Origin of the sequence: Rhizobium sp. BK312, from assembly GCF_014193605.1 — a bacterium.
Lineage (GTDB): Bacteria > Pseudomonadota > Alphaproteobacteria > Rhizobiales > Rhizobiaceae > Rhizobium.
This window is the reverse complement of sequence record NZ_JACHZP010000013.1, coordinates 1-115343: the sequence shown is the minus strand read 5'-3', so window position 1 is coordinate 115343 and position 115343 is coordinate 1. Positions and strand designations below refer to the sequence as shown.

The following is a 115343-nucleotide window of genomic DNA, read 5'->3' as shown; positions in this document are numbered from 1 at the left end:
CGAGTTCGCCCTCCATCATGCAATCGGCCGCGACCCAGGCAACATCCTTCTTCCATGGGAGCTGGATGACGGAGGAAGCATCAGGTACGGCGAAAAGATCGGGATGGGCGGGCGTCATGTCGAGCCAGGTGGCAAAACCAGCAAAGCCGGCGCCCTCTTCCTGCATTCCGGCAATTGCCTGCGCCGGCACCAGCTTGGCACGCTGGCCGGAAAAAAGATCCGTATAACTGATCATGAAATATTTGATGCCTTTGTCCTTTGCAAAGGCAGCAAGATCCAGTGTCATTCTCGTTCCCCTTTGGATTTCTTCGAGACACTTCGATGATGCATGCAGCGGCCGGGCCTCGTAGCCCGGCCGAAATCTTAAAAGCCTCCCTTGCCCGGATACCAGTTGGTGCCGGCGAGCGGAATCTGCGCCATAGCGGCAGCTTCCATCGTCAGCGCACAGAGGTCCTCAGGTTCCAGATTGTGCAGGTGATTTTTGCCGCAAGCGCGCGCGATCGTCTGCGCCTCCAGCGTCATCACCTTGAGATAATTGGCAAGACGTCGGCCCGCAGCAATCGGATCGAGCCGGCTTGCGAGCTCCGGATCCTGGGTCGTGATGCCTGCCGGGTCCTTGCCCTCGTGCCAGTCGTCATAGGCGCCGGCCGTCGTGCCGAGCTTCTGGTACTCTTCTTCCCACTTGGGATCGTTGTCACCGAGCGCAACCAGCGCCGCCGTGCCGATGGCAACCGCATCAGCGCCGAGTGCGAGCGCCTTCGCCACATCAGCCCCAGAGCGAATGCCGCCGGAGATGATCAGCTGCACCTTACGGTGCATGCCGAGATCCTGCAGCGCCTGGACGGCGGGGCGGATACAGGCGAGCGTCGGCATGCCGACATTCTCGATGAAGACGTCCTGCGTCGCGGCGGTGCCGCCCTGCATGCCGTCAAGCACGACGACATCGGCACCGGCCTTCACGGCAAGAGCGGTATCGTAATAGGGGCGTGCGCCGCCGACCTTCACATAGATCGGCTTTTCCCAGTCGGTGATCTCGCGCAGCTCCATGATCTTGATTTCGAGATCGTCCGGCCCGGTCCAGTCCGGATGGCGGCAGGCCGAGCGCTGATCGATGCCCTTCGGAAGGTTGCGCATGTTGGCGACACGATCGGAAATCTTCTGGCCGAGCAGCATGCCGCCGCCGCCAGGCTTGGCCCCCTGTCCGACCACGACTTCGATCGCATCGGCGCGGCGAAGATCCCTAGGGTTCATGCCGTAGCGCGATGGAAGATACTGATAAACCAGCGTCTGCGAATGGCCGCGCTCTTCGTCCGTCATGCCGCCGTCGCCTGTCGTCGTCGACGTGCCGGCAAGCGTGGCGCCGCGGCCGAGCGCTTCCTTGGCATTGCCCGAAAGAGCACCGAAGCTCATGCCTGCGATGGTGATCGGGGTTTTCAGCGTGATCGGCTTTTTGGCAAAACGGCTGCCGAGCACGACGGTCGTGTCGCATCTTTCGCGATAGCCTTCGAGCGGATAGCGCGAGATCGAAGCGCCGAGAAAGAGCAGATCATCGAAATGCGGCACCTTGCGCTTCGTGCCGGCGCCGCGGATATCGTAGATGCCGGTCGCTGCCGCACGGCGGATTTCAGCGAGCGTATGATCGTCGAAGGTCGCCGACTTGCGGGGTGGCGTATATGGATTGTGGTAGCTCATGAGGTCCCCTTCGCCTTAGTACGCGTCGGCATTGTCGATATTGAAATTATAGAGCTTGCGGGCCGATCCGTAGCGCTTGAATTCCTCGGGCTTGACGCCGCGCACGCCGGCCTTCTCGAGAAGCTCGGCAAGCTTCTCCAGATGCTCCGGGCGCATTTCCTTTTCGATGCAGTCCGAACCGAGACTTTGCACTGAACCGCGGACAAAAAGCTTGGCTTCATAGAGGCTGTCACCTAGCGCATCGCCTGCATCGCCCAGCACGACCAGATGGCCGGACTGCCCCATGAAGGCGGACATATGGCCGATATTACCGTAGACGACGATGTCGATGCCCTTCATCGAGATGCCGCAGCGCGACGCCGCATTGCCCTTGATGACAAGCAAGCCGCCGCGGCCGGTCGCGCCGGCATACTGGCTGGCATCGCCTTCGATGACGACGCTGCCGGACATCATGTTCTCGGCGACGCCGGGACCGGCGGAGCCATGCACCGTGACGTTACCACCGTCGTTCATGCCGGCACAATAGTAGCCAACCGAACCCCTTATATCGACGGTGACGGGCGCATCGATACCGGCGGCGACAGCATGATGGCCGCGTGGGTTGACGACTTCGAAGGCTAGATCGTTGGCGCCCGGGGGAAGGCCATGAAGTGCGCTGTTGAGTTCGCGTAGCGGTGTGACGGATAGGTCGAAAACTGGCATGTAAGATCTCTCTCGATTGCGGCGCGTCTGATCAGGCAGCCTTTTCGTGATCCCAGAAATAGACGGTCGCCGGCTCCGGCTCCCAGATGCGGGCATCCTCGATGCCAGGCAGATTGACGAGCGCGCGATATTCGGAGCCAAAGGCGACATATTGGTCGGTCTCGGCCATAACGGCCGGCTTGCAGGCGATGGGATCGCGAACGACGCCGAAACCGGACTTGGTGCCGACGACGAAGGTGAAGAAGCCGTCGAGATCGTCGACAGCGCCTTCCAATGCCGCGCCGAGATCCTTGCCCTTTGCCATTTCGGCCGTCAGATAGGCGGCCGCGACCTCGGTATCGTTTTCCGTCTCGAAGGTCATGCCGACGCGCTTAAGCTCGCGACGCAGGTTGTTGTGGTTCGAGAGCGACCCGTTGTGAACCAGGCACTGGTCCGAACCTGTCGAGAAGGGATGCGCGCCAAGCGTCGTGACAGCCGACTCGGTCGCCATACGGGTATGACCGATGCCATGCGTGCCGGACATGGCAGCGACGCCAAAGCGTGAGACTACATCCTTCGGCAGGCCGACTTCCTTGTAGATCTCGACGGTATCGCCGCTGCTCATGACCCGGATATTCGGGCGCAGAGCCGCCAGTGCTACTCTACCCTCGTCGAGCTTGTCCTTGGCAAGAGTGATGACCGCATGCGTGCTCTTGACCACGACGGATACCGGGACGTCGAGCGCGCGCCGGAGTTCATATTCCAGACCGTCGAAATCCTTGGCCGGATCGGCTGATTGGACGGTTATCTTCGCCGTGTTGCCGTTATCGTTGCCGTAGATCGCAATGCCCGCGCTATCAGGTCCGCGATCGGTCATCGTGATCAGCATGGAGGACAGAAGCGCGCCAAGTTTCGGCTCCAGCGCCTTATCCTTCAAGAAGAGACCGACAATTCCACACATGCCCAAACCCTCCGTTTTCGCATCTGCAAAATGGCTATCAGGTCCAATGCGGTTTTTCAACTCAAAAGAATAAATTTTTCTTTTTAGGCAAGTTAATCAGTCTTACCCCGCTGTGGATAGCTGATGATCGACAGGTATTTCGCCGGCAGTTTCACCAACACTTCCGGTCCATGCGGCGCATCCGCATCGAAGAAGAGGCTGTCGCCGGGCTGCATGGGATAGAGCTGGTCGCCATGACGGTACATCACCTCGCCCTCGAGCATATAGAGGAACTCCATGCCCTCGTGCTGGAATGTCGGAAAGACATCGGAATCGGCCGTCAGCGTAATGAGATAGGGCTCTACGATGACGCCGCTCGAATTGTTGTCGATATGGCCGAGCACATTATATTGATGGCCGGCACGCGTGCCGCGGCGTTCGAGTTCGACGCCCTGGCCAGCCTTGACGAAGACAGCATTGCGCGGCTCTTCGTAACGACGGAAGAAAGCTGTCAGCGGCACGCCGAGTGCGCGCGACAGCGATTGCAGCGTCGTCAGCGACGGCGAGATATTGCCGTTTTCGATCTTCGACAGCATGCCGAGCGAGATACCCGTCGCGGCGGCAAGATCCGTCACCGTGATGCCAAGCTTCTTGCGATAGGCACGGACCTCGTGGCCGATCGCCATCTCGAGATTGTTTTCCTTCGGCTCGCGCACCGCATGCGGATTTTGTGAGAAAGCTGACCGCCCGCCATGGGATTGGTCGTCGGCCGATATCTTGTCTGCCTTGGTTTTCATTTATGATCCTTTTTGCCGGCAGGGCTTGCTACGGCGATCCTATCCTCCGAGTGAAATTTTCTCAACTGCGGCGAAAATCACGCGTGACGGGTATCACCGGGCGCAATCCCATAAAGAGAGCGATAGGCCCGGGCAAAATGCGCGCCGCTTGAAAAGCCGGTGGCGATGGCGATTTCGGAAATCGAAAGCGGGCTCTGCTCCAGGAGCCGCCGGGCATGCTGCAGCCGTATTCGCCGATATTGATCGAGAAACGTCGAGCCGAGATGAGCGGCAAACAGCCGGTCGAGATGACGCGGCGTGACGCCGGCAATCCGCGCCATGGCGGCACGGTCGAGGGGCATCTCGATCGTTTCCTCCATTTTTTCGAGCACGCTCAGCAGACTTGGGTGATGGACGCCATAGCGCTCGGCGAGCGAGCCGCGTTGCGGCGCAGTCGGCTCACCCACCTCCGTATGCAGATACCAATCGCTGACGCGCCGGGCAAAATCGGCGCCCATGCGCTCTGATATCAGTACATGCATCATGTCGAGCGGCGCAATGCCGCCGCCACAGGTGATACGATTGCCGTCGATGACGAAGCGCGCTTGGCGCGGCGTAAGCGCCGGAAAGGCTTCGAGCAGGGCTGGCGCATGCTCCCAATGAATCGTGAAATCGCGCTCAGCCAAAAGCCCGGCGGCGGCAAGCAGATAAGGACCGCCGGAAATCCCGCCGATGCGCACGCCCTCGCGTGCGAGCTGGCGCAGGCAGGCAAGCACCGAAGGGTAATGCCAATCGCGTGGCGAGCCGCCGGCGCAGACGAAGACCGTGCCAAGACCGGATCCGCGACCTGGAAGATGCTCGGCCGGCACCGGCACGCCGCCCGACGATACCGCCGGAGTGCCGTCCGGCGAAAAGATCGACAATCGATAGATTTCACGCCCGGCCAGAAGATTGGCCGCCCGCAGCGGCTCGCTCGCAGAAGCATAGGACATCAGCGCGAATCCCGGGATCAGGACAAAGCCGATGGACTGACTATTTCTTGCGTCGATTGGAGCCATGTCCCTTTTCTATCGAAAGAGGTCCTAATTGGGCAAGTCGGCATTTGCCACTCTGTCATCATGAGCGCAATTCACAGCGGACCTGACCATGCGCTATTCGGCTTTCTCTGTTTTCCTCAACGGCCTACGCGGCAATACTGGCTGGGCGCCCGCCTGGCGCCAGCCGCAACCGAAGCCACATTATGACGTCATCATCGTCGGTGGCGGCGGCCATGGACTGGCGACCGCCTATTATCTGGCCAAGACCTTCGGCATCACCAATGTCGCCGTTCTGGAAAAGGGCTATCTCGGCTCGGGCAATATTGGCCGCAACACCACGATCATTCGCTCCAATTACCTGCTGCCCGGCAACAATCCCTTTTACGAGCTGTCGATGAAGCTCTGGGAAGGGCTCGAGCAGGATTTCAATTTCAACGCCATGGTCTCGCAGCGCGGCGTGCTCAATCTCTTCCATTCGGATGCGCAGCGCGATGCCTACACTCGCCGCGGCAATGCCATGCGCCTGCACGGCGTCGATGCCGAATTGCTCGATCGCGAAGCCGTCCGTAAAAAGCTGCCTTTTCTCGATTTCGAAAACGCACGATTCCCGATCATGGGCGGCCTGTTGCAGCAGCGCGGCGGCACGGTGCGCCACGACGCAGTCGCCTGGGGCTATGCCCGCGGAGCCGATAGCCGTGGCGTCGACATCATCACCGGCTGTGAAGTCACAGGCATCCGCACCGACCAGGGCCGCGTCACGGGTGTCGAGACGACGAAGGGATTCATCGGTTGCGGCAAGCTGGCACTGGCGGCAGCCGGTAATTCCACTATCGTCGCCGATATGGCGGGTCTGCGTTTGCCGATCGAAAGTCATGTGCTGCAGGCGTTCGTCTCCGAAGGCCTGAAGCCGTTCATCGATTGCGTCGTTACCTTCGGCGCCGGGCATTTCTATGTCTCGCAATCCGACAAGGGTGGCCTTGTCTTCGGCGGCGATATCGACGGCTATAATTCCTATGCCCAGCGCGGCAACCTCGCGACCGTTGAGCATGTTGCCGAAGCCGGTGTGGCGATGATCCCGGCACTGACCCGCGTGCGCTATCTACGCACATGGGGCGGCGTCATGGACATGAGCATGGACGGCTCCCCGATCATCGACCGGACCCATATCGACAATCTCTATCTGAACGCCGGCTGGTGCTACGGCGGCTTCAAGGCCACGCCGGCATCAGGCTATTGCTACGCGCATTTGATCGCCCGCAACGAGCCGCATGAAACGGCGACACAGCTGCGCCTCGACCGATTCCGGCGTGGCTATCAGATCGATGAAAAGGGCGTCGGCGCCCAGCCGAACCTGCATTGAGGACATGACGACATGGCAAGCCTGATTTCCTGCCCTCACTGCGGCACACGTCCCAAGGAAGAATTCACCATCAAGGGGGATGCAAACCTTATCCGCCCGAAAGCCGATGCCGGCACCGAAGACTGGTATGATTACGTCTACCTGCGCAACAATCCAAAGGGACTTCATAAGGAATATTGGCACCATTCCTCGGGCTGCCGCCGCTGGCTGATCGTCGAGCGCGACACCGTCACACACAAGGTCCATGGCGTCAGCGATGCGGCGCTTATCAAGCTTGGAGGCGACGCATGAGCAGCTATCGCCTTTTCTCCGGCGGTCGGATCGACCGCTCCAAAACCATTGCCTTCAGCTTCGACGGCAGGAACCTGGCGGGCCATCCCGGCGACACGCTTGCCTCAGCCCTCCTCGCCAACGGCATCCAGCTTGTTGGCCGCAGCTTCAAATATCATCGGCCGCGCGGAATCCTGACGGCTGGTGCCGCCGAACCCAATGCGCTTGTCACGACCGGCACAGGCGGCCGTACCGAGGCCAACAGCCGCGCCACGATGATCGAGCTTTATGATGGGCTCACGGCGCGCAGCCAAAACCGCTGGCCCTCTCTCGCCTTCGATTTCGGTGCCGTCAACGGGCTGCTGTCGCCCTTCCTCAGCGCCGGCTTCTACTACAAGACCTTCATGTGGCCGGCCGCCTTCTGGGAAAAGGTCTACGAGCCGCTGATCCGCAAGGCCGCCGGTCTCGGCAAGGCCTCTTATGAGGTCGATCCCGATTCCTACGAGAAATGCTGGGCGCATTGCGATCTGCTCGTCATCGGCGCTGGGCCTGCGGGCCTTGCCGCGGCGCTGACGGCGGGACGCGCCGGAGCGCGCGTCATTCTCGCGGATGAAGGCTTTGCTCTCGGCGGCAGTTTGCTCTTGGAGCATAGCTCGTCCCTCAAGGACATGTTGGACGAACTCGACGGCCTGCCGAACGTGCAATGCCTGCCGCGCACGACGGTTATTGGGTGGTACGACGACAATGTCTTCGGCGCGGTCGAACGCGTTCAGAAGCATGTGGCAGCGCCCGACCCGCGCCAGCCGGTCGAACGCCTGTGGCGCATCATCGCCAAGCAGGCGATCCTCGCGACCGGCGCCGAGGAACGGCCGCTTGTCTTTGGCGGCAACGATATTCCAGGCGTGATGATGGCTGGCGCCATGCGCAGCTATCTGAACCGTCAAGCTGTCGCTCCCGGTAAGCGCACCGTGGTCTTCACGACCAACAGTTCCGGCTACCGGACCGCCGCCGACCTCGAGGCAGCGGGCGTCGACGTGGTCGCCATCGTCGATACGCGCGCCGCAGGTGAACACTGGGGCGGGAAGGCGCGGGTGCTGACCGGTGCTTGCGTCCTCGATGCGGTGGGAACCAAGCAGGTTCGCGGGGTCAAGATTGCCAGCGGTTCGGGCACTCAGGAGATCGATGCGGACGCTTTGGCCATGTCCGGCGGCTGGAGCCCGATCATCCATCTTGCCTGCCATCGCGGCACAAGGCCGGTATGGTCCGAACGGCATGCAGCCTTCCTCGCGCCCGAAAGACAGGAGGGTTTGCTGATTGCCGGCTCGGCATCCGGCCTTGCCTCCACGGATAGCTGCCTTGGCGACGGAGCAATCAAAGCTGCCGAGGCGCTGGAAACCATCGGCTTTGGCAAGGTCGTGCCCGCCTTTGCTTCAGCAGAAGAAGAAGTACCGACTGTTGCCGCGCGGCTCTGGCATGTCAAAGGGAGCAAAGGCAAAGCCTTCGTCGATTACCAGAACGACGTGAACCTGAAAGATCTGGGGCTTGCCGTGCGCGAAGGTTATGGCGATGTCGAGCTCGCCAAACGCTACACGACCAACGGCATGGCGACCGACCAGGGCAAGCTTTCCAACATCAACGCCATCGGCATTCTGGCCGAGGCCCGCGGCATCTCGCCGGCCGAGGTCGGGACTACGACGTTCCGACCATTTTATACCCCTGTTTCCTTCGGCGCCCTGACGGGTACTTCGCGGGCTAAGCACTTTCAACCGGCGCGCAAATCCCCCTTGCATGAATGGGCAAAGAAGAATGGCGCAGTCTTCGTCGAAACCGGCCTCTGGTACCGCTCCTCCTGGTTCCCGCGTGACGGCGAGAAGACCTGGCGCGAAAGTGTCGATCGCGAAGTGCTGAATATCCGGAAAAATGCCGGCATCTGCGATGTCTCGACCCTCGGCAAGATCGAGATCCTCGGCAAGGATGCGGCGACCTTCCTCGACCGCATCTATTGCAACGGCTTCGCCAAGCTGTCCGTCGGCAAGGCGCGCTACGGTATCATGCTGCGCGAAGATGGCATGATCTATGATGACGGTACCACCAGCCGGTTGAGCGAAGACCATTTCTTCATGACCACGACGACAGCGCTTGCCGCGGGCGTGCTCACCCATCTGGAGTTCTGCGCCCAGACGCTCTGGCCCGAGCTGGAGGTCTATTTTGCGTCGTCGACCGATCAATGGGCGCAGATGGCGGTCGCCGGCCCGAAATCGCGGGCGATCCTGTCCGAGATCATCGACGAGGACATTTCCGACGCGGCTTTCCCCTTCATGGGCGCGCGCGCCGTCTCTCTGTTCGGCGGCAAACTCAAGGGTCGGCTCTTCCGCATCTCCTTTTCCGGCGAGCTCGCCTATGAGCTTGGCGTGCCCGCGGCCTATGGCGAGTTCGTTGCCGACGCCATCATGCAAGCAGGCGAGAAGCATGGTATCTGCGCCTATGGAGCCGAAGCGCTCGGCGTCATGCGCATCGAGAAGGGCCACGTCACCCATGCGGAGATCAATGGCACGGTAACACCAGGCGATCTTGGCTTTGGTCGCATGGTTTCGACCACGAAACCCGATTTCATCGGCAAAGCGATGCTCGCGCGCGAAGGCCTGCAGGCGGCCGACCGGCCTCGCCTCGTCGGTGTCAAACCGGTGAACCCTGCGACCAGCTTCCGCACCGGTGCGCATATTCTGGCGGAAGGTGCTGCCGCAACGCTCGAAAACGATCAGGGCTATGTCACCTCGAGCGCCTTTTCCCCCAACCTCGGCCATACGATCGGGCTCGCGCTCATCAAGAATGGGCCGGAGCGTATCGGCGAAAAGATCGTCGTCTGGAATGGCCTCAGAAACGAATACACGGATGCGGTGATCTGCAGCCCCGTCTTCATCGACCCTCAGAACGAGAAACTCCATGCCTGATTTGCCAACGTCCAAGCCGGTCCTCGCCGGCAAGTCCGTTCTACAAGGCGAGACCATCCGGCTTGAAGCCTTACCTGAGGGTCATCTGCTGCAGGTAATGGGCGCCACCACGAGCGAAGAGCTTGCGGCGCATCTTGCAGCAGCCGGCTTCGAGGACAGCTCCGTGCGTCCAGCCGGATACCGGCAATGGTTCATCGCTGGCAGCGAACAGCTCGCCGGCTCCCAAGAGCGGGCGCTTGCGGACGCTCTAGCGGGCAGAGCTTTCATCTTCGATCAAAGCCACGGGCGCATCCGTATCCGCATCTCAGGATCGCGTGCTGCCCGGATGCTCAACAGGGGGACTGCTGTCGACCTGCATCCAGCGAACTTCCCGGAGGGAAGCAGCGTCATGACGCTCTTCGGGCATATCTCCGTGCAGCTCACGCGCCTGGGCATGGAGGATTTCGAATTGACTGTCCTGCGCAGCTTTGCGGAATCGCTGTATGAAGAACTCGAAACGCTGGTCGTTTCCCAAGGGGCTGGCATTCGGCGCAACTCGTGAAGCATCCGCTTTTGATGCACGCGAAAAGACGGAGGCGCCCCTACCCAAGCCTGCAATCTGCTTAAGGTGCCCGGTGCTGGCGGCTGAAAATTCGGCGCCCTTCGGACCGTCGACATCCACCACACGCCGTGCGGCCAGGTGACGCTTGCGCGTCCTTCTCGCCTCTCCCTCGATCTGCTCCCAGGCCTTGTTCGAGATCGGAGCGAGTTTCCTGTGAGGATTGTCCATGTCAAACCTCTTTCTTTAAGGAACCGATCCCGAGGGAGCCGTCCGTATTTTCATTCCCGGTGGTCGGCCGACGAACATATTGACGAGCATCTGTTCCATACGCGCCGCCGATGGGGGTAGCCGATGAAATAGGTCCCGAATTCGCCCTTCCGACATCGCTGGCAGCTGATAGTTCCTTTCAACCCATCAAACGTGAACATTCCAGATGGGCGATTATGACCGTCAAGGAACGTCGATTTCTTGGCTCGCCAAAAGCTGCGCTTCTATCTCCATTCATTCAGGAAGTTGTGTGTACCGATCACGCCTCGGCGAATTGAGGCGTACGTGGCAATGTGATGGCAAATAAGATTTGGGAAGCGGGAACATAGTACCACAATGCGAGAACAAGTTATCGCAGCGATCAAGGCGTCTGGGGCAACCGCTTCTTGATCGTGATTCACAAGCACCTATCACGGGATAAAACCAGTCGCCCGATAGGCCCGGATTGTTCGGTCATAGATGCCAATATCCCGGCAACCGCGCGCGATCAGTTGGGCCCCCTCGATGGCTGCGAAGATCGCCATCGCGTGCTCCTGCAGGTCCTGGTCTCGTGCGGAAGGCCTGGCCCGCGAGAGCACCTTGGCCAGCCAACCGACGTTCATGGCGGCGAATTTGTCGACCTCCGTCCGAACCTCCGTGGGAAGATCGTCAAGTTCCGCGCTCATGATGCCGCACAGGCACATACGATTGTCGTTGGCGAGAGCAGAGCGAAAGATCTCGGTATATCTGTCCATGCACCAGGTCGCGTCTTCGGGCGTCGCCAGCAGCTCCGCCAGATAGGCAGCCCCTTCCTCGGTATAGCGACGCGCCAACGCTGCGCCGAGGTCGCCCTTGGTCGGAAAGTGGTAGTGCACGCTGGCGCTTTTGATCCCGACCTCTTTCGCCAGCTCGCGAAAGCTGAGCGCATTGTAGCCATGCGACTGCACCGTCGCTCTTGCGGCGGTCATGACCGCCTCGCGCATATCCGTTTTTGTCCTAGCCATCATCGATCCGTACCTATCACTCGATAGATAGTTGTTGACGCCGCAAAAGGGAAGAGTTATTTGGAGGTCGCAACCTATCTATCGATAGACAGACAAAGGGATCTCTCATGAAAATCTTCGATCGCCCCGGCTTTCCCAATCCCGCCCGCATTCGCATCGTGCTCGCCGAGAAGGGTCTTGAACCACAGTTCGAGTTCGTCTCCGTCGACCTCATCGCCGCCGAACATAAGCAGCCCGCTTTCCTCGAAAAGAACCCTTCCGGCGTGCTGCCGGTGCTCCAGCTCGAGGACGGCACCTACATCAGTGAAGCTACCGCCATCACCGAATATCTCGACAATCTTGACGGCGATCCGCGGCTCACCGGCAAGACGCCAAAGGAAAAAGCCGTCATCCACATGATGCAGAAGCGGGCCGAGACCGAGCTGCTCGACGCCGTTGGCAACTATTTCCACCACGCAACGCCTGGCCTCGGGGACGCGTTGCAAGTATTCAAGAGCCCTGAATGGGCCGGCCGTCAGGACTGGGGCAACCGCCAGCGCGACAAGGCGCTCGCCGGCATGGGGTATTTCGACACGGTACTGCAGGACCATCCTTTCGTTGCCGGCGATGCGTTCTCAATGGCCGACATCACTGTGTTTGCCGGACTGATGTTTGCGGATGCCGCCGGCATTTCCATCCCTGAAGATCATTCCGCCCTGAAGTCCTGGCGCGCGAAGGTCTCTGAACTGCCGAGCGTCAAAAATCGCAGCGGCCAGATGTTCGTCTCTGAGGACCTGCGCAGGCTCGGCTTCTAATTCCCCGCGCAAAAGCGGCTTGAACGTCGCGCCGACACTCCCATCCACATTTGCGATCACGCCGTCCCAGGGCGGCAATTATCACGGAGTTTCCTCATGTCCACGATCTCAACACCCGACAGCGCTTCGCGGCGCAACCTGCTGAAAGGGGTCGCCATCGCTGGCGTCGGACTTGCAGCCAGAGCCGGCGCCAATCCGGCGGATGCAAAGACCCCCTCCTCAAACCGTGCCGGCAAGCCAACCGGTGATCGCCTTATCACGAAAGACGGCACCAGCCTCTACTATAAGGACTGGGGCACCGGTCCGGCCGTGGTGTTCAGCCACGGCTATCCGCTCTCATCCGATGCCTGGGAGGATCAGATGTTCTTCCTGCTACAAAACGGCTATCGCGTCATCGCCCACGACCGTCGGGGTTTTGGCCGCTCGAGCCAGCCATCCGGCGGCTACGACTACGATACCTTTGCCGACGACTTGGCCCAATTGGTCGAGGCGCTCGATCTGCGCGAGGCAACCTTTGTCGGTCACTCGATGGGCGGTGGCGAGGTCGCACGCTATGTCGCGCGCCATGGCCAGAACCGCGTTGCCAAGGTCGCCTTCGTGTCGTCGGTGACACCGTTCCTGCTCAAGACCGCAACCAACCCGACCGGTGCGCCGAAGGAGTTATTCGACAGCTTCCGCGCTGCCGTCCAGGCAAACAGGTCGCAGTGGAATCTCGACGTCACCATGCCGTACTACAGCTTCAACCGGCCCGGGGCGCATGTCTCGGAAGGCCTGCGGGAAAGCTACTGGCGGCAGGGGCAGGCAACCGGCTTTCTAGCCGCCTACCACGCGCTTGGCGCCTTCTCGGAGACCGATTTCCGCGACGACCTCAGGAAGATCACCGTCCCCGCACTGATAGTCCACGGTAGCGATGATCAGATCGTCCCGCTGGAGATCTCCGCGAAACCGACCGCTGAGCTCGTTCCGCGTGCAAAGCTCATTGTCTACGAAGGCGGCTCGCATGGATTGCTGCATGTCGGCAAGGACCGCTTGAACGCCGACCTGCTTGCGTTCCTTCGCGGCTGATGGCGTGCGAAAGGCCGGGGGCTGGTCATAGCCACGCCCCGGCCTTTGCGTACGATCGATCAGGGGAGCGGGAAAAAGCTGGGGGTTAGGCCGCGAGGTCGAGCTTTGCCTGTTTGAGACGGCCTTCCGCGACGGCTGCTTGGACTTGAAGAACCCGATGAGCGGCGATCGGTGTCCAGCGCATTTGTCGCTCCCCGTTTCGCCTGCATGTATGCGGCGAAGGGGATCAACAGGCTGATGAGGATCTGCGATCGGGTTTCCTCCCCGAAACGCCGTGATATCCAGTCCTTTCCCGTCGTCGCCAGAGGAGTCATGGCTTTACCGATCGTGGCTCCTATGCTTCCGATCCAGACAAACGTTGTCGATGCTTCCGGCGGTGAGAACGTGCCCGTCGTGGCGGCGGCGATCGCGAAGCGCATGCAAACCAGACCGGAAGCGTCGTTCAGAAGCGACTCTCCCTCCAGGATGTGGATCAGGCGCTTTGCAACGGGTAAACGGCTCACGATGGCAGACACGGCGACCGCGTCTGCGGGCGAAATGGCCGACGCGAGAGCGAATACGACGGGCAAAGGCATAGGCGGGATCATCTAATGGATGAAAGCGCCTGCGCCAAGAACCGTGAAAAACACCAGACCGAAAGCGAGGGCGGCGATCGTGCCCTGATCGCGCAGAAGGCCCTCCTTGGGCGTTCGCCAGCCGTCAAGAAAGAGCAGGGCGCGAGAAACAGAAGGAATGTCGGCGCATCAAGCTCCACGCGAAAATCAAACGCGAGCGCGGCGACGGCCCCGAGCAAGATCTGCGCGAAAGGAATAGGAAGGCGCAGCGGCGACATTCTCGCCAGAATGCTGCTGGCAACGACAAGGGCGATCAGAACAAGGCTGACAGCAATGGCTTCCACGCGATTGTCCCTTACTTTACAGACTTAACCGCTCGTCGGGCAGCATGACACTCGTCCAATCAGTTGATGGGCGTTGTCATGTCTGGATGGCGCCCAATCATGGAATGAGCGCAAGGGCAATCCGATTGGCAGCTGCGACGACGACCAGCGCGATCGCCAGCGTTGGCCAACCGAGGTGATTCAAAATCGAGGCTGTGATCAAGAAAATGCCAGCTTCGAGAACGAGCCGGCCGGCCGGGCCAACCTCGTATCTCCGTTTCGGGGAAAGAAATTTACCCCAAAAAATGGCAACTGCTGCGCACAGCCCAAACCCCAACAACACTTGTGCCATGATCGGTACGGCAAGATGTGCGGCCAACGCCGCTAGCGAAGCGAGTATACAAAGCTCGAGCGCAAATCTGATGCTAAGTGCTATCGCTTTCATCTTCCCTCCCAGCTGTAGAGCTGTGCTCATTCATTTTTGAAGAAGCCCAAGGCCACTAAGAAACTCGAACGATATCCGAATAGCAGTTTTTACTCGAAGTCCTGAGGCTTTATGTGGCCACACAGCACGATCGGCACAGCGAGTGCCTTTACCCGATTGCGGCTCGGTGTGCAGCCGCAAACTCCGACAGCGAACGGAAGTGACCAGCAACTTTCGGAGGATTGTCGAGGATTTTCGTCGCCCCTTGGCCCGCCTTACCAAATCGCCTGTCAATCCATACACTGGTCAGGTCCATTTGCACGGCCGGCGCATGGTCGTGATATAAACTCTGCGCCACATGCAAAAGCTCATTCTTTAGAACGCCTAGATCCTGCTGCAGCCGCGAGAAAAGGAAATGGAAATTCTTCGGATCCGGTTTATAGCTCCCAATGTCCTCTGCGGTGTAGACGGCATCAAAGGAAACACCGAGCTTACGGTTCGAAGCCTCAAAGCTCTTGCGATCCACATTGGAAAGCACAACCAGATGATAGTGCTGCTTCAGATAGGCGAGTGCCTCAGCAGAATCAGGGAACGCTGGCCAATCAGGTACCGAGGCGCCGAAGCGCTCATGTAGGTCGGAGTGGACAGTTAAGCCCCAGTGCCGAGCAAGCCTTGCGTGCACGACCGACAAGAGCGTGACGTAGTGCAAGGACGGCGTCTCAGCCTCCTGCGCCGTCTCAATCTCCCCGTAAGCTTTCAGCGCCTCCTCGCGCCCGATTTCGCGACTTCCCGTGCTCAACAACGGCTGCAGGGCGTTCCAGATGCCGCTCTCCCAGTCAATCAGCGTACCGTAAACATCAAAAGAAAGGGCCTTAAAGCAGGTCAGATCCATGTCGTTCATCCTCTCGCGCGGATCTTCGTTGCGCTACACTAGCGCTTGCTGTGCCAGAAGAGATGAGCCTGGAATCTGGAAGACTATGCCAAAGCTACGACATTTAGCCGAGCCTCAGTCCACGCGACCAGTCAGACGAAATTCGCCTGGTGAAATCCCAAGGCGACGCTTGAATATGCGGTTGAACGCAGAAACATTCTCATAACCTGCCGCATAGGCAATTTCCGCTATAGTGTTATTGGTGGCGATCAGGCACTCCATCGCTACATCAAGTCGCCGCTCAATATCATACTGTCTCGGAGAACTGCCGAACGTCGCCCTGAACAATGCATGGAAATGGCTTTGGCTAATGCCGGCCTCGCGCGCCATAGCGCTGATATTTGTTTTGCCGCCGCCTGTTCCAAGGTCGGCCGCCAGCCGCTCTATTCTGTTCGATGCTTTTGATTTTGTCTTAGGGGCCGAGGCCGGACGGATAAGATGCAGTCCGGTTAGCGCCAACATGGCTGCATCTTGAGCGCGATGCCCATCCGCATTGACCTCTATGCCGATCTGGCGGAAGATTCGCCAAAGCCAGGGCTCCATGCGCGAGACCAAAGGGCAACCTCTGGTCAGTAGAACCGGTGCTTGTTCCGCATCGCTTTCGTGGAGTTTGAGATCTACGACCAACAGACTGCAGTCCGCACTTGGGACGAAGTCATGGTAACACCCCGTCGAAATGACAGCGACTGAGCCGCCTGCAATAACGCCCGATCCCGCGTCGATGGAGATCTTCATCGCGCCCCGCAACGGAAATAGCACCTGGATATGGTCGTGATAATGATAACCGCGACTATGATACTGTCTTGTCTCGAGATTGATGTCCACGGCTCTTGCTCCCAGGCAACCCAGTCTTGCGCTTATGAATCAGCTGGGCATACCCGTTTTCGCGCGCGATGTTAATTTTCGCGAAGTTCTGGCATATCTGCTCATGCCCGCGAGCCGACGGCGGGAGCAGCAAACATAGTAACCAACCATCATGCGCTGCTCATCGCCGATCCTCCTCGTGCTGTTCCGCTCCCTCGATCGGAGAAAGCCAGGGTTCCCGCCGTTTGGTCCACAGCTCATAGGTGGGGCGGAGACGCGTGGGCGCCTCGCTCAGGATCCCGAGTTTGATCTCAACCTCGTTATTACCCATGGCAAAGACGCGCGAACCGCAGCGCGGGCAAAACTCCCGTCCAGCAAACTCGCTTGTCTCGCCTTCATAGTGAAATTCACTTACCGGCCACAGCCCGAAATACGTGAAGGCGGATCCGCTTTCCTGTCGGCAATCTGTACAATGGCAAATGCCGATATGAAGCGGCGCCCCGCGCACCGTCAGACGCACTTGCCCGCACCGGCACGATCCGGTCGATTCCGTCATGGTATGTCCTCATCATCGCTGACATTCGTGATCGGGCCTTGCCCAGCGCTGACATGCTCCGTCTGCCAGCGCCGGTCAGACAGCTGATAGCTGATTTCTGCATCCTCACCGCCCTGTGACTGGCGGGCTGCAGCAAATTTGGTAGCCGCGAGCGCACTCTCATGGTCGGGAAAGGTCTCCGATCAGACATAAGCCAATCTTCAAGAAGATGGCCTCGGTCCTTTTCTGCCTTTCCCGATCCTTAGGGCCACCCTTTCGGCATTATTCAAGGATGCGGACAACCGTGCGCGTCTTCGGTTGAACAATGATACGTTTGTGGTTCACGACAGCGTAGGCATAGGTCGGGTTGTCCGGGACCGGTGTGACGACAACCGTCTCTGGGAGCGCGCGGCCGACAACGATCTGGTCCTGGACGACTGCCTCGGATGGAGGCAGGGGTTGTTCCTGAACGTATGTGACTACTTTCTCTGGCGGTGGATCGATCGCGGTGCCAGCAATCGCACCGGCGACACCTCCGACTGCGGCGCCGACAGGGCCGCCTACTACTGCTCCGGTCACCGCACCGCCTGCGGCGCCGGTTACGGTGGAAGACTGGGCGAAGGCCGAACCGGCCAGAAGGCCGAAGGCGGCCATTGAAACGACAAGTCTCGTTTTCATAGCATTCTCCTTTAATTCCAGCTCTTGTGAGCTGAAAGGAGAATTACTGAGCCAATAGAATGTTCCTCTTCGGTTACCATCCGAAGCCATCACGAGTTAGCCGCCTGCGACAAACTTCGTGATCGGCACGGAAGGGGCGGGTGCATCGGCGAAGGATGCGGTAATAGCAACGCTCCCGACTGGATCTCATGTTCTGTCATGATGCCATGCCGCCCAGGGGGCTTTGTCTCAGGCAGACGGTGGTCGTTATGATCTGTCTTAGCTTCGCCCTGCCGTTTCGAACCGATGCAGCAGCTGATCACGCTTTTCGCCCCGCATGCACTGCGGCCCTTATTGGGGATGGTCTTGTGTGGCGCTACAGATTGTTAGCTCGCGGATTTTGTCCTACGACCTGTTCTGCATCTACCGGCACCTCGACCAAGATGGATGGGTGACCGGGGCTGTAGCTTTCGCGCATGATCTCGGCCAGGTTGCTGAGATCCGGCATCAGCTTCCGGCTTGTCCAGCCGCATGCGCGCGCCATTGACCCAAAGTCGATGCGGTAGAGGTCACTGTGGTAGCGATCGGATGAATAGTCTGGAATGACCACGGGCAGGCCCTGCACCATGATGCCGAGCGCGCCGTTGTCCAGCACGAACAGAACTAGCCCCAATGATCGCGCTTCCGCCAGGCAACCAGCAATCAACCGGAAGCATCCATCGCCCATAAAAGCGAAGACTGTCGCCTCCGGCTTTGCAAGCTTTGCGCCGATTGCCGCGCCCAACGCTCCGCCCATTGCCGAACCGCGATAGAGCGAATGGAAGCGGACATTCGGATGCGGGCGCTGCGTGACATATTGACGATCCTTGTAGGCAAGGCAGACATCGTCGAATGCGATGCTTCCCGACTGCCATTGGCAGTCGATCTCCTGATAAAATCGGGCGATATCGATCGTCCCGGCGCGTGGCGGCAAGATCTTGCGATCATTGAGATCAGCCACAAAGGCCGGCGCGGGAGGGCGCTGCAGCTGAAGACCCTCAAGGCGGCCGATCGCTTCGCTCAGAACCTGGTCGATCGGGCCTCGAACATCGAAATATTCGCCGCGCACACGATGCCGAAACTCGCCCCCAACGCTGCCGTAGGGCGCTGTCAGGTTGGTGAAATTCCATGTCGTATGGGCGGGTATGTCAGAGAAGTTCAGGGTATATTCGTCAGGGCAAAACCCGAGCGTAATGACGATATCGTCGGGCCCGAGGCTTTTCCAGAGCTGCATTGCGCGATCATTGCCGCCAAATCCCAGATAGCCGAAACCGAAGCTATTGTTGCGCGCCACCGCATTCGCTCCGTTTATGCTCCAGACGATCGGTGCCTGTAGCGCTTTACACAAACGTGTGGTGAGGACAGGCATGTACGGATACATGGCCGCCTCTTCCCCGGCGAGCACGATCACCCGACGCCCCGCCGATTGCCGCGGAAATTCAGCCAGAAAATGGGCGAGCGACCCATGGTCGATCCTATTCGGTTTATGGGCGTAGTCACCGCGCCAAGGCGTAAGGACCGGCTCAGGCACCACCTTTCCGAGTGCCTCCGGCGGCATAAGAAGTGCGATCGGCGAGCCCTGATCGAGCTGTTTGCGGGCCTCTTCAAGTTGTTCTTCGATACTGTCCGGATCGTTCAAGACGAATGTGCCCGAAGGTAACTCGGCCCTCAACTGAGCCACGACATCGGCCCCGTCTGCACTCGTGTCCTGCAGCGGTGCGCGGTATCGCGTATCTGCGGGGCTAAGGGGAATCAGGTAGATTGCCGGAATATTGTGCAATTTCGCATCGCTCAGGCCGCAGGTCAGCAGCCGCGTTGCGGCTCCCGTTGTTGCAATGGCTGCACTGATTTTCCCGCTCGCCAGATAGTATCCCAGAGGAATGAAGCCGGCGACATACTCTCCGACATTGAAGAAAACCGGGCGTTCGACCCCGTCGTCGGGGACAACCATCGGCTCGAGATGTTTGAGCAAATGGATGACCCCTCCACCCGTGACGCCGGCATAGTGACGCACATGCCAGGTCGCAAGCGTATCGATCAGGAATTCATATCCCGTTTTCGGCTTGACTACCTGAACATCGCCTGCCGCTTCGACTGTGAGATTCACCGTCATTTGCTCATCTCTCCGCTATGGCCTTTTCCTGAATTCAGCAACGTATTGACGTTCGTTCCCCGAACCGGTCGAGCTCGGAGGAAGCGCGGTTCCGACTTCAAGCCGATCCCGGTTGCATGTTGAGGAAGCAGAATTACGCGATATGTTTTTCGCGGGAGAACGCTTCCATACCGGCAACCGTCGCCAGAAGGTCCTCATCGCAAAGCGATGCCTTTTGATCGGCGATATCCTTGAAACGGGAGAAAGCGAGATCGAGATCCGCATCGGAGCCGAACTCGACGCCGAGCGAACGCATGCACATGCGAAAACCGTTACGACCCGAATTCTTTCCGAGCACCAGCCGATACTCGTCGGCGCCGACCTCCGCCGCCGTCATGATCTGATAGGTCAACGGGTTCTTCAGCATGCCATCCTGGTGAATACCGGACTGATGCGAGAAAGCATTCCTGCCGACGATCGCCTTGTTGGGCTGCACAACGAAACCCGTGATCTCCGAGACGAGCCTGGATGCAGCCGTCAAACGACGGGTTTCAACGGACGTCCGGCATCGGAAAAAATCCTCGCGTGTATGCAGTGCCATGACGATCTCCTCAAGCGACGCATTGCCCGCTCGCTCACCGATACCGTTGATCGTGCATTCGATCTGGCGCGCGCCCTGCCGGGTCGCTTCGAGCGAGTTGGAAACAGCCATGCCAAGATCATTATGACAATGCGCGGAGAACACGGCCTTGTCAGCATTCGGCACGACATTGCGCAGATAGGTGAATAGCTTGCCGTATTCATCGGGCGTGGCGTAACCGACGGTGTCCGGCAGGCTGACCGTGGTTGCACCGGCCCCAATCACCTGTTCCACAAAGCGGGCGAGAAACTCCAGCTCTGACCGGCTTGCGTCCTCGCAGGAAAATTCGATATCCTCTGAATAGCGTCGCGCATGGACCACCGCGCGAACAGCGTGTTCGAGCACGTTTTCCGGTGTCATCTGCAGCTTGTATTTCATGTGAATGGGCGAGGTCGCCAGCACGATGTGGATACGAGACGATGCCGCACCGGAAACGGCCTCCGCCGTAAGATCGATGTCGCGCTCGACCGCGCGGCTCAGGCTGCAAATCGTGCTGTCCTTGACGACACGCGCCACGGCTTTGATCGCTTCGAATTCTCCGGGACTGGAGACGGCAAAGCCAGCCTCGATCACATCGACCTTCAGCCCTTCGAGCATAAGCGCGATCTCCACCTTTTCACCGGTGTCGAGGTTGATACCGGGGCTTTGCTCGCCGTCCCGCAATGTGGTGTCAAAGATAGTGATTTTTTCGGCACTCACGCGACTCTCCCCAATCGATTGAAACATCGGCATTGACGAATTCGTAAGGGCTAGCTGCACCGCATCATGTGCAGGTCGTATAAATCGAGGCTTCCGGCACATTCACGCCGGCAGCGACATCGATCATCTCATGCAATTCCTATCAGATCTGATCCCGTTCGACCGGGTTTCGCTTCTGGAAACCGAACAAACTAAACCGTCAATTCGGACAGCACTTTTTCCATTCAACATGTGTGAGATCGAAAGGGAGCTTCATCTCCCCAGGATGCGGCAGGCAAGTAAATTCCAGGTTCCACAACGGTCAGATGGCTGGCAAATTGCCGCCGCGAGGCAGTCCGGACCATCTCGATTTTCGGAGCCAATATTTCAAGGTCTGAGAATTGAGTGTCCATAGCGCACCGAATGGTTACCATCGTGAGCATGCCTCCATTCTCGATGGCCGTATTTTAGAAAACTATGGAATATTTTTAGGAAGCTACGGCTTTTTTGCTCCACCCGCGAGGAGTGTATCGACTTTGCCACACTTGCTTCAAGCCGCTGGTATTTTAGGGCTATAGTGGGAGCGGCACCGTCGCCGGCTCGCGAGCAGCATGAGACAGTCCAGTCATGCAGACCCCGTATCTGCGCCGATCACCATAATAAGATGTCATTGCATACGTCTGCCCTCGCCCAAGCCATCCGGGCCGGACGATGGCAGCTCTTGCCTAGCGCGGCTTCCATAGCAAGTCGCTATTTTTCAGCCCTGTGTCACGCCACCAGCTTTTCACCACTGAGATGACGCTCCAGGAAGGGGAGGCTGTCCTGTCCCCAATAGAGCTCGCCTTCGTATCGGAAGGTTGGAAGGCCGAAGACGCCCGCCTCCTTGGCAACATCGCGATTGCTGCTCCAGAGTTCGGCAATATCGGGACGAGCCGCGCGCGCCTCGAGCGCAGCGCCGTCAAAACCTGCAGCCTCGGCAATCGCCTTTCGCACATCGGCATTGCCGATATCCGCCGCGGTGCCCCAGAAAGCGTGTTGCAGCGCGCGGGCGAGAGCAGTCCAATCCTGCCCATCGAGCTGGGCCGCCAAGACAAGAAAACCCGCGGGCGTCGGATCGGACAGCGCCGACCGGTTGGTAAAGTCGAGCGGCTTGCCGCGAAGAGCGGCCCATCGCCGAAGATCCTTCATCCAGTAGGCCCGCCGCGCGTCGGGGCGATCACGCGAGTAGATCGCGCCATTTTCGACGATCAGCGGAATGAGATAAGGGCGGATCTCCGCGCCCGATCGCGCCGCGAGTTCGATAAACGCGTCAAAGCCTATATAAGCCCATGGCGATCCGATGCCGAAGAAGTAGTCGATGGTTTTGGTCATAAAGTTTTCCTCCCGACGGGATCAAATGTGAAACAGATCTAAATTGCTAGAGCGACCTTTACGCGTCACACGCGACGCCGGATGCTATGGTCGCCATATCGAAAACGGACAGCGCGCAATCACGCGCGATCAGAACAGACCGGGGGTCGCGGCCGACAGCGACCGTAGCCAAAGCGCCTTCGTAAAGCAGAGACAGATGCGCAGCCGCCTGCTCGGTCGGACACCTTGCCGCCGACATGACGGAACGGAAGATCTCGCGCACCGCATTCTTATGCTCGCGGGCGATAGTGACGACCCGCTCGGAATCGCCGTGCTCGGCAACCGCCAACGCGAAAGCGCAGCCGCGAAACTCCGGACTGTCGGCCTTTTCGAACAGGCGCTCGAAAGTCATGGCAATCTGGTCACGCGGCTGCAGGGTTGCGGTGGATATGACCTCTCTCAACTGGAGAAGGACGCGTTCGTGACGCTCGGTCAGGTAGGCCGCGACAAGATGATCCTTGGATGGAAAGTGCCGGTAGAGCGTGGCTTTTGCAACATCGGCTTCATCGATGATGCGATCGATGCCGACGGCGCGAATACCCTCCCTATAAAAAAGGGTGCCGGCGGTGGTTAGGATATGATCTGAAATTTTCATTGCGTCGGTCCGGATGCCTTCACCGCACTAACTCGGAACTAGCCCGCCAGGTGCGCCTTCGGCCTCGAATGGGTGGGAGTGGAGAAAGACAGGTAGTTCTCGGCAAGCTCGCGCAGACTAGCGAAAGGAAGGAGCGCCGTGAAGCCACCCTGTTGCGCCGCCGATCCGGCAATTTCCTGGGCGGCACGATTATAGGGCGTCACTATCCCATGTAGACGCCCGAGAAGCACGATTTCTCCGTTCAGATAGTCGACTTCGCTCGAAGCGCCGCGCGTGAAACTTTGCCACGTCGATTGCTGACCGGGACGAATACCGGCATTCTCGGCGATCTTCCAGTGCGCTATGCTGACCTTACGTTCCGAGGGAGATGCAAATCGATAGCCCGCGGCCTTGAGAACGGTTTCGGACTCCTCGACAAGGGCCGCGCTGAATGTTGCTCTTTCGTTGTCCGCGCCGTCGAAAAGCTCCAACACATTGCGCACGTTGTGAAGAAGCTTCGCCGCTTTCCATCGCTTGATATCGCTTGTTGCCTCGGCAATGTAATCCGACCGGCTAAGATCCGCGACGATCTTGGCCGCGGTCTCGTCCGAGCCTTGCGGATAGCGACCGATAGTCACGATCGCCACTTGCGGATCGCCCCCGACCACGACTTGACCGACTTCCGTAAAGCGGGCGGGCGTCAGGATGCTGGCGCCGTAGACATTCGGAAATAGCCTAAGAGCCGCCGCTTCCGTCGCCAGGCCATTCTGAAACGTGACGATCGGCAGGGCGGAGGCGGTCAGTCCCTCGGTATGCTCGACGGGCCGCCAGGCCCAAAAGGCAAGAGCTTCGGCGGCATCCTGCGATTTCACCGTCAGCAGGAGGATGTCTCCCTGCCTCAATGATGGCGGTTCAGTCGCGTCGAAGGCTTTCAGCCGGATTTGCCGGGTGCCGGCGGGCCGCTGGTAGACGAGGCCATGATCGACGATATGCCTGATCTGGGCGCCGCGTCCGACAAGGGCGTAGTCTATCCCCGAAAGCTCAAACTGCGCGGCAAGGCTCGCACCGACGGCGCCTGCTCCGATGATGATGTAACGTGTCATGCTCGCCGCCCGGAAACTGCATTCAGGAGCTCCCGCGCGTCTTCTGTCTGCCGGGAACTGGGGGAGACAGCTGACGCCTTTTCAACCGCGAAAAGATGAGGCGATTCCTCTGCCTTTCGGCTCCATCTGTCACAGGCCGAGCGCCCTAGAATGGAAACAGACGTGTCTTCCTGAGGCGCGTGGACGAGAACCGATTGGATGTCGCGGAAATGCCGCTCGATCCCGAGATCGCCATTGAGACCGGGATTGCCGAGCGTGCGAACGGCAAGCTGAACTGCGTCGCGTATGTTGCGGGCCGCAAGAAGGCGCGCTCTGATGAGCGCTTCAGGTTCACCCAGCGAATGGTCGAGCGCGTTGAACAGGATCTGTCTCGCGCCGCCCACGAGCAAGTCGATTTCACCGGCTGCGGAAATGAACCTTTCCGTTTTTGCGATCGGAACGCCGAGATTGGCGGGGATGCGTTCATGACCGAAACGGATGAAAGCCTCCTGGGCAGCTTCTGCAGCTCCGAGGTATATGGCGGTAAGCGCGACGTTAGCGGCGGCATGGGCACGATTGTCCTGTGTGCCGACGGAAACGTCGACAAGATCGAGGACATCCTCAATCGGCACCTCGACATCCTTGAATTCGACGTCGTGCGAGCCGCTGGCCCGCATTCCCAGGCTCTTCCAGTTCTCGATCACCTTGATGCCGCGAAGGGTCGACGGAACGACGAAAGTGCCGACGCGCTGCGGTGTCTCATCGGTGCGTGCCCAGACGAGGAAGTGGGTCAGGCCAAGCGCACCCGTCACGAAACGCTTGCGCCCTGTGATCACCCATCCACTGACGGTGCGGCGCGCCAATGTGTCGGGAAGGCCGCCTCGGGCGGGAGAACCAAGCTCGGGCTCGACGCGGGCCGCGTTCAGCAGGATCGGCCGATCGCGCGCGTCGTCGAGCAAACGTCGATAAAGCGGCTCCGGCCATTTGTTGCCCGCTGCCTGTCCGAGATGGGTGAATATGGTCATAGCGCTGATCAGGGCGACCGAAGGATCGCCGCGACCAAGCGCTGCCAGAATACGCCCGACATCGGCAATACCAGCACCTTTTCCACCGAACCGCGTCGCCACCGTGCTTTCGAGTAGGCCAGCCGCATGAACGGCCTCGATGCCGGCCCAGGGGAAGGCGCCGGACTCATCTGCCGCCGCAGCTGCGGCGGCAAGCTCGCGGGTCACATCCGTCAGATCGATGGTGTTAAAGGACACTTTACATCAGCCTCTTTGAAGCAGTCAGGAGCACCATGCGCGGCGTTTGCCGCGCGATGGCCTGTCTTTGCGAACACAACCCAAATGGCGTTCGCCAATTCTGTTTGTCGGTGCGTGACAATGTGGGATCAGGCGACGGCTTGCTGCGGCGCCTCTCTTGCCGCCAGATCCGCCCTGACGAGCGGCAGAATATAGCGGCCATAGTCGATGGCATCGTTCAGGTTGTCATAGCCTCGGATCGAAATCAGATCCGCGCCGAGATCGACATAATCGAGAATGGAGTCCGCAATCGTTCTTGGTGAGCCGACCAGGGCGGTGGAGGCGCCGCGCGCATTCGTCGCCGTCACCGTCGGATACCAGAGAGCCCGATCATGGACATCACCGCGCGAGGCGATCTCAAGCAGGCGCTGCGAGCCGATATTCTGCGGAGAAGGCGCTGATGGCGGCACTTTGCCAAGGCCCCTTGCGCGATTTTCCTTCAAAAGGTCGAGGGTGTGATGCGCCTTGGCCCAGGCAAGCTCGTCGGTCTCCGCAACGATCGGACGGAACGTCACCCAGATCCGCGGGCGATCCTTGCGCCCGGCGCGGGCCGCTTCAGCATAGATCCGGTCGATTTGCTGCTTGGTTTCGGCCAGCGGCTCACCCCATAGGCCGAAGATATCGGCAAGCGCGCCGCCGATGCGATAGGCATCGTCCGACGACCCGCCAACCGACACCGGGATGGTGCCGTTTACTGGACGCACGCGGCTGTGGAACTGCTTGAATTGATAGTAGCGGCCATCGAAGTCAAAGGCTTCACTCGACTGCCAGACGCGTCGCAGAATGCGGATATACTCCTCCTGCCGTTCGTAGCGCTGGCGCTTGTCAAGGAAATCACCTTCCTTGGCCTGCTCCTCATCGCTTCCGCCTGCGATGAAGTGAACCACCACACGCCCGCCGCTCAGCTGATCGAGCGTGGCGAGCGATTTTGCCGCGACGGTGGGATAGATCGTGTTCGGACGAAGGGCGATGATGATCTTGATATTCTTCGTGTGCGCCGCAACCGTTGCGCCGATGGTAAAGGGATCGAAGGAGGCGCTGTCGTAGGGAATAAGGGTATAGTTGAAGCCATAATCATCGAGCGAACGGGCATAGCGCTCTAGGAATTGCGGGTCGAGCGCGGGGTTTTCCAGAGGATTGAGCTCGGTCGAGGCATTCGGAAAAGTGACGCTGATGAATTCGGTCGGCATATCGATGTCCTATGGTTTCCTTCATCGGATTTGGACAGAATGCTAGCGTGACCCTCCGGCCTCAGAAAGACAGGTCGTTCTTTTTCTACTAAATTTATAGAATATTCGTGCTTAAGATGTCTTCAATCCTGAAGGCACAGTTCTATCCGACCCAATTCGTCATCCAATAGGTGAGTGCAGAGATAGCAGCCGCAGCCGGAAGGGTTATTACCCATGCGATGACAATATTGCCCGCCAATCCCCAGCGAACTGCGGAGACGCGCCGGGCAGCGCCGACACCGATGATAGCGCCCGTGATCGTATGGGTCGTCGAGACCGGGATGCCGAGCCATGTCGCGGCAAACAATGTCAAAGCACCGCCCGTCTCGGCACAGAAACCCTGCATTGGATTGAGCCTCGTGATCTTCGAACCCATCGTATGCACGATCCGCCAGCCGCCAAACAGCGTCCCGAGCGCCATCGCGGACTGACAGGACAATACGACCCAGAGGGGGACATGGAACTCCGCTCCGGTATGCCCCTGCGAATAGAGCAGAACGGCGATGATCCCCATCGTCTTCTGAGCGTCGTTTCCGCCATGACCAAGGGAATAGAGGGAGGCGGAGACAAATTGCAGCACACGGAAGGTGCTATCGACGGCGAAGGGCGTCTGGCGAATGAATATCCAAGTCACGCACAGCACGAGGAAAAGCGCGAGAACGAAGCCCAATAAGGGAGACATGACGATGGCGCCGGCCGTCTTCAGCAAGCCCGACCAAACAATGGCGCCCATGCCGATTTTAGCCAGGCCGGCGCCGACGAGGCCACCGACCAGTGCATGTGATGAACTTGATGGAATGCCGAATACCCAGGTCACGATGTTCCAGACGATCGCCCCCATCAGGGCAGCGAAGATGACCTGCGGCGTAACGATATTGGGATCGATGATGCCGGTGCCGAGGGTTTCGGCAACGTGAAGCCCAAAGAACAGGAAGGCGATAAAATTGAAGAATGCAGCCCACAGCACGGCATATTGCGGCCGCAGGACCCTGGTCGAGACGATGGTCGCAATAGAATTGGCGGCATCGTGCAGTCCGTTCAAAAAGTCGAAGAACAAGGCCACCGCGATGAGACCCGCCAGCAGCGGAAAAGCGAGGGTGGCCTCCATCAGACGTTCTCGATCACAATGCCGCTGATTTCATTGGCGACATCTTCGAACCGGTCGACGACCTTCTCCAGCTCGCCATAAATCTCGCTGCCAATGATATAGGCCATCGGGTTCGTTGCGCCATGGCGGCGAAAGAGATCCTTCAGGCCCTGCTCATGGAGTTCATCAGAACGCTCTTCGACATCAACAATTTCTTCGGTGAGCGCGCTGAGGCGGGAGGAATTGGCGCTCATGCGATCGAGAAGAGGAATTGCATCAGCCACCAGTTTTGCCGCCTGAACGATCGCGCCGCCCATTTCCTGCATGCCGGAATCGAAGCTATCCTGCTCGAACAGGCGGATTGTCTTGACCGTCTTGTGCATCATGTCGATCGCGTCGTCCATTGACATGATGAGATCCTTGATATCGCCACGGTCAAAAGGCGTGATGAAGCTGCGCCGTACCGCAAGCAAAACTTTGCGCGTGATGTCATCGGCCTCGTTCTCGAGTTCGACGATGCGTTTGCAGTGCTGCTCGGTATCTTTGCCGCTCAGCAGTTCGTTCAGGGCTTCCGCGGCGCTGACGATTGTACGGGAATGCCGGCCGAACAGATCGAAAAAGCGATCTTCCCGGGGCATCAATTTACGGAACCAATTCACTCTCGGCGCTCCGAACGTGTGTTGTCATAAATCCGTCATAAATGATGGAGGCCACCATGAAAAGCCGATGTGCCCGCGAAACCACGGTCTTCGACAGTCTCGCAAGAGTTGGGATGCCGATAGAGGTGCCACACCCAGACCTGGGCGATAGGTAAGAACCGTATATAGAGCGGGTCAAAATCGCCATGCGCTTCTGTCGGCTTCCCCAACAAAACAAGGACAACAGGGAACAATGACCGCCAGGTCCCGTTTGTTTCCTGTCGTCGACATGGAGTCCGCTGATGAGTGCGCGTGCGCAATGGAAAGGATATCTGAAGTTCGGGGAGGTCGGCTGCGCTGTTGCGCTCTATACGGCAGTTTCCACTTCCGAGCGGATTTCCTTTCACACGCTGAACCGAGCAACCGGCAATCGCGTCCGACGGGAATTCATAGATGCTGCGAGCGGGAAACCGGTGTCGCGCGAGGATCAGGTCAAAGGCTACGAACTCAACAAGGATGATTACATCGTTCTTGAGCCTGAGGAAATCGCCGCGGCGGTGCCGGAAAGCGACAAGGTCTTGCAGATAAAGGCCTTCATGGCATGCGACGACATTGATGACGTCTATTTCGACCGTCCATATTATCTCGCCCCTTCCACTCCTGCGAGCGAAGAGGCATTCGCATTGATCCGCGACGGAATGCGCAAGAAGCAGGTCGCTGCCATTGCCCAAACCGTTCTGTTTCGCCGCCTGCGAACCGTCATGATCCGTGCCCACGGCAAAGGGCTGATCGCGACGGTATTGAATTTCGACTACGAGGTTCGCTCGGCAAAAGAAGCCTTCGAGGATGTGCCCGATATGAAAATCAAAGGCGAAATGCTCGATCTCGCCAAGCACATCATCACCACCAAGAAAGGCAAATTCGATCCGAGCGAATTCGACGACCGCTATGAAGCAGCGCTTGCGGAGCTCGTAAAGGCCAAGATCGAGGGCAAGAAGATCCCGCAACGCAAGCCGGCAAAGGTCGCCAAGGTGACCGATCTCATGGAGGCTCTACGCCAGAGTGCCGGCATGAGTGGCCAAGGTAAGGCAAGCGCAAATGAACCCGCTAGGAAATCGGGCGCGGCCTCCCGCAAGACGGCCAAATCGCGAACGAAGTCTTCTTCGCGGCCGCAACGCAAGGCGAGCTGACGATGGCATTGGAGACCTACAACCGCAAACGCGATTTCAGCAAGACCACCGAGCCGAGAGGGCGAGCCGGCAGAAAAAAGATCGCGGTATCCGGCAACAGCTACGTCATTCAGAAACACGATGCGCGCCGGCTCCACTATGATTTTCGCCTCGAATTGGACGGGGTTTTGAAGAGCTGGGCCGTGACTAAGGGGCCGAGCCTGATAGCCGGCGAAAAGCGGCTGGCGGTGCAGACCGAAGATCACCCGCTGGAGTATGGTAATTTCGAAGGCACGATCCCCAAGGGCGAATATGGCGGCGGGACCGTCATCGTCTGGGACAAGGGCTCTTGGACGCCGCTTGGCGATCCCCATAAGGGCCTTGCGAAGGGACATCTCGAATTCGAGCTCCACGGAAAGAAACTCGGCGGCCGGTGGCATCTGATCCGCATGGCGGGGAAGCCACGTGAGAAGCGGGAAAACTGGCTGTTGATCAAAGGCGAAGACGAGGCGGCCCGCCCGGAAGGCGCTGCCGATATTCTCGAGGAACGACCGGAATCTGCAAAAACGGGGCGTGTCATAGACGAAGTCGAGAACGAAGAGCCGGGCTGGTCCTCGAAGACCGGGAAGATCCGTCGCAGGGCCAGCCGCAAGAAGCATGATGCCGCCAAGGAGGAAGCCGGCGAAACCGCAACGCAAACGGACGCAACGCCCGTTGATCCCTCGTCTTTGAAGGGTGCCCGCAAGGCTACTCTGCCATCCTTCGTCGAACCCGCTTTGGCGACATTGGTATCCAAGCCACCTTCAGGCTCCCGGTGGCTTCACGAAATCAAATTCGATGGCTATCGGCTCGAGGTCCGCATCGAGGCAGGCCGCATCAAGCTGCTAACGCGCAGCGGCCTCGACTGGAGCCAGAAATTCGGCAAGGAGATTATCAGCGCCTTCCGGGATCTGCCCGTCGGCACCGCAATCATCGACGGCGAGCTGGTCGTCGAGCCGGCGGCCGGCGCGTCCGATTTCTCTGCCCTGCAAGCGGATCTCAGCGAGGGCCGCAGCGACCGTTTCGTCTTCTATGCTTTCGATCTCCTCTATCTCGACGGCTATGACCTGAAGGCATCGCCCTTGATCGGCCGCAAGGAATTGCTGCGGAAGATCATTCCCTCCGAAACCGGGATCCTTCGCTTCAGCAGTCATTTTGATGAAAATGGCGACCTGCTGTTGTCGCATGCCTGCAGATTGAGCCTGGAAGGGATCGTATCGAAGATTGCCGATGATCCATATCGCCCCGGCCGCGGCAAGACATGGGTGAAATCAAAATGTTCCTCCCGGCAGGAGTTCGTGATCGGCGGCTGGGTCCCATCGACAACGTCACGAAAGGCGATCGGCTCGCTGGTGCTCGGCGTCTATGAAGATGGCAAGCTCGAACATGTCGGCCGCGTCGGTACGGGTTACACGCACACTGTCGCCGAGCAGCTCTTCAAAAGGCTAACCCACCTGCAAGTGAAGGAAAATTCTTTCGCAACCAAGCTCACCGCGGAAGAGCATCGCGGTGTCCGCTTCGTGCGGCCTGAACTGGTTGCGGAAGTCGAATTTCGCGCCTGGACGGCAGATGGCCATTTGCGCCACACCTCCTTCCGCGGATTGCGAGAAGACAAGAATCCGCTCGAGATCGTTCGCGAAACACCGAAATCCACGAGGACGTCTTCGACTGAAAAGCCCGCGCGCAGCAACGTATCCTTGACCCACGGCGATCGCCTCTATTGGCCTGACGAAGGTGTTACGAAGGCGGGGCTTGCGGATTATTATACCGAGGTCTGGCGCTATATGGGGCCTTTCGTCGTCGGCCGGCCGCTCGCGCTCGTACGGTGTCCCAACGGCGTCGCCGGCCAGCATTTCTTCCAGAAGCATGCCTGGAAGGGCATGAACAGGAACATCGCATTGGCAAAAGATCCCCAGGACGAAGAACCCTATGTCAGCATCGATGACCTGAATGGCCTGATCGGCCTCGTGCAGGCGGCAGTCCTCGAAATCCATCCCTGGGGATCGATGATCGGCAATTGGGAAAAGCCTGACATGATCATCATGGACCTCGATCCAGGTCCGGACGTCGCCTGGAGCAAGGTCATCGCCGCCGCGGAAGAAACGGCAGAACGGCTGAGGCAGACGGGACTGGTTCCTTTCGTGAAGACTTCGGGCGGAAAAGGGCTGCACATCGTCTGCCCGATGGTCGCCAAGGCCGATTGGCCTGCTGTCAAGGCCTTTACCAAGGGTATCGCAGACGCCATGGCGGCCGACAGCCCAGATCGCTATGTTTCCACCATCACCAAGTCGAAACGCCGCGGCAAGATCCTGATCGATTATCTGAGAAATCAACGCGGCTCGACTGCCGTCGCGCCTTACTCCACCCGTGCACGGCCGGGCGCCGCGGTCTCGATGCCTTTATCCTGGGAGGAGTTGAGCCCTGCAATAGGGCCGGACTATTTCACCGTGCTCAATGTGCCGACGCGGCTTGCCGCGCTCCGTTCGGATCCCTGGGCCGACTTCCGGAAAGCCGCCGAACCCGTGCGCGAGGCGTCCGCGAAGACCAAGCGTAAGTCTTGACGAACAAATTTCTTCCTGACAGCGAAAGCCCGCAGGTGACTAGCGTTTCCTTGCGCCCTTTTCCTGCGAAAGGCTCTTGCGAAGGGCATCCATGATGCTGATGACGTTGCTGGGCGCTGCGGCTTCTTCCACCTTTGCCTTGGCGGGCCGCTTGCGCCCTTTCTTCTTGGCGGCGATGATATCGAGCAGCTTTTCCTGAACTGGGTCCGAAACCATCGCCGGGTCCCATGGTTTCGTTCGTTCATCTATCAGCTCGCCGACCAGCTTCATCAGCTTGCCGTCCACCGGCTCTGATCCGGTATTTCCAAAATAGTTCCGTTCATCGCGCACCTCGTCGCCGAAGCGCAGGGTCCAAAGGACGATCCCCTTGTCTCTAGGCTCTAGCATGACGGCACGTTCGCGGCGATACATGACGAGCCGGGATATGCCGACCATTCGGCTTGCAGCCATCGCATCGCGGATCACGCAGTAGGCCTCTTCGCCAACAGCATCGTCGGGCGTGAGGTAATGCGGCGTATCGAACCAGATCCATTCGATGCTGTCGCGCGGTACGAACATCTCGATATCGATCGTCCGGGTGCTTTCAAGGCCGACCGCATCGAGTTCCTCATCCTCAAGCATGACATAGTCATTCTCCCCGCGCTCATAGCCTTTCACTTCATCGTCCTCATCCACAGCCTTGCCCGTGACGGAATCGACGTATTGGCTGACGATGCGATTGCCTGTCTTTCTATTGAGCGTGTGAAAACGCACCTTTTCATTATCACTTGTCGCCGGCGCCATGGCGACCGGGCAAGTCACCAGCGACAGTTTGAGATAGCCTTTCCAGAAAGAACGCGGAGCCATGTTTTCTCTCCAATAGGAAGGGAACGATCTCCGGCATTTCCTGGTTCCCTGGCATGACGCTATTGCGGCCGAGACTCAATGCATGCCACCGCCGCCCTCCTTGAGATCGACATTGCTGAGAATCAAGGCGAGTGGAATGGCGCAGAGCACGATCAGCATCAACACATGGAATACATCGATATAGGCCAGGAAGCTCGCCTGGGTCTGCACCTGCTGGCCGACCCAGGCGGTCGCCTGCGCCTTCGCATCCGCCATGGTCGCTCCCTTCTCGGCAAAATAGCGTGTCATGGTTTGCAGCGCGTCGTGATAGGCGGGTGAAGATGGCGTGATGTGCTCGACGAGCCGGCTCTGGTGCCACTGCTCGCGATGAGCAAGCACGTTCGACGCAATGCAGACGCCGATCGAACCGCCAATATTTCGGGCGGCATTGATCATGGCGGATGCCTGATTGGTCTGCTCCGGTCTCAGACCGAAATAGGAAGCCGAGGTGATCGGAATGAAGATCAGCGGTAGGCCAAGTCCTATATAGAGGCGCGACCAGACAAAGAAACTGAAGTTCAATCCCGGATAAAGCCTGGTCAATTGCCACATGGATACCGCAATAATCGCCGCGCCGATGGCAATCAGATATTTCGGTTGAATCACGGAATTGACGCGTCCGGCAACGAACATCATGACCATGGTAACAAGACCGCCCGGCGACAAGGCCAACCCCGCCCATGTTGCGGTATATCCGTAATTCTGCTGCACGACTTCAGGGATGAACTGTGTCGTTGCGATCAGGATCGCGCCGACCGCCATCATGACGATGAAGCAGGAGCCGAATTGCCGTGTGCCGAGCAGCCAGCCATCGATGATCGGATTGGCCTTCGTCAGAACCCATGGAATGGCAAGAAGAAACGATAGCAGGCAGATCGTCGCCGTCAGGATGATGAAGTTGGAACCGAACCAATCATCGGTTTGCCCTCGATCGAGCGTAAGCTCCAGCGAACCGAGAAATGTCGCAACCAGCAGAAAACCGACAATGTCGAAGCGCACGCCCTTGCGCCGAAACTCCTCACGCATCTGCTTCGTCTTCGGCGTTTCATTGAGCAGGGCATAAACGAGGATGAAGGCGAAGACGCCGACCGGACCGTTGATGAGAAAACACCAGTGCCAGGAAAGATTATCCGAGAGATAGCCGCCCAGGGTCGGGCCGATGACCGGCGCGACGACCACGGCGACACCGAAAAGCGCAAAAGCCTGCCCGCGCTTTGCCGGCGGGAAGGCATCCGCCAGGATCGCCTGCGAGGTCGGCACCATGCCGCCGCCGGCAAAGCCCTGGATCATCCGAAAGATCAGCAACGTCTCGAGGTTCCAAGACAACCCGCACAGGATGGAAGCGATGGTGAACGTTGCGAGGCACAGAAGATAAAAACGCCGTCGGCCGAACCGTTCCGCAAAGTAGCTGCTGGCAACGAGCACGATGGCATTCGAGACGAGATACGTCGTCACCACCCAGGAGGCTTCATCGGAACTGACGGCAAGACCGCCGGAAATGTAGCGCAGCGCTACGTTGGCGATCGTAGTATCCAGCACCTCCATGAAGGTCGCGAGCGACACGACGATGGCAATGAGCCAAGGGTTCGTGACACGCTCGGATGAGGCTGCGCCTCCATTTGCCGTTGCTGCGCCGCTCATCTCAGTTCCTCGGCCGGACCGTGACCGTCGGCACGACGGACATGCCGGGGCCGATGGGGAGATCGGCGGGCCATTGGTCAACGACGATCTTCACCGGCACGCGCTGCGTGACCTTCACATAGTTGCCGGTCGCGTTTTCCGCCGGCAGGAGTGAAAAGGCTGTGCCGGAGCCTGGCTGGACGGAGGCCACCTTGCCATGCAGCGTATGATCCGGATAGGCGTCGATCGTCACATCCACCGGCTGACCCGGACGCATGTCGGTCAGCTGCGTTTCCTTGAAATTCGCAGTAATCCAGATTTCATCCGGGACGAAGGTCGCGATCGCCTGGCCGGCATCGATGAACTGGCCCTTTGCGCCGGTGAGACGGACGACGCGGCCGGGCTGCGCAGCGGTTATCGTCGTATAGCTGAGATTTTGCTGGGCTTCTTCGGCCTGCGCTTGCGCCTGCTTGAGGCTTGCCAGCGCGCTCGATTTCTGCGCCTCGGCCACGGCCTTGTTCTTCAAGGCGGAAGTCACGTTTGCCTGCATCTGGGCAAGGCTTGCCTGATCCTGCTGCAAGGTGGACGCCGCCTGCTGTACCGCCTGCACGCTGCCCGATCCGGATTTGACCAGCTGCTGCTGGCGATTGGCCTCCTGCTGCGCATATTGCAGAGCCGCGTTGGCCGAATTCAGCTGCGCCTTTGCCACATCGACGGAGGCGGCAGCCGCCTCGATCTGTGCACTCGCGCTCTCGACAGAAGCCTTGGCGGCCTCTATCTGCGCGTTTGCCTGGTCAAGCGCGATCTGGTAATCCCGCGGCTCGATCCGCAGGATGACATCGCCGGCCTTGACATGCTGGTTGTCGGTCACCGGCACGTCGGAAACGTAGCCGGAGACCTTGGCGGCAACGGAGAAATTACGAGCGCCGACGAAGGCATCGTCCGTCGTCTCGTAGGGATAGAAATACACCTTCCAGGCGAACCATCCGGCGGCAATGAGAACCACCAGAGCTACGGCCGCGAACAGGATCCAGAAGGGATGACGGCGAAGGAAGGAAGGCCGCTTTGCTTCCTGCCGGGCCTCCTTCTGACGTTCGATTTCATCTGAAACCTGCTGTGTCGGCCGGTCGGACCTGGTTTCCATGGTTGTGGATTGATTGTCAGCCATGACATGACCTTTGCTTTTGTCCTGCTCAATCTGACTTCGGCGGTTCAATGAAGAGGTGGTCAGCCCTATAGAAAGCGCGTGACCTTTTTCAAATCCTGGATGAAGGCGGCCCGGTTTCTTTCTCTCTCGTCAGCCTCCCTGATCCGCAACAGCGCCGAGGGATGGATGGTCACGAGAACATCGAGTTTTGCGGACGAATGTAGGATATGTCCGCGATCACGCATGACCTTCACCTTCGTCCCCAGCAGGGAGGATACGGCGGTTGCGCCGAGGGCGACGACCAGTTTTGGCTGGAGCAGCTCGAGTTCCGCGCCTAACCACCAGGCGCAACGTTGTATCTCTCCGGCATTCGGCCGAGCGTGCAGACGCTTCTTGCCGCGCATCTGATATTTGAAATGCTTGACGGCGTTGGTGACATAGCAACGATCGCGATCCACCCCTGCTTCATCAAGGCATTGATCCAACAGCCGGCCCGCAGGCCCCACGAAAGGCCGAGCAGCCTGATCCTCCTTGTCGCCGGGTTGCTCGCCGACGAGGACGATTTCAGCGGTGCGAGGCCCTTCGCCGAATACAAGATGAGTGGCGTTGCGATAGAGGTCGCAGCGTTGGCATGATTGCGCATCGTCACGCAGCTCGTCGAGTGTCTCTGCGTCTGCATGTTCATACGCTAACGAAGGGCCTGCGCCGGCCGAAGCAAATCTCTCCAGCATGGGGGGCTCGCAATGGTTCCAGATTCTCCAACGATCAACTAATCGCTCTTCTGTTTGTTCCATCGCTCCGACCTTGCCGCTGCGGGGAACCCACGCAACCGGCATTCGTTAGGTCGATAGGAACATGCAAAAGGAGAATTCCTCATGAGCGGTCAAAGCAAACCAGGCCCCTTCGCACTCAGTGCATTCTTCGCTGATGAATATGATGCGGAAGCTGCGGCCCAGGAACTGGTAGATGCTGGCATTCCGAAAGACGCGATCACGATGACGCCCGGTAATCGGCCCGATACAACGCCAATCGATCATATGGGCTTTCTCGACGCGTTGACGGGCATCTTCTTTCATGAAGAACAGCGCATAGCCTATGCGGAGGCGCTGGAACAGGGAGGAACGCTGGTCACGGTCCAGGAGATGGACGAGGCACAACACAATATCGCCCTGCCCATCCTGGCGGAGAAAGGCCAGATCGAGATCAACGAACGGGAAAGCGGAGGCTAAGGCATCTCCCTTGCCGCTGGCGATTACGCGCAATCAGTTTGGCGGGTGGCCCGGCCTATGCTGATCACTGCGAATCTTCTGCGCATCCGTGAAGCCATGCGCCCATTCATCGCGCCGTTGATCGCCTTGTGGAAATGGATTGTTGTCGCTGCACGCCCCTTTCGCAAAGGCCCTTCTGCCGAGCTCATAGGCCTCGTCTTCGGAATTCTTATCGTCGCTCCCGGTTTTCATGGCTATACCTGCTCCAACACCAGGCGTGCATCGAGGCAGGCGGTCACGAAAGCAGCTCTTGATGCCTCAGGCCCCCGGATCATCTGATCGTCTCGACCACTGGCTGCAAGACGGACTGGCTTGGTCCAAAGCGTTGAGAATTCCACGTCAATGACATCGTACATCCCATCCTCCCATCTCCTGCCTCTTCTTCTGGATGTCCGCCTCCCGTTGGATCGAACACTGGATATTGGCATTTGTTCCTCAAATCCTCCGATATAGAGCGGCCCTGCAGAGGTCTCCGCATCGGGTCCGGAACCTCCGTGCTGGGGCAAGATTGGGGGATAATAAGGTCGTCAATGAGCCTCTTCGCCGAGGCGCGCCGCCAATTGCTGGCGGGCACGGTTGATCCGGCTTTTCACCGTGCCGATCGCACAACCGAATCTTTCCGCGGCAGCATCGTAGGACCGCCCTTCGATGACAACGTATTGAAGCACTGAGCGATAATGCTCCGGCAACAGATTACATGCCTCCTCGAGCTCTTTCGCGCGAACGGTCCATTCCTGTGATGGCTGCGCCACTCCCTCACCGGAAACGCATTTGTCGGCGCCGGGCGCTTCGCGCCTGTTGATACGGAATTTGGTGCAGAAAGTATTGCGCATGATCGTGAACAGCCAGGATTTCAGCCTGGTGCCGCGATCGAATTGGTCGAGATTGGCCAGCGCTTTCGTCAAGGTTTCCTGGACCAGATCATCGGCGTCGTTGGCATTTCTGTGAAAGCTACGCGCAAAGGCGCGAAGAGCCGGAATAAGCTCAACGATTTCATCTTGCAGACCGGCCGTTCGGTACATATCGCTCACAAGCCTTCTCCCTGGGAAGCAGCGCATAGCGGTATCCGGCGGCATTGGATCGCAATGCCGGGACTCGGCTGCTGCCGAGGCGCGACGCGCGTCAGCACACTCAGGAGTCGTTAGAACAAAACGACCTGATGAGTTGTGCAGATTTGCTGCTCGCTATGCGCGGTGATGCATATCAGGATGCTTCGGAGCGTTTCCTACTCGGGATGCTCCTGGCATCTTTCAAGGGAACGGTTGCATCCGGAGCTTGTTCCAAGAGAAACCAAATAATTGCAGTCTATCGAATCAGGACTACAGGAAGGAGGCGAAATCGCTCTATTCCGGCTATCGCTCGATCGTCCCGTTGCGCCGAATCTTGCGCTGAAGAAGCAGAACGCCGTAGAGCAGCGCTTCCGCAGTGGGTGGACACCCGGGCACATAGATATCGATCGGAATGATCCGATTGCCTCGGGCTGCCTCTCGGTGCCGCACCGATGCGTTCGACATCATAGCGCGGCATCGACATCTGCATCATCTCGATGGCGCAGCAGGCAAGCCCGAATGTCATCCACATCAGAGATCCGCGGGCGAGCCCAGGTGACGAGCTCGTCCGTGCTGGCGACGAGGAAGCCCTTGTCGGCAAGCTCGCTATCGATCGTGCCCAGAAGCGGATCACCGCTTGGAGCCTCGCCGGGCTGCTGAAAGTCGCTGATGACAGGGCGATCTTTAAAGGAAGACATGAGGGGGCCTCTGGTAAAAAGGAACCCCAACTTTCATACGAACGGCTTGTTCCCGACATTCGAGCAGGTAGACCCGATCCACTCCCAACGGACGAAAAATCCAAAAATCCGGAAACAACGGCGCGGTTTCCGAGTTTGAAGGCAGAAAAGCCAAAGGAGGAAATACCAATGTTGACAAGAATGATTGCGGTATGTGCCCTTTCGATCGGCATGGCTACGGCAGTCATGGCGCAGCAATCAGGCTCCGGCGCAGCCGGCACCGGTAGTTCAGGCAGCGGTAACGGCGCTGGCACCAACTCGCAGAACGGAGCTGCCACCAGCGGAAATGGAGGTACCGGCAACAATACGACGGGAACCAATGGCACCCCAAATTCCAATGGTCAATCACAGGATTGCAATGCCATGAAGACCGGCAAGAATACTGCGCAAGGTACGGATACCCGAAGCAGCGGCCAGTCGAGCGACAGCACATCACGCAGCAATTGCCCGCAGTGACAGCAGCTGATGGATGCGACAATGCCATCTGAATTTTACGAACTCCCCTCGTTGCCGGCATCCATAATGTGGATTGCCGGCGCCAGGCGGATCATTCGAGGAGCAGAATCATGATGAACAGTGCTCAAGAGCTTGCCGAAGAATATTTAAGGCTTGGGGGCAAAAGGCTGCTGGTGATGGACGATAACATCCTGTCGACCAACAGTTGGGAGGCCGATCCCCTCGAAGCGGAAGCCTTCTGGAAAAGGGAAATCGAGAGTCTGCCGCCTAAGCGGCGAAGCGAAGTCATGTCATTCCTGCCTTCCATCAACGTCACTTGAGACGACAGGACGTTGGACATCGGCAACGTCCCGCATGAACGCAATCCGATGCAAGCGCAATAGATAACATGAAAAGAACTGGAACCATCCGTATCGGTATTTCAGGTTGGACTTACGCTCCCTGGCGCGGCGTTTTCTATCCGACGAACGTGCGGCAAAAAGGGGAGCTCACCTACGCGTCCTCGCAATTTCCATCCATCGAAATCAATGGCACTTTCTATGGCCTTCAAACTCCCGAGACTTTTGCCAGGTGGCGGGACGCGACACCGGATGATTTCGTCTTCGCAGTCAAGGGATCCCGCTACATAACCCATCTGCGCAGGCTCCGGGATGTCGAGGCGCCGCTTGCCAACTTCATGGCGTCCGGCGTGCTGCGCCTGGGAAAAAAACTCGGCCCGATCCTCTGGCAATTTCCTCCGCGACTGCGCTTCGATCCGGTCTTATTTTCCTCTTTTATAGAGATGCTGCCGAAAGATACCGATGAAGCTGCTCATCTGGCCAAGCGGCACGACGAGCGGGTGAACGGCCGCGATTGGTTGCGGACGGAAGAAAAAAGACCGCTCCGCCATGCCTTCGAAATCCGCAACGAGAGCTTCGTGAACCCAGACTTTATCGAACTCTTACGGAAGCATAAGATCGGGCTCGTCTGCGCAGATACCGTCGAATGGCCTTTGCTCATGGATGTCACCGCAGACTTCGTCTATTGCCGCCTGCATGGCTCGGAGGAGCTATATGTCAGCGGATATGACGACGAGGCTCTGAAGGTCTGGGCAGTACGGATCGACGATTGGGCGCACGGGCGCGAGCCGACCAAGGCCAACCGCGTCCTGGAGCCGCTGAAACAACCACAGCGTGGCCGCGACGTCTATGTCTATTTCGACAATGATGTGAAGGTACGTGCGCCGGCCGACGCACAGCGACTGAACGAGTGCCTTGGACTAACCCCGCAGAAGGAGAGTGTAGCCCCTACGAAGCACATGCGACGGCATCGGCGGGAAATCCCAAAGTCCCGACCGCAACATCGGCCAGCGTAATCAACTCAGCTCATTCGAGCTGACCCCATGCCGGGTTCCAATTCACGCCTTCCGACAATTCGACGTAAATCGGCCGCATGATTTCGCCGGACATTTTGTTGCGGGCTGCCCGAAAAGCGTCATCGGGCTCCATCTCCTCGCCCGGAAAGATGATGTCATCCTCTCCGGGCGGCGTGACCTTGCGCAGGAATCCCCGGATCTGATCGCCAGAATGGTAGAACCTGACGACAATAGAACCCGGCGCCACCGCGTTCTCGCGATATCGATGATAGATTTCCATCTTACACCTCCTGACCTCGGGGTCTCTCAGGCGGGGCACGCCTTACCGTTACGAGAGAACCATGCATTTTGTCCGGCAGGCGTCCGGCCGATCGGTGACAATCCAAACTGTCCTCCTCCGCTTTGGTTCCCATGGGCATAAGCTGCGCGGGCCGAGGCGGCCAAGCGGGCAATTGGGCGCAAAGAAATCGTCAGCGCAATTCAGCGTGAGGCGCGTTCAGTGGTCTGATCATAGGCATTTTTAGGTAGCTGCAGCAGATATGCTTGATCTGACAGCGGTTGCCCGCTAGGTTGCCGCCGCAATCAAACGCAAAGATATGGGGATATCATGCCAACTGGCACGGTTAAGTTTTTCAATACAGACAAGGGCTTCGGCTTCATTACGCCGGAAAGTGGAGGACCTGACGTTTTCGTTCATGTCTCCGCCCTGCAATACGGCAACGTGCTTCGGGAGGGACAGTCCGTTTCCTACGATCTCGGTCAGGACCGGAAGACAGGCAAGACAAAGGCGGAAAACGTCAGACCGCTCTGACGATTATAAATATGTCACTACCCGACATTTCGGGTAGTGCACTCGGCCACTATGGGGCGCCTGCCGACGTTTCGCCTGAACCATCGTCAGCCGAAACGGCCATTTGTGTCGTCCGATCGTTCCTACATAAATGCGGTCACGGCCATGCCAATCACGGCGACGAACATGATAGCGCAGGCGATCCAGCCAAGCGCTTTCAACCCACCCCGGATGACGAACTGTTTCATGACGTCGCGATTGGTGGCGATCAGCATCAGAATCACCATAACTGGAATCGCGACGACACCGTTGATGACGGCACTCCAGAACAGGGCCTTCATCGGCGGGATGGGCGTAAAGTTCAACAGCATGCCCACCACCGTCGCCAAGCCCACCGTCGTATAGAAAGCCTTCGCCTCGCTCGGCTCGCGCGACAGCCCGACCTTCCACCGCGCCGCCTCCCCGACAGCATATGCAGCCGACCCTGCGAGAACTGGAACAGCCAGAAGGCCTGTTCCGATAATCCCTGTGGCAAAAATGATCTTGGCAAATTGTCCGGCCAGCGGCTCAATCGCCTTCGCTGCATCGACGGAACTCTCGATGCTTGTCGCACCGGCCTTGTTAAGCGTAGCTGCTGTGGTCGTGATGATCGCGAGCGCGACGATGTTGGATGCCGCCATGCCGATGAGGGTGTCCAACGTGATGCGAGTGTCCGCCCTTTTCGCTTCCTGAGGGTGTTTCACAAGCGGTTCCTGCCGCGGCTTCTCCTTCAGATCTTCGGCCTCCTGGGACGCCTGCCAGAAAAACAGATAGGGGCTGATCGTCGTTCCGAAAATTGCGACGATCATGGACCAGTAGTTCGGATCGGTCTTGAAGGTCGGCAGCAGCAGTCCGCGGGTGAGGGCCGACCAATCGATATGCACCACAAACAGGGTCGCGATGTAGGATAAAAGCGCCAGGCTCAGCCATTTCAGAACTGCAACGTAACGCTTGTATTTGAGAAGCACCTGCAGAAGGATGCAAATGATGCCGAAGGCAGCGACATAAATCAGCGAATTGCCGCTCAGTAGCAAATGTGCGGCATCTCCCATCGCACCGAGATCGGCGCCGAGATTGATGACATTGGCGATCAGGAGCGGAAAAGTGATGCTTATCCCCACCCATCTGGGATAACACTTCGCCATGCTGCCCGCCAAACCTCGTCCCGTGGTCCGGCCGATGCGCGCGCTGATCATCTGCACGGCAGCCATGAGCGGATAGGTCAGGAGCAGGGTCCAACTGGCGATATATCCGAATTGCGCTCCGGCCTGCGAATAGGTCGCGATCCCGCTCGGATCGTCGTCCGAGGCGCCGGTGACCAGGCCCGGTCCCAGGATTTCAAAAATTCTCGGCTTTGACGGCTCAACGACCTCACTTTTGTCATCCATCTGATAGTCGCTCATGACTGCCTCCCAGCAGAAACCGGCACAGCGCATCATCGTGCCGTCCGGTGCGAGTGAACCGCACTTGCAGGCGTTTTGTTCCCGAGAAGCAGATTGTCGGAATGGAACCCCCCGAGCTCAGGGCGTGGCTGGCAAGGAGTAAAAACTCTTTCACTTCAGAGCGATGACACTTATCGTATCGAGTGCGGCGGAATCGCCAGCTGATTTGAGGGATATGACAATGAGCGTGCTTCTTTCTCCGGAACTCACGGTTTGCGGCATTGAGGAGCTGCCCGATCAGCGCGTGCGAAACGTCACCCACGTGCTTTCCCTGCTCGATCCGGAATATCCCGAGCTCGATGTCTTCCACTCCTATGCCGAACACCATCGTACGACGTTGCGTTTTCACGACATCATCGCGACGGCGCCGGGGCGCGTGATGCCGCAGCCGGAACATGTCGAAGCGATCTTGAAATTCGGCTCCGAGTTTCAGGCTCGGCAAGACGCTGAGGCGCCAAGCCATCTGCTGGTGCATTGCCACATGGGCGTATCGCGCTCGACTGCGGCCATGCTCTCATTGATGGCGCAATCAAACCCCGAAGAATCGGGAGAGGGCCTCTTTGCTCGCCTGATTGCCATCCGCCCGCAGGCCTGGCCGAACTCTCAAATGATTGGCTTTGCCGACCAACAACTCGGCAGGAACGGCGACTTGAAGGCGGCACTTGCCCGCCACTATGGCCGGCAGATCAAGGGACGGCCCGACTTTGTCGAATGGATGACCCGCCTCGGACGCCAGGCGGAACTCGATATGGCAATCCCGGCGTAAAGAGTGTGCCTCCGGCCTGAAGAGGGCCGGTCTGCACGATGCAGCGCCTTTCCTCCTTAGCCGTGACGGTTCCCTAACGGGAATCAATATCACTTTGGCGACAATCTATGCCGCGACCGATTTGTCGTAGGCCTAGAGCAGTTCCAGCAAAAGTGCGAAGCGATTTTCGGGTCCGGAACTGCGTAAAAACAAGGAGATAGAGCGTTTTCGCGATTCGAAGAAAAGCGGAAATGCTCTAAGCTCGAAACCTTTGCCAACTGGAGCCGCTCGACCAGGCGGGATGGCCGGATCATCGCAACGGCTGCCTCGGCGGCCGGCACGCTCAATGTGCAGGCGCCGGCTCTGCCTCGGGCGCAGCCTTCTTGTGATGGTCAGCCGCGAGCAGCATATAGACCGCAGGCACGACGAAGAGCGTGAACAGCGTTCCGATGGCAAGACCGGCGGCAATCACAAGGCCCATGTTGAAGCGGGCGACAGCGCCTGCTCCGGTCGCCAGGATCAGCGGCGCGACACCGAGAACCATGGCGCCTGTCGTCATCAGGATCGGCCGCAGGCGGATGGCGCAAGCGCCTTCGATGGCTTCGCGCTTGGTCTTTCCTTCGACCTGCAACGTGTTTGCCACCTCGACGATCAGAATGCCGTGCTTACTGATCAGCCCCATCAGCGTCACCAAACCGACCTGCGTATAGATGTTCATCGAGGCGCCGCCGATGCCGAGGCTGATGAAGGCGAGTGCGCCTGCGATCGACATCGGCACGGACACGAGGATGATGAACGGGTCTCGGAAGCTGTTGAACTGCGCCGAAAGCGCCAGGAACACGATGATCAGGGCGAGCGCGAACGTCGTCGCCATGCCGCTCGATTCCTGCACATATTGGCGCGACTGTCCGCCGTAGTCGACCGAGTAGCCTTGCGGCAATGTCCGCGCCGCAATCGACTTCAGCGTATTGAGCGCATCGCCGACGGCAACACCGGGCGCCGGCACGCCGGAGATCGTGGCCGAGTTCAATTGCTGAAAGTGCGCGACCGAGCGCGGTGTGGCCTGAAGTTTCGCGGTCGCAATCGCCGAAAGCGGGATCTTGTTGCCGTTCACATTTGCGATCGGATAGTTCATGATCTGATCGATGGTCTGGCGTGACCGCTGCTCCACCTGCGGAATGACCTGATAGGAACGGTTGTCGATACTGAAATAATTGACATAGCCGCCGCCCAGCATGGAGGCGAGCGCCGAGCCGACATTGTTCATAGACAGGCCGAGGGCCGAGGCCTTGCTGCGGTCGATCTGGATCGAATATTGCGGATTATCGACGTAGAGATCCTTCGTCAGGAAGATGAACTCGCCGGATTTCTGCGCTTCCTGCAGGAAGGCGGTGGAGACCTCGTTGAGCTGTTCGAAACCGCTGGTGCTACCGATGGCGAATTGCACGGGCAAGCCACTGGCGCCAGGCAGCGGCGGTATCTGGAAGACCACCGCCTGGCCGCCGGCAATTTTTGCCATGTCGCCCTGTACCAGCGGCTGCAGCTGATCCGCCGTTCTCGTGCGCTGGTCCCAGGGCTTCAGCACCATACCCTCGAATGAAGTACCTGGCGCCTCGACCTGCAGGGTCTTGTCGGTCTCCGGGAAGCTCTTGAAGATCTTGGTGACCTGGTCGGAATTGAGCAATTTCTGTTGAAGCGTCGCGTTGGGAGCGTTGGTTACCTGCGCGCCGAGGAAGCCCTGATCCTCGTTAGGGGCCAGTTCGTTCTTGGCACTGGAATAGAGGAAATAGATGCTGCCCAGAACGATGGCGGCGAACAACAATGTCACCGGTACCGTGTTCAAGCTGCCATGCAGCATGCGCACATAGGGTCGATGGATTTCCGAAAAGCGGCGGTCGATGAAGTCGGAAATACGCTCTTCCCAGCCGCTGCGATCGGTCAGGTGCGGCTTGAGGATGCGCGAGCACATCATTGGCGTCAGCGTGAGCGCAATGATCATGGACACGGTCACGGCGCCGACCAGGGTGAAAGCGAATTCCGTAAACAGTGCGCCCGTGAGCCCGCCCTGAAAACCGATCGGAACGTAGACGGCGATCAGCACTACCGTCATGGCCAGGATCGGCCCGACGAGTTCGTGCGCCGCATCCAGCGCCGCCCTCATGGGTGTCGATCCCTCTTCTATGTGACGATTGACGTTCTCCACCACGATGATGGCATCATCGACGACGAGGCCGATCGCCAGAACCAGGGCGAGCAGCGTCAGAAGATTGATCGAGAAGCCGAAGATCAACATCATCGCGAACGTGCCGACCAGCGACAGGGGAATGGCGACGACGGGAATGGCGACCGATCGAGGTGAGCCGAGGAAGGCGAAGACCACGAAAATGACGATCACGAGAGCCTCGACCAGGCTCTTTACGACCTCATCGATGGAGGTCGTGACGAAGGTGCTGGAATCATAGACGATGTAGCCTTCGAGCCCCTGCGGCAATTGCTGCTCAATACCCGGAAACACCGCACGCACGCCGGCGATCACGTCGAGCAGGTTGGCGGTCGGGGCGATCTGGATGCCCATGAACACGCCGTCCTGCCCATCGAAGCCGATCTGGACGTCGGGATTTTGAGATCCGAGGGCAACGGTCGCGACATCCTTCAGCCGCACGATCGTGCTGCCGATCTGCTTGACCACCATTTCCTTGAATTCATCCGTCGAATGCAGGTCGGTCCTAGCCGTCAGCACTGTCTGCGTCATCTGGCCGCGCGTGGTGCCGATGCCGGAGATATAATTGTTGGCGCTGAGCGCGGTCCAGACATCGCCGGCCGACAGGCCATAGGCGGCAAGCTTGTCCGGCTGCAGCCAGGCTCTCAAGGCAAAGGTTCGCGCGCCGAGGATCTCGGCCGTCTGAACGCCGTTGACCGCCTGCAATTTGGGCTGGACGACGCGCGTCAGATAGTCGGTGATCTGGTTGCTGGCCAGAACGTCGCTTCGGAAGCCGATATACATGGCGTCGATCGACTGGCCGATGGAAACCGTCATGATCGGCTGCTGCGTCCCCGTGGGCAGTTGATTGAGAACGGAAGATACCTTGGCGTTGATTTCGGTCATCGCCGCATCGGCGCTGTAGTTGAGCCGCAGGTTGACGGTGATGGTCGACGTGCCGCTGGTGCTCGTCGAGGTCATATAATCGATGCCGTTGGCCTGCGCGATAGCGTTTTCGAGCGGCGTCGTGATGAAGCCGGCAATGACGTCGGGCGCCGCGCCGGGATAGGTGGTCGTCACCGTAACGACAGCGTTCTGGGTCTGCGGATACTGGCGCACGGTGAGCGAACGGAACGACTGGTAGCCGATCACGATAATCAACGCGCTGACCACGAGGGCGAGAACGGGGCGCTTGATGAAGATATCGGTGATATTCATCGCCACACCTCAGTTGGGGTTCGCCGGGTTCGCATTGGGATCGTTCGACGGCTGGACTTCGTTGTTGATAATGACAGGCGAGCCGTTGTTGAGTTTCAGCTGGCCTGACGTGACCACCACTTCGCCCGCATTCAAGCCCTTGGTCACGGAGATCTGATCACCCCGCGCCTGCCCGGTGCTGACGAACTTCTGATTGGCGACAAGCTGCGGCTTTCCATCCGCTCCGTTGCCCTTGTCGGTCACCACGTAGACAACGTTGCCATAAGGATTGATGGTGACGGCGGTCTGCGGCAGGGAGATGTATTCCTTCGGCTCCCCGACCACCACCGTTATGTTGCCGAACATGCCCGGCAGCAGCTTGCGATCGGCATTGGGGAAGGTTGCCCGGATGGTGATGTTGCGGCTCTGCGTATCGACGAGCGGGCTGATCGCCGTGATCTTGCCGTCGAAAGTTTGGTTCCCGTAGGCATCGACCGTCGCCGTTACCGCTTGGCCGACCTTCAGCTGTGACAGAGCCTGCTGCGGCATGGAAAAATCGAACTGGATCGGATCGAGCGACTGCAAGGTGACGACTGCGGTCCCAGCCGATAGGTACTGACCGAGGCTGACCAGCCTGATGCCGAGATGGCCGTCGAAGGGAGCGCGGATCGAATATTGATCGATCAACGCCTGCTGTGACGCGACCTGCGCCTGCGCCGCCTTCCATGTCGCCAGATCACTGTCGACCTGGCTTTGCGCGATGGTATTCGCCTTGATCAGCTTGGAATCGCGATCATAGGCGATCTGCGCATTGGCCATCGTCGCCTTGTATTGTTCAAGCGTCGCGATCTGCTGATCGGCAAGCAGCTGCACGATGAGATCGCCCTTCTTGACGTCCTGGCCGTCTTCGAAGCCGATCTTCTGGACGATGCCTTGGACCTGCGCCGAAAGATTGGCGCCTTCGACGGCATTGAAGCTGCCGATCGATTGCAGCGTCGTCTGCCATGGGCTCGCTGCCGCGGTGATTGTCGAGACGGTCTGCGGTGGCGCCTTGAGATTAGCCAGGTAGGCCGCAATCATGCGATTCTTGAATGCCTGGAAGCCGAAGATCCCGCCAAGGATCAGGCCTATGACGATCAGCATGATGATCATGCGTTTTATCATGAGTGTCAGCTCTACTCTTCGGAAACAGGTCGGGAGAAATTCTATTGGTGTCGGCGCAACGGGATTTCACGGCAATTCTATCAAAAACCCGCCGGCACCGAGACAATCGCAAGCATATGGTAGCCTGCGGCCAATCTCTGTATGGAAAGTAGCCTTTATCAAGGCTGACAGGTTCGATCAGCCAAATTCCTTGGCTGCTACGCCTGTCACGCGGATTTCGCGCGCTGAAGACGACACTGACCTTGCAATGATTCCAGCTGGCGGCGTTTCGTGCGGCCATCCTCTGCAAACCTCACCAGTCAAACGCCAACGGTCGCCGCTTCACTCGATCAAGGATAGGTTGCCGATATCCGATCTACAACAGCCGGCTGCATATTCCTGAACCCATATTTAATGGAGTCTTGAATAAAAGCAATCATGGCGTCGACGCTGCCGCCTTCCTAAATTGCCGCGGCATCGGCGATCTAGGTATTGAGGAAGGCCTTCGCGCGTCAGCCTCGGCGTGTCGCTTCGATCGCGGCCACATCGATCTTCCTCATGGTCATCATCGCGTCGAAAGCCCGCTTTGCCTGATCGCCGCCCTCGCGTAGTGCTTCCATCAGTACACGCGGCGTGATCTGCCAGGAGACACCCCATCTGTCCTTGCACCAGCCGCATTCGCTTTCCTGGCCGCCATTGCCGACAATGGCGTTCCAATAGCGATCCGTCTCTTCCTGGTCCTCGGTGTAGATCTGAAACGAAAAGGCTTCATTGTGCTTGAACATCGGACCTCCATTCAAACCGACGCAGGAAACACCCGCAACCGTGAACTCGACGACCAGCACATCGCCTTGCTTGCCCTCCGGATAGTTTCCCGGTGCGCGAATGACGGCACCCATGGCGCTATCCGGAAAAGTCTTGACATAAAAATTGGCGGCGGCCTCTGCGTCCTTGTCGTACCACAGGCAAATCGTGTTCTTTGCCATTGTTCTCATCCTCCTGCTCTCCATTTCCCGATTGTTGAAATAGGCGCGAGATCGGATTTCGCCACCCTCATCGATGCCATTTCGGCTGGGCAATGACCGTTTTCCTGTCGTAACCTCGGCACCCTTCTCAGACTGAAATAATTTGCGTGCGGCGCGGTTGTAATGACGCCATATTGGCAGATGCCGCAACCTTGAGTAAATGATGGGGAACGGGGCCGTCGCCGTTGATCAATTCATGATCGATCTCCGGGTCGGAAACGCGCAGGAAATCGAAAAGCGGTTGTACCGGCATTCTGGCCGCAATTACTTTTTGGATATTTCGGTTCGCGCCAATCTGGTTGAAGAGTGGGAACAATAAAAAATGGACAGCCTGCAAAAGAGCCTGCTTTTTCTCCTCTCACCATGCCTTTTGATTTGTATGGAGACTGCTCGCGCTGCCGATAGCGTGACGATTCCAGGATACGCTCCCAAAACGGGCGTCGAATACGTCTATCGCTCTCGCAAGACCACCTCCACCGACATGTCGTTATGGTTCGATAAGCCGGCCGCGATCATACGTGGAGATTTCCGTCAGCGTATGACGGTCGTCTTGCGAAATGCAAATAGTATGCAGGTTCGCTGGTTGCTCAGCGCGGATCTGCCGCAAGGTGCCGAAGGCGCTGCCGATTCTTACGCAATGAACGCCCTCTATGGAAATTCATTGTCAGTCTATGGTATCCGTCAACTGGAATATGAAGCGGGGTTGAACGGCTTTCCAAATAGACTGGTCGGATTCGACGCGATCGTCCGTAACATACAGAATGCGGCCGCAGTTGGACCAGACGGCCTTGTCGTCGCACCGCAAAGCAGCCTCACAAATATTATTGACGGTATAAAAAGCAATCCGCTGCTGGTTATTCATAATCTCGTACCGGAAGCGGAGCTGCTCGCCACTATACAGGAGAAGGACGCCGCGACATACGATGTTGGCCAAACGGGAACGGCGTCGACGGTGGAATATTCGCATGGGATGCCTGTTCCCGTCACGATGGAATGGAAGCTCGAAGCCGCAGATTTGGCCAATCAAACAGCCACTTTCAGCCTCAAAAAAGCCTATGACAATGCGGCGTTCCAACAATCGCAGGCATCAGCCGTCGAGGGAGTGATCGCAAGCTTTGGCGAAAAGGCCAAGCAGCTTACTGGCGAGCAATTGGCGGTCGCCAGAATTGTCAGCAAAAACGTGACGATGGCATTCATCGTGTCCCTGCGCGACGGCTCGACGCTTGAAGCGCTGGAAACAGTTGCTGCGGAAAGCGGCGGCATAAAGATTACCGCAATGAGCCATGTCTGGCGCGAGGACCTGCCGGCGAGTCTGCCCGAGCTGTCGAACTGGAGCAGCCAGGCCATGTCTGCATCCGCTGTTGCTCTGCAGCCAGAGCCCGGTACCAATCCTGCAACAGCCAAGTCGCAGCTTTTCGACAAATCGGCGATCGAGGAAGGACAGGCCGCCTATGATAGCGGCAACTACGCCGCCGCGCTGCGCTACTGGAAGCCGCTCGCCGATCAAGGGGCGGCGGCCGCGCAATATAAGCTCGCCGGGCTTTATCAGTTCGGTTTAGGTGTCGATCGAGATTCCGCCCTCGCTGTCACCTATATCCGCAAGGCAGCGGAGCAAGGTTGGGCGGAAGCGCAAAGCAGCCTTAGTGATCTCTATGCCGTCGGCCAAGGTGTTCCGCAAGATTATGCGCAAGCTGTGATTTGGGGCCGTAAAGCGGCTGAGCAGGGGCTCGCTGTTGCTCAGTATAATCTGGGATACAGCTACGAAAGCGGCCAAGGCGTTCCCCAGGACTATGCGCAAGCGTTGGTTTGGTATCGCCGTGCCGCCGATCAGGACTTTGCCACGGCCCAGTACGCCCTCGGTCTCTTATACGACCAAGGTCTGGGCGTTTCCCAGGATTACGGTCAAGCGATCGCCTGGTATAAAAAAGCCGCCGACAAGGGCCTGGATGTAGCCCAAGGCAATCTCGGCAACATGTATGCAATGGGCCATGGAGTTGCGCGGGATCGGGACGAGGCAATCAAATGGTTCCGTAAGGCGTCCGACCAGGGACTTGCAACTGCGCAAGAATCCCTGAAAAGGCTAGAGAAGCAGGAATAGTCGCGTCTTTTCTTATTTCGGTGGTCCTGAGTTATTCTTGCTAGCGCGCTCCGCAACAAAGTCAGTGCGCGGCCCGGTCCTTTCATGAAGTACGCGAATATGAAAGACGAGGTCATATGAGAAACATCGGATCGCAGATCGAAACGCCGCGACTGCTGCTCCGTCCTTCGCGTCTATCCGATACTCCTGCTCTGTTCGAATTTCTGGGCGACAAGGAAGCCATGAAGCATACGCATGCGGACGTGACGCCTGGCGAATGCCGTCGCAGGATCGCGGTTCACGAATGGCGCCGGCGGCGCGATGGATATGCGCCCTGGACTGTTGTCAGAAAGAATGATGCAAGAATCATCGGCTGGGGCGGCTTGTACGACGATCCGTTTGACCCAGGCTGGGGCTGCGAAATCGGATACTTTTTCCGTCGGGACGCCTGGGGATATGGATACGCATCGGAATTGGTCGCCGCGGCACTGCATTTTGCCGACCGGGAGCTGCGGCTTGGCGAAGTCCGCGCCTTTGCCCATCCTGAAAACACAGCTTCCAGGAAGATCTTGGCAATGGCAGGTTTCGGGATCGTTCGCTTCGTTCCTGAGATGAATCGCCTGCTCCTTTCCAGAGCCCGGCGTGAGGACAACCTAGCAGATCGAGACCGATGAGAATTACGTCTTCTCTCGAGAATGCATGACGGGGCAAAGTTTACAAACGCGCGTCGTATAAATAATATGACTTTTTTTCTCTTGTTTTGACCCGGTGACACGGCTATATCGCGCACGCGCCTTCGTTCGATCTCGTCGACAATAGTCATCAGGATATTTTCGTGACCATATTGAAATCAGTTTTGGCCGTTTCAGCTCTTTGTGCGACCCTTGGCTTTGCCGCGTCAACAGCCTTTGCCGCTTCGACCAGCTATCCGTTGACCATCGATAATTGCGGCGCCAAGGTCACGTTTCAGAAGGCTCCGGAGCGCGCGATCGGGCTCGGCCAGAATAGCGCCGAAATTCTTCTCCTGCTCGGCCTCGAAAACAAAATGGTCGGCACCGCTTTCTGGCCCAACAAGGTTCTGCCGCAGCTTGCGGAAGCCAATTCCAAGGTCAAGCTGCTGACGGTCGAGTTCCCGACCTTTGAATCGATCCTCTCGGAAAATCCTGATTTCGTTACAGCCGCCCTGCCGACCCTTATGGGACCAAGCAGCAAAGTGGCAAAGCGCGAGGACTTCGAAAAGCTCAATATTCCGACCTATGTTTCCCCCAGTATGTGCCCAGCCCAGGGAGCCTCTCAGGACAAATACGGCTATGCCGCCCGTAGCCAGATCTGGAACATGAGCACTCTCTACCAGGAAATCGACGAGCTCTCACAGATTTTCGACGTCCGCGACAAAGGCCAGGCGCTGATCACGGATCTGAAAAAGCGGGAAGAGGCACTGCGCGTGGATGCGCCGAAGGATGGCAAGAAGCTCTCCTATGTCTTCTGGTTCTCCAGCCCATCCCCATCTGCAGATGCCTATGTCGGCGGAAAAAACAGCCCGTCGGGCTATATCGCCGACCTTCTCGGCGGAACCAACGCCATCAAAACCGATGCGGAATCGCCGCAGCTCGGTTGGGAAAGCATCATCGCTAGCAATCCCGACGTCATTGTGGTTACGCAGGTCGACCGCAATCGCTGGGAACTCGACAAAGTCCAGGCAAAGATCAAGTTCCTGACGACCGATCCGGCGACCAGCCAGATGACGGCGGTGAAGAACAAGGCCATGGTGATCATGCCCGCGCAGGCAATGAATCCGAGCGTGCAGACAATTTTCGGCGCCGAACAGGTGGCTGAGCAGCTGAAGGTACTCGGCCTCAGGTGAGCATCGTCGCGGAAACCACCAAATCCGACCGTCTTTTGCCGCGGGTCGCCGCCCCTGCCGGACTTTTTCTGGCGTGCCTTGCAGCGATCGCGCTGGTGGTCGGCATCAGCGTAGGGATCGGCGACATGCCGATCCCGCTTTCCACCACCTATTTCGCCATCACGAACAAGTTGGGCTGGACCTCGGTCGAGCTCAACCGCATCCATGAAACCGTCATCTGGGAATATCGGCTGAGCCGCGCTTTGGTCGCCGTATTCTGCGGCGCGGGTCTCGCGCTTTGCGGTGCGATCATGCAGTCCATGCTGCGCAATCCCTTGGCCGAGCCTTACGTGCTCGGCATCTCCGCCGGAGCCTCCACCGGCGCGGTTGCTGTCGTTATTCTCGGGATCGGAGCTGGCGCCGTTTCGCTCTCCGCCGGTGCCTTCGCCGGTGCTTTTGCAGCCTTTATCCTCGTCGCCGTTCTTTCGAACGGAGCACGCGGTGGCCCGGACAGAACGATTTTGGCGGGAGTTGCCACGTCGCAGCTGTTCAATGCAGCGACATCCTACGTCGTCACCACCTCCGGCAATGCTCAGCAGGCGCGCGACGTTATGTTCTGGCTGCTCGGAAGCTTCAGCGGTGTGCGCTGGCCGGAATTTGCACTGGTGTCGATTGTCGTCGGATTGGGTCTGATCGTCTGCCTGTTCTATTCGCGTCTGCTTGACGCTTTCGCTTTTGGCGACGAGGCGGCCGCCTCGCTCGGCGTAAATGTCGGCCGCACCCGTATCATTCTGTTTGCGCTGACGGCGGTCATCACGGCAACCATCGTCAGCATGGTCGGCACGATCGGCTTCGTCGGTCTGGTCGTCCCGCATGCGGCGCGCTTCGTCGTCGGACCGCTTCACATCCGGTTGCTGCCTGCCTGTGCAATTACCGGCGCCATCTTCATGGTTCTCGCCGATATTGCCTCCCGCATCCTTATTCCGCAGCAGGTTCTGCCGATCGGCGTGGTCACGGCGCTGGTCGGCGTTCCCTTCTTCTCCATCATTCTCTACCGGCTCCAGCGGGCATCATGAGCATAAAGGCCGACAATATCACCTGGAAAATCGGCGCGAAGACCGTTCTCAACGGCGTCTCTTTCGAGGCGCCTGCAGGCAAGATGCTTGGTCTCCTCGGGCCGAACGGCTCCGGCAAGACCTCGCTTCTGCGTCTGCTTGCCGGGTTAAAACGGCCGAACTCCGGCCGCATCACCCTGCAAGAGAAAGATCTGCAGCAGATGTCCCGCCGCTCCATCGCAAGGCGTGTCGCTTTCGTCGAGCAGCACAGCACGACCAATGCCAATCTCAGGGTCATCGATGTCGTAAAGCTCGGCCGGTTTCCGCATCGCTCGATGTTCTCAGGCTGGACATCGGCAGATGACGAGGCCGTGGAAGACGCTCTCGAGCGCGCCGGCATGAAGGAGAAACGCGAGGACCGATGGCAGAGCCTGTCGGGCGGCGAAAAGCAGCGCACCCATATCGCGCGGGCTTTGGCACAGTCGCCGAAGGAACTGATCCTCGATGAGCCGACCAACCATCTCGACATCCAGCATCAAATCGGTCTGATGCGCTTGGTTGCCGGCCTGCCCGTCACCAGCGTCATCGCTCTCCACGATCTCAACCATGCCGCGATGTTCTGTGATCAGCTGATCATCATGCAGCAAGGCGGGATCGTGGCCTCCGGAGCCCCGGAAGACGTGCTGACGGAAGATTTGCTGAGAAATGTCTTTGCCGTTGAGGCAAGGATCGAGACCTCTCCTCACCACGCCCGGCCGCACATTCACTATCTGCGTTGAGGGGAAATTCGGAATCTGTCCCCTGATCATCCTTGCCTCGAACTGCAACCGAGCGCATCTTTCGCAATGACCCTCGGCATCTCCGGGAGTTTTGATTGGCATCGGCATCGATTTTGCGCGTGCGGCGGATGGGGGAAATGCGTGACGGATAGACTCAAGGGCAAGATTGCCATCATTTCGGGCGGCGCCACCGGCATGGGCGGCGCAGCGTCGCGCCTGTTTGCGGCGGAAGGCGCCAAGGTGGCGATCATCGACAGAAACGGCGACGCAGCGGCTGCGACCGTGCGCGAAATCCGAGACGCCGGCGGCATTGCCGACCACTGGGTTGCCGATGTTTCGAATGAGGCGGCTGTCAATGCGGCGGTCAAAAGCATCGAAGACCGCTTTGGTGCGGTAACAGTGCTCTTCAATCATGCCGGCACCATCGTCATCAAGCCGTTCCTCGAAACGACGCTTGAGGAATGGGAATGGCTGCATGGCGTCAACGTCCGCTCGATGTTCCTGATGACCAAGGCCGTGCTGCCGGGCATGATCACTGCCGGCGGCGGCTCCATAGTCTGCACCTCGTCGATCTCGGCTGTTGCCGCAACCCCGATGGAAGTGCTCTATGACACGACGAAGGGAGCGGTGCACATGTTTGCCCGCGCCATCGCAGTCGAGTTCCGCGATCGCAATATCCGCTGCAATGCCGTATGCCCCGGCTTCATCCGCACGCCGCATGGGCTGCGCGAGGTGGCGGAGTTGCAGGCTCTGGGCGTCGATGTCTCGGATGCGGCAATCGCGGCCCAGCAAGGGCGGATCGGCGAACCCGAGGATGTAGCGCGGGCCGCCCTCTATCTTGCCTCCGACGAGTCCAACTTCGTCAACGGCATCCATCTCTTCGTCGACAACGGCTTTACCGCCATCTGATCACCGACGCAGTGGTAAAGCCACCAAACATTCTGTCGAGACGGCGTCAGCGCCCCACCTGATCCGGTGACTTGACGGCTACGCCGAAGGGCAGGAAGTGTTTGAGATTGGCGGTGATCACGGTCAGCTTGTGAATGCTTGCCGTTCCCGCGATGATCGCATCCGCCGTGCGAGGAGTATGTCCCGCGATGACTGCTTTCGCCTCGAGCCTCCCGGAATCAAGAGCCAATCGACGGGCAGGATGTGATCACCATAGCCAGCAATCAATCCTTGCAGCCAGGTATGAATTCCCGCAGCCTTTGCTTTGGCGCCCCTTTGCTTCCAACAACCGCACGCCCTTTTCGATCTCGTGGATCGTCAGGGCTGAAAGGTAGACTGCATCCTGCCGATCCTGTTCATCCACCCATTCGGCAAAAGCATTCGATGCGCTGGCTTTGGACGGAGCGAACATGGAGATGGCGTTGGTGTCGAGAAGAAAGCTCACAAATCGACCTCGCGAGATGGAGCGGGATTTCTGGAGAAAACATCCTCGGTGGGATCGAAATCAGCCGGAAAGGTCTTCAGGTATTGAACCAGGCTCGGTCGGCCCTTCCGGATCGCTTTTTTTGCCTCTTCGGCTGCCTTCACGCTGACAACGACGGCTGCGGCACGCCCATGACGGGTAATTGTTACAAACTCACCGGCCGCGGCCTGACATGGGAAAACGACGCCTTGGCATCCTTTAAGCTGATCATTGTCATGGCAAGCTCCTAAAGGGTCACATATGACCTCTTTTAAGCGCGTCCGTGCAAAATCAAGGCGCGTTCAGGTCATCCACTTGCGGTGCTCAACGAAACGCTCTGCCAAAAGGTCGATGAACAAACGCACTTTCGTCGGCAGATGGCTGCGGTTGGGATAGATCGCGCTGATGGTGAATTCCACGGCGCGGTAGTCGGGCATGACACGCACGAGACGGCCGGCGGCGACCTCTTCGAAGACGATGAAGCTCGGGGCCAGAAAAATGCCCTGTCCGCTTGCCAAAAGAAAGCGCAGCGTCTCGGCGTTGTTCGAGACGACATTGCCTGAGATCTTGACCCTCACTTGCTTCCCGTCAGCATCTTCGAAACGCCATTCGTCGCCGTAGGGATAATAGGTATATTGCAGGCAATTATGCTCCGCGAGGTCGGCCGGCACTTTCGGCATGGGATGCGTTTCACGATATTCGGGCGAGCAGACGAGCATATGGCGCCAGGGCGCGAGCTTGCGCGCGACGAGCGTCGAGTCCGGCGCCGGCAAGGTTCGGATCATCAGATCGTAGCCCTCCTCAACCATGTCGATCGACCGTTCGCCGACGTTGAAATCAAGCGAGATCGCCGGATATAGCGTCATGAACTCATTGACGACGGGGAGCAGGAACCGGACGATGGCGCCGCTGGTATAGAGCTTCAGCGTGCCGCGCGGCATGGTGCTAAGCGCGCCCGCCGTCCGGTCGGCCTCCTCGAGATCGGCAATGATCTGCGAGGATCGCTCATAATAATATTTGCCGGTTTCCGTCAGGCTGACCCGGCGCGTCGTGCGGTTCAGAAGCCGCACGCCGAGGTGATCTTCCAACGACTGCACATGGTTGCCCACCATGGTGACCGACATGTTGAGGCGGCGGGCGGCGGCGGAAAAACCACCACATTCCACCACCCGGCCAAAGACTGCGAGGCTGGTCAACCGATCCATATTGTCCTCGGATTATCCACTGTGACTTGATGATCCTTCCCGATTTGAGGAGATTATCAGAAGGATCGTTCGGACGCATCTTCATGGCATCAAAAATGACCCCGAACAAAAGGGGTAGCGCACTAAAGGAAACGGACGATGGTCGAACTACCGCGCAACGAGGCGTTCAAGAACGCAAGCCAGGCCGATGCTGCTCCGGTCAACGAGGTTGCGAAATCTCCCGCCGCCGACGTTCCGCAAGGAAGAGTTGCCGAAGCGCCTGTCGCTGACGCCAGCCCCAAGGCAGATAGGAAGCTCATCAAGCGTGGCTTGTTGATCGCCGCGCTGCTGGCCGGCGTCGCGGTCGCAGCGGATTTCGGCTATCGCTACTGGACGGTCGGACGCTTCGTCGAATCCACCGACGATGCCTATGTGAAGGCCGATTACACCACGATTGCCCCAAAGGTCGCCGGCTACATCAAGGAGGTGCTTGTCAACGACAATGACCATGTCAAGGCCGGCCAGCTGCTTGCCCGCATCGATGACCGCGACTTCCAGGCCGCGCTTTCCCAAGCAAAAGCCGATTTAAAGGCTGCGGATGCAGCGATCGCCAATATCGACGCGCAGATCCAGCTGCAGCGATCGCTGATCGGGCAAGCCAAGGCAACGGTCGACGCGTCGCAAGCCTCTCTGGATTATGCTGTATCGGATGCTGCCCGTTCGGCTCGTTTGATTACCAACGGCGTCGGCACACAGTCGCGCGCTGAAGAGACGGAATCCGCCAGAAGGCAGGCAGCCGCCGCTGTCGAGCGCGACCAGGCCGCGCTCGTCGCGGCTCAAACCAAAGTTCCCGTGCTGCAGACCCAGCGAGACCAGGCAGCAGCCCAGCGCGATCGCGCCGCTGCGACCGTCCAGCAAGCCGAGCTCAATCTTTCCTATACCAACATCGTCGCAGCCGTCGACGGCACGGTCGGTGCTCGCTCGATCCGCGTGGGACAATATGTGACGGCAGGTACGCAGCTGATGGCGGTGGTGCCGCTGCATTCGGTCTATGTCGTTGCGAATTTCAAGGAAACGCAGCTGACCTATGTACGCCCCGGCCAATCCGTCGAAATCAAGGTCGACAGCTTCCCCGACGTCACCATCAAGGGCCATGTCGACAGCCTCTCGCCGGCAAGCGGGCTCGAATTCTCGCTGCTGCCGCCTGACAACGCCACCGGCAACTTCACCAAGATCGTCCAGCGCATACCGGTTAAGATCGTCATCGACGACGATAATCTCGCCGGATTGCTGCGCTCGGGCATGTCGGTGGAGCCGGAAATCGATACCAAGGCTGCCCAGACATCGACAGCCGGCGCACAGGGATCATCCAGCCAGGCTGGATGATCCTTCCCGATTTTCGTCGATTATCACCTCAGCATCGTCATGAGATTGTTCCGGCATGAGCCGGAAGGAGACACGCCGTGGCCACTCTTCAGATCGCCGCAAACAACAATTCAGCCGCATCGCCGGGCGCTTCAAACGCTACCGTCGTCCGACCGGCCATGAGCCCGCTGCGCATGTGGACCGCCGTGGTTGGTTCGACACTTGGCGCCTTCATGGCCGTTCTCAACATCCAGATCGTCAATGCCTCGCTAGCCGACATCCAGGGCGCGATCGGCGCTGGAACGGACGATGGCGGCTGGATTTCGACCTCCTACCTGATCGCAGAAATCGTCGTCATTCCGCTTAGCGCGTGGCTCGCTCGCGTCTTTTCAGTGCGCAACTATCTGCTGACCAACGCTGTCCTTTTCCTGCTCTTTTCAGTCGCCTGCGCCTTTGCCGCAAACCTGCAACAGATGATCGTGCTGCGCGCCATCCAGGGCTTTTCCGGCGGCGTGCTGATCCCGATGGCCTTCACGATCATCATCACGCTGCTGCCGAAGCCCAAACAACCGATGGGTCTTGCCCTCTTTGCCCTTTCCGCCACCTTCGCGCCGGCCATCGGCCCGACCATCGGCGGCTATCTCACCGAAAACTGGGGCTGGGAATATATCTTCTACGTCAATCTCGTGCCGGGCGTCCTGATGGTCGGCATGCTCTGGATCTCGCTCGACCGCGCGCCGATGAATCTTTCGCTGCTCGCCAAGGGCGATTGGCCCGGCATCATCACCATGGCGGTTGGCCTTGCAGCACTGCAGACCGTGCTCGAAGAAGGCAACAAGGACGACTGGTTCGGCTCGCCTTTCATCGTCCGTCTCTCCGTCATTGCCGCGGTTTCGTTGACGCTCTTCCTCATCATCGAGCTTCGCGCTTCTCATCCGCTCCTCAATCTGCGTCTGCTGGTGCGCCGCAATTTCGGCTTCGGTATCGTCGCCAACTTCCTGATGGGCGTCGCCCTCTATGGCTCGGTCTTCATCCTGCCGATCTATCTGACGCGCATCCAGGGCTACAATTCCGAGCAGATCGGCATGGTGCTTGCCTGGACCGGCGTTCCGCAGCTGATCTTGATCCCGCTGGTCCCAAGGCTGATGAAGCGCATCGACGCTCGCCTGCTGATCATCGTCGGCTTCGCGCTCTTCGCCGCCTCGAACTTCATGAACATCTACATGACGAGCAACTATGCCAGCGATCAGCTCTTCTGGCCAAATATCGTGCGTGCGGTCGGCCAGGCACTCGCCTTCACGCCGCTGACGGCAATCGCGACCGCCGGCATCGAACAGGAAAATGCCGGATCCGCTTCGGCGCTGTTCAACATGATGCGCAATCTCGGCGGCGCGGTCGGCATTGCCGCGCTGCAGACCTTCCTTACCAAGCGCGAGCAGTTCCACTCCAACATCCTCACCAATTCAGTCTCGGTGTTCGAAGAGGCGACCCGCGCGCGCATTGCCAACCTCACCAACTACTTCATGAACCATGGGGTGAGCGATCAGGCGCTTGCCACGCACAAGGCGATCGTCGCCATTGCCTCCGATGTGCGTACGCAAGCCAATATCATGGCTTTCAGCGACACCTTCTATCTGCTCGGCGTCGCGCTGGTCATTGCCCTTGCCGCCAGCCTGCTTCTGAAGAAACCCGGTCACCTTTCCGGCGGCGCAGCACACTGAGTGCCGCACCTCAAAGAGGAGGAGATAGCCATGACCTTGCTGCACGACATGCCGAAGACCGCAATCATCAATTCCAAAGCGGCCCACAGTGGCTTCAACACTGCGGCTACCCTCAACCTGATCGAATGGCTGACGGGCGACGAATGCCATGCTCTCGATGAGGCCAGCCTTGTTGCCGGGCTTGGCCGCCGCCTGCAGGCCCTTGGCCTTCCCGTCGATCGATTGACGCTGCACCTGACGACGCTGCATCCCGAATTCATCGGCCGCACCTTCGCCTGGGCGCCCGGCGAACCGGTCGAGATCCATGATCGCGAACATGGCTCACGCCTCGCGCTTGCCAATACACCGCTCATGAAGGCACAGGAGATGCGCGAGCCGCTCGTCGTCGGTCCGGGCGAAAGTCCGCATGGGCGCTGGCAGCATATCGACATATTTTCCGGCCGGGGACTGGTGCAACTGATCGTGGCGCCGCTTTGCAACGCTGACGGGCCGATCAGCAGCGCCGTCTTCGCCACGCGGCGACCAGGCGGCTTCACATTCGGCGAACATGACCTAATCGAGCGCATTCTGCCGGCGTTGCGCAACACCTGCGAACTCCGCGTCCTCAGACAATGCGAACTCAGCCTTCTCGACACCTATATCGGCCCGATGACGGCGAGCCGTATCCTTGCCGGACACATTCGTCGTGGCGAAATCGAATCGATGGAGGCAGCCCTTTTGCTGTGCGATCTGCGCGGCTTCACCGAGCTTTCCAATCGCCAGCCAGGCAGCACCGTCCTCGAACTGCTGAACGCCTATTTCGACAAAGTGATACCGGCGATTGCCCATGAAGGCGGTGAAGTACTGAAATTCATGGGCGATGCGGTTCTGGCATTCTTTCCAGGCGCCGACACGTCCGGAGCCTGCGATGCGGCGCTCACCGCAGCAAGGACAGTCCTCTCCGAGCTAAGCGGTTTTGAATACAGCGGCATACCAGTCAAGGTCGGCATCGCGCTGCACTATGGCGAGGTGAGCTACGGCAATGTCGGCTCCGGCAATCGCCTGGATTTCACGTTGATCGGTCCTGATGTCAATATCGTTAGCCGCATACAGAACGTCTGCAGCGAAAGGGGCGAAGCGCTCCTGATGTCCGACGCGTTTCGAGATGAGGCCGGAATCAACGATGCAATCTCCATCGGCCGGCAGAGGCTGAAGGGCTTTGCCGAGGCGATGGAATTGTTCACGATCGCTGATTGAAGCGGCGGACAGGAGATGCAGCGCAGGGCATTATAAGGAGGCCGGCTCCTCTCCCGCCGAATTTTCCCGCCTGGCATGTGTTGCATGAAATCAACAACCCTTTTTTCCGTTTCCGGATACTTCCGGAGCTGATTTACAAACAATCAGAATGTATATAGCTGTGTTGCCGGGAGCTAATTAGCTTGCGATCTGGTGGGGTGTTATTTCAGCCGCCAGCTAACGAGGTTCCAAAGGGGTGGGGATAATACCCGCAGTCTCTCGCAGATGCCTGGTGGTTGCTTCTTGTTGCAAGCAGTGTCGCCGGGATGGTCCGTTGTGCCCGCTCCTTGGAATATGTACGATCCGTTGCAATCAGGAGTTTAATAATGAACATCAAGAGCCTTCTTCTCGGCTCCGCTGCTGCGCTGGCAGCAGTTTCTGGCGCCCATGCGGCTGACGCGATCGTCGCTGCTGAGCCCGAGCCGCTGGAATACGTTCGCATCTGCGATGCATACGGCGCTGGCTACTTCTTCATTCCAGGCACCGAAACCTGCCTCAAGGTCGGCGGCATGGTCCGTACCGAAGGCAAGTGGTACGACGCCTACAATGCCAACAGCCATAACGGCACTCTCTGGCACACCCGCGCTCAGCTGAGCCTCGATACCGCGACCGACACCGAATACGGCCCGCTGAAGACCAACACGGTCATCCGTTGGGACTGGCAGGAAGGCAACTCCACTTCCTCCAAGCTGCTGTTCGCCAACATCAGCCTCGGCGGTTTCCTCGTCGGTAAGGCTGACTCGCAGTTCAACTCCTACATCGGTTATGCCGGCGACGTCATCAACGACGACGTGATCTATGACGGTCCGTACGAACTCAACCAGTTGACCTACAACTACGACGCCGGCAACGGCTTCACGGCTGTGATCTCGGTTGAAGACTCGAACTCCAGCGGTTCTGGCGCTGGCTACGGCGCAAGCTGGGCATCGGACGACAAGGCCAACCACTACGCTCCTGACGTCGTTGCCGGTGCTGGCTTCAAGTCCGGCGCATGGGGCTTCAAGGTCGTTGGCGGTTACGACTCGATCGTCGAAGAAGGCGCCATCAAGGCTCGCGTCGATGCTGACTTCGGTACCTTCTCGGCCTTCTTGATGGGCGGCTGGAACACCGACGGCGACAAGCTGAACAAGTATGCCGGCACCAACCTCGATCGTTCGGCTTGCCCGGTTAACGATGCATCGAAGTGCGGCTGGGGTGACTGGGCTGTTTGGGGCGGCGTTGGCGTTCCGATCAACGAAAAGCTGAAGTGGAACCTGCAGCTCGCCTACACCGACTCGAAGATTTTTGCCGCAACCACCAACGTCAAGTGGAACCCGGTCAAGAACCTGCTCATCGAGCCGGAAGTCTCCTACACCAACTTCGATTCTGTGAACCAGGATCAGTGGGCTGGTATCCTGCGCTTCCAGCGTAGCTTCTAATAGCGACCTACCTGGTCTCCTGGGACCAGGTACGGGAAGCCTGATGTACCGATCCATCAGGCTTCTCATAGCAATCGGTTGACCTCCGATCAAAGCCGGAAGGATCCGGTTTCCCTCCGGTTCCTTCTTATTGCCCAGCGAACCTACGCCCTTCCTGTCGTCAGAAACGACATCAGTCTGGCGCGTAGTAGCCCGCCTGATGAGCGGCACGATCCAGCGCCTCCCTGAAATCGGGATGAGCAAGCCCGATCATCGCCTTTGCCCGCTCTGCCACCGATTTGCCCTTGAGGTTCACCCAGCCATATTCGGTAACAACGATATGGATATCGTTGCGCGACGTCGTTACGGGACCTGTGAGGTTCGGAACGATACGCGAAAGAGTTCCCTTCGCCGCTGTCGCGTGACAGGCGATGATCGAGCGGCCGCCGCGTGAGCCATAGGCGCCGCGAACGAAGTCCACCTGGCCGCCCGAGCCACTGAACTGCCTTCCGTTGACGAATTCGGAATTGCACGCACCATTGAGATCGATCTGCAGCGTCGCATTCACCGACACCATACGATCATTCTGAGCGATGACGAACGGATTGTTCACATAATCAACGGGATGCGCCTCGACATCGGGATTATCGTTCAGGAAGTCGTAAAGCGGCTTGTCTCCCAGCGCAAAGGTGAAGATGGTTCGCCCTAAATGTATCTGCTTGCGGCTATTGTCGACCACGCCGGCCCTGACCAGAGCGGCAAGTCCCGATGTCATCATTTCTGTATGGATGCCGAGGTGACGGTGCTGTGAAAGACCGGCGCAAACTGCGTCAGGCAGTGCACCGATGCCCATCTGCAGGCAATCACCGTCATCCACAAGCCCGGCGATGATAGCACCGATCGCATCATCGACTTGCGAACGAGGCGCGGCAGCAAGCGCCGGGAGGTTTGCGTCATTCTCGACAAGTGCCGTGACGCGCGAGACCGGGATCATGCAATTGCCCCGCACATAGGGCATGCTGGGATTGACTTCGAGGATCAGCCGAGCGCCGGGCTTGCGGGCAACCGCCAGGGCATAATCCGTACTGGCGCCGAGGCTGAAATTCCCGTCCGCATCCATAGGCGAGACGGTAGCGATCAATGTATCCACGCCGACATGCTCGACAAGCGAGCGCGGCACCTGGCTGAAATGGCATGGCACGATTTCGGCGGCAGGCAGCGTCTCCGCTATTCGCCGCTTATCCAAGGCACGATCTACCGCTCCATGAAAATAACTCATGGGAATGATGCGGTCGCGTAGGTCGAAGTCGAGCACACTGGAACCGGCGACACCCGTGCAAAGCAGGTAGTAAAGCCGGACATTGTCCACCACGCCGGCTCGTGCACGTTCGGCCAATGCTGCAAGGATGGCAGGCGGCTGGCCGGCGGCGATCGGCATGGCGATCTTCGCACCGGACGGTATTAGGGCAACGGCCTCATGTGCAGAGCGCACGCGTTCGCGGTATTGCGTCTGATGATTAGCGGCCATCGAGTCCTCCCCTTGAATGCCACCGTCAGCACAATTTGGCATCCACCGCTGGATCGTGGCCGGCCCTCCTCCGAGGCCGCCGCGAGCGCTTGCTGCAGTGGAACACGCTTACATAAAAGCGCCGAACCCGCTGTTTGCGCAAGACCCGAACATCGCATTCACACCGGCAAAAATGGAAGTGTCAGGCCCTGACGTCGACTGTGCCCATCATGCCGAGATCTTCATGCTCGAGGATGTGGCAGTGATACATGCGCCGCCCCGGCAAATCCTGCCGCAGCAGGATACGGACCGTCTCGCCGGCGGCAACATTCACAGTGTCTTTCCAGGCCCGGTAGGATGGCTGGGTGACCGCGCCATTCTTTTCGCGTTCGACAAGTTGGAACTGTGTCCCATGCACATGAAACGGATGGTCCATATCCGCCTGGTTGACGATTTCCCAGAGCTCGACCTGTCCGACTTTCGAAACTTCGTCAATGCGCTTCATATCGAAGCTAGCGCCGTTGATGAGGAACTTCATCTCCGTGCCTTCCATGGATTCCGTCAACACAAAGCGACGCGTGACGGCCGGCTTAGAAAGGTGTTCGATGGAGCGCAGCGTCGCGGGAAGCGGTGGCACGTTGGGTGCAGCCTCCTCTGAAACATCGGCGGTCAGCAGGGTGATGCCGGCCGCTTCAGGCTTGCCGGGTCCCATCCACCCGCGATCATAGTCGAGCGTGACAAGCTTTGCCGCTCCCGGCCTATCGAAGGATATGATGAGCTCAACGCGCTCGGCAGGTGCAAGCAGCAAATCGTCGATGCCGACAGGAGCTTCGATAAGCCCCCCATCCGTTCCGACAAGCGCCATGGCGGCATTCTCGAATGTCAGCCGGAGGAAGCGCGCATTTGTCGCGTTGAAGAGGCGCAGGCGACGCTTCTCCCCTTTCCTCGCGGGGAATACCGGATTTTTCTGGCCATTGACTAGGATATGATCACCGACGCGTCCGTTCATCACATCGATCATGTTGCTCGCCGGCATGCTTCCATCTTCGGCGATCCGAAGATCGGTGAACATCAGGATCGTATCGCCATATTCCGCAGGGATCGGGTCAACCTTAGGTTTCACGAGAAAGATGCCTGCGAGACCCCGATAGACCTGCGAGGCGGTGAAGCCGTGTGGATGCGGATGAAACCAATAGCATGCTGCGCTGCCTTGCGGCAGATCGAAAGCATAGAGGCGCTCGCTACCCGAGGCGATGGATTCCATGGGATTGCCATCCTGATCGGCCGGCACCGGCATTCCGTGCCAATGAACTGTCGTCGGTTCATCGGGAATGCCGTTCCTGAAGCTGATCTCGACCCTGTCGCCCTCACGCGCCTCGATCACCGGATTTCCGTCGTTATAGAGGAGGGCCGGCGTGTCGAGCCTGTCTGCGAAGCGAACCAACCCCGGTCCGGCGGCAAGCCTTGCCTTGAACAGACCCGCTTCGCCGGCCTCGTTCAGCAAACGCGGCAGCTCCCGCAAAGGCTGCCCTTCCGGCAGGACAGGCTTACCGCCGGTCATCGCCATGTCATGAGCGCCGTTTGCTCCCATATGTCCCATGTCATGCATCATCTGGGCCGCGGCCGGCCCGGAAATCGCAAGACCCGCCAGCCCTGTCAGAAAATTACGTCGATGCATCGATTGCTTCCTCTTACTCAACAATATCCTCATAAGGCCGCTCACCACCGTGAACGCATCCGGACTGGTCTCGATCCTGGCGTCTGGATCGACAGACTGATTGCCTTGGTGGCGGATCTGTCGCCGCCGCAGGTCATGTTTTCAAGTCGCAGCACCATGAGAATTCTCATCTGTTTCGATCTCATGGTGCTCAAAATGGAGGTTCCAACCATGGTAAGGTCAAGTGTCCTGCGGCGAAAAATATGCTATTGACCTTCCCATGGTTGGAAGCCCCACCTTCCATCGGCAATATCAGGCGGTGCCTGTCAGGAGAACATTCATGAATATCGGACAGGCGGCGAAAGCATCGGGTGTATCGGCCAAGATGATCCGCTATTACGAAGAAACCGGCCTTATCCCCGCGGCCGGCAGAACGGCATCGGGCTATCGCGACTATTCGGATACCGACGTGCACATGCTGCGTTTCATCCGCCGGGCGCGCGATCTCGGCTTTGCCGTTGCCGAAATCAGCGAGCTTTTGGGGCTCTGGCGCGACGAAAGCCGCCAGAGCGCCGAGGTCAAGCGCCTCGCTCAGGGCCATATCGAAGCGCTGAAGAAGAAGATCGCCGACCTGCAGGACATGGAGCAAACACTCACCATGCTCGTTAATTCCTGCCAGGGCGACCATCGTCCGCATTGCCCGATCCTGCAGCGGCTCGAAACCGATCGGGAGGACGAAAATCTGTCAATCCAGCCTCGAGCGGGCGCCATACCTCGGCCGCTTCAGTGATCTCCGCTCATCGGTTCATCCGCTCAGCGACTCGTCTGGTGCGCGGGTCGTCAATATATCGCCGATCACCGGGCCATGTTCAATCGTGCCGTCTTCGCCGCGCCGATATTGGACGCCGACCTTGCAGGCATGAGGGGCCATTTCCCGGATCCAGCCCTTGAGATGGCGGCCGGTGTCGGGGGGCGAGTAGAGTGGCATGTTGAACCGCAGTCCGTCGTCCTCGCCAAGATCGAGCGTGCACATGACCGTGCCTTCGCCGTCGTCCTCTTCGTCAAGGTTGGGGTCCGCCACATGCGTAATCGTGGTGCGAAGCGGCTCGACATGCACAAGGGCCTGCAGGGCATGCGGAAGATCGGCAAAGGGCGGTGCCGCACGACCGTCGCTCGGCTCTTCGTCGAAAGCCTCATCCAGCGTGACCCGGCGGAAATAGTATTCGCTGTGCCCCATTTCGTTCCAGCCGTCGATCGCCGTTGCGATATCGTCCAGATCGTGGACACGCAGGAGGAAGCTGGTTCCGCCCGAATGCATCACCACGAGACGGTCGTCATTGTCGTCGCCGCCGAGGGAATCGGTGCGCAAGCGGATATCGAGCTCAACGATCTCATCACCTTGAGCGTTGCGGGAGGTTTCATAGGCCCCGCTGTAGAAACGCACTTCGACGCGTTCCAAAGTCCGATGATGGATACGCCAGAACAACAGGTTGTAACGACCATCGGCCCGAAGCGCCAGGAGCCTGTGCCAGTCGATATAGGAAGACAAGTATAGGCCGGTCAGACCCTGACCGGCTGCAACATCCTCGAAGCCGGGGCGATATTCGACGGGCAAGGCGTCGGCCACCGTCGTTGGCTTCTCGGCCGTCGGCCTGGGCGGATCGACGGCGTCGCGAAGACGCCGGTGTATCTCGAAGGCATCGACCTTCGCGATCCGCAGCATCTGCATCGAAAACAGCATCTGGTCGATCTCGTAGACCTCGCCCGACGAGAGTGCTCCGCATTCCTCACGCGCCGACCGCACTAATGCCGGCGAAATGAGGGATTCAAGCGACTGCCTGTCGCAAAGGAAGCGATTGAAGAATTCATCGAGGCTCCAAGCCAGGTCGCTCGTCCTTTTCGATACGGGATCGATGAAGACGACATCCTCGTCGGTTGCCGTCAACTTGCGGTAATATAGAAGGACGCCGAATGGCGTCAGTGCAATCGGGATGCGCCGCACGTCATCCGGCGGCGAAATGATCCATCGGTTAAGCACGGCCTGCCATGGTCGCGGGTCGATCAGGGCCAGTTGCATTTCGCCATAGAACCCAAGCCCCTTGCGACGCCACAATTCGAGAAGGCTGGCGGGAAGAATGCCTTCATAGGCGGCGACGAGCTCGCTGTCAGCTCGGGAAACCTGCCGCGATGGCGGATGCTCTGCGATGAAGCGGTGAAGAGCAAGGCGGCGAAACGGAAGAACAAGGCGATCAAACATAAGTTGTATATGGACGGCGGCGTCCATCGGACAAGATACCGATCGTCCAGCCACGCAATTTCCCTATTCCCCACCTGATCGAGGCAATCGGCTCAGGCTTCGCCATCCAGAAATTGCCGGAGGCGCGGCACGACGAAATCGAGGAAGACGCGCACGCGCTGCGGCATGCGCGCGCCGCCGAGAAAAACCGCATGGATCTGCTCCTCGTCCGGCTCGACGACATCTGCAAGCACCTCGACGAGACGACCGGCCGCAATATCGGCCCTCACGTGATAGTCACCCATGCGGGCAAGCCCCACACCCGCCAGCGCCATGCGCCGCACGGTTTCGCCATTATTGGCAAGCAGCGAGCTCGTCATGGCGCGATCGACGATGCGGCCGCTTTCCCGCACCGGCCAGACAGGTGCAAGACGGCGGAAATTGAAGCCCAGGCAATTGTGCCGCGAGAGATCATCGACACCCAGCGGTATTCCGTGGTGATCGAGGTAGCTGGGCGCTGCGACGATCTTGCGGCGTGCAATACCGATGCGGCGTGCAATCATGCCTGAAGCCGGCAAAGCCCCAACCCGAAAAGCAACGTCGGTGCGGTCGAGATAAAGATCGACGATTTCATCGGAAAGCGACAGATCGACGACAACATTGGGATAGGTCCGCCAAAATTCCGGCAAGAGCGGCTCGAGGCCGAGCACCCCCAGGGCAACGGCAATATTGACCCGCACCGTGCCGCCGGTCGTCGTCGCACCCTGTGCCAGCTCCTGTTCGACCTCATCGAGATCGTGCAGCAGGGCCTGGCTGCGCTCATAATAGATCTGGCCCTCCGGGGTCAGCGACAGCCGCCGGGTGGAACGCTCGACGAGCCGCACGCCGAGCCTGGCTTCGATGCGGGAGATCAGCTTGCTGACGGTCGAAGGTGTCATGCGCAGCAGGCGCGCCGCTTCCGAAAAGCTGCCGGCTTCCACCACACGAAGAAATACCTGCATTTCGCCAGCACGATTGTCCATGGAGCACCAATCTTTGATTTAGTTTCACAAATAAAGTGAAAACTCAGCCAATTCTCAAGCGAGAACGCGCTCTCTATTTCATAGGCGGAAGAGATTGCGCCATCAAGTCCGGTGCTCGATCCATTCACGGCGGCCGTAGCCGCCGAGGCTTTCAAAAGGAGTTTCCGATGCTTACCGTTACCGCCCATGGCGCAACAATTCCCGCGCTCGGCTTCGGCGTCTTCCGCATGTCGGACGCAGAGGTAGAGCGGGTCATCCCGGCCGCACTGGAGGCCGGTTTCCGTCATTTCGACACCGCACAGATCTATCAGAACGAGGCGGCACTCGGCCGAGCCCTAACGGCCGCCGGTGCACGACGAGACGAGCTGTTCCTGACCACGAAGGTCTGGGTCGACAATTACAGCGACGAGAAGTTCGCCGCCTCGGTCGACGAGAGTCTCGACAAGCTCAAGACCGACCGCGTCGATCTCCTGCTGCTGCATTGGCCGGGCGACAAGGTGCCGGTCGCGGAGCAGATCGAAATGCTGAGCGCTGTCAAAGCCGCCGGCAAAACCCGCTTCGTCGGCGTCAGCAACCAGAATATCGCCCAGATGCGGGAATCGGTCAGACTTTCCAGCACGCCGATCGTGACCAATCAGGTCGAAATCCATCCCTATCTGCCCCAGCACGCGCTCGTTGCGGCCGCAAAAGCAAGCGGTCTTGCGATCACCGCCTACTACGGCATGGCCGACGGTGCGGTGCCGAAGGATCCAGTGCTGCAGCGGATCGGCGCCAGATACGGCAAGAGCGCCGCGCAGGTCGGTCTTCGCTGGCTGATCCAACAAGGCCACATCGCTTTGTCCAAGTCGGCCAACTCGGAGCGCGTCAAGGAAAACATCGCAATCTTCGACTTCAATCTCGACGAGGCGGATATGGCCGCCATCGCCGATCTCGCACGCCCGGATGGCCGGATCGTCAGCCCGCCCGGTCTCGCGCCCGAATGGGACGCCTAAGGAGCTTCAACATGGACACCAAGATTTCGACGGCCCAAAAGGTCCAAACATCCTCTCACGCCCGATGGGCGCTTCTCGCCCTTGCGATCGGCGCCTTCGGCATCGGCACGACCGAGTTTTCGCCTATGGGACTTCTCCCGGTCATCGCCAAGGGGGTCGACGTCTCGATCCCAACGGCAGGCCTCCTCATCAGCGCCTATGCGATCGGCGTTATGGTCGGCGCCCCCTTCATGACGCTCGCCTTCAGCCGCTTCGGCAAGCGCACGGCACTGATGCTGCTGATGAGCATCTTCACGATCGGCAATCTCATGTCGGCGATGGCGCCGGGCTACTTCACGCTGCTGCTTGCCCGGCTCGTCACCAGCCTTAACCATGGCGCCTTCTTCGGCCTGGGCGCGGTGGTGGCGGCAAGCGTCGTGCCGAAGGAAAAGCAGGCAAGCGCGGTAGCCGCGATGTTTATGGGACTGACGATCGCCAATATCGGCGGCGTGCCGGCCGCAACCTGGGTCGGTCAAGCGATCGGCTGGCGCATGGCTTTTGCAGGAACGGCACTGATCGGCATAGCCGCCATTGCAGCGCTATGGTTCGCCCTGCCGAAAGGCGAGCGCGGCGCGATGCCTGATATCAGGCGGGAACTTACCGTACTTACTCACCCCACCGTGCTGCTTGCGATGGCAACCACCGTCATGGGCGCAGGCGCGATGTTCTCGCTATATACCTATGTCGCTCCGGCTCTCACCGAACTTACCGGCGCATCCAATAGCTTCGTGACCCTTGGGTTGGTCCTGATCGGCGTAGGCTTCACGATCGGCAACTGGCTTGGCGGACGGCTCGCCGACTGGTCGCTCGACGGTGCGACCAGGATCTTCCTGGCTTTGCTCGCAGCTATCATGTTCGCGCTGCCGCTGGCAATGATCACCCACGTTGGTGCCGCCATCGGTCTGCTTCTCTGGGGTGGCGCGGCATTTGCCCTCGTCCCGCCCGTGCAGATGCGCGTCATGGAAGCAGCGGCAGAAGCGCCGGGGCTTGCTTCCTCCATCAATGTCGGAGCCTTCAATCTCGGCAATGCTCTGGGGGCGGCCACCGGTGCCGCCGTCATCAGCCTCGGCTTCGGCTATGCGGCGGTCGCGATTGCCGGAGGCGTGTTGGCCGCCGCCGGCTTGGCGCTGGTGTTGATCGGTACGCGCAAACCGTCATCGCTCCCGGCAAATTGCGGCGCTTGATAAGCTCAAGGCGTCCAAGCCCTCGATAATGAAGCCTGATCATGCCGTCTGCAGGTTGATGCCATCGCCTGCAGGCGGTTTTGCGCATCCCGGGGATGCTTGTGGCTTTGTCCTGTCGAAGGCACGCCTTGTCGTATAGTGCTGGCCGGTGCCGCACTTACCGAAATTGGCCGGCACTTCTAATTTGTCTTATGAATTAAAGGCCTTCGTATTGCCAGCGCTGGTTGCTTTCGGATAGACCCTTTCCATCTCTCGTGTTCAGATTTTCCGGAGCATCGAAATGCGTCTTGAACCGCAGCAGCGAATTTATGTCTGCTTCTTCCTCTTTGCGGTATCGATGGGCGCAATGCTGTCGCGCCTTCCCGATCTGCAGGACGCCTTGCAGATCGACAAATCGGAGCTCGGTCTGACACTGATCGGCGCAGCTATCGGGGCGCTGATATCGCTCACCTTCGCCTCCCCGATCGTTGCACGTCTGGGCGCGCGCAAGACGGCATTCATCACCGTGCTGGGAACTTCCGCATCCCTGGCGCTCGTGCCCTGGATGGGCGTTGCTCCGCTTGTCTTTGCCATCCTGCTTTGTGAAGGTCTGCTGGCCGGAGCGCTTGAAATCAATCTCAACGTCGAGATCGATCGCATCGAGGCGCAGCTTGGCCGGGGCGTGATGAACCGCGCCCATGGGTTCTGGAGCCTCGGCTTCTTCGTCACCGCCCTCGCATCTTCGGTCATCCGCCAGGCCGGCATTTCGATGCAGCTGCACCTTGCCCTGACATTCACTTTCGTGCTGATCGTGGGTTCGCTTGTCATTGCCGGCATGCGCAATGCGCCCGCCCGCCCGGCACAGGATCATCCGGAGGTCGGGCATGTTGCGCTGCCAACACTCGGCCTGCTGCCTCTCTGCGTCATTGGCATTGCTGCCTTCCTGGTCGAGGGCGCGGGCATCGACTGGTCGGCGATCTATATGCGCGACGTCTTTCATGTCGAGCCGTTCGTCGGCGGTCTCGGATTGACGCTTTTTACATTCTTCATGGCGCTGGCAAGGCTGTTTGCGGACCAGTTCGTCGATCGCTTCGGCTCCCGCTCCGTTGCACTGTCGCTGTTGCTCCTCTCGACTGCCGGCCTCTGCGCCGTCTGGGTCGCACCCCACCCCAATGTGGCGCTGCTGGGCTTTGCCCTCATCGGCGCCGGTTGCAGCGCTGTTTATCCGCTTGCGGTTTCGGCCGCCGCCCAGCGCACCGATCGTCCGGCCCATGTCAATGTTGCGGCACTTGGACAAATGTCCTTCGTCGTCTTCTTCCTGGCTCCGCCGCTGCTGGGATTCGTTGCCGAACATGCAGGAATTCGCACGGCCTACCTTGTCTGCATCCCGGTCATCCTCGCCGCCTTGATGGGCGTCGGGTCGCTCTCCGCACGCCGCAGCGCTTTTGCATAAGGGCTCTCCTATCGCTGAAGTCGCCTCCATCTTCGCCAGGATCCGTTATTCGCTGTGAGGGGGAACGCTATACGCTTCCCCCTCCTCCGCAGCCCAGCGTGGGGCATCGCTCGCCTGCGGTGCTTTCACCAAACCAGGAGCCTCTGCCCGCTTAACGCAGCGAGCGAAATGCCGCCCTGACTTCGTTGGTGAAAATCGCCGGCTGCTCCCAGGCCGCAAAGTGGCCGCCATTCTCGGTCTTGTTGAAGTAGATCAGATTGCCGAAGGCACGCTCCGTCCACGACTTGGGTGCCTGATAGATTTCTCCCGGAAAGACACTAACCGCGACCGGCACGGAAGGGATCCTTTCGAGAGCGTTGAAATTGTTGGTGTGGTCTTCCCAATAGATCTGGGCTGCCGAGGTACCCGTCTCCGTGAACCAATAGAGAGAAATGTCATCCAACATCTCGTCCCGAGTGAGAACCTTTTCCGGCTGCTTGTTGCTATAGGTCCACTCGGCGAACTTGTCGTACATCCACGCGGCCATTCCGATCGGTGAATCGACGAGCGAGTAACCGATCGTCTGCGGACGCGTAACCATCATTTGGGCGTAGGCAGCGCTGTCCCGGTAGAAGATCGCAAGCTTGTCGAAGCAGGCGCGTTCGTCCGCAGTGAGACCTGCGGGCGCCGGGGCACCTGCAGCCAAGATCGGCACGATTTCTTTTGGAACGATCGCAGGCATGTTGAGATGAATGCCCAGCAGTCCGGGCACCTTTTGATGCGCCATGCGCTCGGAGATGACCGAGCCGCAATCACCGCCTTGCGAGACGAACTTCTCATATCCGAGGCGATTCATCAGCGTGCCCCAAGCACGGCCGATATGGTCCGAACCCCAGCCCCTCGTCGTCGGCTTGCCGGAGAAGCCGAAACCGGGAATCGATGGCACCACGAGATGAAAGGCGTCTTCGGCCTTGTCGCCGTGAGCGGTCGGATTCGTCAAGGGATCGATCACCTTGAGCATTTCCAGAACCGAGCCCGGCCAGCCGTGGGTCATGATCAGCGGCATTGCGTTTTCATGCGGCGAGCGCACGTGAATGAAGTGAATATCCAGCCCATCGATTTCGGTCACGAACATCGGCAGGGAATTGAGCTTCTGTTCCACCTTTCGCCAATCATAGCCGTCGGCCCAATATCCAACGAGATCGCGCAGGCGTTCGAGTTGCACGCCCTGGGAGTCGTCAGCGACATTCTCCTTGAGCGGCCAGCGTGCCGTCGCAAGCCTCTGCTTCAACTCGGCAATCGCGCTGTTGGGAATATGGACCTTGAGCGGCTTCACACCATCAGGCAAGGCGTCCGATGCGGCAAAGGATATGGCGGGCTTCAGGAGCGAGGCTGCACCGGCGATGGCAGCCGCAGTCACAAAGGCGCGTCTATTCATTGAGAAGGATAAAGGCGACATCGGAATCTCCAAATGTTTGGGAGGTTTGTTGAATGCCGCGAAGTTTTGCTTTCGGCGTGTATCCCGGTTGTGTCCTCAACCCAGCCAAATTGTATCCCTCTTTGTCCGGATCGACCGAGGCTACAATGGAACACAGAACTCTGCGTTTTGGCTTTGCCAGCGGCAAAATGTACCCGAAAAATATGGAACTTGGCCGAGTAGCCAGTGAAGAGGAATTTTTGGAGAATCTTGGGGTGGGAGATGAGGCAATGCGGGCTGCTAAGCCCTGCGGCGACCCCATAGAGATGGCGCGGGCTTGCGAAGTTCCTCTTCCATGATGATGGAAGCGGCTCGATGGCTACCTGCTCGAAGCGGCGCTCGCCTATGGGCAAAATAGGGGCGGCTATCCTGGCGGGAGGAGAAACCATGGATAGCCGGCCGGCCGCGATATGATGAGATCAGACCGGCAAATTTCACTCAATCGCGTTGCCGCACCTTACGGCGCATAGCGCGTAAAGACGTAGTCGTGATCCCTGACGTTGCCGACATGGCAGCTGAGACAGGTTTCATGTTGCGCAACGTCGACCGGCTTGCCGTCGATGAACCGTCCGAAACCCCACCCGTGACTGTCGGGATATTTCTTGGAATCCTTCACCATGACCTGCACCGTGGTCGGCGTTCCAGGCACCGTTGCCGGCGCGAACTCCGTTGATTGTTTGCGCTTATAGGCAAGCTTGACGAGGATCGAACCATCCGGAAAAGGCAGGGTACCCTTTTTATAGGCGTCGATAGCGATATCGTTGCCGAGTACCGCGCGAAGTTCGTCAAGCGGTGGAGCCTCTTGTGCCGGCGCAATGAATTTCCAGTCCCGATAGCCTTCCGGTATGGTGACGCCGTAAATCGGCGAGGCATTTTCCGGCGGCGTTGCAGAACCTGCCGATTGAGACGCGGCGATGCCGACGGCAAGGCTTGAGACGGCCAATGCGCCAAGGAATGCGAACTTCATTTTTGACTCCTGCCTGACGGATAATCCCGCAGAAGATCGCCGGGAATTGTATCCGCTAAATTTCAGGAAACGGCTCGATTGTATCGCAATGTAGCCAGGGAAACCCATTCGTGTGAGCTGCTCATCGGAAATCGGGTGGCTACCGCTCCGGTTCGAACGCTAGACTTCAGCTTATCACGGCTTCCGAGGACCCGACATGAACATATCGATCTCCACTTCCGCACCGGCTTTCACGGAAAACTCTATAGAGGCTCGGGTCGACGCTTATGATTGGCCGTCGCTCGCAAGAGAGCTTGACGGCTTCGGCTGCGTCGTCCTTCCGAAGCTTCTGGCACCCGATGAATGCGCTGCGGTCTCCGGGCTCTACTCCGAGGAACGTCATTTCCGCAGCCACATCATCATGGCGCGTCACGGTTTCGGAAGAGGCGAATACCGCTATTTCAACTATCCGCTGCCGGGGCTTCTCGGTGGACTGCGCACAGCGCTTTATCCCCACCTCGCCGGCATCGCAAACCGGTGGAATGAACGCAGGGGCTCGCCGAACGCTATTCCGATGAGCATGCCGCCTTCCTGAGGCAATGCCACGAAGCCGGCCAGAGGCGTCCGACGCCGCTGCTGCTGCAATATGTGCCGGGAGACTTCAATTGCCTGCATCAGGATCTCTACGGCGAGCTTGCCTTTCCGATCCAGGTGGCCATTCTGCTTTCCGAGCCGGGCCGCGATTTCACCGGCGGCGAGTTTGTCCTGACCGAGCAGCGGCCGCGCATGCAAAGCCGCGTGGAAGTCGTGCCGCTTCGGCAAGGCGACGCCGTCGCTTTTGCGGTCCATAACCGGCCCGTGCAGGGCACAAAGGGCAGCTACCGTGTCAATCTAAGGCACGGGGTAAGCCGCGTCCGCTCAGGCATGCGCCACACTGTGGGGATCATCTTTCACGACGCCCGTTAAGGGCGCCGCTAACCGACGAAGCCGGCGTAATTTTCTCCGATAATTCTGTGCATGATGGCCGAGTATGCCTCGTGATTCTGATCGCCCGCCAAGACGCGCCCGAGCGACGGCGGCGCGAAAGCCGACATGGGCAGGAGGGCGAGCGGCGTCGAAACAGGTGTGAGGTGCGACCCTTGCCCGGCGCGCAATGTCGTCAGCAAGCCGAACATCTCGCCGGTGATACTGGGCCTCGACAATATCGCCATGCGATACTGCCCGGACGAATTCGTCACCAGGTAGATATGCCCCGACAGGTGCGGCACCGACACCGAGCCCTGCTGTGAAAAAGAGGCATCACTACGCTCGCGTTCCCGGAAGCTCAGACAGGTCCGTTCTCCATCCCAGGCGATCTCGGTGCAATAGGCGAAAATCGCCTTCGCATCGCCGAAGGACGGACGAAGCGTTAGGTAAGTGCCCTCCAGCCAGGAAACCGAGGCGCGGGAATAGGCACCAAGCTCCTCGGGGGCATGGCCGGGCTTGTCATTGACAACGGTCGCTTGCGTTCCAGCCGGCTCCCGCAGGACGACACCCATCGCCTGCTCCAGCCGAATGAGGGTCGCGAGCGTGAAGGGACGGTGGCCGGAAAGGGCCTTCTCCAAGGTCGAAAGGCTGATGCGCGCGTCATTGGCAAGACGCTGCCGGGAAATGCGCCGTCTGGCGATCTCCTCGCGAACCCGCACTGCCACGGCGCTGTTCTGGCTGTCGGACAAATAGGGGTCGCCCTGGACCATTCCTTCGTTTCCTGTTTGCGTAATTTTTTTCACAATTCCACACATGGCCGTAACCGGCAAGACCGTTTGCGGCAAGATGCGGACGAAACAGGGCAAAGCTTACGCTGGCGAGAAAATAGCCTTTGTTCACAATGGCTTCAGTCAATCCACCAGCGAACAAGGAGCCTGTCATGTCAGCCTCGCCAAACGTCTCGCGCTACCAGAAGCGGCAAAATTTCCTCATCAGATTCGGCCTGCTGCTCTGGTTCAGCAATGCCATCCTGCTGCCGGTGCTTGCCGTCATTTTCGCACTGCTGCATCCGCTGGAATCGCACGCGCAACCGACAGCCTTCGTCACGCCGAACGAAATGGGCACCGGCAGCCTTCTTCTTCAGACCAAGGACGAAGGAAAATATATAGAGGCGCCCCGCCTTGCGACCGATGTCGATCTCGACGTCAATGGACCGACGGCACGCGCCGTCCTCACGCAAGCCTTCGAGAACACGACCGACAAATGGGTCGAAGCCCTCTACGTATTTCCTCTCCCGGAAGACAGCGCCGTCTATTCCCTAAAGATGATTGTCGGCAACCGGGTTGTTATCGCTGATATCAAGGAGAAGCAGGCTGCGCGCGCCATATACGAGAAAGCGCGCAGAGAGGGAAAGAAGGCGTCCCTCGTCGAACAGCAGCGCCCGAACGTCTTCACCAATATGGTCGCAAACATAGGCCCGCATGAAAAGATCGTCGTTCAGATCGAATATCAGCAGGCCGTGCATCTCGCCGACGGGCGTTTCTCCCTGCGAGTTCCCCTGGTTGTGGCTCCGCGCTACACGCCGCGGGATGCCTCGCCCATTACACAGCAAGCCGATCTGAAGGCCGGCTGGGGTCAGTCCAAACAGAGCTCATCGCGGAAGCTTAGCGACAAGCCTGTCTCGGCGCCCCTGATGGCACCTGGCGACGACCGCACCAACCCTGTCACCCTCAAGGTCAATCTCAACGCCGGTTTCCCGCTCGATGACGTGAAAAGCCTCTATCATTCGGTCAAGATCGACAAAGTAAACGACACCGAGCGCCGGATCGCCCTTGATGGCGATGCGACTGCAGATCGCGACTTCGTGCTCGAATGGAGCGCGATCGCAAGCAATATGCCAAGCGTCGGTCTCTTCCGCGAGCGTGTCGGCAAGGATGACTATGTGCTTGCCTATGTGATGCCGCCGGCGGTGGCAACGCCGCAGAAGGCGGGCCGCGAAGTGGTCTTCGTCATCGACAATTCCGGGTCGATGGGCGGCACGTCGATCGAACAGGCAAGGGCGAGCCTCGATTATGCCCTGTCCCGGCTTGAGCCGAATGATCGCTTCAACGTCATCCGCTTCGACAACACGATGACCAAATTCTTCCCCGATTCGGTCATGGCGACGGCTGAAAATATCGCCTCGGCCCGCCGCTTCGTCACCGGTCTGGAAGCTGCCGGCGGAACGGAAATGCTGCCACCGCTTCAAGCAGCACTCGACGACAGCCATCAAGCGAACGGATTGCGCCAGGTCGTGTTCCTGACCGACGGCGAAGTCAGCAACGAGCAGCAGCTTCTCGATGCGATCGCGAAGTCGCGCGGGCGCTCCCGCATCTTCATGGTCGGCATCGGCTCGGCGCCGAACACCTACCTGATGAGCCGCGCCGCCGAACTTGGCCGTGGCAGCTTTACCCATATCGGGTCGGTCGCAGAAGTGAACGAGCGCATGCGCGCCCTTTTCGACAAGCTGGAAAACCCCGCCGTCACCGATGTCGTCGCTGCCTTTTCGGAGAAGAATGTCAGCCTGTCGCCCAACCTCCTGCCCGACATCTACCATGGCGAACCGCTCGTTCTGGCGGCCCGGATGGGAAAAGCAGCCGGAACCCTCACCGTCAGCGGCAAGATCGGTGACCGCCCATGGACGATTTCCCTGCCGCTCGATCAGGCAAGCAATGCCAAGGGCATCTCGAAGATCTGGGCACGGCGCCAGATCGATGATGCCGAGGTCAATCTCACGCTCGGCAAGATTTCGCAGGCCGATGCCGACAAGCGTATCCTGCAATTGGCTCTCGACCATCATCTGGTCACGCGCCTCACAAGTCTCGTCGCCGTCGATACCAAGCGTCTGCGGCCGACAAACGCGCCGCTGACACAGGCCGACATTCCATTGCAGCTTCCGGCGGGCTGGGATTACAACAAGCTCCTCGGCATCGGTGCAACGCGCGATGCGAAAGCCGACACCAGGCATCTGCAGGCAGACGACAAGTCGCAGGGTGCCGATGGCGATGCGGAGCTTGAGCCAATCTCCGCACCGGCTCAGGCCAGCGTTCCGCTACCGCAGACCGCAACGCCTGGAATGCTTCTCATTCTCCAGGGATTGCTTGCTCTTCTGTGTGGGGCTTCGCTGCTGTTCCTAGCATCGCGAAGGAGCCGGACATGATCGCCGCCACTCGCCTCCAAACCATCGGGAGCGCGCCAGCGCGCTCCCTTCTGACTTTTGCGGCCGGCATTTTCATTGCCGCCGGTCTCTTCCTCGCCGCGCAAGGCGGATGGATCTACGCCAAGGCGGCTTTGGCCCAGGTGCTGCTGGAACGTGCCTTTGCCGAGAGCGTGATATCAGGCGCACCGATCAAGCCCTGGAGCTGGGCCGATACCTGGCCGGTGGCGCGTATCGAGGTTCCGCGCCTTGGCGTTTCCGTCATCGCCCTGAAGGGTGCAAGCGGCCAGGCGCTTGCCTTCGGCCCAGGCCATCTCGACAATACCCCGCAGGCAGGCGAAGAGGGTACAGCGGTCTATGCAGCACACCGCGATACCCATTTTACTTTCCTGAAAGATATCCATGTGAACGACCGTATCCGCATCACACGCAGCGATGGCCGGACCTTCACTTTCCACGTGACTCACATGGCGATTGCCCGCTGGGACAAAGCAGAGATCGACCCCGATGCGCGTGGCGCCCATCTCGTCCTGGCGACATGCTTTCCCTTTGACGCCGTGACCTCGGGGCCACTTCGCTATCTGGTCTATGCCGATCTCGAAGAAACGGCGACGAAATAGACCACGGCCAGCCATATGGAAATCTACCCTACCCGCTGTTGCGGGTAGACGCTTGCGAGTAGCGCGCGTCCATGGGTGCGAGGCCGTTGGCATTGGGTTGCGTCAGGATACCATAGAGTTCCGGGCGGCGGCCTCTTATCCAGCGCTGGCCCGTACATTTGTCGAGCAAGGCCAGATCGATTTCAGCGCTCACCCTCGCATCGGTCGCCGCCCAGGTTTCTGCCAGGATGCGACCATAAGGATCGAGGATCATGGCATTGCCGGTGCGCACTTCGTCTTCATCCTGTCCGACGCCATTGCTGAAGACGAGGAACATTCCATTGTCGTGGGCGCGCGACGGCAGCCAGCGCATGAACCACTCCCGGCCGTTCGGACCTCGAAATTCAGCCTCGATCGCCTGCGGATCTTCGTGAATGGCCGCCGCCGGCCTGATGTGGAGCGATCAGCAATTCGGCGCCAAGCAGCGCCGTGGCGCGCGCATTCTCGATCAGATTATTGTCCCAGCAGATCAGGATGCCGGCACGAATTCCCCAAGGTGTGTCGAAGACCGTGAAGGCATCGCCGCTGGAAATAAGGCGATGCTCCCAGGCATGCAGTTTGCGATGGCGATGGATGTGTCCATCCGGCATGCAGACCGCGTAACTATTATAGAGCTTTCCGTTTTCACCCAGCTCGAGGAAGCCGGCGCCGATCGCGATGCCCTTCTCCCGCGCCAGGGCAGCTACTCGACTGATCGAGGGACCGGAGAGTGGCTCAGCCAGCGCCTGCAGCGCGGGACCATCGAGCTTGGGAACATGCCAATATCCACAGATGCACATCTCGGGAAATACGACGAGCTGATTATCAGCCTGAACGGCTTCTTCCGTGAAATGCTCTATACGCGAGAGATTGTAGGCCTTGTCATTGGCCCAATGCTGAAACTGCACGGATGAAATTTTGAGCGCCATGTCGATAGCTCCTTTCGCCATGAAGCAATTTGACCACGCGCCATCTCTTTCGTAAAATGACTTTATCGATTAAAATTATTCCTGGACAGAATGGAAATAAAGCTTCTCCGATCCTTCATTCAATTGATCGACACCGGCCACTACGGCAAGGCTTCGGCAAAATTGTTCGTCACCCAGTCGACCCTGACCAAGCAGATTCAGGCTTTGGAAGCTGCAATGGGCGGAGCTTTGTTCGAGCGCGGCCGCCATGGCGCCAAACTGACGCCTCTCGGAGAACTTCTGCAGCGCGAAGCACGCCCGCTTCTCCAATTGAACGACGACGTCGACAGGAAGATGCATCGCGCCATAGCCGGCCTTACCGGATATCTTGATATCGGATTTGGAATATCGACACTTGCCGTCGCACCACGGCTGATCGCCGGTTTTCGCGCGGCGACGCCAGATTGCAGTATCACGCTCAACGACCTGCCATCGCGGGAACAGCATCAGCGCCTGCTCGACGGCCGGCTCGATATCGGTTTCTGCCGCGCGCCGGAGGACGATCGCGGCTTGGCTTTCATGCCCGTCGTCGAAGAGTATCTAGCCTTGGCGCTTCCAAGTGGGGTGACCATGCCGGCCCAGGATCGGCTGTCGGAGCTGAACGAACTCGGGTTTGTTGCACTTTCGCCGTCGCGCGGACCGGGACTGGATGACCAGATCAGGCGCTGGTGTTCGCTTGCCGGTTTCGAGCCTCGCGTCGCCCAATATGCCGACGACATACTGACCGTGCACGCCATCGTTTCTGCCGGCCTGGGCGCGGCATTCCTACCTTGGCATGGCGTGCGGGCATTGGCGGGGTCCATCCGCACGCAATCTCTCTCAGGACCGGAATCAAAATGGCCGGTAGGAATCTGCTGGCATCGCAAACATACGAGCCCCCTGTTAGCCGGCTTTGTAGATCATGTAACGAAGAATCTGGAATTCGACCACCCAGCCTCCGAGTGGCAATGGGGATAAAGGCCTAGCTTGCATCGGCATTCTGCGATGCAAGCGATCGCTCTCGTTGCCGGCAATGAGGTTATGCATCCAACCCCGTTCTCCGAAAGACGCTAAACGTGAGACTGCCCGACCTCGTCGTCGGACGGTTCGAGTGCCCTGATGCTCAAAACGAACCATGCAGCCAAAGCATTGTCGGCATACCCAGCACCGCCACTGCGATCATCACTGAAACTGCCATCTTGATCGCTTTGATGCGCCGTGTCCTGACGCCGCTCCAATCATAGTTCAAAGTTACTAACCCTCACAAATCATTAATGATTCGCAAACTAGGGCCGATCCAACTTTCGACAAGGGAAGGCGGTGATTCGTCCACAGCGGATATTTTCAATGGCCGTTACATGAACTTATCCAGCCTTTATCCATGGCAGGCGCACAGCGCCCGGGGGGTAACAAAAGACGGCAGAGCCTGATCCGCTCAACGCTCCAGGCATGCCGAACGGCTATATGCTCGCTGCCTGCACTTCTGCCATGATCGCTGAAAGGGAAAGCCGGAGATCCTGTGTGAGAGCATCCGCACGAAGCCGACTCACACAGCCCCATTCGGTGATTCCCGTTGTCGAAATCGTTACAATCTTAGCCGGATAGAGATCGCCAGATCGGCGGCAACGACATTATGCAGTCAAAAGCGTAAGCCTTCATCCGCAGCTATTTCCAGCGGGTGGCTGCAGAAAGTGCAGGAAAGACAGCGCGTTAAACGGCCCGGCCAAAGTCCTGGCTGTCACACGCTGACCGTTCATTATCCGTTAATCTCTGGACGGCCTGACAGAATCGTGTTCTATGTTCTGGCGGGCAAATGTCGGCAAACCGGCGACAGGCCGCCAAGAGGGATAAATGGCGATAGCGAACCGCACGGAGACAATAGCTCCTTCAAAGGAAAATGCAGCCAGCAAGATCGCGCGGCACGCAACTGTACTGTCTGGTCAGCTCCAGCAGCTCAGAACGCGTATGTATCCGCCGAAATCCGAGAAGATGCTACGCCAGTTCCTGACCAATGAAGTGTCAAAGCTCACGTCTATCCCGGATTCGACATTGAAGCTGATGTCGAGTGAAGGCCGCGGTCCTGTTCCAAGCCGGTTGGAGAACAATCACCGGGTCTATACGCTTGCCCAGATCAACGAATTGCGGGAACTGTTTGCCAGGCAGAAGCCTACGGAAGCGCTTCGCTTCCTGCCTCGGCGCCGACCGGGCGAACATCTACAGGTCATGGCGATTGCCAACTTCAAGGGTGGCAGCGCCAAGACGACGACCTGCGTTCATCTTGCACATTATCTCGCGCTGCATGGCTATCGCGTGCTTGCCCTCGATCTCGACCCGCAGGCATCGCTTTCGGCCATGTTTGGCGCGCAGCCGGAAATCGATGTCGGCGCCAACGAAACCATCTATGCGGCACTTCGATATGAGGCGGCCGAAAGGCGTCCCATCCGCGAGATCATTCGCAAAACCTATTTCGACGGCATTGACCTTATTCCAGGCAACCTGGAGGTCATGGAGTATGAGCACGAGACCCCTCGCGTCCTGGCTCAAAAATCCGGCTCCGGCGTGATCTTTTTCGAGCGGCTTAAGCTAGCGCTGTCCGAAGTCGAAAGCGATTACGACATCGTCATCCTCGACACGCCGCCGTCGCTCGGATTTCTGACCCTCAGCGCTATTTATGCCGCAACGAGCATGATCATCACGGTACATCCGGCCATGCTGGACGTGGCATCGATGAGCCAATTCCTACTCATGATGGGCGACCTGATCAGCGTGCTCAACGAAAGCGGTGCGCAGCTCGATCATGATTTCATTCGCTATCTGGTAACGCGTCACGATCCGAACGATGCACCGCAGTCCCAGGTCGTTGCGATGTTGCGCCATCTCTTCGGCACCGACGTCTTGTTGCCGACGGCGATAGAGAGCACCGCAGTCGAGGCCGCCGGACTTGCAAAGCGCTCCCTCTACGAGCTGGAAATGGGGCAGATCGGCCGAGATACGCACAAGCGCGCGCGTGAGGCCGTCGACGCCGTCAACGAGGCGATCGTGCAACTCATCAATGCAAGTTGGGGACGTGGATGAGCAAAAGCCCGAGAAAATCCATCGTTGCCAGTTTCGGTCTGCTCTCAGCGGAGTTGGAAAGCAGCGAAAACAAAACGGATTCATCGCCGCCGGCCCCTGCCCCCGCGCAAACCGGCCGTGTCGGTGCCGGCGTGATCGGGGCCGCGCATCGGGCGATCGGCGACATACGCGCCGAGCGTGACCGGCTGCGTGCCATTGTCGAATCCGGCGAAGGCTGGATACAGGACCTCGATCCTCAGGTGATCGATGCTTCTCCTTATCCGGATCGCCTGCCTGACGATGATCCTCAGGATTTCGAGAGATTCAAGCGTTCCATTGAGGAGGAAGGCCAAAAGGTTCCGATCCAGGTTCGACGGCACCCCTCTTCAAGCGATCGATATCAGGTCGTTTACGGCCATCGCAGATGGCGGGCTGCTCTAGAGCTCGGTCGCACCGTCCGTGCCATAGAAGTCGAGATTTCCGATCTCGATCTGGTTCTGGCGCAGGGCATCGAGAATGCCAGCCGGCAGGATCTGACATGGATCGAACGCGCCTTGTTTGCCTCGCGCATGGATGATGCGGGCATCAAGGCGCGCCACATCTATGCGGCTCTCTCGATCGAGGACGCGGAACTTGCGCGAATGCGGAGTGTCTATCGCGCAATTCCGGCAGATATCATTGAAGCGATCGGCAGGGCTCCGAAGATTGGCAGACCGCGTTGGCTGGATCTGGCGAAGGCCATATCCGCAGCCCCGAATGCTCTTGATGTGGTGCGCGCCGCTCTCTTGGATGCAAACAGGGCCAATGAAACCTCGGACCAGCGCTTTCAGGTGGCGCTGAAGGCAATCAAGCCTCCGTCTGAGCCTCGCAACACGCAAATTGCGATTTCCGATACATCCGGAACTAGGTTGGGTGTGTTCATGACCTCCCCTCGGGAAGTTCGAATCTCTGCCGAGGGCAAACTGGGTACGGAATTCGTGAGATTTATCGAGGAGGAGTTGCCCGATCTTGTCGAGCGCTTCACTCGTTTCAGAGACAAACGCAACCCCTGACAGCTGTCAGGGTTTTCTGATTGGAAAGGAAACTAGCAAAAGAAAAAAGGCCCCCAAACGTTGCCGTCGTGGAAGCCTTCTCTTCAATGTAGCAACTGAAGAATCGCATTTCCCCGAATCACAGTCAAGAGTTTTTGGCACCGTTTTTGGTGATCGTATTTCTTTTGCCTCTTGAAGGTGAAGAAAATGCAGAACGGAAGTGTGACGACGCCCTTTGGGCGGCGGCCGATGACGCTTGCCTTAATGAGACGGCAGGTCGCCACGTCCGCGATCGAACCAAACAAGACGGCCGATAAATGGAAAGTCTTTCGAGACATATCCGAAGCACGAGAAAAGCTCGGTCTACAAGATCGCAGCTTGGCGGTGCTCGACGCGTTGCTGAGTTTTTATCCCGACAATGAGCTTCGTCAGGACGCCAAGCTCATCGTCTTTCCATCCAATACGCAATTGACCTTACGAGCCCATGGCATTGCAGGCGCCACGCTTCGCAGGCATCTGGCATTTCTCGTCGAGGCTGGCCTGATCGTTCGCAAGGATAGCGCCAATGGCAAGCGCTATGCGAGAAAAGGCCGAACAGGCGAGATCGAAAACGCATTCGGCTTCGATATCTCACCACTGTTGTTGCGCGCCGAAGAACTTGCAATCATGGCTCAACAGGTCGTGGCAGATCGGATCGCTTTTCGGCGGGCCAAAGAGAGCCTGACAATTTGCCGGCGCGACGTCCGTAAACTGATTGCGGCGGCTATCACGGAAGGCGTCGAGGGCGACTGGCCTCGGATCGAAGAAACCTATAGTGCCCTCCTCGCGCGCATTCCTCGCTCCCCGATGATGTCTGAGGTCACCTCTATTCTCAGTGATATGGAGCTACTACGCGGCGAAATCATCAACCTGCTGGAAAAACAGCAGAAAATTGAAAATTATAGCACCAATGATGCCCATGGTGAGCGCCACATAAAGAATTCGAATCCCGAATCCTTTAGTGAACTTGAACCAGGCTTTCGAACAAAGCTGGAAGCAAGATCTCGGAAACCGGACAAGCGACAAAAAGAGCCGATGCGCATCTTCCCGTTAGCTCTCGTGCTGAAGGCTTGCCCCGAAATTAGCTCCTATGCCCCTGCAGGCGTGATCAGCAATTGGCGAGATCTCATGTCTGCAGCCATCGTGGTGCGATCGATGCTCGGTGTCACGCCCTCGGCCTATCAGCAGGCTTGCGAGACGATGGGGCCGGAAAATGCCGCCGTGACGATGGCCTGCATTCTTGAGCGATCAGGGCATATCAACTCAGCCGGTGCTTATCTACGCGATCTTGCAGGCAAGGCAAAACGCGGCGAATTTTCACTTGGTCCGGTACTTATGGCGTTGCTTCGCACAAACGCGGGGTACGGCGATATCGTATTAGAAGTTTCATGACATATCAGATCGGCTTGCTGAGATGCGCTGGTTCCGAGACACCAACGGTATGCGATCGGAATGAGCCTTCGGGTCAACACAGCAAAGAGGCCGCAAGATATACATTCTCGCAAGCGATATGGCTGGGGCAAGCCATTCAGCTTTGGCCATCGAACCTTGCCGACGGCCAAAGCCGCGCATTGGGTTAATGGCAGATGCGCTCCTTGCGAACCACCCAATGGCCATGAACCCTATGCTTTACGGTCTTCACAAAGCAATTGTGGTGATGACGATGAAATGGAGCGGCCTGGGAGGGAGCGCTGACGGCAACGACCGAAGCCAGGGCGATGGCAGTGGAGAGAAGCAGGCTTTTCATGTGAAACCTCATAAGCATTGGGGGTGATGCTGCGTGTTTACGCATGACTTTGATGACCGATTAAGGCTTAACCGAAAATGAATAGCACCCTTACGATTTTGTAATGAACTTTAGCGCCAGCAATTCGCTCGACGAATTTTCAAAAGGGGTGGAATTGAGCTTCAGAGATTAGATCCCGGTTTAATCGACAATACGCAGTGCATTGTGTCTCATCATTATTCCAGCGAGATCGAGTCATTGGAACGGTCATGGGACGAATGTGGGAATGGAACCGCGAATAAGTGCGCTCGGATTACTCGCTCAGAGACTATTTCCCCTCTGCTGAAGAAAAAATCGGCGCCAATGGGTGCACATCTCGCGGTCGATAAAAAGTTCAGTTAACGCGATATGGCTTATGGAAGCTAATGCCCATATAGCTTCGGGATTAGAAATTTTCGCTGAGAAATCTGGCAGTTAGACGGTGCTGAATTCGGGTATGAACAGCGAGATATTGCGCTTGTTTTGTGATGTATAGCAAGACACGGGAGGGAATAGTCAAGCAAATTGTCGTTCAGCAACATCCTTCAGATAGCCTGCAAACGGAGACGTATTGTCTTGCGCAGAAGGTCGATTGCTTCGGAAACGGTCGGTCCTTGGATAGGAGGCGGCAGCGCACGTTCGCAGAACTCCCGCCAGACGAACAGGGTTAGTTCGGCGCCGTCCGTTTCGCTTTCCTCCTCCCCTTCCGTAAATTGCCCGAGGAGCCGATATCGGGCGTCTCGCCAGAACAGTTTCTCGACCCACTCATAGATAGGAATGATATGGAAATGAAAAGCGAGTCCGGAGCTGTGACCATAGCGCCCGATATAGACGCGCGGAACGCGGAGCTCCTCCTTCAGGGCAGCTTGAAACAGCGCCAACAACGGACCGATTTCGCGCAAATCGTCATCGGATAAGTCTGACAGATCATCTGCAGATCTCTTCGAGGCAACGACAAGATAGCCGGGGAGGGCAGAGTTCGCGCGATGACTTACAACCCATCCGTCGGTTTCAGCGATGAAAAACTGTGAAGCGGGCCTCATTTCGGCTCTCCTGTTCCTGCGATTGTTCGCCGGCTATTTTTACCCCGCGCCTAGCGCAAAAGCGGTGTGGAATCCGGTGAGCATGAGCCGACCCCATTTATTGGTCTGAATGAAGGGGCAGACAGTATGGTCCACTCCATTTGCAAATCTTGCTTGGCGCCCGGCAGATTACACCGAGGAAATAGATGGCGGTAACGATATGCTGTGAAGTTCTCTGGCGTTCGGCACCTCAAGGTCGCTTGAGCCGGCTTCGGAATAAGTTCTGTCTGGTTTCCGCGCTCACAACAATACCCTGACAGCTGTCAGGGTTTTCCAATAGGCGTATGTGGGAGGCGGTATGGAAAGATTTACCCTGCGTAAGGCGACGGGCCGGAAGACAACATATGTCATGCTGCCTATCAATACGCTTGGACCGCAAACCCTGACAGCTGTCAGGGTTTTGATTGTACGGGATTCCTAGCATTGGGGCGCTATGCGGCCGAGCAGAAACCTGGTCAGTCTTGCCAGGACGATTTCGGCGGGAAGATAAACGGCAGGCTGAATCACGCGGGCGGGCCGCCATTTTATCCCGCGTTGCTGCAGCTGCAGCGGCGTCCGACGCCACAGCCGCCGCGACGCTTCAGAGCGAGCGTGATCCTTAATATGCGGCTAGCAAGTTCGATCCGAAATCCGGCTCGACACCGAGCAGCGGCGCGGCGTGGGCAATGATGTCGTGAACCATGGGTGCTGCCGTGTTGGTCGCGAAGGTTAAATTGTGTTGGCCTGTCAGCGGCTGGTCGACGAAGGCCAGCACCACGTATTTCGGGTTATTCATTGGAAACGCCGCCAGGAATGAATTGAAGCTGAGCTTGTGCGAGTAAACCCCGTGGATGACCTTGTTTGCGGTGCCGGTCTTCCCGCCGACGTGATAGCCGGGGACGTCGGCAGGTTTGCCAGACCCTTGCTCACCGTTCAACTGGAAGAGGTAGCGGATCGTGTCGCTGGTGCTCTTCTTGACGATCATCGTTTCGGTCTTTTCCGCCTCTTCCTGCGTGCGCGGCAGGAAGGTCGGCTCGATCAGCTTGCCGCCGTCAATGAGGGCGGCACCCGCGACGGCGGTTTGCATCGGGGTGGTGGCGACGCCGTGGCCGAACGCTATGGTTATGGAGTTGAGCTTCTTCCAAACTCTCGGCTGGCTTGGCGCTTTCACCTCAGGCAGTTCCGTCTGCATTTTCGACAGCAGACCGAAGCGGGTCAGGTAGCTCTTCTGGATGGTCATGCCCACCTTGTCCATCATTTTGGCCGTGCCGATGTTGGACGAATAACGGAAGATTTCCGGGATCGACAGGACACGCCGCGGCACGTCGCGGTCGTCATGGATGGTGAAACCGCCGTAGTGCAGGGGAGAGCTGGCGTCGAAGGTGTCCGTCAGCTTGACCGTGCCGGTATCGATGGCCATCGCGATCGAGAAGGTCTTGAAAACCGATCCCATCTCGTCGGTGCCGTTCGACATGCGGTTCAGCCAGCCTTTGATATCAGTCTGCGGATCGTTCGGATCGAAGTCGGGTGCCGAGGCCATGGCCAGGACTTCGCCGGTGTGGATGTCGAGGATGACGGCCCCGGCCGCCTGACTCTGGTAGCGGCCGATCGCATCCGACACCACGTCGTGGACGATGTTCTGAACACGCAGGTCGATCGAAAGCCGCACGGGCTCCAGTTGGTCGCGGCTCGTTAGGCCCGTCGATGCGAGATCCGACAGGCCCTGCATGTCGAGATATTTCTCCATGCCGGCGACGCCGTGATTGTCGATATCGACATAGCCGAGAATATGGGCAGCGGTTCGCCCGCCCGGATAGAAGCGCTTGACCTCAGGCCGAAATCCGATCGCCGGAATGCCGAGCGCCAGGATTTCGCTCTGTTCCTTCGGCGTCAGCTGCCGGCGCAGCCAGGCAAAATGCGAGCGGCGATCGGCAAGCTTCTTATAAAGGGATTTGCGATCGATATCGGGAAAGATCGAGGCGATTTTTTCCACTGCTTCGTCCGGATCGATTACACGGTTGGGCTCGGCAAACATCGAAACTGTGCGGATGTCCGTTGCAAGCAATTCGCCGTTTCTGTCGACGATATCGGGACGCGCGGCGCTGACATGATCTGGAGGAATTGCCGAGGTGTCGGTCCTCGGCTCCATGTCGAAATAGGTAAGCCTGGCGAAGATCGCCACGTAGCAGACGAGCAGCCCACCCGCGAGCATCATGATGCGCGCTTTGGCAAGTTTCGCCTGGCCCGTCGCGCGCACCGGCGGGCGCTCGCGGCCCCCAGGACCAAAGGTGATTCTGATGAGGCGGCCGCTATTTGCGCCGAGTGCGTGGATGATCGACATGAACGATAATTCGCAAAAACTGGGAGGGCGGGTTTGCCTCTCGATTAACAATCTTTAAACGCAAGATGGTTAACAGGAGTCTAATCATAAGCTCCCGTTACCATCCTTGTCCGTGAAAGAGAGTGCACCAAGCGGACTTCCGGCCGGCAAGTGATAAAGTGGAAATGCTAGTGGGAAGGACACTTTCTAGAAAGCGACGATTGGCGTCCGGAGGACAACAGTACGTCCAGGCGCCTACAGTAGTATGCGAGGCAGATTTGGGGACTGGTAGCCCCCTCTACCTGGCGTCCACCCCTTCATCTCTCGTCCCCATGCACCGTCTTACAATGAGCAACGAACATGCCAGAAAGGCTGTAGCGTAGCCGCTGATCAAATATGGTGCAGATATCCCAGCCATCTCCGCCAGCGCGGCTCCAAGCGGTGGAGCGGTCATCATCGCTACCGCTCTAAGTCCCTCGCCTACCGCGACAACGCGCCCCAAAAGCTCAAGCGGTGTCTCCCTCTGTAGAACCACGCGGTAAGGGACAAAAAAGCCGGCGCTGGCCAAACCTGTGGCAAATAGGAGTGCGCAAAAACTTACGGCAGACATGTCGATATCGCCGCGTCCGACGTGGCCCATCACGGCAATTAACAGTCCCCCGACAAGGCCTGAACCGATCATCAGCTGAAAAGGATCGCGCCGCCCGAAGAACTGTCCCAGAAGCAAAGCGCCAATTACTCCGCCGGCTCCTGCGGACGCAACGGAGGCTCCGAGCAAGGCGCTCGAAAGCCCGATCTCCTTGACCAGGAGTGCGATCAGCCCATCGTACAGGAAGATTAGAAAATAACCGAGAACCATAGCCACAATGGCGGTAGCTAGGACTGGCTTGCGGCGAATATGTCTCAGTCCGTCGGCAAATTCCTCGCCAAATTTTCCCTTTGCGGTTCCACTGCGATCAGCGCGCAAACCACCGGGCAAGTCCAAGAGAATCATGGCTGCGATCAGCGACAGACCCGCGTTCACCAAGAAAATCTGCTGCAGGTCGAGAAATACCGTCAGAATTCCACCCAAGGCCGGGCCGATAATCTTGGTGAGCTGATTGATGACGTGGCTGAGACTATTTGCCGCCAACAATCGATCAGGGGTCGCGAGAAGGGGAAGTGCGGCCTGCTTTGCCGGCGTGAACAAAGCGTCGGCACTGGATTTGATGACGACGCATCCGAGGAGCACAACTAGATTTGGCGCCAGAACAAATGCCGCCGTTGAAATGGCGCGTATGAGGTTACTCGCTACCAGCAGCGTTCGTTGATCCGCGCGATCCACCAGAACGCCAACGGCGGGGGCGAGAACAACATAGGGTAACGCTAGCGCCAATGTTAAACTTGCAACCCCTATAGGTCCAAGCTGCCATTGGAATGCCACCAGCGCGTTCAACGCCACGAAGTCCAACCAATCGGCCAAATCGGAAGGGATCTGGGCGAGGAGCAGTCGTCGCAGTTTCGGCACGGTGAGCGGCGCGAGGCTATCAGGGCACCGATGCATTGCGACCGCGGTTAATATCGAACCTCGTCATGGAGCCTCTTCGTTACTCACCTCAAGCATCTGCTCTACCACAACTATGGATTATGATCGAGGACGGGGAATGGCACAATTGCCAATCTAGCGACACCGCCCCCAAATTCGCTCTTTTTACCTTTGAGTGCCAGTATCATACCTCAATACAAGGCCTGTTAATAGATTGAAATATATATATAATTTCTCGATATGGAAGTATAATCCATGATAGTTTCCGCCTGTGATTTTGCGTGGTATCGAGCAGAAGATCCTGACGCTGATGCGCGAGCTTCGCGACGAATTCAACACGTCGATCCTGCTGATTACCCACGACATGGGCGTCGTTGCCGAAATGGCCGATCGCGTTGCGATCATGCAGCATGGGCGCATCGTCGAGCAGGGCGATGCGCTCGATGTCTTCGGCAAGCCCAGCCAGGCCTATACGCGCGAGCTGCTGGCCGCAGTGCCGCGCCTCGGTACCCATGCCGGCACGGATGAACCGCCGCGCGTTTCAAATACTCCTGTCGTGGTTACGCCGGCCACGCCAATCGTCGAGGTCGAGAAGCTTAGCGTAACCTATGGCGGCAAGAGGGGATTGTTCGGCAAGGCCAAGACCGCCGCGCCCACGGTCAATGAAGTGTCCTTCACGATCAAGGCCGGCCAGACGCTCGGGTTGGTGGGCGAGAGCGGATCGGGCAAATCCACCACGGGCAAGGCCATCCTCAATCTCATCGGCTTTGCGGGAAGCGTGAAGATCGAGGGCCGCGAGGTTCATGGGCTCTCGGGCGCTAAAATGCAGCCGGTGCGCCGCGCCGCGCAGATGATCTTTCAGGATCCCTATGCTTCACTGGATCCGCGCATGAGCATCGGTTCCGCGATCGCGGAGCCGCTGGTGATCCACAATGTCGGCAATGCATCCGAGCGCAAAGATCGCGTCGCGGCGCTATTGAAGCGCGTCGGCTTAACGTCGGATGCCGCAAGCCGCTATCCGCACGAGTTTTCGGGCGGGCAGCGCCAGCGCATCTGCATCGCGCGCGCATTGGCGCTCGAACCGAAGCTGATCGTTGCTGATGAGAGCGTGGCCGCGCTCGACGTTTCGGTACGCGCACGCGTTCTCGATCTGATGCTCGAGCTTCAGGAACAAATGGGGCTTGCCTATCTCTTCATTTCGCACGACATGGCCGTCATCGAGAAGATGTCGCATCACGTCGCCGTGATGCGTAGCGGCCAAATCGTGGAAATGGGCACACGCCGGCAGGTGTTCGAAAACCCAAGCGACGATTACACGCGAAACCTGATGGCTGCCGTTCCGATCCCGGATCCGGCTTACTATCGCCAGGCACGCCGACGCTGATCATTTTCCCGACCGTCGGCGGTCTTCCGTAGCGGAAATCTCGTTAAAGCGGCTGCTTTGCGTGGGGCAGCTCCGGCTCCAACATCTCGGGCAAGTTTTGAGGCACAGAAGTCACCGGGAAGGTGCGGCAAACATCAAGCGGCGCAGATCTCTCGCGCGATATCTCGCGGATAGGCTCCAAGGCAGCCCTCTACCGCTGTGTTGGACATGATTGCGGCAGAAATACCTTTCACAGGATCGATGAACCAACTGTGTCCATAGACGCCGCCCCATGTTACCGATCCTTTCGACATCGGAGACTCTGCCAAAACCGGGTCCTGGATAACCGCGCCCAAAAAGGAAAATCCCTGTCCTGGTTCGCCTGGGCGTGGAATGTCGCCTATCTGGTTGAGGAGTGCCGCTTTCGCCGTCTCAGACTTCAAGATGGGGCCCCGCCTTGGCGGATGGTTTCAAGAAAGGAGATCAGATCCGGTGCTGTCCCCACCATACCAGCGCCACCGGACTGGAAAGCCGTTGGGTTGAACAGCCGGGTCGGCGCAAAGGTCAGCAAGTTGCTATCATCGTCCGGGACTAGATGATGGTCACTCATTCTAACAGCTTTGGGATCGCCATCGGCATAGGGTGTAGCAAGTCGCCGGGGATCACTGACTGAGAAACCCGTGTCGCTCATCCCGAGCGGTCCGGTTACATGACGACGCACCGCTTCATCGAGGCTACACCCTTCGATCTGCGCGATGACCGCTCCAAGAACATCGATGGCGATCGAGTAAGACCAAAGTGTGCCCGGCACTGCCAGCAGCGGGAAGGTCGATAGCCGGCTGAAGTTCTCCTGGAAATCGAGGTCTGTATCGGAGAGGCCGCTATTGAACATCCGCTCCGGTGGCGTGGTTTTGGGGTCTGCCCCATAACTGAGGCCTGCTGTATGAGTGAGCAGGTGTTTGATGGTGATATCGGCTATTTTCCCATCTGGCTGTCGGGGCCGGAAATAGGGAAGATAATCTCGCACGAGGCTGCCAAGGGCTAGCCGACCTTTATCGATAAGAGCCAGAGCAGTCGCTGCTACGAGTGGTTTGGTCACCGACGCCAGCCGGAATATGGTTCGGGTTTCAATGGGCTTTTCTATTTCCCGATCGGCATAACCGGCCGCACGGCTTTAGACGGTTTCTCCATCCCTAACGACAATTACGACAGTGCCGACGATCTTGCCGGCAATGATCGCCCTCTCCACGACCGCGTCGATCCGCGTCTTCATCGCAATCATCCTCCAATGGTGCCGAGTAGCCAGGAGCAGGACTACTCATGCAGCTAATGTTCCACAAGGCGTGGGAATGGGAAAGTTGCTCTCTTGCGCTAGTCTTGATCGGCCAAGAATACAGCCTTCGGGTAGGCCCCACGTGTCCGATGGATCTCGGTGAAGCGAACAGGACCTAGTTTGAAGGCGAGGGGTGTCAGCGCGGATGGCCCAGGATCTAGTTGAGCCGACATTCCGCCGTCCACAAGAGCGAAAGGCTCGCGGTGATCCGACAAAGAGGAGTAAACTCAGCAGCGACGGAGTTCGCCTTGGAAGAGTGTGCGAGCGGTCACTTCCGACGGCACTTACGATTACCTGCCAAAGGGCGCGAGCATCTGGAGAGTGAACATTTCCTGTCGTGCCGACGTGTCGATCGGATCTTGCCGTGGCCGAAAGTGTGCATTCTTCGGAACTTCCATCAGCTATAGTCCTCGTTTCTATAACTCAACGTTGCACACATTTGTGAGCTATAGAAATGGAGTCTATCGCTCATCGGACCCCGCATCATATAGTCTTGTCGGAGTGGTCTACATTGCCAACCGTGCGGCCTGCCTGTTCTTTCGTTCGGGCATTGTTGTAATAGCTTGCCGCCTACGCCACTGATTTGTAGAGGGATTGTTGCATCGCCGCCTGCAGAGGGACGCCACGATTGGCCGCCTCGGTCAGATAGCCCGATCGCAGCCCATGCGCCGGAAAACCGGTCCAGTGTGGATCCTGGCTTCTGCTTGCCATCGCTTCAAGGCATTGACTGGCCGCCCGATCAAAACCACATTCTCGCGGTCGTCGGCTGTCGTCGTCTTCGTTCAGCCGAGATTGATAGTCAGGCGCCACAGGAGAAAGGAGGCAGGGTCTCTTTGGATTGGCATGGACGGGGCTCTTCATCGACTAGGAGGTCAGCTGCCGGTGAGCGGTATTAGGCGCATGCGGGCGTCGGCCCGTATTGGAACCTTTTGCACGCAATCCAATCCCGACCGCGACTGGCATGCCGTGGCTGGGATTCGCGGCGCGTTCGACGGGGTTCTCAGAGGTCATGGGCGACGCGCTCAGCAGAAGTGCCTACGGCGCCGGGTAGGGCAGGGAAAGTCCGGTCGGCACCAGTCCTCAGGCTTCCAGATTGGCGAGATCCGAAATAGCGCCGTTAGCGTGTTGTAGCCCATGCTGAGCTTAACGAGGTAGCGCAGCGCTCGATATGCCTGCCATAGACGATATCCGACTCCGTGGCGCCCTTTTTAGCATTGCTACTTTCGAACCGCAGAATACGCTAGGCGAGTTCAGCCAAGGCCGTCCCTAATACTGACAGCGGCATTGCTTCGACGTCTTGCTTCATGGGGAAAACCTCCTGCCCCGGGTAGACGACGATCCGCCGCACCGGATTCAAATCCTCGCACGCAAGATAGAAGCCCTTTTCGAGTTTCGGCGATAGACTGCGTTTGATTTCAATGGCCCAGGGTCGATCGCCCGGTGGCGTGAGGAGCAGGTCGATTTCGGCACCGGCGGATGTCCGATAGAAATTACTCTGTGTTCCGGGTGGTGCGGCAGCAACCAACGTCTCGATCACGAAACCTTCCCAACTTGCACCGGCGACCGGATGACCGAGCAAATCCTCCTGAGTGGTCAGCCCCAAGAGGGTGTGGGTGATGCCGCTGTCGCGAACATAAACTCGGGGTGACTTTACAAGACGCTTTCCAACATTTGCATGCCAAGGCTCCAAACGCCGTGCTAGCAGCAAATCAACCAGAAGATCGAGATAGGCGGCGACCGTCTTGCCATCGACGCCAAGCGCGCGTGCAAATTCTGCGGCATTCAGAAGTCCGGACTGATGGTGTGCGAGCATCGTCCAGAAGCGCCGCAGTGTCTCGGCGGGAATACGAGGACCGAGCAAAGGGATATCTCGCTCGAGATAGGTGCGAATAAAGTCCTGCCGCCAACGCTGGCTTGCGCGATCTGTGGGAGCGAGCAAGCTGTCCGGGAAGCCACCTCGTAACCACAACGTATTGAGCTCGCCCGCTGGCACTTCGATGCCATTGACGGGCCCCATTTCAAGATAGGCGATACGGCCAGCCAGCGTCTCGCCCGACTGCTTTAGCAAGTCGATGGAGGCCGAACCAAGCAGTAGGAACTGCCCAGTTTTCCTTCCGCTTCGACGGCCGCGGTCGATAAGTCCGCGCAAATTCTGGAAAAGATTAGGAAGCCGGTGGACCTCGTCCAAGATGACGAGCTTGTCGCTATGCTGGCTGAGGTATAGTTCCGGCTCGGTGAGCTTGGCACGATCAGCATCCGATTCCAGATCGAGATAAATGGAGGGCCGATGGTCGGCGATCGAGAGTGCCAATGTCGTTTTTCCGACCTGACGCGGCCCGATGAGCGCGACAGCTGGGCGCGTGTCTAGCAGTTCGTTCAATTCGGACGATATTCGACGGTTAATCATCCTCGCATTTATGGAGCAGGACTCCAGAATTGCAAGGAAAATCCATGCAGCCTTTCCGAAAAATCGGGGCGCGGCGCTATACAAGCAACCGCGCCGCCCGCCCGTTCTTTCGTTCGGCACTGTTATAATAGCCGGCCGCCTGCGTCACTGACTTGTGCAGCGATTGCTGCATGGCTTCTTGCAGCGGCACTCCGCGGTTCGCCGCCTCGGTCAGATAGCCGGACCGCAGCCCATGCGCCGAAAACATCTCCGGATCGAGTCCAGCTTGGCTACAACGCGTTTTCAGGATCAGATTGACCGATTGCGGCGTCAGCGCGCGCCGGTCGATGTTCCCCCACTGGTCGATCCGCCGGAAGAGCGGTCCGCTCTCGATCCTCGCTTCTTCAATCCAGCGCTTCAACGCGACAACCGGCCGACCGATCAGAACGGCATGCGCCTGGTCTTCAACCGTCGTCGTCTTCGTGCGGCCGAGATGAACGGTCAGACACGGCAGGAGGGGGGAGGCGGGGTTTCGTGGATCGGCATGGACCTGGTCTTCATCGACCAGATCCTCGACCCGCAGGTCGGCAACTTCGGAGCGCCGGCGGCCGCCGGAGGCAAAGGCGGTCAGCAGCAAGGCGCGATCGCGAAGATCGACCAGGCGCTCGCCGTTACAGGTGGCCAGCAGCTTTGTCAGAACGTCGGCGGTGACCGCTCGTCTGCTCTTGCGGCGGCGTTGCCGGGGTGCGGCGCGGACTGCCAGTCGCAATGCGGCCTTCAGCGAGGGAGCGGTAAAGGATCCCGCTAGGCCACGCCAGCGGGAGAGGATCGACCATGAGGTGAGGCGACGCCTCACGGTATCGGGCGCGTGTGGGCCTTCGGCGCGCAGCAGGCCTTTGGCGCGCAACCCGATCTCGACGTCATCAGGCATGCCGTGGGAAGAATCCTCGGCCCGTTCGACCGGGTCCCAGAGATGATGAGCGACGAATTTCAGGAGTAGGCTCTCCGGCGCCGGCCAGGGGAGGGGAGCGCCGGTCGCCAACTCGCACCAGGCTTCGAGATAGCCCAGATCGGAGGCAAGTGCGCGCAGCGTGTTGGCGCCCATGCCCTCTTTGGCCAGATGCTTGAGGGTAGCGACATCCTCGTCGGTCAGCAGCGCGGCCAGCTGATCGCGGCGGGCAAACGGCAGGATGGCGTCGAGCGCATCGAGCTCTTCGGCGCGCGCCAGCACCGGATCGGCGGGGGAGACGCGGACGATAGTTTTCCTTGTCATTGGGTAGCCGATGCGGGATGACATCTCACGTCCGTCCGCCCGAAATCATTCCCCTTGAATAGCAAGGGCGCCTTGGCGATCGCGGCAACGGCGTACGAATAGCAGTCGCCCATATTAAGGCTGGCCGGATGGCGACCTTTGCCAAACAGGTCGAAGGCCTTCTCGGCAGCATAGTAATGCCGCTCGCCAAAGGCCACAGCGGTCACATTTGGCAAAGCGACGAGCTGTGAAATGATGGCTGCAGCGTTCGGAAAGCTCTTGCCGGTGAGCACCATTCGTGCCTCCAGTAAGGTCGGCCAGCCAATGACGACCTCCTCACGGGTGACGAGCGCATGAAACCGTTCAGCTTCGGGCTCTCGCAGCGACGTGGCCACAATCACCGACATATCGACGGCGATCATTTGGGCAAACCGTTTTCGTCGTAGAGATCATCGTGGGCGGAGGTGGTGCCGGGTGGCACGGACCGTCGACCCTCGGCCATCAGCTCCCAAAGCGTGTCGGCTGGCGTCTGTACCGGCTTTTGTCGCAGTTCTTGGTCGTAATGCTCAAGCGCGATCTCGACGAGCTTGTTGATTGGTTGGCCGGTGCGTCTGGCCAGCGCGTGCGCCAGATCGCGTGCCTTGCTGCTGCGGATGGAAAGGTGCGGTTCGGACATTTGGGCACTTCTGGCGCGGATATTATGCCGCAAAGATAGTGCTTTGGGCCGAAGATAGCAAGAAATTGCCATCAGATGGCTCATTATCGATACTTGAATCCTATCGATGGCTAGCGGTTAATGGTTCGGGTCGTTATCGATGACGGAAATTAGAGGTTGAATGGCTTCCGTGACAGAAAATAACATTGTTAATTCACATGGTTAATGAAGCGCAAACGTCACCAGCTTGCGCCAAGTTGACGATCACGGCCGCGCAGAATGAGACCACGTGCAATCGAGGCAGACTGAACCTGCCCGCGCGTCGGCGGCAGGCTCGGCCAAGCCACCGAGCGGACCGGTTCCGTCGGCAAACGCCCCGTTCCGGCCTATGCCGCCTCCCAGACCTGGTTCAGGATTTTTGCTGCAAGCGCCGCCTTATCTTGCGGCAGGAACCGGCCATAGTGCTGCTGCACCACATCCGGCGTATCCTGGATCGCGTAGCTCGCCTGTTCGTAGGAGCCTGTCTGCTTGAGGATATGGGTCGCCAGAATATCCCGGACATTGTGCGGCCCGTGCGGCAGCAGGCCCTTGATGGCGCCGCGACCGGTGTAAGGGTTGTAGATTCCATATCGTTGAATGACGGTCCGCCAGGCCTCATAGAAGGTCGTGGAGTCGTAAGCGGCGTCGGTGCTGGTCATCTTGACCGTTTTCACGAACAGGGTGCCGGGATCCTTCGCGCCGGCGAGCAACACCCCGCGATGCCGGTCGATATAGTCGTCGAGATATTTGTAGAGATCGAGCAGGTCGGGCAGGATCAGCCGGAGCGGTTTTTGACCGAAGAACGATGAGCCGGAGTTCTTGAAGGCCACGGACGGTATCAGCACTTCCCAGCCGCGCTCGCGGTCGCTCCAGCGCAGCTCCCCACACTTCATGTCTTCCAGCCGCCGCTCCGCCGTCGGAAAATGACCACGCGGGCAGACGCGTAGCTGACGAAGATTCTTCTGCCGCAGTCCAAGATGAAGTCCGAGCCGGAGCATCAGGAAGGAGCGGACGGCTTCTGCCGCCGGCCGCGGATAGAGATGTTCGTCCGGCATGCGCTTAAGGATCTCGTCGGTGATCTTGCGGTATTCGGCCAGCGGGCTGTCTGCCTCCAGGATCACCATGATCGGCTCGAAGGGATCGCGGTGCACCCGCATGACCCGCTGAACTTCCTTGGAGCGATTGGCAGCATGCCGGTGAATGCATCGCAAGCGCCATGCCAGTCGCGCGAAGCGAATTCGATCTCCTCTGGCGCGATAAGCCCTTCAATTGGGCGAACGTTCTTGAGAAGCTCCGGATGCTGTCGGATCCAGCCAACCTCGGCACGGGTGAGGGCTTGTGCGACCATCAGCATGTCCTCTTCCCATTTGGTATAGAAGCCGCGCCGCTGCTCGCGCCACTGCAGATACCAGTCCCAGACGCCCGGGAAGATCAGCAGACCGAAGGTCAGCTGGCTGAGGGGCACGCCGCGGCCCTTGACGATGCCGGCGGGTGAGGCGGCCAGCGCCCCGAACATCAGGCCAAGATGCTCGATCTTCTGCGAGGCCGTTTCCTCGCCCCACACGCCATTGCGCTGAAACCCGATCGCCGTCAGCGTCGACGTCTTGAAGCGGATCAGGTCCGCCATCTCCATCGCCAACCGTTGCGGCGCGTCGACCACGCCGGAAAGAAGGTCCGGATCCTCGAAGGATTCGTCCGCACTCTGACTGGCGCCGCTGGACAGCACGAGAGACCGGCGAGAGAGGGATCCGCCGCCATAGGTGATGCCGGGAAAGCGGATGGCATAACGTTGCTTGCTGGCCGCCGCCTGGTATCGGCAATAATCGGTCGAACCGGAGATGATGACACGCCGCACCCAGTCGATGATTTCCTCGAGCTTGGAAAACGGCAGGCTGCCAAAGTCGTCCGGCAGATGCCAGGCCAGTCGCCGTCGCTCGGCGGGACTGATATCACCAAGGTCATGCCCATTGAGCAAGCGCGCCTGATGCGGAAGCTTGGCCTTAAAATATCCTGGCGTCAGTTGATAGCGTCGTTCGATACGGGCGAGGATGTCGAAGCTGGCAATGGACCTCGGCGCGCGTTCACCCTGGATCCATGACAACAGGGTCTTGTGATCGAAGTTCTCGCCGAGACGAATGATCGCGCGATAGAGTTGCCAGTAACTGTCGCCGAACCGGCGCATCTGGTAGGTGAGGGCGTCCTGAAAGCTCTCGGGATCATCCGCCGCATCAAACAGCGGCTCGGGAAATTCCTGGATCGGTTTTGGTTTTGGGCCTGGCGATGCTGAGGCGGATTGAGCCGCGGTGCTGTCGCTGCCCAGCCGTTGCGGCTTGCGAGTGGAGGATGCGGTCGGTGCTGGCGTCCGATGATTGGGTTTGGTCAGTTTTGGTTTCGGCTTTGAATGCCGAACGTATTCCGCAGCGGGCGGCAGGCGGAGCCAGCGGAGGATGGCGTCGAGAGCAGGGCGCAGGTGGTTTTTCAGCTCCGGCGTCATCTCGTCTTCGATCTCGCACGCTTCACCGACCGCCTTCCAGTCGATGCGGCCGTTCAGCAACGGTGGTGATTTGCGGCAGATGATCAGGCTGATGAGGTATGGCCGGATATTTTCCAGGACGTGTTTCGCTGCGATCGGCGCGATACGCACGTCGCAGAAGCCTGAGATTTTTCGTTGAAAATGACGTGAGGAAATGTCTTCTTTTGGCATACTCGCATTTCATAGCTATCGGCCCAATGCCGAGGGCGAGCGGAAATAAAAGCTATCGTTTAAAAAACCATGTATCCCACCGGTCGGCCCTCCTCAAGGAGCGTGGCTGGATGGCGCTGGCAAAAGCATGTATGGTCCGCCTCGTCCGTGCAAGGGTACGCGACATCGCAAATGACGATTCCAGTTGCATAAATGTATCCGGCCTCTCGCGAGTGGGCTGCGGTTGCAGCCAGGCCATGATGAGATCCGCACACGCCGTTCCCAATAAATGGTTCGGGCACGAAGCCCGCTTTTTTGCACAGGGCTTACGGCATGTTGATCCACTGTTTCGTCATCACTATTCCCGAGCCTTGCAATCGAACCATGAGCATCAGGCGAATGCAGGGTCTCTGCGTTCGTAGAGTGCTCCGGGCTTGGTCAGGACGACCCAGACAATCCGGGCCATTTTAGCGGCAAATGCGACGACCGCTTTATTCGGGTGCATCCGAGCCTGAAGGCCATCCAGCCAGCTCCCCAGTCGATCTCTTGTCCGGTCAAGATGACGAAAGCAGGATCGTGCGCCATGTACGAGCAGTTTGCGAACGTAGCGATTTCCTCGCTTGCTGATGCCGAGAAGTTTCTGCTTGCCTCCGGTCGAGTACTCGCGAGGCACCAGGCCCAGCCAAGCAGCTAGGTCGCGGGCTTTCTGGAACTGCCGTCCACTGCCGACCGCCGCCAGAAGTGCGGTTGCACCCAAGGCTCCAATGCCGGGAATTGTCATGAGCCGTCGAGCCACATCCTCTCGACTAGCGATAGCTTCGATCTCGCGTGTGACGTCACCAATGCGTTGTTCCAATTGGCGTAGATCGGTGAACAGCTCTGCTAGCAGCTTACGCATCGCTGACGAAAGGTCGTTTGATTGATCCTCAAGAGCCTGGGGCAGGTCGAGCTTGAACAAGCCCGCGCCTTGGCGTAGCGCGATCCCGTATTCGAGGCAAAAAGCTCGCATCTGATTGATCAGGCGCGTTCGCGTGCCGATCATCTGGTCTCGCACCCGGTGCAAAGCCTGAAGATCGGCTTGTTCCTCGCTCTTGAGTGCAGCAAACCGCATCGTTGGCCGCGTGGCTGCCTCAGCGATCGCCTCCGCATCGATGATGTCGCTCTTGTTTGACTTGACGTAGGGCTTCACGAATTGCGCGGGGATCAAGCGCACCTTATGTCCGAGCGCCTGAATCTTCCGGGCGATCCATTGAGAGCCAGCGCAGGACTCCATGCCAACGATAGTCGGTGCGGCGCGCTGGAAGAACTGGAGCAGCGTGTCGCGTCGGAAACGAACCTTCTGGACCGGGATACCGTCGCTGCTCAGGCCGACGACATGGAAAATATTCTTGCCGATATCGATTCCGTACACCGCGGCAGGGCGCGGCACATTGCGTTTTGGCATTGCAACCTCCTTTGGTTTAGCCGCCTCATGGTGCAGCAGGAGGACGAGGCGGACCATCCCATTAATGATGGACCGGAAACTGGAGGGGCGCCGCCCGTCCTCAAAACTGTCGGAACTGGTCGTGGCGAAACCGCTCGACCTCACACTACAGGCGGCGCAGCCGATCGTTTTGGAGCTGGAGCTCAGGGAGATGACCGGGAGGGGGCGGTTTCGGGCGTGGGGGCGATATAACTAGACGCGTTTGCGACGGAGGATTTCAGGATGGGGCGACAGATCCCGAATTCGGTGATTGGGGCAACGGCATCGGTCATCGGACAACATTATTACAGCCACAGTAAGCTCGACACGCTCTTCATGGAAAGCGGGGCGCCAGGAGAGCCACCGGCGGGCAACTGCGAATCGAAGTGCGCTTCATGGCTTAGGAGATGTAACGAAGACGAAAGCATCGACGCCTTGAACGTCCTCGGCGAGGTGATCCAGGATTTCATGGAGCTTGAGCCGTACAATGGGAACGTTGAGAAGGGGCAGCAGCGAATTCGCGATGCGTTGGCGAAAAACAGCCTCTCATACCAGACGAATGGCCGCATTACACTTGCGGGCAGTGCGCCGGTTGCGGTTGGATTGGGCGACCTGCTTAAGCGTGGCGATTTCGCATCTCTTGAGCGCGAGTTTGAGCGCGCATATCAGCAGCTGGTCGGCGATCCGCATGCCGCCATCACGGCGGCGTGTGCGATCATCGAAGCCCTTTGCAAAATCTACATCGAAACGTTTGCGCTGGAGCTGCCTTCGAAAATGACGGTCGTGCCTTTGTGGCGCACGGTTCAAGCCCATCTTGGCTTGAACCCCGATGCAACGCTGGCTGAAGATCAGCGAAAGATGTTGCAGGGATTGGCCTCGGTTGTCGACGGCGTCGGCGCCTACCGGACACATATCGGTTCCGCACATGGAAGAGGAATTGCACCGCCGAAGATCTCGGTCTCGGAAGCGCGCCTGGCGGTCAATGCGGCACATAGCCTTGTGACCTTCATCATGGAGATTTGGCATGACCGAGATCGGTAACAGGGCCGGTAAAATCCCGCTGTCAATTGCAATCGCAAACTGAAATTGAAATCCTTGTTAGAAAGTCGGGCTGATTTTAACATCTAGACCCAACTGATTCAGGGTATTTCGCCGTTTCAAATCGGGAGCTGAGAGCGACACTGGGGCGACAATCCACGATAACGTAAATTTCGGCCGCGCCGCGGTAGTCGCCACTGGAACGTTCGTCAGCCGATCGCTTAATATGCTGCTGGATTGACGGCCAATCCTACTGCGGGAAACGCGACGCAATCGACCATGGCGAAACAATAAATGGCTCAGCACATCTTTTTTTCTTGGCAAAGTGATACTCCGAATGCTGTCGGGCGTTCGCTCGTCGAATGGGCGCTAGAAAACGCTATCGACACTCTGCAAGCTGACGCGGAAATCGATCCTGCCAACCGCGAAATTGCGATCGACAAGGACACACTGAATGTTCCCGGATCGCCATCCATTGCGGAGACGATATTTGGGAAAATTGACCTGGCTACCGCTTTCGTATCCGATCTCACTTTTGTCGCCCTGCGACCGAAGGGAGGCGGCATCCCAAATCCGAACGTCCTGATTGAGCATGGATGGGCGTTGAAATCGCTTTCCTCCAGGCGAGTAATTTCGGTCATGAACGTTGCGCTTGGTCATCCCGACGACCACGAGCTGCCTTTTGATCTGCGTCACGTTCGCCGGCCGATCTTCTACGCATGCCCGGAAAGCGCGACACCGGAGCAGAAGCGCGAGGCAAGACAGGGCCTTTCGAAGGCTCTTTATACTGCGTTGAAAGCGATCTTGACCGATGAGACCGCGCGGCCGTCATCAAACCATGACGTCCCACGCGAGTCCAATCCAAGAGATGTCGAATTGCTGACGCGTGTGCACAACCAGTTGCCCGAGGCGTTGCGTCTATTCCTCCACCAGCATAATTTTGGAACAGCTTTTCGCATTGGTCAGCTCGATCCAATCCACGAAATGAATGAGACATGGCGAGGTGCTCTTTACGAATTTCACGACGCAGAGGTTCAGGCCGCTTTCAAAGAATTGCGCCAGAAGGCGTCTGCTTTCGGCAACCTGATCCTCGAATGCATCTTCCCGATTGACTCCAACCCTCAAATGGGTTGGCCGAAAACTGACATCGATATTCGACAGGGCGTACAGCCGACGACTACGGAGGCGATCACCAGGATGAATGCGATGGCAGCCCAACTCTGTGAGGCTATCGACGGATTTGACCGCGTTGCCCGTGATCGCATCCCGATCGCACTCAATGCTGCCCGTGCTCCCAGTGTCGATCACCAGCGTGAACTTGCGGCTGCCGCTTTGCAGGAGCTGGTATTCGATGCAGGACGTGGCGAGGTTCCTCAGATAGTTAGCAAGCCGCGTCTAACCTTGCGTCTTGTGCCGTTCAAGGCGACTGAGAACCGTCGGCTGGACACTCGGCGAGTCATTGAACTCCTCCAGCGTTTCGCACCTTCGCCCGAGCTGAAATTTGAATCCAACGCCAACGGCCAACAATGGTGGAGCAACGCTCCTCCACGCCGCGTTGGTGACGGCCTCAATCCCGAGACATGGTGGCTCATGCGGTTGGTTCGCCCAGGCTACTTCGAATATCAAATCACGACGGGTCGGCGCGTTGATGACGACCCGGATACCCTTGTCGATGGAAGATTGGTCGAAGCTCTGATTGTCAGTAGTCTCGAGCGCATGATGGCAATAGCCACAGACCTCGATCTCGCCGGTCCTGCGTTGGTGACAATTTCTTTGGACGGTGTCGAAGACGTCAAATTGTCGGATGGCGGCTGGGCGGGAAGGCGAATCCGGCGACCTGACATTTTTCTTCCGACGGCTGAGCTGACCAGCATGTCGCTGGATCTCGCCGCCGCTCTCCATGAGCAAATAGATATTTTATGGCAGTCAGCGGGGAGACTAACTGGGTCTCCCTCATTTGAACGCGGCGAATGGGCCGGATATAGCGACGAGCAAAGCTACTTTGTCGACTATAGAGAACTCGCTTGCCGTTGAATTCCGCCCATATTTACTCCGGCAGCTGGCGTTCGGTTCTGCTAGCGTCCACGCCGACGCTATAAGGTCGAAATATGTCGCTTTAGCGCAATTTCTGCCCTGATCGGGCGCGCGGACAGGTTTGTTCCTTACCGCTTCTCGAATGACGCCGCGCCGGCTTTCATCACAGGCTGTCCACAGACGGAATGTCGGCAATTTCCAGGACTTAAGCAGCAGATAGGCCCAGCTCAAATTGTCAAGGATCGACAACAAGCCGACTTCCCAAGAAAATGCAATGCTGGTAACGTGACGATCGACTGAGTACTAGGATAAATTGAAGAGCCGGGCGCGTCGTCTTGCTCGGCATAGCATTGATACGACGGGACATTTTCAACTGATGAACATTTTGGTCCCGAACAACGTCCATCGTGATCAGCCCCAACTCTCAAACGTCGATGTCCAGCTCTTGGAGCGGCTTAACCAACGTGACGCAGATCCTGATTTCTGGTCTTCTCGCCAGCGCGACCGTTCCGATAGCGGTCACCGCTTCTTTCAGTACCCAGCAATGATGGTCCCTGTCGTCCAGCGTCGGCTCATCAAGGAGTTGATCGGCGTTCAGAGCGGAGTGGCCTCGATCTACGATCCCTTCATGGGATCGGGGACAACCCTTGTCAGCGGCATGCATTTCGGGCTGTCCGTCTACGGTACTGACATCAATCCGCTTGCCGTTCTGATTTCTCAAGTCCGCACGGCGAAGGTGATTGATGGCGACGTCGGAAGGAAGCTTGAAAAGGTTGTGAAGCGCGCATCCGCCGATGGCTCGTTCGTCATCGAAACCGATATTCCCAATATCGACAAATGGTTCAAGCCAGAGGTCGCTGTCGAGCTTTCACGTCTGCGGCGAGCCATCAGATCGATCGACGCATCGTGGGCGCGCAAGTTCTTCTGGGTGGCTCTCGCCGAAACGGTGCGCCTTGCCGGCAATGATAGAACGTCTACGTACAAGTTGCATGTTCGTCCGGCAGACGAGATTGCGCGTCGTGACATATCGCCAATCGTGATGTTTCAGTCGATTGGTGAGGGCAATATTGCGAGCCTGACTGCCTTCCGAGAGGCGCTTCGTGACGCGAACACCGTAACCGGCCAGGGTTCGTATGTCGCGGACAGCCGTGTCAGGCTTTTGGACGTTCGGGGTGACCTTAAGGAGAGGTGGATGGGAAAGACGCCCTTTGACCTCGTCATGACGTCCCCTCCTTACGGAGATAACCACACGACGGTGACCTATGGTCAGCACTCCTACCTGCCTCTCGCATGGATCGATTTTGAGGATATTGACCGCGAGGCGGATCAGGGCGCGCTCAGCACCACCCATGAGATCGATAGCCGAAGCCTTGGGGGACGAGGCACGCTTTCGCAGCAAGATACCGACCGATTGTTTGATACGTCGCCTTCTTTGAAGGTATTTGTCGAAAGCCTATCGACGGCCTCCACCAAAGCTAGAAATCGCCTTTTCCGGTTCTATCATGACTTCTCTCAGAGCATCTCGCAGATTGCAGGCGTTCTGCGCCGCGATGGATATATGATCTGGACCGTTGGGAACCGTAACGTCACCGGCAGGCAAGTCCCGACCGATGAAATTCTCAAAGAAATGCTGGAAGGCGTTAGGTGCGCTCACGTCGTGACCTTGTCCCGGCAGATCCATCACAAGCGGATGCCGACAAGAAACGCGACTTCGGCGACAATGCGCGAAGAAAAGATCCTTATCGTTCGAAAATCGAGAGATTGACAGTGACTCGCCGACCGCACTTTGAAATCAGCGCATCGGTCGTTCGCCAGCTCGGCGACGAGCTGGTGTCCGATGAGGTCACGGCGATCGTCGAGCTCGTGAAGAACGCCTATGACGCCGATGCCGACTTCGCTCATGTCGAAGTCGATACCTCCGCTCATCCAACCCTAGACGGCACGCAATTTCCGAACGCGCGGGGTTTCATCACCATCGAGGACGATGGGATGGGGATGAGTGAAAGCGATATCAACGACGGCTGGCTGGTGATCTCGCTATCGAAGAAGCGCGAGATGAAGGTCAAGGGGGAAACGACGCCAAAGGGGCGAACGCCGCTTGGAGACAAAGGCCTTGGCCGTCTAAGTACCCAGAAACTTGGCGACAATCTCGAGATCGTGACGCGCAAGGACGGTCGAGACGAAACGACGCACGTCGCCTTCTCGTGGAAGGAATTTACCGATGATAAAGGCTTGAGCACTGTCCCGGTCGAGTTGAACCCCGCGAAAAGCCCACGGCGCAAAGGCTCGTTGCTGGCAATCTCCGATTTGCGCCATCCCGATGTCTGGAAAGGAGCGAGCGAGAGGAAGCTTATAACGGACCTTTCGCAGATCATCTCGCCATTCGAAGCCGCGAGGCCGTTCCTCGTTACCCTGAAGATCGACGGTAAGGAAAAGGATCTCGGACAGGTTTCCAGCCAGGTGCGCAACGCGGCCGTCGGCAAGTTCACGCTCGACTATCGAAATGGTGTCCTGGAGGTGCGGGGTAAGATACGTCTCGCCAAGTTCCGAGGCAATCAAAGGGGCGAAGACCTCGAATTTTTTGAGAAGAATGTAATTCCATCGAATGGCAAAGATTTCTACAGCTTTTTGTTGGGCCAAAAGCCCGTCGTTGAATTGAGTTATAGCAGCGACCCCGCTTATTTCGTCGAGTTCGTTCACCGCGTAAACTTCTCGTCGCTGGGCGGAGTGGAATCCATTAGAGACGATACGGGCCAAGCGAGCTGCCTTGCTGATCCTGGCCCATTCTCCGGCGAGATTGACGAATTCTTGCTCCGCAATGATGAAAGCGGCTTGCAGCTCAGCGGCCTGTCCGAGCACGCAATGATTTCGGATACGGTCAAAGCGCATGTCGGCGTCAAGATCTTCCGTGATGGCTTTGGAGTTCGTCCCTATGGCGTGAACGGGGAAGATTGGCTGCGGCTCGGCGCCCAGCAGACAAGCGGTGGGTCGTGGTACGGAATAAGACCCCAAAACGTCATCGGTTACATCAAGATCTCCGAAAAGGAGAACGGCAAGCTCAAGGAGAAGACTGACCGAGAGGGCTTCGTGTCCGACCCCTATTCTCGCAATTTTACAAAGCTTGCGTTGCACGCCACGGGCACGATCGAGACATTCTACGAATGGATCAGACGCTCCTACAACTCTTATCGGCTGAGCAGGATCCAGTCGGACGCTCCGCTAGAAAGTGGCAGGGAAATCGTTCACAAGGCGTCGTCATTGGCGCAGCAGGTGTCCGCATACGCTCAGACGGCTGAGAAAGTCGAGCGCGCTGCCGCAACAGCGGAAACCAGGGTCCAGGCGGTCTCAAAAAAGATTGAAGAAACGCCGCTTCTTTCAAGTGATACGGAACGCGAGCTGGCCGAACTTTTGGCCGAAGCGCGCGATGCTCTCTCAAGTTCCACCGCGTTGTTTGCTCAGCTTCAGTCATACGCCGCACAAGGCCGCGAGCTAGCCAACATGGTCCGCACTGTCGCGCCGCGGCTCGATATTCTCAATGACCAGCTCTCAGACTTTTCGGAGCTGGCCGGCGTCGGCATCCTGGCGGAGTCGTTGTCCCATGAGGTCGAGAACCAAACAGATCGGCTGATGCAACGGGCGAGTTCGGCCTCTGAAAAGGCACGAAAAGCCACGCCTCCGAATGTCGATCTCCTCGTGTTTGCCCAAGAAATCACGTCGATCGCATTGGCCATGCGCCGTCAGATTGGCCACCTGACACCGTCCTTACGGTTCCGGCGCGACAAGCTGGAAACTTTCCGCATTTCCTCGCTGCTCGCCGACACGCAGACATATTTTTCCGAACGATGGGCGGCCGACGGTTCGTCCATAAATTTAGATACCAGCAATGATTTTCAGGTGAGAACGAACCGCGGCCGGCTAATGCAGGTCATCGACAATCTGTTTTTGAATTCGGAATACTGGCTCCGTCAGTCTGAGCCAAATGCAGGAGGTCCCGGGGTTTTCGTAGAGTGCCGAGCGCCATTCATGCGGATCTGGGACAACGGCCCCGGCGTCGATCCTTCAGTTGAAGCTTCGCTCTTCCAACCCTTCGTTTCGCTCAAGCCAAAAGGCGAGGGCAGGGGGCTTGGACTGTTTATCAGTGGGCAAATTCTACAATCTATGGGATGTGGCATTGCCTTGTTGCAAGAAAGAAATCAACATGGCCGTAGATATAAGTTTGAGCTTGATCTATCAGGAATTGTAGATGGAAAGTGATTGGGTCATCGAGCCAGCCGAAGACTTTCGCGCATACACCACGAAGGCCTTCAAGCAACTCAAAATCGCCCGCGTCGTATTGGTCGACGATCTAGCCGCAACCAACGTCGATGCGGCGGCGGTCATGAAGGCTGCGCTCACCTCCGATGAAGCCAAAACGAAACTACAACCCTTTTTCGAAGGCATTGATATATCCATTGAAAACAGTGCGCTTGGCAGCCAATTGACTGTCAAACTCGACCAAATGCCGGGAGACGAGGTCGTAAAGATCAAGGCCGCCCTCGACGGTGCCGGTCCGTCCCCGGATGCGGAGGATGTAGCACTTCTGACCGAGCGAATTCCGAAAGAATTCGAGGTGATCGTCTTGAGCCCGGAGAAATGGGCTCAACAGCAAGATGAGTTACTGAACTGGTGTTTGGGAGACAGGCGAACTCTGTTTCTCTTTGATCAGGATCTGGATGTCGACGGGCTTGACCTGGGCTTCTCAAAGGGAGCCGACATCATAAAAAACATCTCGGACAACCATGCCGAATATTTCGGTTCTCGATGGTTTTGCGGAATCATTTCGCATACGCTGAAGAAAGGCGATGAAGTCGAGAGATGGAAGCTTTTTGAGACCGAGTTCGGCATCAGCCTTCGGTTTTTCATGCCGATCGCTAAGGAAAACCTCCGTGCAGAGGGTGATTTCTTCCTCGCGATCTATCGGACACTGATCAATATCTACTGTGAGCATATGAAGACGCTCACCGAAATCGGGCTGCAGAAGTCGCTAAGTGCGGCGCTCGAACGGCTTGATGCGCTGGACCCGCTCGATTTTGAGCACATCATTGTCAAATCCTCCGAGAAAGAAGGCGTGTCGGAACTTGAGACGCTGCTTCGTGTCTATAGCATATTTCATCGTGACCAGGTCAAACTGGAGTTCCTCAAGGAAGCGACGTCGAGCCAGTTTTCCGACGCAGCCATTGCCGTGAAATCGATCGCTGATGTTCGACGAAACGTCGCTCTCGATTCGAGAGAACGGCTCTTGAAACTGCGGGTGACCGAAGTTTATGAGCAAGCTAATCTCGTCAATGGATTTAACGACCCCTTGCGAAACGGGGACGTCTTCGAGGCGACGTTTGGTTCTACGACTGAGCAATTCATCCTGATTGCCCAACCCTGCGACCTTATGGTTCGCAAGAATGGTCAGCGAAGCCGTGAAGATAATTTCAAAGTCGCTGTCGTTGCTCCGATCGAGGTCGTCCCAGCGAGTGCGTCACAGCCTCGAAAATCCGATACATTTCTCCTGCCAAACTTCGGTGCCGACGGTAACGCGGTCGGGATCATAAACTTTGCGAAGGCGACCGTTGCGAACCTTCGGATCCTTGATCTTGCCGTTATGCATAAAAGCGGTCACTGCGATGTCGACCCAAAAACCCTGAGGTCTGAAGCGGTTGGTTTTGCGAGCCGAGCTTGGGCGGAACGTGCAAAGGAGATCGCCAAATATTTCGACAAGATCGCTAAGCAAATCGAGGCCGCACGGAAAGATCATGGTGACGGAGTTGCCGACTTGATAGCGAAGGCAATCATACCGCGTGCAGCAATGTCGAAGAAATTTGCGGAACTTGGAACCTATCAGGGCTCGAAATTCTCCTACCCCCTCAACAGAGTGAATAGAGTTCGCGATCCCCTCGCGACGTCGCTTTTGTCAGCCTTTGGTGTCTATCTCTCACGCGACGCGTACGAGCACGATTTTTCCGAAGTTGATTGAGCTCCGGCGCGGACCTCTCATTTACAATGACATGTTTGCGCGGAGGTCGAAGCAGGCACGGATCATCAGGACGTTGGATGGGGCGGCAATGAGCGACTATGACTTTCACCAACTGGCACCCCTGGAATTCGAACGGCTAGCACGCGACCTCGTTCAAGCAGAGGAAGGGATCACGCTCGAGAGCTTCAAAGAGGGCAGAGATTTCGGAATAGACTTTCGCTACGCGCGGGGCACCGAAAACACGATCATCCAGTGCAAGCACACTGTACGCGGTGGTCTAACAAGCCTCTTATCTGCATTGAGGAAGGAGGCGCCGAAGGTCAAGAAACTCGATCCGACGCGCTATTTGCTGATAACATCCATTCCGCTCTCGCCGGCGAATAAGGCGAAGATCCAAAAGATTATTGGCGAGAAATATCTGCTGCAGGCCGATATTTGGGGACAGGATCAGCTCAACGGTTTGCTATCACGGCACGAGGCGATCGAACGCAGCCATTTTAAGCTGTGGCTTGCGAGCACGGCAGTGCTTGACACTGTGCTCCACAACGATGTCGTGACCCAGACAGATTTCGAGGTCCGCAGAGCTTATAATAATATCCGAAAATATGTTCAGAGTTCTTCCTACGCAGCAGCTTTAGACGTGCTCGAAAAAGAACGCGTTGTCGTGATCTCCGGTTCGCCGGGAGTTGGAAAATCGACGCTCGCCAACGCGCTTTTGTATCGCCATCTCGAATGGGGCTACCTGCCCGTCGTGATCAAACGTGACATTGGTGAGGGCCAGCAGCTACTCCGGTTCGGTAAGATGCAGATCTTTCACTATGATGACTTTATGGGAGCAACATTCCTCGGCGATCAAAATTCGCCGCTGGATAAGAATGGCGATCGATCGATCCTAGATTTCGTGGAGATGGTGAAGGAAACACCACATTCACGGATCATCTTGACCAGCCGCGAGCACATTTTTTCGCAGGCTCTCGCCAGTTCGGAGCGGCTACGACAGAGCGATTTGAATCTCCGGAAGGTGGTGGTCGAGGTCGGTCAATACGGTAAACGGCAAAAGGCGGAGATCCTTTATAACCATATCTATTTCAGCGATCTGCCCGACGAGTACAGAGCTGCACTGCTGGAAAAGGACTTCTATCTTCAAATCCTGAAGCATCCAAAGTTCAATCCTCGTCTGATCGAATGGCTCTCGAGCTATCAACGGGTAAAGGCGAACGCGGTCGAGAACTATCAAGGCTTTATCAAGCGCCTTTTGGATAACCCATCCGAAATCTGGATGCATGCTTATCGCGAACAGTTGAGCGAACCTGGGAGGAGCATGCTGCTGGCGCTCTATTCTTACGACGGCAAAATCGGCCAGGATTTGCTGCGACGCGCGTTCGAAAGCCTGCATAGGTCGCGTGCGAAACGCTACAATTTTTCCATTAAGCCCGAGCATCATGCTGACGCTGTCGCAGAACTCGCCAACGGCTTCGTTCGTCCGACGCAACATGGCGGTGTCGAAGTGATCGATCCATCAGTCATGGATCTCATGAATAGCGTGATGTTGGGGGCGCCTCAAAATGCGGTGGACCTTGCCCTCGCCATGGTCAACCCAAGTCAACTCGAGCGGATTTGGAGAGTGGCGACAAGTATCGGCAAAGCCAACGTGCTTCCTGAGCTTGACGAAGCCATGGGCGAGATCGCTCCAAACCTCGAAGCCACTTTGCTTGCCGATCGCCGCCTTCGACACGGTGATGCAATTTTTTCTTTTAGCCTGACCTATGAACAGCGGCTGAATTTGCTGCTCTCGATCTACCAGGAAACCTCCGGCGCGGCGCTCCTGCCCATCATTCAAAAGCTTCTCGAGAGGATGAAACAGGAGTGGCTCGAAGACGGCGTCGACATTTCCGATGCCGCGGCGCTGGTGCAGGCGCTGCCGAAAGTTAGGCGCCTATCGGACAATAAGAAAGATGAGATCCAAAACACGGTCCGCGCAGCTCTTGTGTCGCATCTGCAGCAGACCGGAGCTCGACCCGAAGAATTGCGAGGCGTCATCGTGGCCTTCGGAAATGACCCCGCGATGACTGATGCTTTGGTGCAATCCTATGGCCACTATCGACACAACTATTTCGCTGATGATCTCGATCAAGTGAGGAGCAAACAGGAATACGAAGCGCTTATCGAAGATCTGACCTTTCTTCAGTCGGCAATTGGGGTAGACGCCGAGGGACCAATCGATGCGGCTCAAACAGGCCTGAACGAATTAGAAGAGAATGAAGATGCTTACGCCGACGCACATCAGGACGATTGGAAGGATCAACTGCAAGCCGAGCGTGCAAGCGACAACGACATCCGCGACATGTTTGGATCGCTAAAGGATGGCTGAAGTTGAAGGTCGCTCTCCCAAGGGGAGTGCGCAGCAAAGAGCCTAGTTCTTGAACCTTAAGAGTTGGTGGCGCGCCGTTGGTTGTCTGCATCTTCGGTCCGAGTGGCGTAACCCGCCTCTAGTCGGAATGCAGATGCTGCTTCGCAGACAGTCACTTTCGAAATTGTCGAAATGCAGGAGGAAGCCAAGTCGCCGCAGAAACCTGAGGTATCCGCCGAAAAACATCGATTGGGCTTGTCGCAAAGGGTTCTGTTGCAAAATTGAGGTAGTCGCGTCGACCGATTGCTACGGCTGCTCAGAACGCGGCAGCCAGGCTCTCAACCTGATTAGAGATTGACGGGTTGGCAGCGTAAGCGTCCTGCAGTTGGCGCTTTCGTAGCAT

General features: G+C 58.3%; 98 protein-coding genes and 10 pseudogenes (1 of these 108 running past the window's edge). 47 read left to right on the top strand and 61 right to left on the bottom strand.

All coding sequences use genetic code 11. The annotated features are described in order from the left end of the window. The 6 genes from glnT to FHT85_RS28105 form a co-directional block, all read right to left on the bottom strand. Nucleotides 1-286, bottom strand: partial view of a type III glutamate--ammonia ligase gene (gene glnT, locus FHT85_RS28130; protein WP_112339155.1) — the 5' portion only. 1022 nt of this gene lie to the left of the window's left edge; only the first 286 of its 1308 coding nucleotides appear in the window; it begins with the start codon at nt 284-286; its stop codon lies beyond the left edge, outside the window. 77 nt (nt 287-363) lie between these two features. Then, complete coding sequence (locus FHT85_RS28125; RefSeq protein ID WP_112413130.1) at nt 364-1692, bottom strand: FMN-binding glutamate synthase family protein; 1329 nt, start codon at nt 1690-1692, stop codon at nt 364-366. A 15-nt stretch (nt 1693-1707) separates the two neighbouring features. Next, on the bottom strand, nt 1708-2394 hold the full coding sequence (locus FHT85_RS28120; protein ID WP_112339153.1) for a GXGXG domain-containing protein: 687 nt from the start codon (nt 2392-2394) through the stop codon (nt 1708-1710). A 31-nt stretch (nt 2395-2425) separates the two neighbouring features. Further along, nucleotides 2426-3334, bottom strand: coding sequence for a class II glutamine amidotransferase (locus FHT85_RS28115; RefSeq protein WP_112339152.1), 909 nt, complete (start codon nt 3332-3334; stop codon nt 2426-2428). Nucleotides 3335-3426: 92 nt separating this feature from the next. Next, nucleotides 3427-4110: a helix-turn-helix domain-containing protein gene (locus tag FHT85_RS28110; RefSeq protein ID WP_015343856.1), complete on the bottom strand. Its 684-nt coding sequence runs from the start codon at nt 4108-4110 to the stop codon at nt 3427-3429. Nucleotides 4111-4187: 77 nt separating this feature from the next. After that, complete coding sequence (locus FHT85_RS28105) at nt 4188-5147, bottom strand: GlxA family transcriptional regulator (protein WP_112413129.1); 960 nt, start codon at nt 5145-5147, stop codon at nt 4188-4190. Nucleotides 5148-5235: 88 nt separating this feature from the next. Here FHT85_RS28105 and FHT85_RS28100 point away from each other — a divergent pair, with 88 nt between their 5' ends. Genes FHT85_RS28100 through FHT85_RS28085 form a run of 4 tightly spaced genes read left to right on the top strand, consistent with a single transcriptional unit; the run spans nt 5236 to nt 10248 of the window. Then, complete coding sequence (locus FHT85_RS28100; RefSeq protein ID WP_112413128.1) at nt 5236-6486, top strand: sarcosine oxidase subunit beta family protein; 1251 nt, start codon at nt 5236-5238, stop codon at nt 6484-6486. Nucleotides 6487-6498: 12 nt separating this feature from the next. Beyond that, nucleotides 6499-6777, top strand: coding sequence for a sarcosine oxidase subunit delta (locus FHT85_RS28095; RefSeq protein WP_112413127.1), 279 nt, complete (start codon nt 6499-6501; stop codon nt 6775-6777). Then, complete coding sequence (locus tag FHT85_RS28090; protein WP_112413126.1) at nt 6774-9707, top strand: sarcosine oxidase subunit alpha family protein; 2934 nt, start codon at nt 6774-6776, stop codon at nt 9705-9707. Before FHT85_RS28095 ends, FHT85_RS28090 begins: the two co-directional genes overlap by 4 nt. Beyond that, on the top strand, nt 9700-10248 hold the full coding sequence (locus tag FHT85_RS28085; RefSeq protein ID WP_112413125.1) for a sarcosine oxidase subunit gamma: 549 nt from the start codon (nt 9700-9702) through the stop codon (nt 10246-10248). The genes FHT85_RS28090 and FHT85_RS28085 overlap by 8 nt, the downstream gene beginning before the upstream one ends. Before the next feature lie 72 nt (nt 10249-10320). Here the strand turns inward: FHT85_RS28085 and FHT85_RS28080 are convergent. Both FHT85_RS28080 and FHT85_RS28075 read right to left on the bottom strand, forming a co-directional pair. Further along, nucleotides 10321-10476 (bottom strand): annotated as a pseudogene (locus FHT85_RS28080) (encapsulin); the annotation flags it as partial. Nucleotides 10477-10925: 449 nt separating this feature from the next. Then, the gene (locus FHT85_RS28075) at nt 10926-11501 is read right to left on the bottom strand and encodes a TetR/AcrR family transcriptional regulator (RefSeq protein WP_112401086.1); all 576 of its coding nucleotides are present in this window, start codon (nt 11499-11501) and stop codon (nt 10926-10928) included. Between the two features lie 104 nt (nt 11502-11605). Between FHT85_RS28075 and FHT85_RS28070 the strand changes: the two genes are divergently transcribed. Together FHT85_RS28070 and FHT85_RS28065 are read left to right on the top strand one after the other, a co-directional pair. Then, on the top strand, nt 11606-12292 hold the full coding sequence (locus FHT85_RS28070; protein WP_112413124.1) for a glutathione S-transferase family protein: 687 nt from the start codon (nt 11606-11608) through the stop codon (nt 12290-12292). A gap of 96 nt (nt 12293-12388) precedes the next feature. Further along, a complete protein-coding gene (locus tag FHT85_RS28065) occupies nt 12389-13357 on the top strand; it encodes an alpha/beta fold hydrolase (RefSeq protein ID WP_112413123.1) in 969 nt (322 codons plus the stop codon). Nucleotides 13358-13617: 260 nt separating this feature from the next. Here FHT85_RS28065 and FHT85_RS30720 read toward each other — a convergent pair. Next, nucleotides 13618-13932, bottom strand: a pseudogene (locus FHT85_RS30720) (cation:proton antiporter); the annotation flags it as partial. A gap of 15 nt (nt 13933-13947) precedes the next feature. Here FHT85_RS30720 and FHT85_RS28055 point away from each other — a divergent pair. After that, nucleotides 13948-14283 (top strand): hypothetical protein, encoded by a 336-nt coding sequence (locus tag FHT85_RS28055; RefSeq protein ID WP_183774645.1) that lies wholly within the window; start codon nt 13948-13950, stop codon nt 14281-14283. Nucleotides 14284-14352: 69 nt separating this feature from the next. Here the strand turns inward: FHT85_RS28055 and FHT85_RS28050 are convergent, their stop codons facing one another. The 14 genes from FHT85_RS28050 to FHT85_RS27985 all read right to left on the bottom strand — a co-directional run bounded on the left by FHT85_RS28050 (nt 14353) and on the right by FHT85_RS27985 (nt 28355). After that, nucleotides 14353-14679, bottom strand: a complete 327-nt coding sequence (locus tag FHT85_RS28050) for a YrdB family protein (RefSeq protein WP_162701036.1) — start codon at nt 14677-14679, stop codon at nt 14353-14355. 148 nt (nt 14680-14827) lie between these two features. Further along, complete coding sequence (locus FHT85_RS28045) at nt 14828-15550, bottom strand: haloacid dehalogenase type II (protein WP_112413120.1); 723 nt, start codon at nt 15548-15550, stop codon at nt 14828-14830. A gap of 114 nt (nt 15551-15664) precedes the next feature. Next, complete coding sequence (locus FHT85_RS28040) at nt 15665-16414, bottom strand: helix-turn-helix domain-containing protein (protein ID WP_112413119.1); 750 nt, start codon at nt 16412-16414, stop codon at nt 15665-15667. Between the two features lie 160 nt (nt 16415-16574). Continuing rightward, nucleotides 16575-16949 carry a GFA family protein gene (locus FHT85_RS28035; RefSeq protein ID WP_112413118.1) on the bottom strand — a complete coding sequence of 125 codons (375 nt, stop codon included), beginning with the start codon at nt 16947-16949 and terminating at the stop codon, nt 16575-16577. Between the two features lie 261 nt (nt 16950-17210). Beyond that, nucleotides 17211-17606 (bottom strand): DUF1236 domain-containing protein, encoded by a 396-nt coding sequence (locus tag FHT85_RS28030; protein ID WP_112339137.1) that lies wholly within the window; start codon nt 17604-17606, stop codon nt 17211-17213. 355 nt (nt 17607-17961) lie between these two features. Continuing rightward, the gene (locus FHT85_RS28025; protein ID WP_112401080.1) at nt 17962-19737 is read right to left on the bottom strand and encodes a thiamine pyrophosphate-dependent enzyme; all 1776 of its coding nucleotides are present in this window, start codon (nt 19735-19737) and stop codon (nt 17962-17964) included. Between the two features lie 133 nt (nt 19738-19870). Next, nucleotides 19871-21055 (bottom strand): 2-isopropylmalate synthase, encoded by a 1185-nt coding sequence (locus FHT85_RS28020; protein ID WP_112413117.1) that lies wholly within the window; start codon nt 21053-21055, stop codon nt 19871-19873. A 747-nt stretch (nt 21056-21802) separates the two neighbouring features. Further along, nucleotides 21803-22405 (bottom strand): 2-hydroxychromene-2-carboxylate isomerase, encoded by a 603-nt coding sequence (locus FHT85_RS28015; protein ID WP_112339134.1) that lies wholly within the window; start codon nt 22403-22405, stop codon nt 21803-21805. A gap of 58 nt (nt 22406-22463) precedes the next feature. Then, entirely contained in the window at nt 22464-23039 is a 576-nt protein-coding gene (locus FHT85_RS28010) for a TetR/AcrR family transcriptional regulator (RefSeq protein WP_112413116.1), read from the bottom strand. A gap of 38 nt (nt 23040-23077) precedes the next feature. Beyond that, entirely contained in the window at nt 23078-24121 is a 1044-nt protein-coding gene (locus tag FHT85_RS28005; protein WP_112413115.1) for a ketopantoate reductase family protein, read from the bottom strand. After that, complete coding sequence (locus FHT85_RS28000) at nt 24118-25362, bottom strand: acyl-CoA dehydrogenase family protein (protein ID WP_112413114.1); 1245 nt, start codon at nt 25360-25362, stop codon at nt 24118-24120. The genes FHT85_RS28005 and FHT85_RS28000 overlap by 4 nt, the downstream gene beginning before the upstream one ends. Nucleotides 25363-25490: 128 nt before the next feature. Then, the gene (locus FHT85_RS27995) at nt 25491-26591 is read right to left on the bottom strand and encodes an LLM class flavin-dependent oxidoreductase (protein WP_112413113.1); all 1101 of its coding nucleotides are present in this window, start codon (nt 26589-26591) and stop codon (nt 25491-25493) included. A gap of 142 nt (nt 26592-26733) precedes the next feature. Next, on the bottom strand, nt 26734-27738 hold the full coding sequence (locus FHT85_RS27990) for an inorganic phosphate transporter (RefSeq protein WP_112401074.1): 1005 nt from the start codon (nt 27736-27738) through the stop codon (nt 26734-26736). Continuing rightward, entirely contained in the window at nt 27738-28355 is a 618-nt protein-coding gene (locus FHT85_RS27985; RefSeq protein WP_112413112.1) for a DUF47 family protein, read from the bottom strand. Before FHT85_RS27985 ends, FHT85_RS27990 begins: the two co-directional genes overlap by 1 nt. 302 nt (nt 28356-28657) lie before the next feature. Between FHT85_RS27985 and FHT85_RS27980 the strand changes: the two genes are divergently transcribed. After that, complete coding sequence (locus FHT85_RS27980) at nt 28658-29545, top strand: Ku protein (protein WP_112413111.1); 888 nt, start codon at nt 28658-28660, stop codon at nt 29543-29545. A 2-nt stretch (nt 29546-29547) separates the two neighbouring features. After that, nucleotides 29548-32124, top strand: a complete 2577-nt coding sequence (gene ligD / locus FHT85_RS27975) for a DNA ligase D (protein ID WP_112413110.1) — start codon at nt 29548-29550, stop codon at nt 32122-32124. A 39-nt stretch (nt 32125-32163) separates the two neighbouring features. Here the strand turns inward: ligD and FHT85_RS27970 are convergent, their stop codons facing one another. The 4 genes from FHT85_RS27970 to FHT85_RS27955 form a co-directional block, all read right to left on the bottom strand. Then, nucleotides 32164-32970 (bottom strand): Ku protein, encoded by an 807-nt coding sequence (locus FHT85_RS27970; RefSeq protein ID WP_112413109.1) that lies wholly within the window; start codon nt 32968-32970, stop codon nt 32164-32166. Nucleotides 32971-33045: 75 nt separating this feature from the next. Further along, the gene (locus FHT85_RS27965; RefSeq protein ID WP_112413108.1) at nt 33046-34650 is read right to left on the bottom strand and encodes a DHA2 family efflux MFS transporter permease subunit; all 1605 of its coding nucleotides are present in this window, start codon (nt 34648-34650) and stop codon (nt 33046-33048) included. A 1-nt stretch (nt 34651) separates the two neighbouring features. After that, the gene (locus FHT85_RS27960) at nt 34652-35797 is read right to left on the bottom strand and encodes an HlyD family secretion protein (protein ID WP_112413107.1); all 1146 of its coding nucleotides are present in this window, start codon (nt 35795-35797) and stop codon (nt 34652-34654) included. A 65-nt stretch (nt 35798-35862) separates the two neighbouring features. After that, the gene (locus tag FHT85_RS27955; RefSeq protein ID WP_112339122.1) at nt 35863-36507 is read right to left on the bottom strand and encodes a UdgX family uracil-DNA binding protein; all 645 of its coding nucleotides are present in this window, start codon (nt 36505-36507) and stop codon (nt 35863-35865) included. A 144-nt stretch (nt 36508-36651) separates the two neighbouring features. Between FHT85_RS27955 and FHT85_RS27950 the strand changes: the two genes are divergently transcribed. Beyond that, on the top strand, nt 36652-37005 hold the full coding sequence (locus tag FHT85_RS27950) for a hypothetical protein (protein WP_112339121.1): 354 nt from the start codon (nt 36652-36654) through the stop codon (nt 37003-37005). A 57-nt stretch (nt 37006-37062) separates the two neighbouring features. Beyond that, entirely contained in the window at nt 37063-37323 is a 261-nt protein-coding gene (locus FHT85_RS27945; protein ID WP_162701060.1) for a hypothetical protein, read from the top strand. Nucleotides 37324-37571: 248 nt separating this feature from the next. Here the strand turns inward: FHT85_RS27945 and FHT85_RS27940 are convergent, their stop codons facing one another. Then, complete coding sequence (locus tag FHT85_RS27940; protein ID WP_162701062.1) at nt 37572-38066, bottom strand: sigma-70 family RNA polymerase sigma factor; 495 nt, start codon at nt 38064-38066, stop codon at nt 37572-37574. 330 nt (nt 38067-38396) lie between these two features. Then, nucleotides 38397-38791: pseudogene (locus tag FHT85_RS27935) on the bottom strand (hypothetical protein). 168 nt (nt 38792-38959) lie between these two features. Between FHT85_RS27935 and FHT85_RS27930 the strand changes: the two are divergent. From FHT85_RS27930 to FHT85_RS27920, 3 genes are all read left to right on the top strand, one after another. Next, nucleotides 38960-39286, top strand: a complete 327-nt coding sequence (locus FHT85_RS27930) for a hypothetical protein (RefSeq protein ID WP_112339118.1) — start codon at nt 38960-38962, stop codon at nt 39284-39286. 110 nt (nt 39287-39396) lie between these two features. Continuing rightward, complete coding sequence (locus FHT85_RS27925) at nt 39397-39606, top strand: hypothetical protein (protein ID WP_112339117.1); 210 nt, start codon at nt 39397-39399, stop codon at nt 39604-39606. A gap of 68 nt (nt 39607-39674) precedes the next feature. After that, nucleotides 39675-40640 (top strand): DUF72 domain-containing protein, encoded by a 966-nt coding sequence (locus tag FHT85_RS27920; RefSeq protein ID WP_112413106.1) that lies wholly within the window; start codon nt 39675-39677, stop codon nt 40638-40640. Between the two features lie 10 nt (nt 40641-40650). Here the strand turns inward: FHT85_RS27920 and FHT85_RS27915 are convergent, their stop codons facing one another. Further along, a complete protein-coding gene (locus FHT85_RS27915) occupies nt 40651-40920 on the bottom strand; it encodes a hypothetical protein (RefSeq protein ID WP_112413105.1) in 270 nt (89 codons plus the stop codon). A 327-nt stretch (nt 40921-41247) separates the two neighbouring features. On the opposite strand from FHT85_RS27915, the gene FHT85_RS27910 reads away from it, so the two are divergent. Then, nucleotides 41248-41451, top strand: coding sequence for a cold-shock protein (locus tag FHT85_RS27910; RefSeq protein ID WP_015343887.1), 204 nt, complete (start codon nt 41248-41250; stop codon nt 41449-41451). A 122-nt stretch (nt 41452-41573) separates the two neighbouring features. Here FHT85_RS27910 and FHT85_RS27905 read toward each other — a convergent pair whose 3' ends face one another. Continuing rightward, nucleotides 41574-42872 (bottom strand): NRAMP family divalent metal transporter, encoded by a 1299-nt coding sequence (locus FHT85_RS27905; protein ID WP_246780125.1) that lies wholly within the window; start codon nt 42870-42872, stop codon nt 41574-41576. Nucleotides 42873-43092: 220 nt separating this feature from the next. Between FHT85_RS27905 and FHT85_RS27900 the strand changes: the two genes are divergently transcribed. Beyond that, a complete protein-coding gene (locus tag FHT85_RS27900) occupies nt 43093-43677 on the top strand; it encodes a tyrosine phosphatase family protein (RefSeq protein ID WP_112413104.1) in 585 nt (194 codons plus the stop codon). A 322-nt stretch (nt 43678-43999) separates the two neighbouring features. On the opposite strand, the gene FHT85_RS27895 is transcribed toward FHT85_RS27900, so the two are convergent. Both FHT85_RS27895 and FHT85_RS27890 read right to left on the bottom strand, forming a co-directional pair. After that, nucleotides 44000-47074, bottom strand: a complete 3075-nt coding sequence (locus FHT85_RS27895) for an efflux RND transporter permease subunit (RefSeq protein ID WP_112413103.1) — start codon at nt 47072-47074, stop codon at nt 44000-44002. A gap of 9 nt (nt 47075-47083) precedes the next feature. Continuing rightward, nucleotides 47084-48205 (bottom strand): efflux RND transporter periplasmic adaptor subunit, encoded by a 1122-nt coding sequence (locus tag FHT85_RS27890; RefSeq protein ID WP_246712250.1) that lies wholly within the window; start codon nt 48203-48205, stop codon nt 47084-47086. Between FHT85_RS27890 and FHT85_RS27885 the strand changes: the two genes are divergently transcribed. Then, nucleotides 48183-48599 (top strand): hypothetical protein, encoded by a 417-nt coding sequence (locus FHT85_RS27885; protein ID WP_162709819.1) that lies wholly within the window; start codon nt 48183-48185, stop codon nt 48597-48599. The genes FHT85_RS27890 and FHT85_RS27885 overlap by 23 nt on opposite strands. 109 nt (nt 48600-48708) lie before the next feature. Here FHT85_RS27885 and FHT85_RS27880 read toward each other — a convergent pair whose 3' ends face one another. Then, entirely contained in the window at nt 48709-49182 is a 474-nt protein-coding gene (locus FHT85_RS27880) for a VOC family protein (protein WP_112339111.1), read from the bottom strand. A 127-nt stretch (nt 49183-49309) separates the two neighbouring features. Then, entirely contained in the window at nt 49310-49558 is a 249-nt protein-coding gene (locus tag FHT85_RS27875; RefSeq protein ID WP_162709821.1) for a hypothetical protein, read from the bottom strand. Between FHT85_RS27875 and FHT85_RS27870 the strand changes: the two genes are divergently transcribed. The 6 genes from FHT85_RS27870 to FHT85_RS27845 all read left to right on the top strand — a co-directional run bounded on the left by FHT85_RS27870 (nt 49544) and on the right by FHT85_RS27845 (nt 55884). Continuing rightward, nucleotides 49544-51319 carry a tetratricopeptide repeat protein gene (locus FHT85_RS27870; RefSeq protein ID WP_246780124.1) on the top strand — a complete coding sequence of 592 codons (1776 nt, stop codon included), beginning with the start codon at nt 49544-49546 and terminating at the stop codon, nt 51317-51319. The two genes, FHT85_RS27875 and FHT85_RS27870, sit on opposite strands and share 15 nt — an antisense overlap. 116 nt (nt 51320-51435) lie before the next feature. Continuing rightward, nucleotides 51436-51972 carry a GNAT family N-acetyltransferase gene (locus FHT85_RS27865; RefSeq protein WP_112413101.1) on the top strand — a complete coding sequence of 179 codons (537 nt, stop codon included), beginning with the start codon at nt 51436-51438 and terminating at the stop codon, nt 51970-51972. A 161-nt stretch (nt 51973-52133) separates the two neighbouring features. Next, nucleotides 52134-53162: an ABC transporter substrate-binding protein gene (locus FHT85_RS27860; RefSeq protein ID WP_112413100.1), complete on the top strand. Its 1029-nt coding sequence runs from the start codon at nt 52134-52136 to the stop codon at nt 53160-53162. 2 nt (nt 53163-53164) lie between these two features. Next, nucleotides 53165-54217, top strand: a complete 1053-nt coding sequence (locus tag FHT85_RS27855) for a FecCD family ABC transporter permease (RefSeq protein WP_405048053.1) — start codon at nt 53165-53167, stop codon at nt 54215-54217. Next, nucleotides 54214-54975, top strand: coding sequence for an ABC transporter ATP-binding protein (locus FHT85_RS27850; RefSeq protein WP_112413099.1), 762 nt, complete (start codon nt 54214-54216; stop codon nt 54973-54975). Before FHT85_RS27855 ends, FHT85_RS27850 begins: the two co-directional genes overlap by 4 nt. A 141-nt stretch (nt 54976-55116) precedes the next feature. Then, nucleotides 55117-55884, top strand: a complete 768-nt coding sequence (locus tag FHT85_RS27845) for an SDR family NAD(P)-dependent oxidoreductase (RefSeq protein ID WP_112339107.1) — start codon at nt 55117-55119, stop codon at nt 55882-55884. 247 nt (nt 55885-56131) lie between these two features. On the opposite strand, the gene FHT85_RS30710 is transcribed toward FHT85_RS27845, so the two are convergent. The 3 genes and pseudogenes from FHT85_RS30710 to FHT85_RS27830 all read right to left on the bottom strand — a co-directional run bounded on the left by FHT85_RS30710 (nt 56132) and on the right by FHT85_RS27830 (nt 57591). Next, complete coding sequence (locus tag FHT85_RS30710; protein WP_246780123.1) at nt 56132-56368, bottom strand: hypothetical protein; 237 nt, start codon at nt 56366-56368, stop codon at nt 56132-56134. Beyond that, nucleotides 56365-56618: pseudogene (locus FHT85_RS27835) on the bottom strand (type II toxin-antitoxin system Phd/YefM family antitoxin). The gene FHT85_RS30710 and the pseudogene FHT85_RS27835 overlap by 4 nt, the downstream one beginning before the upstream one ends. A gap of 70 nt (nt 56619-56688) precedes the next feature. Beyond that, nucleotides 56689-57591, bottom strand: a complete 903-nt coding sequence (locus FHT85_RS27830) for a LysR family transcriptional regulator (protein ID WP_112339105.1) — start codon at nt 57589-57591, stop codon at nt 56689-56691. A 138-nt stretch (nt 57592-57729) separates the two neighbouring features. On the opposite strand from FHT85_RS27830, the gene FHT85_RS27825 reads away from it, so the two are divergent. The 4 genes from FHT85_RS27825 to FHT85_RS27810 all read left to right on the top strand — a co-directional run bounded on the left by FHT85_RS27825 (nt 57730) and on the right by FHT85_RS27810 (nt 63349). Further along, on the top strand, nt 57730-58956 hold the full coding sequence (locus FHT85_RS27825; RefSeq protein ID WP_112413098.1) for an HlyD family secretion protein: 1227 nt from the start codon (nt 57730-57732) through the stop codon (nt 58954-58956). Nucleotides 58957-59033: 77 nt separating this feature from the next. After that, nucleotides 59034-60656 (top strand): MDR family MFS transporter, encoded by a 1623-nt coding sequence (locus tag FHT85_RS27820; RefSeq protein WP_112413097.1) that lies wholly within the window; start codon nt 59034-59036, stop codon nt 60654-60656. Between the two features lie 48 nt (nt 60657-60704). Next, nucleotides 60705-61892: an adenylate/guanylate cyclase domain-containing protein gene (locus tag FHT85_RS27815; RefSeq protein ID WP_409527358.1), complete on the top strand. Its 1188-nt coding sequence runs from the start codon at nt 60705-60707 to the stop codon at nt 61890-61892. A 365-nt stretch (nt 61893-62257) separates the two neighbouring features. Beyond that, the gene (locus FHT85_RS27810; protein WP_183774643.1) at nt 62258-63349 is read left to right on the top strand and encodes a porin; all 1092 of its coding nucleotides are present in this window, start codon (nt 62258-62260) and stop codon (nt 63347-63349) included. A gap of 172 nt (nt 63350-63521) precedes the next feature. Here FHT85_RS27810 and FHT85_RS27805 read toward each other — a convergent pair whose 3' ends face one another. Together FHT85_RS27805 and FHT85_RS27800 are read right to left on the bottom strand one after the other, a co-directional pair. Further along, a complete protein-coding gene (locus FHT85_RS27805) occupies nt 63522-64856 on the bottom strand; it encodes an acetyl-CoA hydrolase/transferase family protein (RefSeq protein ID WP_112413187.1) in 1335 nt (444 codons plus the stop codon). 181 nt (nt 64857-65037) lie between these two features. Further along, nucleotides 65038-66513 (bottom strand): multicopper oxidase family protein, encoded by a 1476-nt coding sequence (locus tag FHT85_RS27800; protein ID WP_112413186.1) that lies wholly within the window; start codon nt 66511-66513, stop codon nt 65038-65040. A gap of 319 nt (nt 66514-66832) precedes the next feature. On the opposite strand from FHT85_RS27800, the gene cueR reads away from it, so the two are divergent. Beyond that, nucleotides 66833-67282, top strand: a complete 450-nt coding sequence (cueR, locus tag FHT85_RS27795; RefSeq protein WP_112413185.1) for a Cu(I)-responsive transcriptional regulator — start codon at nt 66833-66835, stop codon at nt 67280-67282. 15 nt (nt 67283-67297) lie between these two features. Here the strand turns inward: cueR and FHT85_RS27790 are convergent, their stop codons facing one another. After that, a complete protein-coding gene (locus FHT85_RS27790) occupies nt 67298-68749 on the bottom strand; it encodes a GAD-like domain-containing protein (protein WP_112413188.1) in 1452 nt (483 codons plus the stop codon). Between the two features lie 92 nt (nt 68750-68841). Further along, nucleotides 68842-69750 carry a LysR family transcriptional regulator gene (locus tag FHT85_RS27785; RefSeq protein ID WP_112400176.1) on the bottom strand — a complete coding sequence of 303 codons (909 nt, stop codon included), beginning with the start codon at nt 69748-69750 and terminating at the stop codon, nt 68842-68844. Between the two features lie 167 nt (nt 69751-69917). On the opposite strand from FHT85_RS27785, the gene FHT85_RS27780 reads away from it, so the two are divergent. The 3 genes from FHT85_RS27780 (at nt 69918) to FHT85_RS27770 (ending at nt 73397) form a co-directional block, all read left to right on the top strand. Next, entirely contained in the window at nt 69918-70742 is an 825-nt protein-coding gene (locus FHT85_RS27780) for an aldo/keto reductase (protein ID WP_112413184.1), read from the top strand. Nucleotides 70743-70753: 11 nt separating this feature from the next. Continuing rightward, nucleotides 70754-71965 carry an MFS transporter gene (locus tag FHT85_RS27775; protein ID WP_112339557.1) on the top strand — a complete coding sequence of 404 codons (1212 nt, stop codon included), beginning with the start codon at nt 70754-70756 and terminating at the stop codon, nt 71963-71965. Nucleotides 71966-72245: 280 nt separating this feature from the next. After that, complete coding sequence (locus FHT85_RS27770; protein ID WP_112413183.1) at nt 72246-73397, top strand: MFS transporter; 1152 nt, start codon at nt 72246-72248, stop codon at nt 73395-73397. Nucleotides 73398-73548: 151 nt separating this feature from the next. Here the strand turns inward: FHT85_RS27770 and FHT85_RS27765 are convergent, their stop codons facing one another. After that, nucleotides 73549-74835, bottom strand: a complete 1287-nt coding sequence (locus FHT85_RS27765; protein ID WP_112413182.1) for an epoxide hydrolase family protein — start codon at nt 74833-74835, stop codon at nt 73549-73551. Nucleotides 74836-74960: 125 nt separating this feature from the next. On the opposite strand from FHT85_RS27765, the gene FHT85_RS27760 reads away from it, so the two are divergent. Then, nucleotides 74961-75152: a hypothetical protein gene (locus tag FHT85_RS27760; protein WP_162709839.1), complete on the top strand. Its 192-nt coding sequence runs from the start codon at nt 74961-74963 to the stop codon at nt 75150-75152. A 158-nt stretch (nt 75153-75310) separates the two neighbouring features. Here FHT85_RS27760 and FHT85_RS27755 read toward each other — a convergent pair whose 3' ends face one another. Continuing rightward, nucleotides 75311-75820, bottom strand: a complete 510-nt coding sequence (locus FHT85_RS27755; protein ID WP_112339554.1) for a cytochrome P460 family protein — start codon at nt 75818-75820, stop codon at nt 75311-75313. Nucleotides 75821-76016: 196 nt separating this feature from the next. On the opposite strand from FHT85_RS27755, the pseudogene FHT85_RS27750 reads away from it, so the two are divergent. Next, nucleotides 76017-76765: pseudogene (locus tag FHT85_RS27750) on the top strand (2OG-Fe(II) oxygenase). An 8-nt stretch (nt 76766-76773) separates the two neighbouring features. Here the strand turns inward: FHT85_RS27750 and FHT85_RS27745 are convergent. Then, nucleotides 76774-77535, bottom strand: coding sequence for a multiprotein-bridging factor 1 family protein (locus FHT85_RS27745; protein ID WP_112413144.1), 762 nt, complete (start codon nt 77533-77535; stop codon nt 76774-76776). 170 nt (nt 77536-77705) lie between these two features. On the opposite strand from FHT85_RS27745, the gene FHT85_RS27740 reads away from it, so the two are divergent. Together FHT85_RS27740 and FHT85_RS27735 are read left to right on the top strand one after the other, a co-directional pair. Beyond that, nucleotides 77706-79964, top strand: coding sequence for a marine proteobacterial sortase target protein (locus tag FHT85_RS27740; RefSeq protein WP_112413145.1), 2259 nt, complete (start codon nt 77706-77708; stop codon nt 79962-79964). Then, nucleotides 79961-80581 carry a class GN sortase gene (locus tag FHT85_RS27735; RefSeq protein WP_183774641.1) on the top strand — a complete coding sequence of 207 codons (621 nt, stop codon included), beginning with the start codon at nt 79961-79963 and terminating at the stop codon, nt 80579-80581. Before FHT85_RS27740 ends, FHT85_RS27735 begins: the two co-directional genes overlap by 4 nt. 28 nt (nt 80582-80609) lie before the next feature. Here FHT85_RS27735 and FHT85_RS30890 read toward each other — a convergent pair whose 3' ends face one another. Next, nucleotides 80610-80933, bottom strand: coding sequence for a nitrilase-related carbon-nitrogen hydrolase (locus FHT85_RS30890; RefSeq protein WP_281412991.1), 324 nt, complete (start codon nt 80931-80933; stop codon nt 80610-80612). Nucleotides 80934-80964: 31 nt separating this feature from the next. Further along, a complete protein-coding gene (locus FHT85_RS30885; RefSeq protein WP_281412990.1) occupies nt 80965-81528 on the bottom strand; it encodes a nitrilase-related carbon-nitrogen hydrolase in 564 nt (187 codons plus the stop codon). A gap of 90 nt (nt 81529-81618) precedes the next feature. On the opposite strand from FHT85_RS30885, the gene FHT85_RS27725 reads away from it, so the two are divergent. From FHT85_RS27725 to repC, 4 genes are all read left to right on the top strand, one after another. Next, entirely contained in the window at nt 81619-82524 is a 906-nt protein-coding gene (locus FHT85_RS27725; protein ID WP_183774638.1) for a LysR family transcriptional regulator, read from the top strand. An 873-nt stretch (nt 82525-83397) separates the two neighbouring features. Next, nucleotides 83398-84621 (top strand): plasmid partitioning protein RepA, encoded by a 1224-nt coding sequence (gene repA / locus FHT85_RS27720; RefSeq protein ID WP_112400185.1) that lies wholly within the window; start codon nt 83398-83400, stop codon nt 84619-84621. After that, nucleotides 84618-85652: a plasmid partitioning protein RepB gene (gene repB / locus FHT85_RS27715; RefSeq protein WP_112413147.1), complete on the top strand. Its 1035-nt coding sequence runs from the start codon at nt 84618-84620 to the stop codon at nt 85650-85652. Before repA ends, repB begins: the two co-directional genes overlap by 4 nt. A 186-nt stretch (nt 85653-85838) precedes the next feature. Further along, nucleotides 85839-87062 (top strand): plasmid replication protein RepC, encoded by a 1224-nt coding sequence (repC, locus tag FHT85_RS27710; protein ID WP_112413148.1) that lies wholly within the window; start codon nt 85839-85841, stop codon nt 87060-87062. A 184-nt stretch (nt 87063-87246) separates the two neighbouring features. Here the strand turns inward: repC and FHT85_RS27705 are convergent, their stop codons facing one another. From FHT85_RS27705 to FHT85_RS27690, 4 genes are all read right to left on the bottom strand, one after another. After that, a complete protein-coding gene (locus FHT85_RS27705) occupies nt 87247-87417 on the bottom strand; it encodes a hypothetical protein (RefSeq protein ID WP_183774635.1) in 171 nt (56 codons plus the stop codon). Between the two features lie 563 nt (nt 87418-87980). Beyond that, nucleotides 87981-88478, bottom strand: a complete 498-nt coding sequence (locus tag FHT85_RS27700; protein ID WP_112339545.1) for an HIT domain-containing protein — start codon at nt 88476-88478, stop codon at nt 87981-87983. Between the two features lie 637 nt (nt 88479-89115). Further along, complete coding sequence (locus tag FHT85_RS27695) at nt 89116-90837, bottom strand: peptidoglycan D,D-transpeptidase FtsI family protein (protein ID WP_112413149.1); 1722 nt, start codon at nt 90835-90837, stop codon at nt 89116-89118. A gap of 277 nt (nt 90838-91114) precedes the next feature. Beyond that, nucleotides 91115-92359 (bottom strand): MFS transporter, encoded by a 1245-nt coding sequence (locus FHT85_RS27690; protein WP_281412988.1) that lies wholly within the window; start codon nt 92357-92359, stop codon nt 91115-91117. A 268-nt stretch (nt 92360-92627) separates the two neighbouring features. Here FHT85_RS27690 and FHT85_RS27685 point away from each other — a divergent pair. After that, nucleotides 92628-93725 (top strand): annotated as a pseudogene (locus tag FHT85_RS27685) (ATP-binding cassette domain-containing protein); the annotation flags it as partial. A gap of 134 nt (nt 93726-93859) precedes the next feature. On the opposite strand, the gene FHT85_RS30880 reads toward FHT85_RS27685, so the two are convergent. From FHT85_RS30880 to FHT85_RS27650, 9 genes and pseudogenes are all read right to left on the bottom strand, one after another. After that, the gene (locus tag FHT85_RS30880; protein ID WP_281412987.1) at nt 93860-94147 is read right to left on the bottom strand and encodes a serine hydrolase; all 288 of its coding nucleotides are present in this window, start codon (nt 94145-94147) and stop codon (nt 93860-93862) included. After that, a complete protein-coding gene (locus FHT85_RS27680) occupies nt 94144-94821 on the bottom strand; it encodes a serine hydrolase domain-containing protein (RefSeq protein WP_312861370.1) in 678 nt (225 codons plus the stop codon). The genes FHT85_RS30880 and FHT85_RS27680 overlap by 4 nt, the downstream gene beginning before the upstream one ends. Nucleotides 94822-95610: 789 nt before the next feature. Further along, nucleotides 95611-95905, bottom strand: a pseudogene (locus FHT85_RS31050) (integrase); the annotation flags it as partial. A 372-nt stretch (nt 95906-96277) separates the two neighbouring features. Continuing rightward, a complete protein-coding gene (locus FHT85_RS27675) occupies nt 96278-97444 on the bottom strand; it encodes an ATP-binding protein (protein WP_112339771.1) in 1167 nt (388 codons plus the stop codon). Between the two features lie 76 nt (nt 97445-97520). Further along, nucleotides 97521-98696 carry a site-specific integrase gene (locus FHT85_RS27670; protein WP_112413151.1) on the bottom strand — a complete coding sequence of 392 codons (1176 nt, stop codon included), beginning with the start codon at nt 98694-98696 and terminating at the stop codon, nt 97521-97523. Further along, nucleotides 98693-99097 carry a type II toxin-antitoxin system VapC family toxin gene (locus tag FHT85_RS27665; RefSeq protein ID WP_112413152.1) on the bottom strand — a complete coding sequence of 135 codons (405 nt, stop codon included), beginning with the start codon at nt 99095-99097 and terminating at the stop codon, nt 98693-98695. The genes FHT85_RS27670 and FHT85_RS27665 overlap by 4 nt, the downstream gene beginning before the upstream one ends. Then, complete coding sequence (locus tag FHT85_RS27660) at nt 99094-99351, bottom strand: type II toxin-antitoxin system VapB family antitoxin (protein WP_112413153.1); 258 nt, start codon at nt 99349-99351, stop codon at nt 99094-99096. Before FHT85_RS27660 ends, FHT85_RS27665 begins: the two co-directional genes overlap by 4 nt. 365 nt (nt 99352-99716) lie before the next feature. Next, nucleotides 99717-102073, bottom strand: a pseudogene (locus tag FHT85_RS27655) (hypothetical protein). Nucleotides 102074-102443: 370 nt separating this feature from the next. Continuing rightward, the gene (locus tag FHT85_RS27650; RefSeq protein WP_183774629.1) at nt 102444-103496 is read right to left on the bottom strand and encodes an IS110 family transposase; all 1053 of its coding nucleotides are present in this window, start codon (nt 103494-103496) and stop codon (nt 102444-102446) included. Between the two features lie 64 nt (nt 103497-103560). Between FHT85_RS27650 and FHT85_RS27645 the strand changes: the two are divergent. The 7 genes and pseudogenes from FHT85_RS27645 to FHT85_RS27620 form a co-directional block, all read left to right on the top strand. Further along, nucleotides 103561-103731, top strand: a pseudogene (locus FHT85_RS27645) (helix-turn-helix domain-containing protein); the annotation flags it as partial. A gap of 26 nt (nt 103732-103757) precedes the next feature. Continuing rightward, on the top strand, nt 103758-104555 hold the full coding sequence (locus tag FHT85_RS27640; protein WP_183774626.1) for an abortive infection family protein: 798 nt from the start codon (nt 103758-103760) through the stop codon (nt 104553-104555). A 291-nt stretch (nt 104556-104846) separates the two neighbouring features. Beyond that, on the top strand, nt 104847-106586 hold the full coding sequence (locus FHT85_RS27635; RefSeq protein WP_183774623.1) for a hypothetical protein: 1740 nt from the start codon (nt 104847-104849) through the stop codon (nt 106584-106586). A 313-nt stretch (nt 106587-106899) separates the two neighbouring features. Then, on the top strand, nt 106900-108351 hold the full coding sequence (locus tag FHT85_RS30705) for a hypothetical protein (protein WP_246780122.1): 1452 nt from the start codon (nt 106900-106902) through the stop codon (nt 108349-108351). 2 nt (nt 108352-108353) lie between these two features. Then, the gene (locus tag FHT85_RS27630; protein WP_312861369.1) at nt 108354-110840 is read left to right on the top strand and encodes an ATP-binding protein; all 2487 of its coding nucleotides are present in this window, start codon (nt 108354-108356) and stop codon (nt 110838-110840) included. Beyond that, nucleotides 110830-112590 carry a hypothetical protein gene (locus FHT85_RS27625; RefSeq protein ID WP_183774618.1) on the top strand — a complete coding sequence of 587 codons (1761 nt, stop codon included), beginning with the start codon at nt 110830-110832 and terminating at the stop codon, nt 112588-112590. Before FHT85_RS27630 ends, FHT85_RS27625 begins: the two co-directional genes overlap by 11 nt. A gap of 88 nt (nt 112591-112678) precedes the next feature. Further along, nucleotides 112679-114961: a restriction endonuclease gene (locus FHT85_RS27620; protein WP_183774615.1), complete on the top strand. Its 2283-nt coding sequence runs from the start codon at nt 112679-112681 to the stop codon at nt 114959-114961. Between the two features lie 295 nt (nt 114962-115256). Here the strand turns inward: FHT85_RS27620 and FHT85_RS27615 are convergent. Further along, nucleotides 115257-115343, bottom strand: a pseudogene (locus FHT85_RS27615) (IS6 family transposase); the annotation flags it as partial.

Excerpts from the sequence above, each read along its gene's own strand:
- FHT85_RS28125 (WP_112413130.1), bottom strand. The coding sequence starts at position 1,692 with ATGAGCTACCACAATCCATATACGCCACCCCGCAAGTCGGCGACCTTC.
- FHT85_RS28120 (WP_112339153.1), bottom strand. The coding sequence starts at position 2,394 with ATGCCAGTTTTCGACCTATCCGTCACACCGCTACGCGAACTCAACAGC.
- FHT85_RS28115 (WP_112339152.1), bottom strand. The coding sequence starts at position 3,334 with ATGTGTGGAATTGTCGGTCTCTTCTTGAAGGATAAGGCGCTGGAGCCG.
- FHT85_RS28110 (WP_015343856.1), bottom strand. The coding sequence starts at position 4,110 with ATGAAAACCAAGGCAGACAAGATATCGGCCGACGACCAATCCCATGGC.
- FHT85_RS28105 (WP_112413129.1), bottom strand. The coding sequence starts at position 5,147 with ATGGCTCCAATCGACGCAAGAAATAGTCAGTCCATCGGCTTTGTCCTG.
- FHT85_RS28100 (WP_112413128.1), top strand. The coding sequence starts at position 5,236 with ATGCGCTATTCGGCTTTCTCTGTTTTCCTCAACGGCCTACGCGGCAAT.
- FHT85_RS28095 (WP_112413127.1), top strand. The coding sequence starts at position 6,499 with ATGGCAAGCCTGATTTCCTGCCCTCACTGCGGCACACGTCCCAAGGAA.
- FHT85_RS28090 (WP_112413126.1), top strand. The coding sequence starts at position 6,774 with ATGAGCAGCTATCGCCTTTTCTCCGGCGGTCGGATCGACCGCTCCAAA.
- FHT85_RS28085 (WP_112413125.1), top strand. The coding sequence starts at position 9,700 with ATGCCTGATTTGCCAACGTCCAAGCCGGTCCTCGCCGGCAAGTCCGTT.
- FHT85_RS28075 (WP_112401086.1), bottom strand. The coding sequence starts at position 11,501 with ATGATGGCTAGGACAAAAACGGATATGCGCGAGGCGGTCATGACCGCC.
- FHT85_RS28070 (WP_112413124.1), top strand. The coding sequence starts at position 11,606 with ATGAAAATCTTCGATCGCCCCGGCTTTCCCAATCCCGCCCGCATTCGC.
- FHT85_RS28065 (WP_112413123.1), top strand. The coding sequence starts at position 12,389 with ATGTCCACGATCTCAACACCCGACAGCGCTTCGCGGCGCAACCTGCTG.
- FHT85_RS28055 (WP_183774645.1), top strand. The coding sequence starts at position 13,948 with ATGGATGAAAGCGCCTGCGCCAAGAACCGTGAAAAACACCAGACCGAA.
- FHT85_RS28050 (WP_162701036.1), bottom strand. The coding sequence starts at position 14,679 with ATGAAAGCGATAGCACTTAGCATCAGATTTGCGCTCGAGCTTTGTATA.
- FHT85_RS28045 (WP_112413120.1), bottom strand. The coding sequence starts at position 15,550 with ATGGATCTGACCTGCTTTAAGGCCCTTTCTTTTGATGTTTACGGTACG.
- FHT85_RS28035 (WP_112413118.1), bottom strand. The coding sequence starts at position 16,949 with ATGACGGAATCGACCGGATCGTGCCGGTGCGGGCAAGTGCGTCTGACG.
- FHT85_RS28030 (WP_112339137.1), bottom strand. The coding sequence starts at position 17,606 with ATGAAAACGAGACTTGTCGTTTCAATGGCCGCCTTCGGCCTTCTGGCC.
- FHT85_RS28025 (WP_112401080.1), bottom strand. The coding sequence starts at position 19,737 with ATGACGGTGAATCTCACAGTCGAAGCGGCAGGCGATGTTCAGGTAGTC.
- FHT85_RS28015 (WP_112339134.1), bottom strand. The coding sequence starts at position 22,405 with ATGACCAAAACCATCGACTACTTCTTCGGCATCGGATCGCCATGGGCT.
- FHT85_RS28010 (WP_112413116.1), bottom strand. The coding sequence starts at position 23,039 with ATGAAAATTTCAGATCATATCCTAACCACCGCCGGCACCCTTTTTTAT.
- FHT85_RS28005 (WP_112413115.1), bottom strand. The coding sequence starts at position 24,121 with ATGACACGTTACATCATCATCGGAGCAGGCGCCGTCGGTGCGAGCCTT.
- FHT85_RS27995 (WP_112413113.1), bottom strand. The coding sequence starts at position 26,591 with ATGCCGACCGAATTCATCAGCGTCACTTTTCCGAATGCCTCGACCGAG.
- FHT85_RS27990 (WP_112401074.1), bottom strand. The coding sequence starts at position 27,738 with ATGGAGGCCACCCTCGCTTTTCCGCTGCTGGCGGGTCTCATCGCGGTG.
- FHT85_RS27985 (WP_112413112.1), bottom strand. The coding sequence starts at position 28,355 with ATGCCCCGGGAAGATCGCTTTTTCGATCTGTTCGGCCGGCATTCCCGT.
- FHT85_RS27980 (WP_112413111.1), top strand. The coding sequence starts at position 28,658 with ATGAGTGCGCGTGCGCAATGGAAAGGATATCTGAAGTTCGGGGAGGTC.
- ligD (WP_112413110.1), top strand. The coding sequence starts at position 29,548 with ATGGCATTGGAGACCTACAACCGCAAACGCGATTTCAGCAAGACCACC.
- FHT85_RS27970 (WP_112413109.1), bottom strand. The coding sequence starts at position 32,970 with ATGGCTCCGCGTTCTTTCTGGAAAGGCTATCTCAAACTGTCGCTGGTG.
- FHT85_RS27965 (WP_112413108.1), bottom strand. The coding sequence starts at position 34,650 with ATGAGCGGCGCAGCAACGGCAAATGGAGGCGCAGCCTCATCCGAGCGT.
- FHT85_RS27960 (WP_112413107.1), bottom strand. The coding sequence starts at position 35,797 with ATGGCTGACAATCAATCCACAACCATGGAAACCAGGTCCGACCGGCCG.
- FHT85_RS27955 (WP_112339122.1), bottom strand. The coding sequence starts at position 36,507 with ATGCTGGAGAGATTTGCTTCGGCCGGCGCAGGCCCTTCGTTAGCGTAT.
- FHT85_RS27950 (WP_112339121.1), top strand. The coding sequence starts at position 36,652 with ATGAGCGGTCAAAGCAAACCAGGCCCCTTCGCACTCAGTGCATTCTTC.
- FHT85_RS27945 (WP_162701060.1), top strand. The coding sequence starts at position 37,063 with ATGCTGATCACTGCGAATCTTCTGCGCATCCGTGAAGCCATGCGCCCA.
- FHT85_RS27940 (WP_162701062.1), bottom strand. The coding sequence starts at position 38,066 with ATGTACCGAACGGCCGGTCTGCAAGATGAAATCGTTGAGCTTATTCCG.
- FHT85_RS27930 (WP_112339118.1), top strand. The coding sequence starts at position 38,960 with ATGTTGACAAGAATGATTGCGGTATGTGCCCTTTCGATCGGCATGGCT.
- FHT85_RS27925 (WP_112339117.1), top strand. The coding sequence starts at position 39,397 with ATGATGAACAGTGCTCAAGAGCTTGCCGAAGAATATTTAAGGCTTGGG.
- FHT85_RS27920 (WP_112413106.1), top strand. The coding sequence starts at position 39,675 with ATGAAAAGAACTGGAACCATCCGTATCGGTATTTCAGGTTGGACTTAC.
- FHT85_RS27915 (WP_112413105.1), bottom strand. The coding sequence starts at position 40,920 with ATGGAAATCTATCATCGATATCGCGAGAACGCGGTGGCGCCGGGTTCT.
- FHT85_RS27910 (WP_015343887.1), top strand. The coding sequence starts at position 41,248 with ATGCCAACTGGCACGGTTAAGTTTTTCAATACAGACAAGGGCTTCGGC.
- FHT85_RS27905 (WP_246780125.1), bottom strand. The coding sequence starts at position 42,872 with ATGAGCGACTATCAGATGGATGACAAAAGTGAGGTCGTTGAGCCGTCA.
- FHT85_RS27900 (WP_112413104.1), top strand. The coding sequence starts at position 43,093 with ATGAGCGTGCTTCTTTCTCCGGAACTCACGGTTTGCGGCATTGAGGAG.
- FHT85_RS27895 (WP_112413103.1), bottom strand. The coding sequence starts at position 47,074 with ATGAATATCACCGATATCTTCATCAAGCGCCCCGTTCTCGCCCTCGTG.
- FHT85_RS27885 (WP_162709819.1), top strand. The coding sequence starts at position 48,183 with ATGACGATCAGCATGATGATCATGCGTTTTATCATGAGTGTCAGCTCT.
- FHT85_RS27890 (WP_246712250.1), bottom strand. The coding sequence starts at position 48,205 with ATGATCATCATGCTGATCGTCATAGGCCTGATCCTTGGCGGGATCTTC.
- FHT85_RS27880 (WP_112339111.1), bottom strand. The coding sequence starts at position 49,182 with ATGGCAAAGAACACGATTTGCCTGTGGTACGACAAGGACGCAGAGGCC.
- FHT85_RS27870 (WP_246780124.1), top strand. The coding sequence starts at position 49,544 with ATGGACAGCCTGCAAAAGAGCCTGCTTTTTCTCCTCTCACCATGCCTT.
- FHT85_RS27865 (WP_112413101.1), top strand. The coding sequence starts at position 51,436 with ATGAGAAACATCGGATCGCAGATCGAAACGCCGCGACTGCTGCTCCGT.
- FHT85_RS27850 (WP_112413099.1), top strand. The coding sequence starts at position 54,214 with ATGAGCATAAAGGCCGACAATATCACCTGGAAAATCGGCGCGAAGACC.
- FHT85_RS27830 (WP_112339105.1), bottom strand. The coding sequence starts at position 57,591 with ATGGATCGGTTGACCAGCCTCGCAGTCTTTGGCCGGGTGGTGGAATGT.
- FHT85_RS27825 (WP_112413098.1), top strand. The coding sequence starts at position 57,730 with ATGGTCGAACTACCGCGCAACGAGGCGTTCAAGAACGCAAGCCAGGCC.
- FHT85_RS27815 (WP_409527358.1), top strand. The coding sequence starts at position 60,705 with ATGCCGAAGACCGCAATCATCAATTCCAAAGCGGCCCACAGTGGCTTC.
- FHT85_RS27810 (WP_183774643.1), top strand. The coding sequence starts at position 62,258 with ATGAACATCAAGAGCCTTCTTCTCGGCTCCGCTGCTGCGCTGGCAGCA.
- FHT85_RS27805 (WP_112413187.1), bottom strand. The coding sequence starts at position 64,856 with ATGGCCGCTAATCATCAGACGCAATACCGCGAACGCGTGCGCTCTGCA.
- FHT85_RS27800 (WP_112413186.1), bottom strand. The coding sequence starts at position 66,513 with ATGCATCGACGTAATTTTCTGACAGGGCTGGCGGGTCTTGCGATTTCC.
- cueR (WP_112413185.1), top strand. The coding sequence starts at position 66,833 with ATGAATATCGGACAGGCGGCGAAAGCATCGGGTGTATCGGCCAAGATG.
- FHT85_RS27790 (WP_112413188.1), bottom strand. The coding sequence starts at position 68,749 with ATGTTTGATCGCCTTGTTCTTCCGTTTCGCCGCCTTGCTCTTCACCGC.
- FHT85_RS27785 (WP_112400176.1), bottom strand. The coding sequence starts at position 69,750 with ATGGACAATCGTGCTGGCGAAATGCAGGTATTTCTTCGTGTGGTGGAA.
- FHT85_RS27780 (WP_112413184.1), top strand. The coding sequence starts at position 69,918 with ATGCTTACCGTTACCGCCCATGGCGCAACAATTCCCGCGCTCGGCTTC.
- FHT85_RS27775 (WP_112339557.1), top strand. The coding sequence starts at position 70,754 with ATGGACACCAAGATTTCGACGGCCCAAAAGGTCCAAACATCCTCTCAC.
- FHT85_RS27770 (WP_112413183.1), top strand. The coding sequence starts at position 72,246 with ATGCGTCTTGAACCGCAGCAGCGAATTTATGTCTGCTTCTTCCTCTTT.
- FHT85_RS27765 (WP_112413182.1), bottom strand. The coding sequence starts at position 74,835 with ATGTCGCCTTTATCCTTCTCAATGAATAGACGCGCCTTTGTGACTGCG.
- FHT85_RS27760 (WP_162709839.1), top strand. The coding sequence starts at position 74,961 with ATGGAACACAGAACTCTGCGTTTTGGCTTTGCCAGCGGCAAAATGTAC.
- FHT85_RS27755 (WP_112339554.1), bottom strand. The coding sequence starts at position 75,820 with ATGAAGTTCGCATTCCTTGGCGCATTGGCCGTCTCAAGCCTTGCCGTC.
- FHT85_RS27745 (WP_112413144.1), bottom strand. The coding sequence starts at position 77,535 with ATGGTCCAGGGCGACCCCTATTTGTCCGACAGCCAGAACAGCGCCGTG.
- FHT85_RS27740 (WP_112413145.1), top strand. The coding sequence starts at position 77,706 with ATGTCAGCCTCGCCAAACGTCTCGCGCTACCAGAAGCGGCAAAATTTC.
- FHT85_RS27735 (WP_183774641.1), top strand. The coding sequence starts at position 79,961 with ATGATCGCCGCCACTCGCCTCCAAACCATCGGGAGCGCGCCAGCGCGC.
- FHT85_RS30890 (WP_281412991.1), bottom strand. The coding sequence starts at position 80,933 with ATGCGCTGGCTGCCGTCGCGCGCCCACGACAATGGAATGTTCCTCGTC.
- FHT85_RS30885 (WP_281412990.1), bottom strand. The coding sequence starts at position 81,528 with ATGGCGCTCAAAATTTCATCCGTGCAGTTTCAGCATTGGGCCAATGAC.
- FHT85_RS27725 (WP_183774638.1), top strand. The coding sequence starts at position 81,619 with ATGGAAATAAAGCTTCTCCGATCCTTCATTCAATTGATCGACACCGGC.
- repA (WP_112400185.1), top strand. The coding sequence starts at position 83,398 with ATGGCGATAGCGAACCGCACGGAGACAATAGCTCCTTCAAAGGAAAAT.
- repB (WP_112413147.1), top strand. The coding sequence starts at position 84,618 with ATGAGCAAAAGCCCGAGAAAATCCATCGTTGCCAGTTTCGGTCTGCTC.
- repC (WP_112413148.1), top strand. The coding sequence starts at position 85,839 with ATGCAGAACGGAAGTGTGACGACGCCCTTTGGGCGGCGGCCGATGACG.
- FHT85_RS27705 (WP_183774635.1), bottom strand. The coding sequence starts at position 87,417 with ATGAAAAGCCTGCTTCTCTCCACTGCCATCGCCCTGGCTTCGGTCGTT.
- FHT85_RS27700 (WP_112339545.1), bottom strand. The coding sequence starts at position 88,478 with ATGAGGCCCGCTTCACAGTTTTTCATCGCTGAAACCGACGGATGGGTT.
- FHT85_RS27695 (WP_112413149.1), bottom strand. The coding sequence starts at position 90,837 with ATGTCGATCATCCACGCACTCGGCGCAAATAGCGGCCGCCTCATCAGA.
- FHT85_RS27690 (WP_281412988.1), bottom strand. The coding sequence starts at position 92,359 with ATGCATCGGTGCCCTGATAGCCTCGCGCCGCTCACCGTGCCGAAACTG.
- FHT85_RS27675 (WP_112339771.1), bottom strand. The coding sequence starts at position 97,444 with ATGATTAACCGTCGAATATCGTCCGAATTGAACGAACTGCTAGACACG.
- FHT85_RS27670 (WP_112413151.1), bottom strand. The coding sequence starts at position 98,696 with ATGACAAGGAAAACTATCGTCCGCGTCTCCCCCGCCGATCCGGTGCTG.
- FHT85_RS27665 (WP_112413152.1), bottom strand. The coding sequence starts at position 99,097 with ATGATCGCCGTCGATATGTCGGTGATTGTGGCCACGTCGCTGCGAGAG.
- FHT85_RS27660 (WP_112413153.1), bottom strand. The coding sequence starts at position 99,351 with ATGTCCGAACCGCACCTTTCCATCCGCAGCAGCAAGGCACGCGATCTG.
- FHT85_RS27650 (WP_183774629.1), bottom strand. The coding sequence starts at position 103,496 with ATGCCAAAACGCAATGTGCCGCGCCCTGCCGCGGTGTACGGAATCGAT.
- FHT85_RS27640 (WP_183774626.1), top strand. The coding sequence starts at position 103,758 with ATGGGGCGACAGATCCCGAATTCGGTGATTGGGGCAACGGCATCGGTC.
- FHT85_RS27635 (WP_183774623.1), top strand. The coding sequence starts at position 104,847 with ATGGCTCAGCACATCTTTTTTTCTTGGCAAAGTGATACTCCGAATGCT.
- FHT85_RS27625 (WP_183774618.1), top strand. The coding sequence starts at position 110,830 with ATGGAAAGTGATTGGGTCATCGAGCCAGCCGAAGACTTTCGCGCATAC.
- FHT85_RS27620 (WP_183774615.1), top strand. The coding sequence starts at position 112,679 with ATGAGCGACTATGACTTTCACCAACTGGCACCCCTGGAATTCGAACGG.